Genomic DNA, 91,102 nt, shown 5'->3' on the forward strand with positions numbered 1-91,102 from the left:
TTCAATCCTGTGGGGAAACATTCGTAGGAGCGAGCGCAGCTCGCGATGCGCCGCGGGCGGCGCTCGATCGCACAGGCGCCAAAGCATCGAGCGCTTCGGGACGTCTATGGCCACACCTCCAATAGCCTTGAGCGGGGCGTTTCCGTCAAGACCATCGCGCAGTAAGGCGAGCCTGCAAGGTCTGGGGATTTGCAGCGCCTAGGCGATCGAGCGCCGCCTGTGCGGCGCATCGCGAGCTACGCTCGCTCCTACGGATTGTTTCTGGCCCATCAATCCTGTGGGGAAACATTCGTAGGAGCGAGCGCAGCTCGCGATGCGCCGCGGGCGGCGCTCGATCGCACAGGCGCCAAAGCATCGAGCGCTTCGAGGACGTCTATGGCCACACCTCCAATAGTCTTGAGCGCGGCGTTTCCGTCAAGACCATCGCGCAGTAAGGCGAGCTGCCAGGTCTGGCTAGTTGCAGCGCCTAGGCGATCGAGCGCCGCCTGTGCGGCGCATCGCGAGCTACGCTCGCTCCTACGGGTTGTTTCAATCCCGCGGGGAAACACTCGTAGGAGCGAGCGCAGCTCGCGATGCGCCGCAGGCGGCGCTCGATCGCACAGCCACCCATTGTCTCAAGACAAACACCTGCCGCCTGACTGGCATCAAGCCGAAGTAGACCCGCGATTGTAGGTTCACGCCCGCCCCGCTTTTGCTTTAGTCTTGCAGCGTGCACCTCGAAACTCGCGGATCAAGGGGAGGTTGGATTGATCGTAGGCGCGCTTCTCATCCTGACTTGGCTGGTGTTGCTCTTGCGCTACCCGGGCAAGGCGTTGCCGATATCCCTGGCGGCAGTGCTCGGGCTTGGGCTGGTGGCGCTGTTCGTCGCCTGGCAGGACACGCGCGAAGCCTCGCAGCTGGCGCGCCTTGACCTGCGCCTGCGTTATGCACCCGAGCAGTGCCCTGCCGATCGCGCGCTGCAGGTGCAAATGAAGAACGGCAATCAGGTTCCGCTGACCGAACTGCGTTGGCGCATTGCAGCCTATGCGCCCGGCGACAGCGTCAACCTCGCCGAGAATACCTACAACGCACCGCGCTATCGCGGCCCCGGCGACCTACAGCCGGGCAGTGAATGGAGCGACTGCCTGCCCCTGCCCCCGCTGCGCTCCGGGTATCGCCCGCAGACGCTGGAATTTCGTGCCGAACACCTGCAAGGTAGCTTCGCCAACTGATCTATCATCGGCTCTCTCTACGCTCACTAACAGGCTCATCCATGCCCACCGTCCTGATCACAGGTTGTTCCAGCGGCATCGGCCGCGCCCTGGCCGACGCCTTTCGTGATGCCGGCTATCAAGTTTGGGCCACCGCCCGCAAGGCAGAGGATGTCGAGCGCCTGGCCGGCGCTGGCTTCACTGCGCGGCAACTGGATGTCAACGACGGCGCAGCCCTGGCCCATCTTGCCGATGAGCTGCAAAGCCTCGACATCCTGATCAACAACGCCGGCTATGGCGCCATGGGGCCGCTGCTCGATGGCGGTGTCGAGGCCATGCGTCAGCAATTCGAAACCAACGTGTTCGCCGTGGTCGGGGTGACCCGCGCCCTGTTCGCACCGCTGCGCCGTGGGCGCGGGCTGGTGGTCAACATCGGCAGCGTCTCCGGCGTGCTGGTCACCCCATTCGCCGGCGCCTATTGCGCCTCCAAGGCGGCGGTACACGCCTTGAGCGATGCGCTGCGCCTGGAGCTCGCGCCCTTCGGCATCCGCGTGATGGAGGTGCAGCCCGGGGCCATTGCCTCGCAGTTCGCCAGCAATGCCCAGCGCCAGGCCGAGCAGGTGCTGGCGGCGGACTCGCCGTGGTGGCCCTTGCGTGAGCAGGTGCAGGCCCGTGCGCGTGCCTCGCAAAACCGACCCACGCCAGCTGCGGTATTTGCCCAGGGCGTACTGCAAGCCGTGGGCAAGACGCCGGTGCCGGCACTGGTGCGATTGGGTAACGGCAGCACCGCGCTGCCGCTGATGGCCCGGCTGCTGCCACGGCGTGTACTGAACTGGGCCTTACGCAAACGCTTCGGCTTGTTGCGACCGCTTTAAGCGCCGTGGCCCTGGCCGCTAGGGTTGTGCGGCGCTTCATCGAAGGCTTGCCAACCACCGCCCAGGGCCTTGTACAGGCCGACCAGCGCCTGGGACACCGCAGCCGAGCTGTCGATCCACTGCTCTTGGCTGGCGAGCAGCGCGCCCTGCACGGTCAGCACATTGAGAAAGTCCACCGCGCCTTCGACATACTGGCGCTGGGCAGTCTCCAGGGCGATGCGGTTCTGCCGCACCGCTTCGGCAAGGTGGTCACGGCGCAATTGGCTGGCGTTGTACAGGCGCAGCACGTCGTCGATCTCGTGCCAGGCGCCAAGCACCACCTTGCGGTAGTTGAGCGCTGCTTCCTGCTGCTGCGCCTCGCGCAGGGCCAAGGTGCCCTTGAGCCTTCCGCCTTCGAAGATCGGCAGCGACAGCTGCGGCCCAAACGCGAAGCGGCGCGAGTCCCAGGCGCCAAAGTCCGCCAGCTGCATGGCCTGGAAGCCGACACTCCCTGACAGTCTAATACTCGGGTAGAAATCGGCCTTGGCCACCCCGATGCTGGCGGTGGCCGCGTGCAGGCGGGCCTCGGCCTGACGGATGTCCGGGCGGCGCGCGGCCAGCTCTGACGGCAGGCCGATGGCGAAACGCTGCTGCGGCGCTGGCAACTCGCCGCCCTGTAACAGTTCGCTCTGCAAGCTGCGCGGCGGCTCGGCGGCCAGCAGGCTGAGCGCGTTGATCAGATCATCGCGCCTGGCCTCCAAGGTCGGCAGGCGAGCTTCGATCGAAGCCACCTGGGCACTGGCCTGCGCCACGTCGAGGCGGGTTGCGACCCCTTCTGCCTGGCGGTCTTGGGAAAGCGTCAAACTGTGTTCGGCAACCTTCAGGTTGTCTTGGGTGACGGCCAGGGTGTGCTGCACCGCGCGCAGCTGGATGTAGTCCCCGGCGGTTTCGGCCAACAATGCCAACAGCACGCCACGCCGGTCATTCTCGGCGACCTGCACCGAGGCATCGGCGGCCTCGACCTGGCGACGGACACGGCCCCACAGGTCGAGCTCCCAACCGGCAACCAGATCACCCTGCCAGAGGTTGAACGCCGATTTGCCGGCCTGTCCGGAAGGATCGTTCAAGCCTTCGGCGCTGTTGCGCGCCCGGCTGTAACCCAAATCGGCGTCAACCGCCGGGGCTTGCTCGGCCGCAACCGAGCTGCGCAGTGCGCGGCTTTGCAACAGGCGCGCGCTCGCCATCTGCAGGTCCAGGTTGTTCTCGGCCACCCGCTGGATCAAGGCGCTCAGCTGCCTGTCATGGAACGTCTCCCACCAGCGCAATTGCAGCGTTTGTGCCAGTGGCTGGCTGCTCGCAGCTTCGCCTTGCAGCGGCGCCCAGCGTTGCGGAGCCTGGCTGTCGGGGCGCTGGAAATCAGGGCCTAGCGTGCAGCCGGCCAGCAGCGCAGCCAGCAGCAAAGGGCTCAAGCGCAGGGCAGGCTTCATCGGGCAGTCACCTGTTTGTTCGACAGCGTAGGGGCTGCGGTATCGATGGTCGCCTCCACCGACATGCCGACACGCAAGCGCTCGAGCAGAGGTTGGCCGGCGTCGAAGACGATCTTCACCGGAATACGCTGCACCACCTTGGTGAAGTTGCCGGTGGCGTTGTCAGGCTTCACCGCGGCGAAGGTTACGCCGGTGGCCGGGGCGATACTCTCGACATGCCCGGTGAGGGTCTCGCCGGCAAAGGTATCGACACTGATGCGCACCGGCTGCCCCGGCTGCACGTGGGTCAGCTGGGTCTCCTGGAAGTTGCCGACCACGTAGGCCTGCTGCAGCGGTACGACCGAAAGCAGACGCGCGCCGGGATTGACATAGGCGCCGACGCGCAGGGCCCGCTCACCGACCATGCCATCGACCGGTGCGGTAATGCGGGTGTAGGAGACATCCAGCTGGGCCTTCTCCAGGCCCGCTTCGGCGCGCTTGAGCTGGCCGTCGGCACTGGCCACCTGGGCAGTGAGGATATCCACCTGCTTGCGCGCCGCTACCTGTGCCGCTTGGGCATTGGCCAGACGTGCACGCGCCTGGTCGACCGCGCTGCGCGCCTGCTGGGCGTTCTGCACGGTGCCTGCGCCCTGCGCCGCCAGGCGGCTGTAGCGATTGACCTCATGATCGGCGAACGCAGCTTCGGCCTGGGCGGCCTTGACCTGCGCTTCGGCCTGGGCGATCAACGCGGCCTGGCGCTCCAGAGTGGCACGGGCATCGGCGCTCTGCGCCTTGGCCACCAGCAATTGCGCCTGGGCGGCATCCAGCGCTGCCTGATAGTCGCGCGCGTCGATGGTCGCCAGCAACTGCCCGGCCTGCACCTGCTGGTTGTCTTCGACCAGCACCTCTTTGATGAAGCCCGCGACCTTCGGCGCCACTACCGTGAAGTCGGCGCTTACATAGGCATCGTTGGTACTTTGCTGCTGGTCACTGCCCAACAGCCAGGGCCCGACGAGGGCGGCCAGCACGGCCACGGCGAGGACCGAGCCGATGACCAGGGTTTTACGGTTTTGCGTCATGTTCAGTGTCTCGAATGCTTGCACAGGTCAGGCCACCGCGCGCGGTGGGTAGACCCGGGTAGGTACGAAGGGAATCAGGCAAATCAAGGCGGCGGCCACGCAGGCCATGACCAGGTACAGGTCCGCTGAGGTCAATACCAAGGCCTGCTCGTGCAGGCGCTTGGCCAGGCCTGCCGTGGTGTCGTCGATCAGCGTGGCGCTGCCCAGGCTGTCGACCAGGTGGTTGGAATGAAAATGCCGGCGCACGGTACCGAGCGCATCGAGCAGCCCTGAGGCAACCACCGCAGCCAGGCCTTTGACGGTGTTGAACCAGGCAGAAGCGAACGGGCCTTCCTGCGGCGTCATGCCGTTGGTCGAGAGCATCAGCAGCGGCAGCACCGCCATCGGCTGACCGAACACCTGCAACAGGTAGAACGGATAGAAATCGCCGCGTATCCACTGGCTGGTCAGCAGGCTGCTGCCCACGCACGACAGCGCGAGCATGCCCAGCCCGCAGGCCAGCACCCAGCGGCAGTCGACCGCGCGGATGTTGCACAGCGCAGCGGTCAGCGGCAAGGCGAGCAATTGCGGCATGGCCACCAACAGCATCAGCGGGCTGGTCTGCGCCGGCCGGTAGCCCTGAATCTGCGCCAGGTATGCCGAGGGGATGCTGCCCACCCCGGACAGCACGATCAGCACCCCGGCCAAGGTCACCAGGGCAAACGCGAGGTTGCGCCGCTGCAGCATGCGCAGCTGGAAGAACGGCAGCGGTTCGGACCACTCGTTGAACAGGAACAGCACCAGGAGCAAGACACCGCCACCAAGCAACCAGCAGATCAAAGGCGAGTCGAACCACCCCCAGCGATCGCCCAGCGACAACCCAAGCACGACGCAGCTGATGGCCGGCAGGCCCAGCACTACGCCGCGCCAATCGAACTGCCTGAAACGCTCCAGACGCAGCGGATCCTGGGGCAGGCCCCAGGCGACGCAGCACATGGCCAAGGCCGAGGGCAGGATGATTTGCCAGAAGGCCCACTGCCAGCCGACGTATTCGGTCCACAGACCTGCCAGCGGGGTGCCGAGGTTGGGGCCGAAGGTGGCCGTCAGGGCATAGCAGGCCAGGCCGTACACCTTGATGCCTGGCGGCAGAAAGCGCAGGGCTACGCTCATCAGCATCGGCGGCAAGGCTCCGGAGGCAAAGCCCTGCAGCACGCGCAGCGTCATCAAGCCATGCAGGTTGGGGGCGAACGGTTGCAGCAGGCCCAGCACGGCAAACAGGCCGATGGCACTGAGGGTGAAGCGACGCAGGGAAAAGGTGGTGGCCAACCACGGGGCGAAGGCCATGGCCGAAACCGACGCGGCGCTATAGGCCGCCAGCAGCCAGGCGCCTTCATCGGCCCCAATGCCCATGGCGCCGCGAATATCGTTCAGGGAGATCTTGGTGACCGACTCGTTGAGCCCCGCGCACAATACCGCGAGCAGCACACCGAACAGCCCCACGACCACCCGCAGACCGAACGCCGCTTGCGCAGGGGCAGCCGCGGCGGGGGCAGCGGCGCTCAGGGCAGATGGCGCGGACAGGGCACTCATTTACAGACATCTCCAGCAACATAATGGTGACTGGAGCCAGTTTAAGAAGGTCGAATGCTGACGAAAACTGACTTATCGGCAGCTTTCAATTGCGCCAGGCGCAATCGACTACCGCTGCGTGTTCCCTGACGAGGTACTGTCAACGTCTTCAGGGATCGACACTGCAGCAGCTCTTCAACGCCTGGCGCAACCAGCGGTGCGCGGGATCGTTGTGAAAACGCGGGTGCCAGGCTTGCAAAACGTTCACCCGCTCCAACGGCAGCGGAATGTCGAACGCGCGCAACGGCAGGCCAAGCTTGCCCACGCTGCTGAGGATATTTGCCGGCATTGGCAGGATCAGGTCCGAGTCCGGCAGCGAAAACAGCGCCGAATGGAAACTCGGGGTGATCAACGCGACCCGCCTTTGCGCCTTGAAGTGGGCCAGCTCGACATCGATCGGTCCATTGGCACGGCCGCGCCGGGACACGCTGATTTGCGGGAAGCTGGCGAAGCGTTCCGGGGTGATCGGCTGGTCGAAGATCGGGTGGTCGCGCCGCGCCAGGCCCACGTAGTAGGTCTGGAACAGGCTCTGCACCTTGATTTCCGGCCCCAGGTCGACGGTGGAGCTGATGATCAGGTCGGTGTGCCCTTCGCGCAGCACGCTGTCATCATCGCCACCTGGGCTTTCCGGGACGAAACGCAAGACCGTGCGCGGCGCCTGCTCGTGCATGCGCCGCAGCAGCTGAGCACCGTACAGGGCAATGAACAGATCGTTGGTGCGGATGTTGAACGCCCGTTCGAGCTTGGGCAGGTCTACCTGGTCGGCACTGCGAAACACCTCCCCGGCCTGCTGGACCAACGCCGCCACCTGCTCACGCAGGGCCAACGCCCGCGGGGTCGGCACCAGGCCGCGGCCAGCGCGCACCAGGATCGGATCACCCAGGGCGTCACGGATCCGCCCCAAGGTTCTGCTCATGGCGGCAGGGCTCAGGTTCATGCGCTGCGCCGCACCGACGACGCTGCCTTCGTCGAGCAGTGCATCAAGGGCGACGAGCAGGTTCATGTCCGGGAGTGGCATGGCCGTTTTCCATAACTGCTGTGGGAGAAACCGATGGTAACAGGTGGCCGATTGCACCAGACGTAATGTGCTCGTGCGTGCCAGGGCATTTATTTGCGGCGACCGCTGAGCCTTAAATGAGCTGTCGCTGCCAGCCCTGCAGCAAGCCGCCATCAAGGACCTGCCCATGCCTCGCCCCGTACTCATTGCCATCGACGCCTCGCCTGCCGCCAGCGCGCTGCTCGCCCTCGCCCGCCGCTATTGCCACCCAGACGAACACCAGCTGCACGTGTTGCTGGCCATCGATGCCACCTTCGCCGTTCACGACCGGCCCAAGACCTACACCGAGCAGGAGCTCGAAGAATACCCTGCCGCCTGCGACGAGCAGCAGTTGGCTGAGCGCGCCGTGTCCGACGCCGTGCACAGCCTGCGCGACGCAGGCTTTCATGCCGAGGGTCGCATGCTCGCCAGCTCACCGGTGGCGGCCATCGTGAGCACGGCGGGCGAGCTCGACTGCGAGCTGATCATCATTGGCCACCGCCACCTGTCGCGACTGGGCCGGCTGCTGGATCCGTCGATCAGCGCCAAGGTGATCGATCGGGTCCAGATACCGGTGCTGGTTGGCGCTGCTGGTTGAGCCGCGCAGCAGCACGGCGCCTTCAAGGCACCTGCGGCTTGACCACCACCGTACAGGTCGTGCCTGCCGCCAGCAAAAAGCCCTCGGGCACTTCGTCGATATGAATGCGCACCGGCACACGCTGGGCCAGCCGCACCCAGTTGAAGGTCGGGTTGACGTCGGCGATCAGCTCGCGGCTCTGCGGGTTGTCGCGGTCGTAGATGCCACGGGCGATGCTCTCAACGTGGCCGCGCAGGCGTTCGCCGCTCATCATCTGCAGTTCGGCCGGATCGCCGACCCTGACGTGGGGCAGCTTGGTCTCCTCGAAAAAGCCATAGACCCAGAACGAACGCTCATCGACCACCGCCATCACCGCCTCGCCGGTACGGGCATAATCGCCCTTGTGCACATTCAGGTTGGTGACGTACCCGTCCACCGTTGCGACGATATGGGTGCGCTTGAGGTTGAGCTCGGCCGCCGCCAGTGCCGCCTGGGCCTGTTGGTAGTCGGCCAGGGCGGCAGTGGCGATGTTGCTGGCGTCGTCGCGGTTTTCCTTGGAGATCACCAGGTTGTCCATGTCGGCGCGGCGCTTGGCGTTGACCTTGCGCATTTCCCAGGTGGCCTTGCGCGAAGCGACCAGGGCCTTGGCCTGATCGACCGCCATCTGGTAATGCTCCGGGTCGATCTGAATCAGCAGGTCGCCCTTCTTCACCCGCTGGTTGTCCTTGACCGGAACATGCACCACATAGCCGGGCACATCGGCAGCGACGTTGATGATGTCGGCGCGCACGCGACCGTCGCGGGTCCACGGCGTGGTCATGTAGTGCAGCCACAGCTGGCGACCGATCACCACGGCGGCGGCCAGCACCAGCAAGGTGGCGAGCAGGCTGAAGAACTTTTTCATCGAAGGTTTCTCACCAGTAGAGCGACAGCGCCAGGGCGCCGAACAGACAGACGAACAGGCTCAGGCGCAGCAGCGCCGGGTGCCAGAAAAAGCGGTAGCCATCATGACTGGCAATGAATCGGTCCAGGCCCCAGGCCAGGCCCAGGGCGAACAGGAACATCAGGGTCATGGCGGGCATGTACACGCCATGAAAGGCGATTTCGCGGGGCATGATTTCACTGAGCATCGGGCAGTTCTCGGGCCGTGGCCAAGGGCGATTGTGGGTCCAGCAGGGAAGACCGAATGAAGTGCAGGTAGCTTTGCGCGCGGCGCAGCACCGAGGTGTCGAAGTGGCGGGCGAACGGCTCGTCGGTGGCCTGCACGCGGGCGATGGCGTGGTCCACGGCGATCAGGGCACGTTCATGGTTGCTAGCACTGGGCTGCAGGAACAAGCGCGCCAGGGCGCGGCCCATCACGCGAATGGCCTGGCGCCAGGGCTGCGACTCGGCGTAGGCCGGGTGCACCGGCGCGTTGGCCTGTTCCTTGCGCAACTCGATGACCGCATGGCCGATCTCCAGCACCGTGAACATCCAGCCCATCAGTTGGTGTTGCACCTGTCGATTACCGGCGGCCAGGCCGTAGGCCTGGTGCAGCAGGTCACGGGTGCGGCTTTCGAAGGCCGAGCCGACGCCGCGCAAGCGCCCGCTGATGGCGAACAGCACCTGCTCGCGCAGCGCTTGCTCCAGCCGGCACCACAGCCAGCGACTGTTGGGCGGCAGGATGATCGCCCCGGCCGCCGCGCAGACGAACATGCCCACGACCATGCCGATGTAGTCGTTGATGAAGCTGTAGGGGTCATACAGGGTCAGGTTGTTCGGCACCGAACCGATGGCGAAGAACACCAGCAGGCCGACCCCGTACCCCGCGTAGGCCGGCCGCGAGGAGAGAAAAGCGCCGAGCACGAACACCGGCGCCAGCACCATGCACAACAGCGCGAAGCCGTCGATCCAGGGGAACACGAAGAAGGTTTCGAAAAAACCGATGAAGGCGCCGACCGCCGTGCCGCAGGCCATCTGGAACGCCATGCGCTTGGGGTTCGGCGAAGCGGCCGAGAGGCCCACGGTGACGGTGGCGATCAAGGTCATCATGGCACCGCTGGGCCAATCGTTGAGCAACCAGAAGCTGCCCAGCAGCAGCAATACCGTGGCGGCGCGAACGCCGGCCGCCGCCGACACCAGCCAGCTGGTCTGCGCGACATAAGGCTCGTCCCACTGCTCACGCTGGTGACGGTGCGCGGCCAGCGAGGCGTGGGTCTGGGCATAGTCGTGCATCTCGTCGATGAAGCGGTAGAGCAGCTCGAACGCGGTATGAAAATCCAGCAGGTCGGCGTCGCTGGGCGCCGTGGCCAGGTAGTGGGCGCGCAACCCGCGTACCTGGGCCTGCAAGCCGTCCTTGTAGGCCGCCAGTTCCAGGGTCAGGCGCAGTGCATCGGCGTCGGTCAGCGCCCGGCCCACATAGGGCTGCAACAGCTCGATCAAGGTCGCCAGACCCGGCTCGATGGCGTCGAGGATTGGCGCAGAGCTGCGCGTGCGCAGGCGCTCGAGCAGGCGATGCAAGGCGTTGAAGCGCGTGGTGATGGCCATGAATTCGCTGTTCATGCGCACCAGGCGGCCAGAGCGTCGACGCATGTGCGGGTCTTCGAACGCGGTGACGTTGCGCAGGCTCTCAAGCCCCACGGCCTCGGCGATGAAACGCACGTTGCTGTTCTCGAAGCGCTCGCGCTCGCTGTCACCGCGCAAGGCATCGACGACCACTCCGGCGAACACCCCGAAGCGTTGATACAGCGCGTTGCGCATGGCGGCGCTGGCCGACTGCGGCAGGATCGCAGCACTGACGAAGGTCGACACCAGGATGCCCAGGGCGATTTCCAGCACGCGCCACACCGCCGCCATGAACGCCTGGTCCGGATGCTGCAGCACCGGCAGCCCGATCATCGCAGCGGTGTAGCCGGCGAGCACGAAGCCGTAGGCGCGAAAGGTGCGGTAGCGCATGGCGCCGGCCGAGCACAGCCCGACCCACAGCGCCAGGCTCGGCAGAAACAGCTCGCTGTTCTGCGCAAAGAGGGCGATCAGCACCACCATCATCGCCGAGCCTGCCAGGGTGCCGAGCACCCGGTAGAAACTCTTGGCGAACACATGACCGCTTTGCGGCTGCATGACGATGAACACGGTGATCATCGCCGTGCGCGGCTGCGGCAGTTCCAGGCGCATGGCCAGCCACAGGGTGATGAACGCCGCTGCCAGAACCTTGAAGATATACACCCAGGTGACGCCGTCGGTACGCGCCCAGGCAAAGAAGCCGCGGCGCCATTCGAGGCGCTGCAACCAGCGCACGGCCAATGGGATTGCGCTCATTCGGCGCGGCCTGGGTGCGGATTGAACGTGGCCAGTGTCGCCGGTGTTTGCGGCGCCGCCTGACGCTCGAGCGGCGGGACGTCCGCGCCCGCCTGCAAGCCGCCGCCGAGGGCGGTGACCAACTCGGCATGGGCACTCAGGCGCGCCGCCTGGACCTGTTGTCGCACCTGGCGCTGGCGCAGCAACAGGGTTTGCGCGTTGAGCACGTTGAGGTAGTCGGTGAGGCCTCGCTGGAAAGCGACCGTGGCAATGTCATAGGTTTTTTGCGCAGCGGCTACCGACTCGTCGGCGAAATGCGCCTGTGCTTGCAGTGACTGGCGGCGGATCAGCTGATCGGAGATGCCCTGCAGCGCTGCGATCACCGTCTGGTTGTAATGGGCCACTGCCACGTCGTAACCGGCTGAGGCGACGCCCAGTTGTGCACGCAGGCGACCGCCATCGAAAATTGGCAGGCTGATGGCAGGGCCGACGCTGTAATTGAATTTGCGCCCGCTGAGAAACGCCAACGGGCCACCGCCGGTGGCCATGAAGCCCAGGCCGCCGACCAGGTCGACATTGGGAAAGAAGCCGGCGTGGGCGACATCGATACCGCGGGCCTGGGCCGCAACCTGCCAACGGCTGGCGACCACATCGGGGCGCTGACCGATCAGCTCTGCCGGCAGGTTCGACGGTAGCGCCAGCGGCGCTGCCAAGGTCAGGCTCGGCCGCTGCAGCTGGGCGCCCTCCCCTGGCCCCCTGCCAGCCAGGGCTGCCAGCTGATTGCGGGTCAGGGCAATGGCCTCATCGAGGCTGTCGAGCTGGCGGTGAGTTTCAGGCAGCGTAGCCTCGGCCTGGCTGACCTCGAAATGCGTGCCGATGCCTGCATCCAGACGGCGTCTGGCCAGGGCCAGGATCTGCTCCTGCTGATGCAACTGCTGTTCGACGATGTCGCGCTGGGCAAAATGCAGGCTCAGCTGGATGTAGGCGCGCACCACGTTGTTGTGCAATTCGAGCTGCGCCTGGCGTGCCTCGGCGACGCTCACGTGCGCTTGGTCCAGGGCCTGCTCGCTGGCATTGCGCTCACGCCCCCAGAGGTCCAGCGCATAGCTCAGGCCAATGCTGGCGTTGTTGTCCCAGGTATTGGCCCCCGACAACGCGCCAGGGCCGTAGAACTGATCCTCCGGCCAGTTGTGGCGCTTGAGGGTGGCCTCACCGTTGCCTTGCACATGCTCGGCGGACTCGACCACCCCGGCCATGGCCTTGGCCTGGCGCACCCGCGCAGCGGCCATGGCCAAGCTGGGGCTACCGGCCACCGCCAGCGCGATCCAGCGCTCGAGCTGGGGATCGTGGTAGGCGCGCCACCACTGTTGCTCGGGCCAATGGGCATCGCTGAGCGCCTGAGCGATCGCGGCGTCAGTGCCCAGGGTGTTGGCTTGCAGGGTTTCGCTGTGCGGGGCGATACCCCAGGTTCCGATACAGCCGCTCAAGGTCAAACTGAAGGCACAGGCACTGAACGCTCGAAGCGCTCTGATGATGCGACGCGGCACAGCGGCGATTTCCCGGGGCAAGAGGTGGAGGCCGAGCAATTCTAGGGGGCTGCTGCACTGGCGATAAGCGGGTATTCCTGCGAATCTTTGTTACCGAAACAGCGATAATCCGGCTTTGGTCGAACGCACTTTTGCGTTGCTTCGTGACACAATTTTGTCCTCTACCTTGAGAGTGACCCATGGACACCCTGCAAAACATGCGTGCTTTCAGTTGCGTCGCGCAACTGGGCAGTTTCACCGCTGCCGCGGTGCAGCTGGACACCACCACCGCGAACGTCTCGCGGGCGGTCTCCAACCTGGAAGCGCATCTGCAAACCCGCCTGCTCAACCGCACCACCCGCCGTATCGCCTTGACCGAGGCGGGCAAACGCTACCTGATGCGGTGCGAGCAGATTCTCACCTATGTCGAAGAAGCCGAAGCCGAGGCCAGCGATGCCCACGCGCGCCCGGCCGGGCAGTTGAAGGTGCACTCGATGACCGGGGTGGGCCAGCATTTCGTGGTGGACGCCATCGCCCGCTACCGTGAATCGCACCCGGACGTGACCTTCGACCTGACCATGGCCAACCGCGTGCCGGACCTGCTCGATGAGGGGTACGACGTGTCGATCGTGCTGGCCACCGAGCTGCCGGATTCGGGCTTCGTTTCGCAGCGCCTGGGCATCACCTACAGCATTGTCTGTGCCTCGCCCGACTATGTGGCGAGGCACGGTTTCGCGCACAAGCCGGTGGACTTGCTCAAGCATGCGTGTCTACGCATGGTGAGCCCGGTGATTCCGTTGGAAAAGTGGCTGTTCGACGGCCCGGAAGGCCAGGAGTTGGTGAACATCAGCAGTTCGCCGTTTCAGGTGAACTCGGCCGATGCCATGAAGACGGCGATCCGCAGCGGCATGGGCCTGGGCGTGCTGCCGATCTATTCGGTGATCGATGGCTTGCGCGACGGCAGCCTGGTCAGAGTACTGCCTGAGTACCGGCTGCAGGAGTTGAACCTGTACGCGATCTACCCTTCGCGCCAGTACCTGGATGCCAAGATCAAGACCTGGGTGGAGTACCTGCGCAACTCCCTGCCGGAAATCCTCGCCGCCCACGAAGCCGACCTGAAAACCCACGAACTCCTCGGGCACTGAACAGCGCATCGCGAGCTGTGCTCGCTCCTACGTGTGCTTCGGTTCGATATCGCGTAGGAGCGAGCGCAGCTCGCGATACTGGGCAGCGGTAGCGCCTATGAGATCGCGCGCCGCCGACGCGGCGTATCGCGAGCTGTGCTCGCTCCTACGTGTGCTTCGGCTCGATATCGCGTAGGAGCGAGCGCAGCTCGCGATACTGAGCAGCGGCAGCGCCTATGAGATCGCGCGCCGCCGACGCGGCGTATCGCGAGCTGTGCTCGCTCCTACGTGTGTTCGGCTCGATATCGCGTAGGAGCGAGCGCAGCTCGCGATGCGCCGCGCGGGCGGCGTTCGATCGCACCGGCAACGAAGCTCTCAAGGCAAGCAACTGGCCTCAACGCCCGCCGGCTTTTTCTTACCGCTAGAAACTTGTAGCTTGTAGCTTTGAAAAGGAGTTGGTTGATGAAGAAGACCGTTCTGGCGTTCAGCCGTATCAGCCCCGCCATGGCTGAGCGTTTGCAGCAAGATTTTCATGTGATCGTGCCCAACGCCAAGCAGGGCGACATTGGCGCGCAGTTCAACGAAGCGCTGCCTGAGGCGCATGGTCTGATTGGCGCCGGACGCAAGCTGGGCCGGGCGCAGCTGGAAGGGGCCGGCAAGCTTGAAGTGGTGTCCAGCGTATCCGTGGGCTACGACAACTACGACCTCGATTACTTCAACGAACGCGGCATCGCCCTGACCAACACCCCCGACGTACTGACCGAAAGCACCGCCGACCTTGGCTTCTCGTTGATCATGGGCTGCGCCCGGCGCACCGCCGAGCTCGACGCCTGGACCAAGGCCGGTAACTGGCAGGCAACCGTCGCGCCTTCGCACTTCGGCAGCGACGTGCATGGCAAGACCCTGGGCATCGTCGGCCTGGGCAACATCGGCGCCGCCGTGGCGCGCCGTGGGCGCTTCGGCTTCAACATGGCGATCCTGTACAGCGGCAACAGCCGCAAGGCCGCACTGGAACAGGAACTTGGCGCGCAGTACCGCAGCCTCGAGCAGTTGCTGGCCGAATCCGACTTCGTTTGCCTGGTGGTGCCGCTGTCCGATGCCACGCGCAAGCTGATCGGCGCCCGTGAACTGAAGCTGATGAAACCCAGTGCGTTTCTGATCAACATCTCCCGCGGCCCGGTGGTGGACGAGGCGGCGCTGATCGAGGCGCTGCAGGCTGGCACCCTTCGCGGCGCAGGGCTCGACGTGTACGAGAAAGAGCCGCTGAGCGCATCCGCGCTGTTCCAGCTGCCCAACGCCCTGACCTTGCCGCACATCGGATCGGCGACTGCTGAAACCCGCGAAGCCATGGCCGACCGGGCGATGACCAACTTGCGCGCAGCCCTGCTCGGCGAGCGGCCACAGGACCTGGTCAACCCGCAGGTGTGGAAAGGCTGAGCAGCGTCAGTCGCACGCGGTTGGCACGCTTCGCCTGTCAGCGAGCCTGCCGCCGCCTGCCGATGACCCTGCGCACCACATAGCGAGGTCGGTGCTTGGTTTCCTGGTAAATGCGCCCGATGTACTCGCCCAGGATGCCGATACCGATCAACTGCACCCCACCGAGAAACAGCACCGCAGTCATCAATGACGGATACCCAGGCACGTCGCTGCCGTACAGCACCTTGTCGACCAGCATGTAGACGGCGAAGGCGAAAGCGAACAACGACACACAGCCGCCGACATAGCTCCACAGGCGCAGCGGTACGGTGCTGAACGAGGTGATGCCGTCCAGCGCCAGGTTCCACAGACGCCAGAAACTGAACTTGCTGTGTCCGGCGGTACGATCGGGGCGGTCATATTCGACGATCGCCGTGCGAAAGCCGACCCACGACAACACCCCTTTCATGAACAGTTGCTGCTCGGGCAACTGGCGGATGGCGGCCACCACCTTACGGTCCAGCAGGCGGAAATCGCCGACGTTTTCCTCGATCCGGGTCGAGGCGATGCGGTTGTGCAAGCGGTAATAGAAGCGCGCGCTCCAACGCTTGAACGGCGTATCGGCAGCGCGGGTCCGGCGTTTGGCCAGGACCACGTCGGCGCCCTGCTGCCACAGCTCGATCATCTGCGCGATCAAGCCGATGGGGTCTTGCAAGTCGACGTCGATCGGCACCACGGCATCGCCATCGGCGTGTTCCAGGCCTGCGAACAATGCTGACTCCTTGCCGAAGTTGCGTGAGAAATCGACCACCGTGACCCATTCGTCCACCGCCGCCAATTCGGCGCAGATTTCTTCGCTGGCATCCGTGCTGCCGTCATTGACGAACAGGATCTCCACATTGATGCCGCGCAAGCTCGGCTCGTTGCGCACCGCGTCGTAGAAGGGCCGCAGGGTATCCTGCTCGTTGTAGATCGGCACGACCAAGGTGATGTTCATGGCGTCTCCAGGATGAAACCAAGCGGCGCGCTCACCATCGGTAAGCCTCCGGCGCCTTCGGCGCTTTCATGAGCACGTAGACCGTGCCACCGACCTTGTGGATGGCGTAATACATGTCGTCTACCAAAGGCGCAGGGCTTTGCGCCAAGACCTGTTCGCGATCCAGCGCAGGGTGCGAGCCGAAGTTGCTGACGCCGAAGCGAGGCATCATTTCCGGAAGCAGCAGAAAGTTGACGTTAAGCACATACCGCAGCGCAGGCATGGCCTCGAACGAGCCATGAGCCCCGGCGAGCCATTGGCCGCTGCTGCCGCTATCGAGCATGAACAGCCGTTGTGCATCGTACAGCGCGGGTTGACTCTGAATGCGCTGGGCCAGCGCCATGCCTACCGTCTGCTGCAGGGTCTTTTGCACCACCAGCACGCGACCATAGGCGTATGAAAACGACAGCATGAACAGCAGCGGCACGGCCAACAGCCAAGCCAGACGAGCTTGCAGACTCGTCAGCAGCCGATGGGCAAGCAGCATCAACGTCACCATCAACACGCCAAAGCCCTGCAGCGAGCGAGCACCGTCGTCGAAACTGGCGAACAGCAGCATCATGCCGTGAACCAGCAGCACGATGGGTGCGAGCGGCAGCAGCAAGAAGGCGGCGAGCAGCGCACGCTCAACCATCGAGCGGCGTTGCTTCGATACTTCGCGCACTGCCGCCATGAGGGCAATCAACGCCAGCAGCAGCAGGCCGATGAACAGCCATGCAGGACCGGGTGTAAGCAATGACAGCACATGATCGGCGATGATGCTCAATCGCTGGCGCATTGCCGGCAACCAAGCGCCATCCACTGGCAACAGCGCCGTGCGCGGCACATCGATCAACTGAAACGCCGTCAGGTAGTACAGCCCGCAGCCACCCAGCAGCTGACCAAGCCGGCCAAGCGCATGCCGGCAGACCTGGCGCAGGCTTGCCTGCCCAAGCACCTGGCGCATCACCTCGACACAGCACAGACCGGCGAACACATTGACACTCACCTGATAGAAGCTGGCCGCGACGGCTACCAGCAAAGCGCCGGCAAGGCATTTCCAGACAGGCTCGAGCGTGAGCGTGATGGCCCAGATGCACGCCGCCAATGCCAACGCCATGCCCGCACCGTCATATTGGTAGGACAGCCCCTGGAGGAAGAAGGGGTTGAACCAGAGGGGCAATACCACCAGCACGCTGGAGGCGGTCGGCACCGAATGGTAATGCCTGGCCAAGCTGGCCAAGGCCATTGCGCAGACGCCGGCACCCAGCAGCAGTGGCAATGGAAAGAGGTTGGGCGCTGCACCGGAAACACTCAGCAATTGGTACAGCCATGCGAGCAGAAAACGCCCGTGCCCAGTCCAGGATTCGCGGCCACCATCTCCCAGCCCGGCGCTCTGAGAGCGCCAGATGTCATCGATATAGGGATAGTCGGCGATGATCAGCGGCAAGACATGCAGCGCCACTGCCAACGCGCAGAGCCCTCTGACCTGCACGGGTGACAACGGCGTGCTCAATGACGGTACTGTCCCCATTTACCCATCCGATCAACAGAGGTTCAGGGCTCAGTCTAGACAGCCTGCCGCTGGCCGCTCCTGTCATTTTTCACAGTTGTCGTGGCTGCGGCGCGCATGCTAATGGCACTTCGGGCCGAGCCCGGGGCTTGCGAAACACCAGTACATTCCCTGCCATCACCGCCACCAGCCCAAGCAGCGCCGGGGCCGTCCATTGGTAGCCCTCGGCGTAGGCCGAGACGTTCAGCGCCACCAACGGAAACAGTACCGTGCAATAGGCAGCACGTTCCGGCCCCATGCGGCCGACCAACGTCAGGTACGCGGTGAAGCCGATCACCGACCCCGGAATGACCAGGTAGAGCAGCGAACCGATGTAGCGGCCGTTCCATTCCAGGGTGAACGGGATGCCGCTGAGCAGGCAGTACAGCGCCAACATCGCAGCGCCGTAGGCCATGCCCCAGGCGTTGGTGGTCATGGGCTTGAGCCCGGCTTTCTGCTGCATGCTCGACAGCATGTTGCCCGCCGAAAAGCACAGCGTACCCAGCAACGCCAGGCCCAGCCCGTACAGGGTTTCAGGGCTGGCGCTGTGGTGCGCGAGCTCCGGCCAGAACAGCAGCCCCAGGCCGATCAGACCCAATGCGCCGCCGCCCAGCACATTGCCGGCGATCTTCTGGCCAAAGAACACCCGCGCATTCAGGGCATTCCACAAGGTGGCCGTGGAGAACACCACGGCGATCAGGCCACTGGCGATCCACTGGCTGGCGGAGAGAAAGCACATGAAATTGATGCAGAACAGGCACGCGCCCTGCGCCAGGCAGATCAGATGCCCGCGCCTGCCCATCGGCTGCAGGCGACGGCTGAGCAGGAGGATGGCGAACAGGATCAGGCCCGCCAGCGCAAAGCGATAGACGATCGATACCGGGATGGCGACCACCCCCAGTTGCAATTTCAGGGCGATCCAGGTGGTGCCCCAGATCAACACGGTGAGCAGATACAAAGACAGGTTCATGGCGATTCCTTGAGCCTTTACTGAAGGGCCCCCCAAGCATGCGCGGCCAAGCCACAAGCCAGCGGGGGCTTTCAGTGTTCTGCCAACGCCACTGACGCGGCTTGCACAAACTTGCGCATTTGCCGGCAGACAGGCTGCCAGCGACGCGCAGGCGCAGTAGGATGAGCGGCAGAGGAAACGCCCATGACGCCATTTACCCAGTTGCAAGTGTTCAATGCCATGCACGCATCGCCCAACGCCCGCCTGGAGCTCAGCGCGCAACTGGGCGATGGCATGGCCGCCGCGCGGTGGAGCAACCGCGACGACGCCCGCGATTACCTGGCGCCAAGCCACCACACCTTGTCGTGCTACATCGCCGATGGCACCGGCACCTTTCGCCGTCAGCGCCCGGCCGATAAAGGCGCGCCGAACAAGCTATGCATCATGCCTGCCGGGCTTGAGTCGAACTGGATCGTCAATGGCGCGATTCGCCTGGCCCACCTGTACATCAGCGAAACCCAGTTCGCCCTGGGCTGCGTGCGTCTGCTCGACCGCGAGCCGCGCGAGCTGCAATTGCGCGAAGCGACGTTTCTCGATGACCCGCAGCAATCGGTGCGTTTCCGCCAGCTGGTGGGCCTGAACTGGGCCGAGCCCGCCGAGCGTCTGCTGGCCAGCAGCCTGGCCCACGAGATCGTCGATCATGCGCTGCTAAGCCAGGTCGGCCAGCGTCACGGCCTGCGCCTCAAGGGCGGACTGGCGCCCAGTGCGCGCCGGCAGCTGGCCGAGTACCTCGAGGCGCACCTGGATCAACCGATCACCCTGGGCGAACTGGCGCTGCGCTGCAATCTGTCGGAGTACCATTTCGCCCGCATGTTCCGCACCAGCTTCGGGGTGCCGCCGCACCAGTACCTGCTGGCGCGCCGGTTGCACCGGGCCTGCCAATTGCTGCGCCTGGGCGCCCTGCCGCTGGGCGAGGTAGCGCTGATGTGCGGCTTCGCCAGTGCCAGCCATTTCAGCAACCGTTTCCGCCAGGCGCTGGGGGCGACGCCTGGGCAGTATCGTGCGGCGGTCAGCGGCTAAGGCGGGGTCAGCCGCGCTTGCCTTATAGGTAGTTCGCCAACGTATTTCTTGCACTCAGAACTCGAACGTACTCGACAGGCTCACCTGCCGGGCATCGCCGAGGGCGACGAAGTACTGATTGACTGCCGAGCTGTAGTAGACCCGATCGAACAGGTTCTTCACATTGAGCTGCAAGCGCACCTTGTGCTCGTCGAGCTTGGTTTCGTACGTGGCAAAGGCATCGGCCACGGTGTAGCTGGGCAAGTCGAAGGTATTGGTCGCATTGCCCGGCCGCTCGCCGACGTACCGCGCGCCGGCACCAAGGCGCAGCCGGTCGCCACCGAAGACACTGCCGAAATCGTACACCGCCGACAACGAGGCGCCGTGGCGCGCCACATTCTGCAGACGATTGCCCTCCAGGGCCGGATCCTTGGTGACCTTGGCATCGGTGTAGGCGTAGGCACCGATCAGGCTCCAGCGCTCGCTGAGCTGGCCGGTCACGTCGAGTTCCAGGCCCCGTGAATTGACTTCGCCAGCATTGCTGTAAAGGGTCTCGCCGGTCGCACTGTCGAAATTGGCCACCAGCACGTTCTGCTTGGTGATATCGAACAGTGCCAACGTCCCGGTAAGGCTGCCGGGCATGTCCAGCTTGGCGCCCAGCTCCCACGACTTGCCTTCTTCGGGAGCCACCGTGCCATCGAGCACCAGGCCGCCGGTCAGCGGCGCGATGCTGGAGTTGGGCTTGAACGATTCGCTGTAGCTGCCGTAGAACGACAGTCGCTCGTCGACCTTGTAGACCACGCCGGCATGCGGCACCCAGGTCTGGCCACTGCTATCGGTATTGGCCTTGAACGGTCGACCGCGGCCGGCGTACTGGTCGAATTGCTGATAGCGCGCACCCGCCACCACGATCCAATGCTCGTCCAGGTGCAGGGCGTCCTGCACGAACAAGGCATCGGTGCGCAGCTTGTCGGTCTGATCGCTGTCACTGGCGCGCACCGTGCTGCCCTCCACTTCCCGGCCGTAGACCGGGTCCAGGTAACTGAAGGTGGAGCGCGCGTTCTGACGGATCAGGTCGCCGCGAAAGACCTTGCGGTCCTCGTGATCGAGGCCGAACAGCACATCATTCTGCAGCCCGGCCAGTTCGAGCGTGCCATTGACACTCAAGGTCGCGAACTGATCGCGGCTCATGGCGTTGTGGGTACCGTCGATGCTGCGGGTCAAGGTGCCCCTGGCCGCGTTGATCGCGGTGATGCGCACCTGGCTGGCGTCATAGGTTTCGCGGTTGAAGCTGTAACCGAAGTGCAGTTTCCAGTCATCGGCCAGTTGGTGGTCGACTTCCAGGCGATACAGGTCGGAACGCCCCTGCATGTCGTTGAACGGCTCGTCCAGGCGCCGACTCGCTGGGATGTTCAGCGGGTGGCCGTCGTTGCCGAATGCTGTGCCACGGTCGAACGGGTAAAGGAATTCGCGATGCTCATAAGCCAGCACCACCTGCGTGTCCTCGCCCAGCCAAGCCAACGATGGCGCCAGCAACGACTCGCGGCGCACGCCGTAATTGCGCCAGTAATCTTCATCCTGGTGGTCGGCAATCAGGCGGTAGGCGAAGTCGCTGTCGCCCAACGCGCCGGTGCTGTCCAACCCGCCGCCGCTGCCATTCTTGCCGCTGCCGTAGCTCGAGCCGCGCAGGGTCAGGGCGTTGTACGCCTGCAGTTGCGGGCGTTTGCTGACCACGTTGATCACCCCGCCTGGGTCCTGGATGCCATACAGCAGCGACGCCGGCCCCTTGAGCACCTCAACCCGCTCGGTGCTGGCGTTGAGGCTGCGGCCCTGCACCACGGGCATGCCGTCGCGCATGATCGAACCATCGCGGTTATCGCCGAAACCGCGCTTCATCACGGTATCGGAAGTGCCGCCGAAATTATTGCCCTGGGTAATGCCGCTGACATTGGCCAGGGCGTCGTCGAGGTTACGCGGTGCCTGGTCGCGAATGACCTGCGCGGGCACGATGTTCACCGCTTGCGCGATGTCCTGCACTGGGCCTTGGCCACGCATGATGGATGCGCTGGCCGGCGGCTGGTAGCTGTAATCGTCCAGCTGCGAGGTGACGGTGGTGGCCTGCAGGTTCAGCGCCCCCGCAGTCGCGGCAGGCTCCAGGGTCAAGGTCCGGGCATCGACGCGGCGCCAGCTCAGCCCGCTATTGCCGAGCAGTTGCTGCAGGGCTTGCTCGGCGCTGAACATGCCCTCGAGCGCCGGGGCCTGCACGCCTGGCAGCTCGAGGGTGTACAACACGCTTTGCCCGGTCGCGCGGCTGAATGCTCCCAGCGCTTGCGCCAAAGGCTGGCTCGGTTGCGCGAAGTGGTGCAATTGCAGGCGCTCGGCGGCCATCAGGCCAGGGGCGGCGGCAATGGCCGAGCCTGCCGAGAGACCAAGCATGAGGGGAACGCAACGCGAGATGAACTTCATGGACGCTGACCTGTGAGAGGGATATGACTGCGAATGAATCGCACTTCCACTCATTACACGGATGCCGCGAGCTGTTACCTCACGCGGCTGGCCGATTTATTTTCAGGTGCTGCGCTAGCGAACGATGGTCAAGCGCCCGAGCACGGTCTGGCGCGTGAAACCCAGCACCTTGCCCAGCGAATCCAGGGCCAGCAACGGTTCGGTCAGCGGAAAACTGCCGCTCACCTTGCGCTGGCCCAAGGCATCATCGAGCAGGACGATACGGCCCGGATAATAACGGCGCAGATCCTCGATCACCTGCGTCAACGGCGCCTGGTCATAGCTCAGCCAGCCCTGGCGCCAGGCCAGGCGGGTATCGCTGTCGACCCGCCGCCGCTCGCCGGCATGACCGCTTGCATAGACCAGCTGTTGATTGGCCGTCAGCTCGCGGGCGGCGTCATCGGGGCTGGCACTGACCGCGACGCGGCCGCTGCGCACGGTGACCTGCACGGCCTGGCGCTGTTCGCGGACCTCGAATTGGGTGCCCAGCACACGCACCTCCCCGCCTGCCGCCTGCACCACGAACGGCTGACCGGTGTGGCTGACCTCGAAATAGCCGGCGCCGCGCAGCAGGCGCACGCGCCGCTCGCCGTGCTGGAAGTCGACGGCGATGGCGCTGCCGGCATCGAGCGTCACCTGGGATCGGTCGGCCAAGGTCACTTGGCGGATCGCCCCGCCACTGGTGAAGTCCGCGTGTAGATCCTGCCACCAGTAGCCGGGCTGCCAGCCACCGATGACGCCCACCGCCAGCACCAGGCAAGCAGCGGCCAAGCCGACGCCCACTCGCCACCGACGCTGGCGCCGTGGCGGTTCGGCCATGGCGCGCAGGTAGCGCTGTAGATCGTCATGCTGCTCAGCGGCCAGGCGCGCTGCCGGCGCTTCGCTGAGCTGCCACAGCAATTGGGCCTCGGCGTAGGCTTCGCGGTGCAGCGGGTGTTCGAGCAGCCAGCGCTTGAACGCGGCGCTGTGGGCCAGCGCAGGGGTCTGCATGATCCGGCTCAGCCACTGCAAGGCGGCTGCGGACTGCGCGGCGCTCACCGAGTCGCACGGGCTCATCAACGGGGGCTCCCAGGCCGGCGGATGGAGGACGCGGGCTCGGCGACACTCGCCTTGCACGCTTCAAGGGCGCGCATCATATGCTTTTCCACAGCGCTCTGGGACACTTGCATGGCTTTGGCGATGTCAGCATAGGTGCAGCCATGAATGCGGTTGAGCAGGAAGATCTGTTGGGTCCGCTCAGGCAAGGCACGTAACGCCGCTTCGATGCGTTGCAGGTCGTGCTCGACCTCAAGGGCATGCTCAGGGGCCTGGGCCAGCGCCTCCTGATCCCAGCCCTGCGCCGTTTCGGCGAGCCGCTCGCGGCTGCCCTGGCTGCGCAGATGGTCGATGGCCAGATTGCCGGCGCAGCGCAGCAGGTAGGTGTCGAGCGCTTCGACCTTGACCTCGGGGCGGCGCCAGAAGCGCAGAAACAACTCCTGGACCAAGTCGGAGGCGGTCGCACGACAGCCCACGCGGCGGCTGACCAGCGCTTCCATGCGGGCGCGTTGGGCCATGAACACCTGGACGAAGCGCGCACGGGTGCCGTCGCTTTCCAGCTCGCTCACCGCGTCACCCGGCCAACACGGCTAACACCGCCAGCAGCGGGCCACAGACAAGGCTGACCGCGGCCAGGCCCAGCAGCAAGCGTGGCTGATAGGGCAAGCCGAACACCCACAGCGTCACCCCTGCCATCATCACCGCCAACCATTCCACCAGGCCATGGGCCCAGCCGCGTCCGTGCACGGCAAGCACCAGCGAGAGCAGCAGCAGCAGCCAGCCGCCGATGCGCAAAGCGCGCAGTTGGCCAGCGCCGGGCTTGCGCTCGAGCACTTGCTGAAAGTGTTTGTCCATTGCCAGGCAGAGCCCGGCAAAACCGGCGAAAGCGGTCAGCGCGACGCCCAGCATCATTGCACCTCGAGCAGGTCAGCAGCGTTCTCGCGCGGCTTGGCCGCGCGCTTGGCCAGGGGCTGCGGGGGGCGCAGCATCTTGCCCGCAGCCCAAGCCAGGAACAACCCAGCACCCAGTGCGGTGAGGTCGAAGCCGGCCATGACCCAATCGCCGGCCGCAAGCGAGGCATTCAAGCCCTGCCCGGTGGTCAAGCCGTTGAGCAGCGGCAGCAAAGTGAAGAGCAATGCGCCCAGGGTCAGCTGCTCAGCCCAGGCCCGACGCCCTGGGCGCAGCGCGGCGTGCAGCAGCGTGCCCAGCCAGGCCAGGAAAAACACGTTGACCTCCCAGTCGGCGCGGCCGGGCAGCGCCGTCGGCAGCAGGCGGTTGGCCCAGAAGAACCCGGCCACAGCGAGGAGCAGGCCGCTCATGCTGGCGATATTGAGCACCTCGACCAGGCGCAACTCACCCGGCTGACGGGCCTGCTTGGCATGCTTGAGCTGGCGCTTGCCCAGCCACATCACCAGGCCCGTGCCGATCACTGCGGTGCCGGCCAGGCCGAAGACGAAATACAGCCAACGCAGCCAAGGGCCGGCGAAATTGCCCATGTGCAGCCCGGCGAAACTGAACGAGGTGAGCATGGCAGCGGTTTCCGGCGCGCCTTGCTTGAGCAGCTCGCCGGTGGCGCCGTCGAATGTCCAGTTGGCACTGCGCTTGTAGGCGACATTGTCGGCTGATGCCTGGGTGAAGATGACGCGGGCATTGCGATCGCCGGCGTTGTGCACCTGAATGAAGCCCATGCGCGCCCCCGGCACCTGCTCCTGAACCTTGGCGTACAGGCTCGCCAGCGGCACCAGTGGCGCCGCGACATTGGCCACCTGGGGAGCCTCGTCGCGACCGAACAGGTCGTTGAAGTAGCCGTCGGTATTGCCGGCGTAACTGGCCAGGATGCCGGCCGGCATCACCAGGTACATGAACAGCACCAAGCTGCTGTAGCTGATCATCAGATGAAACGGCAGCACCAGGACACCAATGGCATTGTGGCCATCGAGCCATGAACGCTGGCCCTTGCCTGGGCGGAAGGTGAAGAACTCCTTGAAGATCTTCTTGTGGGTGATGATCCCGGTGATCAGCCCGAGCAGCATGATGAAGGCGCAGCCTGTGGACAACCAGCGGCCCCAGGGGTACGGCATCTGCAACTCGAAATGGAAGCGGTAGAAGAAATCGCCGCCGCGGCTCTCGCGAGCCTCGACCGGCTGGCCGCTCTGGGCGTCCAGGCTCTTGCGCACGAAGCCGCGCCGCCCGCCTGCTGCCGGGTCGCGCCAGCCGACGCCCAAGGCCGCCTCGCGCTCGCTCGGCAAGCGGATCATCCAGCTGGACGAATGCGCGGCGTGGCGTTGCAGGTACTGCTGCGCCAGGCCCAGGCTGGCCACCGGGTCGAGCGCATGGCGGCGCACTTCGGGTTTGGCCCAGTGACTGACCTCTTCCTTGAAATACGACAGCGTACCGGTGAGAAAGATGGCGAATAGCAACCAGCCGAACAGCAGGCCGGTCCAGGTGTGCAGCCACGCCATGCTCTGGCGGAAACCTTCCTTCATGGCTGATTCATCCAGTAGGTGATGCCGCCCAGGAGCGCCAGCGCCGCGCTGGGCAACAGCACGCCCAGCCAGGCCTGCACGGCATTGCGACAGGCGAAGCACCAGAGGAAGGCCAGCAGGTAGACCACGAAGGAGGCCATCAGCCCGGTCAAGGTGGCATCGACCTGCGCCAGCGGCAACAGCAACGCGAGGCACACGCTGGCCAGCGATGCCAGCAGGTAGCCGCCCAGCGCGGCGGCAAGACTGCGAGACACCACGGCCAGGCGATAGCTGAGGGGAAGGCTGCCGGCACTGCGCTTCATGACGGGAATCCGGAAAATGGGGCTGCAATAATAATGATTTGAATTCTCATAAGCAAAATCTTCCCGACGCTCGATCAGTTCCAACGGCGTTTCCCAGGATTTGCTACAGAACATTTATTTTTGCCAAGGACTTGAATTCGTTTCCCGGTTGCCTGACCTTACAGTCAAGAGGCGCAGAATTCCCAGGGCCTTCAGTGGCCTAGGCGCTCCTCCCTGCGAGCAAGCTGAATAAGGATTGGAACCATGCAAATCCAGGTCAACAGCAGCAACCATATCGAAGGCAACATCCGTCTTAACGAGTGGGTCCGCAGCACGCTTGAAGCCACCCTCGAACGTTTCGATGACGACCTCACCCGCATCGAAGTGCACCTGAAGGACGAAAACGGCGACAAGCCCGGCCCGCATGACAAGCGCTGCCAGTTGGAGGCTCGCCCCAAAGGCCATCAGCCGATTTCCGTGACCCATACCGCAGGTTCGCTCGATCAGGCCGTCGAAGGTGCCGCGAGCAAGCTGAGCAACGCCCTGGAACACCTGTATGGCAAGTTGCGCAGCAAGCGCGGGGTACTGGAGCTGAGCGATCCAGACGCCTGATCGCCTCCACCACGAAAACCGCCCGGCATTGCCGGGCGTTTTTGTTTATACGATCAATGGGCTGAACCTTCCTCCCATCATTCCGGTCAACTTTTGCAGTCCATCCTCTGCAAGGCACTGACCATGAACAATCCTTTCGAGCAGATCAGCGCTGCCTTCGCCGACGAGTACCGGGTCAACCTGAGTATCGAACGACTCGACGGCAGCATCATGCTGACCTTGTCCAATGACACTGGCATCGTCGCCAAGCGCCTGATCAGCAAGGCCCAGCGCAATGATCCCGTGCGTTTGCGGCGGGTCATCGACAGTATTCGCCTGGGGCTGGCGATCGAGCTGGGCGAAAATCCGATGCCCCTGCTCGCCGCCATGACGGGCGAGGCCCGGCGCTTCGCCACGGTCGGCGTGGCCAACTGATCTCAGCCCAAGGCGGCCAGCAGGCGCCCGATGAGGCGCTCGAAGTCGCTCAGGCGCAGGCTGCCAAGCCGATGAGCCGGGTCGAATGTACCCGGCTGCTGAAACAGGCCGAACAGGCCTTGGTCATAGGTCGGCTCCTCGCGCTGTTCCAGCCAGTAGGCGGCCTCCTCGACCAGGGTACGGGTGCGAACCACCTCAAGCTCGACCACATCGGCCACTTCATTGACGAACACCGCGTCGGGGTTCAGCCCCAAGGGCATCAGTTCTTCGGTCAGGTAAGCGCGGATCGCTTCGGTTGCATCGTTCATGTCAGTCTCCTGCAACGCGCGGTGTCATGACCCTGCGTCACGACCGCACCGGCGTAGCGCAGCATTCAACACGCCGCCGCCCTGGCCCTGTACATGACGGGATAGCCCCTTACTTGCCGTCTTCCACATCCTTGCCATTGGCATCCAGAGCCTTGGTGGACGGGTAGCGATAGGACGCGTAGCGCACCACCAGAATCGAGAATGCCAGCAACAGGATGCCTCCGCACACATACAGCAGGCCCTCATCGGGTGCCTTGTGGTGCGAGACGTCACCGATCAGCAAGCGAGTGAGCGCGGTGATCGCCACATACAGCAGAAAACGGATCGGCATGTGGTTGGTCTTGAAGTAGATCCCCACCATGGCCCCCAGCTCCAGGTAGATGAACAGCAGCAGAATGTCATCGACGCTGATGCCGCCCTTGCCCAGCATGTCCAGAAACGTCACCACTGCCGCGTAGGCTGTGATCGCACCGATGCCGAACAACGCCAGGTAGTGAAAGGCCTCCACGCACAGATTGCCCAGCGAGTCCGCCGAGCCATGCAGCCCTTTGCGCAGTCTTTCAGCCCATTTGATGTTCACGGTGTGCATTCCCCCTACGACGAAACGATGATGCGTCAGCTGTGTGACGCTTGTGCCATGCAGTTAAAGGGCCAGGCCCCAGCCTTGGAAGGCGACCGATTGCCGCAAGACACTCCCCGGCTGGGTCTGCCAGAACTTTTTGTTGCGCCGCGGGGGGAAATGCCATTACTGTATATAGATACAGTAACCCAATCAGCAAAAAGGCATAGAGGTGATGAATGGCCGTCGAAGTGGTGTACCGCAGCAGCCGCGACCCGGAGCGCTTGTTCATGGATAAGGCCGAAGCAGACCGTCACGACAAGATGCTCGAACTGGCCGAGCGCCTGGCCGAGGTGCTGCACAAGGCCGTGCCGTCGATGAGCGAGCAGCAAGTCGAGGAAGCCGGTATCTACATGGCGAAGAACCGCGATGTATTCGCCCGCGCGTTCAAGAGCCAGCCCGATGCGCTGGCCGAACTGCTCGAAAGCCAGGCCGCCGAGTAATCCCCGCGCGAACATCAGCCGTACAGCAAGCGCTCGGCCAACATCTGCGCCACCCGCGCAGGGGAGCGTTTTTCCGCCTGGGCATGCCCGAACACCTCGGTCAGCCGCGTCGGTATGCGCGCCAGGTGAGCGGTGACGGCGCTCAGGTCGCAGCCCTGGTGCTTGAGCGCCACGTAGATCATGCCACCGGCATTGATGACGTAATCAGGGGCGTAGAGGATGCCGCGTGACTCCAGTTGATCAGCCACCTGCAACGTGGTCAGCTGGTTGTTGGCAGCCCCGGCCACCGCCGCGCAGCGCAATTGCATCACCGACTGCCCATTGAGCACCGGTCCGATCGCGCAAGGTGCGAAGATATCGCATGGCGTGCTCAGCAGCGCCTCGTGAGGGACCGGATGGGCATCGAATTGCTCCACGGCCAGGCGCACGCGCCCAGGGTCCAGGTCGCTCACCAGCAAGTCTGCGCCGGCTGCATGCAGTTGCTCGGCCAGGGCATAGCCGACGTTGCCCAAGCCTTGAACCGCGACCCGTAGCCCCTCCAGGTTGCCGCTGCCCAGTCGTGCCTGGGACGTGGCGCGGATGCCAGCGAAGACGCCCATCGCCGCGTGCGCCGACGGGTCGCCACAGGCGGTGGTGCTGGTCACGTGTGCGGTGCATTGGGCGATGCAGTCCATGTCCAGGGTCGAGGTGCCGCTGTCCACGGCGGTGATGAAGCGCCCCTGCAAGGAATCGACGAAACGGCCGAAGGCCTCGAACAACGCGGCGCGATTTTCCACATGAGGGTTGCGCACCAGTACCGCCTTGCCACCGCCCAACGCCAAGCCTGCCAGCGCCGCCTTGTAGCTCATGCCCTGCGCCAGTCGGATGGCATCACACATGGCGCTTTCATCATCGGCATAAGGCAGGTAGCGGCAGCCGCCCAAGGCTGGGCCCAGCGCTTGGCTGTGGATCGCCACCACCGCCTTGAGGCCACTGGGTGGGTCGACGAACAGGTGCAACGACTGGGTTCGGGTGCTTTGCATCAGCGCGAACATCGACAGGCTCCCCTAGGTGCTGGCTCCATTATAGGCACGCGGCCAGAACCGGCAGCGCGGGCAGACCACTGGACGAATAGGCGCAGCGCGACTAATACTCAAGCGTGTGTGGAGGGCCCCCATGAACCCACGTCAAGCCTGCCTGGCCTGCCTCGAGCGCGAGCCGATCGCCCTGCTGGAAGCTGCGCTGTGGATAGCGGTCGAGCATGACCGCGAGGTTGATCCCGCAGCCTGCCTGGCGACGCTGCGCAACGTGCAAGGGCAAATCAGTGCCAGCTTGCCGCTGCTGCCGTTACCGGAGCTGGCGCAACCGCTGCTGCGTCAGCTCAGCGCGCTGGGCTTTCAGCAAGATGAGTTTCACCCGCTGCGCCCGCAAGCGGCGCTGCTCGACAAGGTGCTGCAACGCAGGCGCGGTCAGCCCCTGGCACTGGCGCTGATCACCCTGGAACTGGCCGGGCGCCTGTCCATTCCCCTGGAGGGCGTAGCCTTTCCCGGTCATTTCCTGCTGCGCGTGCCCGGTGCCGATCACTTGCTCGACCCTTGCGGCGGGCGCCGCCTGTATCCCAACGATTGTCGCGAGTTGCTGGCCCGCCAGTTCGGCCCGCAGGTGCCGCTGACTGCCGAACACCTGCGCCGCGCCAGCCCTGTGCAGATGCTGCAGCGCCTGTCACGCAACCTGCGACAACTGCACAGCAGCAACGATAACCCGCTGGCCGCACTGATCGACGCCGAGCGGGTCATGCAGCTGGGACCTGTACAGGTGAATGATTACCTGAGCCGCGCCGCGCTGTACCAGCAGCTGGGCTGCCCCCAGGCCGAACGGTTCGACCTGGAGCATGCCCTGCTACTGACCGATGACCCCGGGCAGCGCCTGAAACTGTCCGAACGCATCGGCAAGCTACCGGCCGTGATCCGCTCGATTCACTGAGTCGGCGCATCCGGCTGGGCAGCTGGATGGGCAGCGCGGAAGGCCGGGTGAAGCGCAGCCAGGGCGGCGACACGGTTGACCCGTGGATAGCGGCCAAGGTCGATGCCGAAGCGCTCGGCGGCGTACAGTTGCGGGATCAGGTAGACGTCCGCCAGGCCCGGCTCGTCGCCGAAACAATAGCCCCGTCCGCCGATCAAGCGCTCGACGGCTGCCAGGCCTTCGCCGATCCAGTGCGCGATCCAACGATTGATCTGCGCCTCGTCGTGGCCCAATAGGCGTAACTGGTTGAGCACGCTGACGTTGTGCAACGGGTGCACATCGCAACCAATGAGCGCCGCGACGCCACGCACTTTCGCCCGTTGCGCAGCCTCGACCGGTAGCAGCGGCGGTTGCGGCTGCACCTCCTCCAGGTACTCGATGATGGCCGGTGATTGCACCAGCAAGATCCCATCGTCAAGGCGCAAGGCCGGCACCCGACCCTGGGGGTTGAGCGCGGTATAACCCGCTGCTCGCTGCTCGCCCTCGAGCAGGTTGACCGGCACGGCCCGGACGTCCAGGCCCTTGAGCGCCAGGGCGATACGCACCCGGTAGGAGGAGGTGGAACGGTAATAGGTGTACAGCTCCATGACCCACTCCCTCAATTGGCGGCGATGACCGTGCCCCGGCATTCGCCAAAGCCGATGCTCGCCAGTCCTTCGCGGGTGCAACGCGCACGCAGGATGATTTCGTCGCCATCTTCGAGGAAGGTGCGGCGTTCGCCACTGGCCAGTTGCACCGGCTGTTTACCGCCTTCGGTGATTTCCAGCAGGCTGCCGTAGGCGTCGGGGGTCGGGCCCGAAAGCGTCCCGGAGCCAAACAGATCGCCCGGTTGCAATTGGCAGCCGTTGACGCTGTGATGGGCGATCAGCTGGGCCACCGTCCAGTACATGTTCAACGTGTTGCTCAGGCCCAGGCGATGAGCCGGCAGGCCCTGCTCGCGCATGCGCTCGGTCAGCAGCAGCACTTCGAGCTCGATATCGAATGCGCCGTTGGCCTGGTCATTTGCATCCAGCAGGTACGCCAGCGGCTGCGGATCACCCTGCGGGCGCGCTGGCTGGGCACAGCGAAACGGCTCCAGTGCCTCGGCGGTGACCACCCAGGGCGACAGGCTGGTGATGAAGCTCTTCGACAGAAACGGCCCCAGCGGCTGGTATTCCCATGCCTGGATATCACGCGCCGACCAATCGTTGAGCAGGCACAGGCCGGCAAGGTGGCGATCGGCTTCGGCGATCGGAATGGCCTGGCCGATCTCATTGCCCTCGCTGATCCAGATCCCCAGCTCAAGCTCGTAGTCCAGCCGTGCACAGGGGCCGAAGCGCGGCTCGGTCTGCCCGGCAGGTAGCGTCTGGCCTTTGGGCCGGCGCACAGCGGTGCCAGAGGGGCGCAAGGTCGAGGCGCGGCCGTGGTAGCCGATCGGTACGTACTTGTAGTTGGGCAGCAAGGGATTGTCGGGGCGGAACAGCTTGCCGACGTTGGTCGCGTGCTGAATGCCGACATAGAAATCGGTGTAGTCGCCGACCTTGGCTGGCAAATGCAACTGGCACTCGCTGGCCGGGTACAGTGCACCTTGCAGTTGGGCGCGATGCTCGCTGTGCTCGCCCAGCAGGTGCAGCAGACGCTCGCGTAGCGCCACTCGCGCTTCGCGGCCCAGGGCGAACAAGCCGTTGAGGGTGCCGTCGGCCGTGGCCTCGACCGCCGCTTTGGCCTGACCATCGAACAGACCTGCGGCCAGCACGGCGTGCAGATCGAGTATCGCATCGCCAATGGCGACGCCGCAGCGCTGCCCCTGACCCGGGCGACTGAAGATCCCCAGCGGCAGGTTCTGCAGGGGGAAGTCGCGGTGCCCGTTGGCGTGCTCGATCCAGCTGCGGGCGCGTGCGGTCTGGTTCATCGGTTATCTCCGGTTCGGGTTGAAGGTGCTCGGCAGGCTTGCCCAGCAGCGGTCGTAGTCAGCCTGCAACTGCGGGCTGTCGAGGGCCTGCAGGCTTGGCCGCAACACTTGGCTGGTCTCGAACATGAAGGCCATGGTGTTGTCGATCTTGTGCGGCGCCAACTCGGCGGCGATGGCTTTTTCGCAGGTGTCGGCGTCCGGCCCATGGGCGCTCATGACGCCATGCAGCGAGGCGCCGCCGGGCAGGAAACCGTCGGCCTTGGCATCGTACGCACCGCTGATCAGGCCCATGAACTCGTTCATCAGGTTGCGGTGGAACCACGGTGGACGGAAGGTGTTCTCCGCGACCATCCAGCGTGGCGGGAAGATGACGAAGTCCATGTTGGCCAGCCCATGCACGCTGCTTGGCGAGGTCAGTACGGTGAAGATCGACGGATCGGGGTGGTCGAAACTGACGGTGCCGATCGTGTTGAAGCGGCGCAAGTCGTACTTGTAAGGCACGTTGCTGCCATGCCAGGCCACTACGTCCAGCGGCGAGTGCTGCAGCTCGCAAGCCCAGTACTGGCCAAGGAATTTCTGTACCAGTTGCACCGGGCCCCGGGCTTCTTCGTAATGCGCCACCGGCGTCAGAAAATCGCGCGGATTGGCCAGGCCGTTACTGCCGATCGGCCCCAGATCGGGTAGGCGCAGCGGCGCGCCATGGTTTTCGGCGATGTAGCCACGGGCCTGGCCATCGGGCAGCTCGACGCGAAACTTCATGCCGCGGGGAATCACCACGATCTCCAATGGCTCGACTTCCAGCACGCCCAGTTCGGTGGCGATGCGCAGGCGGCCCTGCTCGGGCACCAGCAGCAATTCGCCGTCGGCGTTGTAGAACACCCGCTCCATGCTGCGGTTGGCGCAGTAAATATAGATGCTCACGCCGGTCGGCTTGTCGGCCGCTGCGTTGGCCACCATCGGCAACCAGCCATCGATGAAATCGGTTGCTTCAGACGGCATCGGCTGGGGGTTCCAGCGCAGTCGATTAGGCGTTGCGGCGCCCTGCGGGCCGGCCAATGGCTGGCGTTGCAGGCGCTCGAAGCGTGGGTGCAGTGCCGAGGGGCGGATGCGGTAGAGCCAGGTGCGGCGCAGCTCGCTGCGCGGCATGGTGAAGGCCGTACCGGACAACAATTCGGCGTACAGCCCATAGGGTGCTTTTTGCGGCGAGTTCTGCCCAACTGGCAGGGCGCCAGGCAGTGCCTCACTGGCGAACTCGTTGCCGAAACCGCTCAGGTACTGACGGTCCTGGGGCGTATCGCGCGTCATCGGAGCCTCCGCATTTTGTTTTTATCGTAATCTGATTACGAATAACGTAATTTGCTACCCGCCAGGCGTCAAGCTATAAAGGCGCGATACTGAACCGGAAGCCCTCGATCCATGGCCAAAGCCCACTCCCCCGCCGACACCGGCAAGCAGAAGGTTCGCTCGGCGGAAGTCGGCACCGACATCCTCAAGGCGCTTGCCGAGCTGTCTCCTTCGACCTCGCTGTCACGCCTGGCCGAGCATGTGCAGATGCCCGCAAGTAAAGTGCACCGTTATCTGCAGGCCTTGATCGCCAGTGGCTTCGCCGAACAGGATGGTGCCACCAATCACTACGGCCTCGGGCGTGAAGCACTGCGGGTGGGGCTGGCCGCGCTGGGCAGCATGGACGTGCTGAAAGTGGCGGCGCTGCCGCTGTCGCAACTGCGCGATGCGCTCAACGAAAGCTGCTTCATTGCGGTATGGGGTAACCAGGGGGCTACGGTGGTGAGCATCGAGCCGGCCGTCCGTGCGGTCACGGTGGTGACGCAGATCGGCTCGGTGTTGCCGCTGCTCAGTTCGTCCACTGGCCTGGTGTTCGCCGCCCATCTGCCCGCGCGCGAAACCGTGGAGCTGCGCGACCGCGAACTGGCAGCGCTGCAACAGCACGCCAGCGACTACGACGCGCTGTTCGCGGGGATTCGTCAGCGCGGTCTGCACCATGTGCATGGCTTGTTGATGCCGGGCGTGGATGCGCTGTCCGCGCCGGTGTTCAATGCCATGGGCCAGGTGGCGGCGGTGATGACCGTGGTCGGCCCGACGTCGATTTTCCATGCCGACGAGCAAGGCCCGGCAGCGCAGCGCCTGCTCGCCGCAGCGCGCGAAACCAGTTGGCGCATGGGCTACTCGGCAGCGCCATGAGCAAGCGGCGACTATTGCCCGAAACGTAAAGGTGAATGTCACAGGCAGCTATTTTTCCTGCCTGATCAGAGGCTTATTCTTGGCGCACTGGCCGGCATGCAGGGCTCTCCCCCCGCTTTTCATGCCGGCGAGGTTCACCGACGTTGATTTTGAAGCTCCTTGATCTAACGTCTCGATTGGCCGCTGCCTGGTTGCAGCGGCTTTTTTTATGCCTGCAGGTTGGCCATCATCTGTTGCAGGGCCTGCAGGTTGTCCTGCGGATGCACGGCGCCCTCGAAGTCGCCGATCTGTGACCAATGCTGCGCCACCTGCTCGGGAGTGAAGCCTTGCGCAGGATCGAAGCCAACCCCAAGGCTGCGCTCCCAGCGCACCTTGCCGACCCAACCGCCGCCCACTTCGAACAGCTGGCCACTGTCTTGGCATTGTTCGCTGCTCAGGTAAACCACCAGTGGGCTGATCAACTCGGGCCTGAGCTGCTCGAACACCTGCGGCGGGATCAGGCCTTCGGTCATGCGCGTCCCGCCAGTGGGTGCAATGGCATTGACCAGTACCCCGTGCTTGCGGCCCTCGATGGCTAGTGTGCGTGTCAGCCCATACAGCCCAAGCTTGGCCATGGCGTAGTTGGCCTGACCGAAATTGCCGTAGATGCCGGAAGTTGACGAGGTGAAGATCACCCGCCCCCACTGCTGCTCGCGCATATGCGGCCAGGCGGCCCGGGTGACTTTGAACGCACCCTCGACGTGGACTTTGTAGACCAGCTCCCAGTCGCTGTCGTCCATCTTGTGGAATGCCTTGTCGCGCAGAATACCGGCATTGTTGACGACCACATCGACCCTGCCGAAGCTGTCCAGCGCGTGTTCGACGATGCGTGCGCCGTCAGCGACCGAGTCGTGGTTGGCCACGGCCGAGCCACCCGCTGCACGGATCTGCGCCACCACCTGGTCGGCAGCCGAGGCGTTGGCGCCTTCGCCGTGGGTCGAACCGCCCAGGTCGTTGACCAGCACATGCGCACCGCGCGCCGCGAACAGCAGGGCATGGGCGCGGCCCAGGCCGCCGCCCGCTCCAGTGACGATCACTACGCGGTCTTGCAGGGAAACCGGCTCGCTCATGCTCAAGGCTCCAGATCAGGGTGAGCGTCGAGTGTCTGCCAGCCGGCAACGCTGGACAATCAAGCTCGCCCTGGCTGAATGCCAGGCGATAACGAGCGGCGATGGTCGCCTGCTCAAGACCAGGCGAACTTGCGCGGCAGCGATATCAGGGGCTGCTCGCGAAACGCCAGGTAATGACGCAGCACCTGCACCGGGGCCTCAGTGTGCGGATAGTGGCCGATGTTGGCCAACTCGACCACGTCGGCGCCGGGTACCAACTGGCGGTAGCGCTCAACCATACCGGCGCCGGAAACCGGGTCAGCCACGCCGTTGATCAGGCGCAGCGCCACCCCGTCACGCTGCAAGGCGCCAACCCAGCGCTCGCGATGCTGCCTGCGCTCGGGCACGAACCCCACCAGCTTGTGCATGATGCGCGTGCCACGGTTGGCGGTCATCAGGCTCCAGCAGTCATCCAGCGCGCTTTCGCTGGGGCGGGTGGCCGGGCCGTAGATGTGGCTGACCGTGCGCACCAGGTCGTCGCGCCCGAAGGTGCGCCCGACCAGCCAGCCAAGGCGACTGAGCAGCAGCTTCTGCACCAGCAGGACCTGGCAGCTTTCCGGGAACAGGCCGCTGTTGAGAAACGCGCAGCTGGCGATATCGGCACGCTGTTCATGATGCCGGGCCAGCAGCTCCTGGGCGACGCTACCACCGTAGTCGTGCGCCAGCAGGTGCACGGGCTGGTCGACCTGCAAGTGCGCCAACAGTGCCTGCTGCAGGTCGGCCTGTTCGATCAGGCTGTAAGGGTGATCGAGCGGCTTGGCGGAATCGCCGAAACCGAGCATGTCGCAGGCGATGACCCGAAAGCGTTGCGCCAGGGGGGCCCATAAGTAATGCCAATCCCAGCTGGCCGTGGGAAAGCCGTGCAGCAGCAGCAGTGGCTCCCCCTGCCCCGCCGTCCAGTAACGAATAGTCTGCCCCCGGAAGGCAAAACTCTGCCCACGGGTGCGCCAGACGCGCAGTGGAATCTCGGCCAAAGGCATCAGGATGGTCTCGGTGGGTTGCTGCTGGCGAAACAGAGCAAGGCTGCGGTCATTGCATGTCACCTCGGCACTTACTTGTGCTCTCTATGTCGAGGTGAGTGTAATCAGCAGCCCGGCAGGTGAAACTTGCGTTACCAGCCAGCTTGATGACCGAGCGAGTCAGTGGCACGAACGGTCACTGCTGTCAGGGCTCAGGCCTTGAGCGCTTGCACAAGCTCCGCCAACCACGGCTCGGCATCCGCTTCGGGGGTGACGGTTTCACTGGCATCGAGCTTGAGCATCGGCAGCACTTCACGCACGCCAAGCTCGGCGAACAATTCGCGCAGTTGCTCGCCGGCGCCGCAGTAGGTGTCGCCATAACTCGAATCGCCCAGGGCGATCACCGCGCCCGGCAAGTCGCGCAGCGCGCTTGGCAGGGTATCGCGCAGGCTGCTGTACAGTGGCATCAGGCTGTCCGGCAGTTCGCCCATACCGGTCGTCGAGGTGACTGCGAGCAACGCCTCAGGCGCAAAGCCTTCGATATCCTGGGCGGTGGCGCGTGCAGCATGCCAGGCTTGCAGGCCGGCCGCGGCGAGCAATGAAGCGGCGTGCCGGGCAACTTCATCGGCAGTGCCGTAGACGGAGCCAGAAATGATGGCGACTTTCATGAAAGAAGATTCCGAAACTAAGTGAATCCGTAGGATACTAGCATCGCGAGATAGCAAAAGGCCGCCAGTGCGCACTTTGCCAGCCTGTACCGTTCGTCGCCAATCAAGGCCAAGCCTTTGAACCAAGCCCTACGGCGCAGGTCTATCTTCGTTGAAGAAACGGTCATCATCGAGTTCGATCATGCAAGCAGATACGCTCCTGACTCAGGACGAGCTGGACTTCATCCAGGACATGCAGCATTCGCCACAGTTGAACCAGGCTGAGCCGACCGCGAGCCTGCTGGTCAATGGCGATCCGCATGTGCAGTCGCTGCTTGCGCGCCTGGTGGCCAATGAACGCGTGACCCTGCAGGCGCAAGTCAACAACCAGCAGATCAGCTTTCCGCTGCAACTGGTCGAAGATGAATTTCACGCCATGCACGTGCAGATCGGCTCGCCGGAAATCTACGAAGATGGCCCGATGCTGCGCCCCTGGCGCCTGTCGCTGGAGCAGCCTTGCCCATTGCTCGACGACCAGGGCCGTGCCAGTGGCCTGTGTGTGCGAGACATTTCCTTCAACGGCGCATTGATCGAAGTCCAGGGCCTGGACAAGGCGCCCTCGCGTTTCGACCTGCATTTCGCCGCCGATGGCATCGCCGCGATCGGGCTGCATGGCCGTTTACTGCGCCGCGTCGGCCCGCACCTGGCGGCTTATGACCTGAGCCGCAGCCCAGCGGCGGAAATCGAGCGGCTGCGTGAGTACATCCTGCAAGCCCACCGTCAGGTTCATCCTGAATTGCACGAGCAGCTACCTGGCTGAGCAGCGGCCGGTACACGCGACTCGCGGCCTGTCACTGCTCCAAGGGGGAAACACTTCGGGTATGCTGGGCGGCAATGAAGAACGTACAAGTTGACCGCCCGCACATGAACAGCCCAATCCTTGTCACCGGCGCCAGCCAGCGCGTCGGATTGGCCCTGGCCCTCGAGCTGGCCGAGGCCGGCCACACCGTGGTCAGCGCCAGCCGCAGCCTGTCAGCCCACCCAGCGCATCCGAATATCCAGCAGTTCCAGGCCGACTTGTGCATCAAGGCCGATCGGGATGCGCTCATCGAGTACCTGCAGCAGCGCTACGACGGCCTGCGGGCGATCATCCACAATGCCTCGCTGTGGCTCGACGATGGCCTCGACAACCTCGAGACCATGTTCCGCCTGCACGTCGAAGCGCCCTACCACCTCAACCTTGCGCTCGGTGAAATGCTCGGCAAGGTCGAAAAGGCCGACATCATCCATATTTGCGACGAAACCTCGTCACGCGGCAGCAAAGGCCACATCGGTTATGCCGCGACCAAGGCTGCGTTGCAGAACATGGTGCTGTCGTTCGCTGAAAAGTACGCACCCACCGTGCACGTCAACGGCATTCTGCCTGGCCTGCTGATTCTCAAGCAGGACGGCGACGAGGCTTACCGCCAGCAGACCCTGAAAAAGGCCCTGCTGGAATTCGAGCCTGGCGCAGGCCCGTTGATCGAAACCGTCAAGTACCTGCTGGCCAGCCAATACAGCACCGGCAGCCAGGTGGTCATCAACGGTGGCCGCCACCTTAAGAATCGCATGATCTGAGAGGACTCCATGACCGAACAGCAACAGCTCGAACTCGAAGCCGCCGCCTTCAGGCGCCTGGTCGACCACCTGCAGAAACGCACCGACGTGCAGAACATCGACCTGATGAACCTGTCCGGCTTCTGCCGCAATTGCCTGTCCAAGTGGTACAAGGCCGCGGCCGATGAGCGCCAGCTCGACCTCAGCCTGGACGATGCCCGCGAAGCGGTGTACGGCATGCCCTATGCGCAGTGGAAAGCCCAATACCAGAAAGAAGCCAGCGCCGAACAGCAAGCGGCGTTCGAACAAGGAAAACCCCGTGACTGATCTGAACACCCTGTACGCCAGCCTTTCCAGCGGCCAGCACCAGTTCGCCGACACCCTGGCGTTCATTGCCAGCCATTACCACTACCAGCCGCAAGCGTTCAGCAACGGCGGGGTGGAAAACGCGGCTGGGCAGAACGAAGGCTCATGCAAGACCTTGGGCCTGGCATTGCTTGAAGGGCTGAGCGACGAGCAAGCGCTGCTGGCCTTCGGCGAGCACTACCGCGACGTGCTGGCAACGCCTGGGGGCAGCGACCACGGCAATATCCGCGCACTGATCGAGCACGGCCTGGCAGGCGTCAAGTTTGCCGCGCAGCCGCTGTCGCGCAAGGGCTGAAGGACGTCCGGCCCGGTTGCCGGGCGGGCGTGCCAGCAGGGCTAAGACAGCCCTGCTGGCGCAGCTGACGGGCGCTTACAGCTCGACGCAGTCGAACTTCACGTCGGTGGCCACGTCTTCGTCATAGTTGACGTCGGCGCGCTCGAAGCCGAACAGGTTGAGGAACTGCTTCTTGTAACCGGCATAGTCGGTCAGCTCGAACAGGTTCTCGGTGGTGACCTGCGGCCACATGGCCTTGCAGGCGTCCTGCACGTCGTCGCGCAGTTCCCAGTCATCCAGGCGCAGGCGGGCTTTTTCGTCAACTTGCGCTGGAGCGCCATCGGCGCGGTACAGGCGATCGCGGAACATGCGGTCGAGCTGATCCTGGGTGCCTTCGTGCACACCCTTCTCCTGCATGATCTTGAACACCATCGACAGGTACAGCGGCATCACCGGGATCGCCGAGCTGGCCTGGGTGACGACCGATTTGAGCACCGCCACGTTGGCACCGCCGTTCACATCTGCGGCCAGTTTCTGGTCCAGGCGCAGGGCGGTTTCGTCCAGGTCCTGCTTGGCCTGGCCCAGTGCACCGTGCCAGTAGATCGGCCAGGTGATTTCGGTACCGATGTAGCTGAAGGCCACGGTGCGGGCGCCTTCGGCCAGCACGTCGGCGCCAGCCAGGGCGTCGATCCACAGCTGCCAGTCCTGGCCACCCATCACGGTGACGGTATCGGCGATTTCCTGCTCGGTGGCCGGCTCGATGCTGGCCTCGATGATGGTGTCCTTGTTGGTGTCGATGGCGGTCGACTTGTACGGTTGGCCGATCGGCTTGAGCGCCGAGCGGATCACTTCACCGGTCTGCGGCAGCTTGCGTACAGGCGAAGCCAGCGAGTAGATGACCAGATCGACCTTGCCGCCCATTTCGTGCTTGATCAGCTCGATGACCTTGGCACGGGCTTCATCGGAGAAGGCGTCACCATTGATCGACTTGCTGTACAGGCCCTCGGCCTTGGCGAACTTGTCGAAAGCGGCAGCGTTGTACCAGCCGGCGGTGCCAGGCTTGGTTTCAGTGCCGGGCTTTTCGAAGAACACGCCCAGGGTATCGGCCTTGAAGCCGAACGCCGCGGTGATGCGCGCAGCCAGGCCGTAGCCGCTGGAGGCGCCGATTACCAGGACCTTCTTCGGGCCATCCTCGCGCACGCCGAGCTTGCGGGTGGCTTCGATCTGGTCACGGACGTTGAGCTCGCAGCCCTTCGGATGAGTCGTGGTGCAGATGAAACCGCGAACCTTAGGATGAATGATGGCCAATGTCTGTACCTCGTCAGGTTTATGCGCGGAAACGCCCCTTGGGGCGATTCCATTTGATCAGAGGGTGAGACTACCCCCGCAGGTTATCCGACACATATTACGGTGTTCGCGGCCATTGTTCGTCCGCAGTACGGCCATTTATTTGCTTTTCACATCAATGGCAAAGAAAAACAAACTTAACAAATCAGCCAAAGCCGCCGATGCTGGGGTGATCCTGCCCATTGCCCGGAGAACAACAACATGAACGACGTCGTGATCGTCGCCGCCACCCGCACCGCCATCGGTAGCTTCCAAGGCGCGCTGGCCAACCTGCCAGCCGTCGACCTGGGTGCAGCGGTGATCAAGCAATTGCTGGAGCAGACCCGACTGGATCCGGCCCAGGTCGATGAAGTGATCCTCGGCCAGGTACTGACGGCAGGCGCTGGGCAGAACCCGGCACGCCAGGCGGCGATCAAGGCCGGCCTGCCCTATTCGGTGCCAGCCCTGACCTTGAACAAGGTCTGCGGCTCTGGCCTCAAGGCCCTGCACCTGGCGGCGCAAGCGATTCGATGCGGTGACGCCGAGGTGGTGATCGCCGGTGGCCAGGAGAACATGAGCCTGGCCCCGTACGTGATGCCCTCGGCCCGTACCGGTCAGCGCATGGGCCACGGGCAACTGGTCGACAGCATGATCAGCGACGGCCTGTGGGATGCCTTCAACGATTACCACATGGGCATCACGGCCGAGAACCTGGTAGAACGCTATGGCCTGAGCCGTGAGCAGCAGGACGCCTTCGCTGCCGAGTCGCAGCGCAAGGCCGTGGCAGCCATCGAGACCGGCCGCTTCGCCGATGAAATCACGCCAATCGTGATCCCGCAGAAAAAAGGCGAGCCGACCGTGTTCGCCCGCGACGAACAACCGCGCGCGGACACCACTGCCCAATCGCTGGCGAAGCTGCGCGCGGCCTTCAAAAAAGACGGCAGCGTCACCGCTGGCAATGCCTCCAGTCTCAACGACGGCGCCGCCGCCGTTCTGCTGATGAGCGCCAGCAAGGCGCAGGCATTGGGCTTGCCGGTAATGGCGAAGATTGCCAGTTATGCCAGCGCCGGGGTCGATCCGGCGTTCATGGGTATCGGGCCGGTGTCGGCGACCCAGCGTTGCCTGGAAAAGGCCGGCTGGCAACTGGCCGACCTCGACCTGATCGAGGCCAACGAGGCCTTTGCCGCCCAGGCGCTGGCGGTGGGCAAGGCACTGGAGTGGGATGCGAACAAGGTCAATGTCAATGGCGGGGCCATCGCCCTGGGGCATCCGATCGGCGCGTCCGGCTGCCGGGTGCTGGTGACGCTGCTGCATGAAATGATCAAGCGCGATGCCAGGAAGGGCCTGGCCACCTTGTGCATCGGCGGCGGCCAAGGCGTCGCGCTGGCGATCGAGCGCTGATCAGGCGCTGACCCGCACCGCGCGCTCAGCCGCCTGGTTGACGGCCTTGGCCAGCCGCGTGACTTCCTGGCACTTGTGCACAGCCTGCTCGACCGGGCTACGCAGCGAGGCGCAGGCGGTGGCTACCCACAGCCTGTCACCCAGCCGCTCGTGAGCATCGAACAACAGCTGCAGGTGCTGTTGCTGCTCACCCGGCGCGGCATCCTCGGCATCGACCACACCGAGTGACAGCACTTTGTAGGCCGGCAGCCGGTCGAGCACCGTCTGATACTGCTCGGCAGCCTGCACCAGGTCCACATGCAAGCCGTCGACGGGCAGGTTGACGGCCAAGCCGAGGTTCCCGTCGAGCGCGCCGCCATAGGTGGCAATGAGTTTTTTCAGCGGCGCGCGCTGCAGGATGTTATAGACGCGCTCGTAGGCATTCTTCCAGGCTTGGGGCAACTCGAGGGTCAGGATCGGCTCATCGATCTGCACCCATTCGACACCTTGCCCAGCCAGGCGATTGAGCATCTGGTCGTACAGCGGCAACAGGCGATCGAGCAGTTCCAGCCTGTCGAGCTGAGCGTCTTCTGCCTGGCCGAACCACAGGTAACTCAACGGCCCTGTCACCACGGGCTTGACTGCGTGGCCCAACGCAGTGGCGTCTTGCACCTCGGCGTGCAAGGCTTCCCAGCCGAGAATGGCCTGCGGGTCGGCATCAATCAGCGCGTGCGGCTGCTCAGGGGCGTACCAGGCGAAGTCGCCTACGGGCAGCAGTTCGATGCCGGCCTCTTTCTGCACCTGCCAGTGGCGTGCCCGCATTGCGCGATCGCAGCCGGTACGCGGAAAGCCCAGATTGTGTGCCAGCGCCATGTCATGTCTCTCGAACTACAAAAAAGAATGAGGCGATTGTCCGGTGCCGAAGGCGTTGAGACAAACTCATAAAATTTGAGATCAACTCAAGAATTTCTCATGATCGAGTGGACCGGCATGTCTTTTTCGGAGCAGCATTCTGCGCCTGCGGACATGGGTCAGGGACACGCCATGTCGCACAATGCCAATCTGAACCGCCTGGGTGCCTATTGCCGATGAGCCTGCTGAAAACTGCACTGCGCGAAAAGCGCTTCGTCTGCGTCATGGAATTCGTGCCGAAACCGTCGGCGCAGCGTTTTGCCGACATGCAGGCGATCCTGGCGCGCCAACAGCTATGCGGTTGGCCGCTGAGCGTGGCCATCGGCGATCGCGTGGGCAGCCCGCTGGACCTCTCACCCCTGGATGCACTGGCCTCGTTTACCCATCAACCTGACGCCCTGCCGCACTTCTCGGGCAAGGACCGTGAGCGCCATCACCTGCTGGCGCAGTTGCAGCGCATGCAGGCGGCAGGGCTTGAGCAACTGTTGCTGCTGACCGGTGATCGGCTGCCAGGTCACCAACCGGGACAGCGCCCGGTGCGCTACCTGGAGTCGGTCGCAGCCTTGCTGATCGCGCGCCAGGCATGCCCTGATTGGCTGTTGGGGGCGGCGCTGAACCCGTTCAAATACCAGGAGGAAGAAGGCGCAGCGCAGTATTTCAAGGGGCAGAAGAAGCTCGCTGCCGGCGCGGATTTTCTAACCTTGCAACTGGGTTTCGATGCCGACAAGCACCACGAAGCCATGCACTGGATGCGCCGCCAACCCGCACCTAAGCCGATGCTCGCCTGCCTGATGAGCCTGACTCACGGCCGCGCCGGCATGCTCGAGCACGTCGCCGGGGTGACCGTCACCGCGTCGGTGCGCGAGATGCTCGCGGCCGAAAGTCAGGTATCCAAGGCCTTTGCCCAGAGGCGCAGTGTCGATCGTCTGGCCTTGCAGATCATCGGCGTCAAGCTGATGGGTTACGCCGGGGTGCATCTGTCGGGGATCCACGCGCCGCAGCAGCTCGATGACCTGCAGGACCGGTTGGCCCACTGGCAAGCGCAGGTCGAGAACCTCGAGCAGTGGGCACCGGCGTGGGCCGCCAGCTGGCAGATGCCGGACCTGCCCCAGGTCACGTTCCATCCCCCACAGGGTAACTGGCGCCACGGCCAGGCTCGGGCGCAGGCGTCGTTTACCGAGAAAGCCCGCTACCACCTGCTGCACGGCGCCCATGACTTGCTGTTCGAGCGCGGCCAGTGGTTGAGCAAGGCGTTTGGTTGGGCGGTGCGTCAGCCGCTGTGGGCCACCGGCACGGGCGCACGCTTGCTGCATGGCGTGGAGCGCGCCGTCAAGCGCCCTTTGCTAGGCTGCGATACCTGCGGGCGCTGCCGGCTGCAGGACACGCTCTATACTTGCCCGGAAACCTGCCCCAAGGGCCTGGCCAATGGCCCGTGCGGCGGCACTACGCTGAACCGCTGCGAGTTCGGCGACCGCGAATGCATCCACAGCGTCAAGTACCGGACCGCCAAGGCCGTAGGGCAAACGGCGGTGCTCAGCGAGCGTTTGATCCCCTGCGTCGAGGCCCACTCGCGTCACCGCAGCTCCTGGCCGCAGTGGTTCGAGCCGGGCGCGCCAGCGCGGCTCAGCCCGCAGTCAGTGCCTCGAAGCCAGCCCGAATCGTAGCTTCTGGCAACTCATCGGCGATGAACACCAGCACGCTTTCGCGGGGTTCGTCACTCGCCCATTCGGCATCCCAGTCGAAGCCGTAGAGCTTCAGCACCCCTTGAAAAACCAGCCGGCGCTCTTCGCCAGCGATGTTCAGCACGCCCTTGTAGCGCAGCAGTTGCTTGCCGTGGGTCTCCAGCAGCTCGTTCATGAAGGTGCTCAGACGGTCGATGTCCAGCGCGCGCTCGGTGCGCAGCACCAGGGTGGAAATGCGGTCTGGAGTCGCCGCTTTGCGCACCGGGCGCAGGCTCGGCTTGAGGTTGGCGCCCAGGTCCGGATTGAGGTTGAAGCCGCGCACATCGAGCAGCTCGGCCAGATCGATCCGGCCCTGCTCGACCACACGGATCGCCGCCCGTCCATTGATGCGCGCCAGGCGCTCGCTCAGCGCCTGCACGGCTGCCGGATCGACCAGGTCGGTCTTGCTCAGCAGCAGGCGATCGGCGAAGCCGACCTGGGCCTGGGCGATGGCCTGGGCCAGGTGCACCTCGGCGTGCGCGGCATCGACCAGGGTGATGATGCCATCGAGGAGGTAACGTTCACGCAGTTCTTCGTCGACGAAGAAGGTTTGTGCAACCGGAGCCGGGTCGGCCAGGCCGGTGCACTCGATGACCAGGCGCTCGAAGGCGATCTCGCCGGCGTCGAGACGCTCGAGCAGCAGGTACAGGGCGCGGGTCAGGTCGCCATGGATGCTGCAGCACACGCAGCCATTGGCCAGGGTCATGACCTGCACCGGTTCGTCACCGAGCAGTTGGCTGTCGATACCGGCTTCGCTGAACTCGTTTTCGATCACGGCGATCTTCAGCCCGTGTTCGGCCTTGAGCATGTACTTGAGCAGCGTGGTCTTGCCGGCGCCGAGAAAGCCGGTCAGCACGGTTACGGGGATAGGCGTGTGCACGCAAGGATTCTCCTGAAGCTGAAAATGAGTGTGGGAGGCCGGTTGCCCGGCCTCCCACAGGTTCACGCACGTTGCTGGCTCAACAGCACTTGGGCCCGGACTTGCCACCGTAGCGTGCCTCTTGGCGTTCGCGGAAGAACTCCTCGTAGGTCATCACCGGCTTGTCCGGGTGCTTGTTGCTCATGTGCTCGACGTAGTTGTCGTAGTCAGGCATGCCCACCATCAGGCGGGCAGCCTGCCCAAGGTACTTACCCAGCCGACCCAAGTCGTTGAACATCACTGCAGCCCTCTCATGCGTCAGGCAAGGCCTGGAACGGGGTTTCCTTGTCGCTGCGCTCCTTGCGGCCAAGGGCGGCATAGCCGACTTTGATCGCGAAGAACAGCACACTGAACACCACCAGCAGGAACAGGATGGTCAGCCCGGCGTTGGTGTAGGCGTTGTAGATCACGTGCTGCATCTGACCAATGTCCTTGGCCGGCGCCAGTACCTGGCCTGCATCGAGGGCGGTGCTGTACTTGTTGGCCAGGGCCAGGAAGCCGACTGCCGGGTTCGGATCGAACAGTTTGATCAGGCCCGCTGCGGTGGTGCAGATCAGCAGCCACACCGCTGGCACCAGGGTCACCCAGATGTAGCGTTGGCGCTTCATCTTGATCAGCACCACGGTGCCGAGCATCAAGGCGATGCCCGCCAGCATCTGGTTGGAGATGCCGAACAGCGGCCACAGGGTATTGATGCCGCCCAGCGGATCGATCACGCCCTGGTACAGCAGGTAGCCCCACAAGGCCACGCAACCGGCGGTGCCGATCAGGTTGGCGGTCCACGACTCGGTACGCTTGAGCGCCGGCACGAAGCTGCCCAGCAGGTCCTGCAGCATGAAACGCCCGGCGCGGGTACCGGCGTCCACCGCGGTGAGGATGAACAGCGCCTCGAACAGGATCGCGAAGTGGTACCAGAAGGCCATGGTGTTCTCGCCCGGCAAGACCTGGTGGAGGATCTGCGCGATCCCCACCGCCAGGGTCGGCGCACCGCCGGCACGGGCCAGGATGGTGTGCTCGCCGATGTCGCGGGCCACCGCTTCAAGCTGCTCAGGGGTGATCATGAAGCCCCAGCTGCTGACGGTCTGCGCCACCGCGACGGCGTCGGTGCCGACCACTGCGGCCGGGCTGTTCATGGCGAAGTACACGCCCGGCTCGATCACCGAGGCGGCCACCATGGCCATGATGGCCACGAACGATTCCATGAGCATGCCGCCGTAGCCGATGTAGCGGGCGTTGGTTTCGTTGTCGAGCAGCTTCGGCGTGGTGCCCGAGGAGATCAGTGCATGGAAGCCAGACACCGCGCCGCAGGCGATGGTGATGAACAGGAACGGGAACAGGGTGCCCTTCCACACCGGCCCGGTGCCGTCGGTGAACTGGGTCAGTGCCGGCATTTTCAGCTCCGGCATGGTGACCAGGATGCCGATCGCCAGGGCGATGATGGTACCTATCTTGAGGAAGGTCGACAGGTAGTCGCGCGGAGCCAGCACCAGCCATACCGGCAGCACTGCGGCGACGAAGCCGTAGCCGACCAGCATCCAGGTGATCTGCACGCCGGTGAAGGTGAACGCCGGGCCCCAGACCGGGTCGGCGGCGATCTGGCCCCCCAGCCAGATGGACGCCAGCAGCAATACCACGCCGATCAGCGAAATCTCGCCGATGTGGCCTGGGCGGATGTAGCGCATGTAGATGCCCATGAACATCGCGATCGGGATGGTCGCCATCACCGTGAACATGCCCCACGGGCTTTCTGCCAGGGCCTTGACCACGATCAACGCCAGCACCGCGAGGATGATGATCATGATCAGGAAGCAGCCGAACAGGGCGATGGTCCCGGGGATGCGGCCCATTTCCTCGCGCACCATGTCACCCAGGGAGCGACCGTTGCGGCGGGTGGACAGGAACAGGACCATGAAGTCCTGCACGGCGCCGGCCAGCACCACGCCGGCGATCAGCCACAGCGTGCCGGGCAGATAGCCCATCTGCGCAGCGAGTACCGGACCGACCAGCGGGCCGGCGCCGGCGATGGCGGCGAAATGGTGACCGAAGAGGATGTGCTTGTTGGTCGGCACATAGTCCAGACCGTCGTTGTTGAGTACCGCAGGGGTGGCTCGACGTGGGTCCAGTTGCATCACCTTGGTGGCGATGAACAGGCTGTAGTAACGGTAGGCGACCAGGTAGATGGCCACTGCCGCGACCACGATCCACAAGGCATTGATCGCCTCGCCGCGCCGCAGGGCGACGACCCCCAGGGCGCAGGCGCCCATGACTGCCAGCGCCAGCCACGGAATGTGGCGCAGCAGGCTGTTATTGTTGTTCATGGCATGCTTCCAGCTAAGTGGTTGGAATAGACAGCCCTTTGAGTCTAGGGCCTGCCGGGGCGCTTTACCATATCCAATTACAATCGCTGCGGTGTCGCCAACACGCGCGCTAGAGCGGCATTGAACAACTAAAGGGGTATGCACCTGACATTTCTGCCAGTTGCAAGGATCTGCCCCTCATCCCATCGTCATGGCTCTTCAATGACTAAAGGGATTTTGCGATGAACCTCTACCTGCAAAGCGCACTTGCAAGCCTGGTGGCCGGATTCACCCTGCACGGCACCGCCGCACCCATCGAGCCCAGGCATGGTGCGATGGAAACGCCCATCGCTCGCCAGCTTGCCTGCTATCAGGCGCAAGACTTCTACTGGCCACCTGATGGTTCGGGGATCAAGAGCCAGGGCTGCAAAGCGGCCTATCAACACGTGTATACGAAGTTCGGCAATGACGCACAGCAGGCGGTCTATCAGTTCAATCAATGGCATGAAGTGTCGAAGAACGTCAAAGACTACAAGAACCTCGACGAAGTGAAGAAGGCCATTCCCGATGGGCAACTGTGCTCCGCCGGTAACAGCGTTGACGCGAGTGAGCGCGCGTCTGCCGCCAAAGAGGTTGGCTCGGCGCGCATTCTGGTGCTGGCCAATGACAAGAGCGGCCTGGATGTTCCCGCGAACTGGCAAGCTCAGACCCTTGCCAAGGGTGCCGACAACAAAGTGAAGATGCGTTACAAGATCCAGGCCGCACACAACCCAAGCTATTGGGAGATTTATGTCTCCAAGCCCGATTACGATCCGAAGGTGCGCGCCTTGAACTGGGATGACCTGGAACTGGTGGGCGAATTTGGCGATGTTTCACCCATCAACGGATACTACGAACTGGATGTAGATCTCAAAGACAGTGAGGGTCGTCGCGTGATCTATAGCCGCTGGCAGCGGCAAGACTCGGCCGGCGAAGGCTTCTACAACTGCAGCGATGTGAACATCGTTGCCAGCCGATAGGCGATACTGCGCGCAAAAAAATGGCCATGGCTGGTCTATAGTCAGTGCAACTGACGAGGGGCCTGCCATGACCAATTCTGCGGACGACCGCCGCCGTTTTCAGCGTATCGACTTCGATGCTCCCGCCGAACTGCGCCAAGGCGATCGCCGCTGGCCGGTGAAGCTGCTCGACCTCTCGCTCAAAGGCCTGTTGGTGGAACGTCCCTCGCCATGGGATGCCGACCTGACCCAGGATTTCGACGCCATCGTCCACCTGGACCGCGACGTGCGCGTGCAGATGCAGGTTGAACTGCGGCATGAAGAAGCGGCGCGCCTGGGCTTCGTCTGCCTCTATATCGACGTCGAGTCCATGAGCCACTTGCACCGTCTTGTGGAATTGAACGTGGCCGACAGCACCGAAATGATGCGTGAACTGCGCGAACTGATCGAATAATACAATCTCTTAGCTAGCTAACAAGCGGGCCACCCCTGTTTCCTGTCTACCCAGACAGCTTTATCACTGGGTAGTGCAGTGTTGTACACACCCCCTACCGCGCTTCTGTGAACACTTGGTACGCGATCTGCATTGCCTTCAAGCACCGCTTGCAAGGGCAAGTGTCTGCGGTTCGATCAAAATATTGTATACAATTCTGATGGCGTTCCTTGGCGCTAAGTGTCTACAGTATCGCCACAACAATAAACAGAGAGCCTGCTCCATGACTACGTCCACTAGCACGTCTCCGGCCAAGCGACCCGAGGATGAAAACCTTGGGCTTGGTGCCAATCTGGCCTATGGTCTGCAGCATGTCCTGACCATGTATGGCGGGATCGTCGCGGTACCGCTGATCCTGGGTCAGGCGGCGGGCCTCAACGGCGCCGAGATCGGCATGCTGATCGCAGCCTCGCTGTTCGCCGGAGGCCTGGCGACCTTGCTGCAAACCTTGGGCATCCCGTTCTTCGGTTGCCAGTTGCCGCTGGTGCAGGGCGTATCGTTCGCCGGCGTCGCGACCATGGGCGCGATCCTGAGCAGCGAGGGCGGCGGTGGCTTGCCGGGTGTACTGGGCGCTGTGATGGCGGCTTCGCTGATCGGTTTGCTGATCACCCCGGTGTTCTCGCGCATCACCAAGTTCTTCCCGCCGCTGGTGACCGGTATCGTCATCACCACCATCGGCCTGACCTTGATGCCGGTCGCTGCCCGTTGGGTGATGGGTGGCAACAGCGCTTCACCGGAATTCGGCAGCATGGCCAACATCGGCCTGGCCGCCCTGACCTTCGCCATCGTGTTGCTGCTGAGCAAGCTGGGCAGCGCCACCATCTCGCGCCTGTCGATCCTGTTGGCGATGGTGGTCGGTACCTTGATCGCCTGGGCATTGGGCATGACCGACTTCAGCAAGGTCAGCGAAGGGCCGATGTTTGCCTTCCCTACCCCTTTCCACTTCGGCATGCCGGAGTTTCATATTGCCGCGATCCTGTCGATGTGCATCGTGATCATGGTGACCCTGGTGGAAACCTCGGCCGACATCCTGGCCGTCGGTGAGATCATCGATACCAAGGTCGACTCCAAGCGCCTGGGCAATGGCCTGCGCGCCGACATGGCATCGAGCATCCTGGCGCCGATCTTCGGCTCGTTCACCCAGAGCGCCTTTGCCCAGAACGTCGGCCTGGTGGCGGTGACCGGGGTCAAGAGTCGCTACGTGGTCGCCACCGGCGGGGTCATCCTGGTGGTGCTCGGGCTGCTGCCGGTGATGGGCCGCGTCATCGCCGCCGTGCCCACGCCAGTGCTCGGCGGTGCCGGCATCGTGCTGTTCGGCACCGTGGCCGCCAGCGGCATCCGGACCCTGTCCAAGGTCAACTACAAGAACAACGTCAACCTGATCATCGTGGCGGCTTCCCTGGGCTTTGGCATGATTCCGATCGCCGCACCGAACTTCTATCATCACTTCCCGAACTGGTTCGAGACCATTTTCCACTCCGGCATCAGCTCGGCGGCGATCATGGCCATCCTGCTCAACCTGTTGTTCAACCACTTCAAGACCGGCAACTCGGAGAACCAGTCCGTGTTCGCCGCCGCCTACGAACGGACGATTCAGTACTCGGACATCTCATGCCTGCGCGATGGCGACTTCTTCAAAGATGGCAAGCTGTTCGATGCCGATGGCAACGAAGTGCCGGTGATGGAGCAGGACGAGCACGGTAACCAGGCGCTCAGGCGCACTGCGGTGGCCGAGCACTGAGGGGACAGGGGCAGAAAAGAAAGGGGCTGACGCGCATCGTCAGCCCTTTTTTTGTTCGTTGCGGCACTGGTGGGGTGGTGGATCGAGCGCCGCGCGTGGCGCATCGCGAGCTGTGCTCGCTCCTACGGGGGGGGCGCAGCGTGGCCGGGGGCACGGGACGAAGGCTTACTCGAACAACGCGTCCAGGGCCTGCTCCAAGCGGGTCACGGCGATCACCTGCAAGCCTGCCGGGGGTTCCTTGGGGGCGTTGCCCTTGGGTACGATGGCGCGCTTGAAGCCGTGCTTGGCCGCCTCCTTGAGCCGCTCCTGCCCGCTGGGTACTGGCCGCACCTCACCCGACAGGCCGATCTCGCCGAACACCAGCAAGCCATGAGCCAAGGGCCGATTGCGCAGGCTCGACATCACCGCCGCCAGCAGCGCCAGGTCCGAGGCGGTTTCCAGTACCTTGACGCCGCCCACCACGTTGAGGAACACGTCCTGATCGTGTGTGGGAATGCCGCCATGGCGGTGCAACACCGCCAGCAACATGGCCAGGCGGTTCTGGTCCAGGCCCAAGGTCACCCGTCGTGGGTTGGCCAGGTGGCTGTCATCGACCAGCGCCTGCACCTCCACCAGCATCGGCCGGGTGCCTTCCCAGGTGGCCATGACCACGCTGCCGGGCACTTCTTCCTGGGTGCGGTTGAGGAAGATCGCCGATGGGTTGGAGACTTCCTTCAGGCCACGGTCGGTCATGCCGAACACGCCCAACTCGTTGACCGCGCCGAAGCGGTTCTTCACCGCCCTGAGCAGACGCAGGCGGCCGTCGGACTCGCCTTCGAAATACAGCACGGTGTCGACCATGTGCTCCAGCACCCGAGGCCCTGCCAGCGAGCCTTCCTTGGTGACATGGCCGACCAGGAAGATCGCCGTCCCGCTTTGCTTGGCATAACGCACCAGCAACGCGGTGCTCTCGCGCACTTGAGCGACGCCACCCGGTGCCGATTGCAACTGCTCGGTGAAGATGGTCTGGATCGAATCGATCACCATCACGCGTGGTTTTTCGACCCGCGCGGTGGCGATGATGGTTTCGATGCAGGTTTCGGTCATCACCTTGAGCTGGTCCTGGGGCAGGCCCAGGCGCCGCGAGCGCATTGCCACCTGTTGCTGCGATTCCTCGCCGGTGACGTACAGCGCGGGCATGGCCACGGCGATGTTGCACAGGGTCTGCAGCAGGATGGTTGACTTGCCGATACCGGGGTCGCCGCCGATCAGCACCACCGAACCGTCGACCAGACCGCCGCCGAGCACGCGATCGAGCTCGGTGCTGCTGGTCGAGAAACGTGGGATCTCTTCGACGCTGACTTCGGCGAGGGTCTTGATCTGCGCTTGCTGCCCGGTCCAGCCGGCGCGGCCGCTGGGAGGCGCGGCACCGCCGCTTTCGATGGTGGTCTCGACCAGGGTGTTCCAGGCGCCGCAATCGGCGCACTGCCCGGCCCACTTGGGGAAGGTCGCGCCGCATTCGGTGCAGCCATACAGACGCTTGGCTTTGGCCATCGGCAAGATCTCCGGAAAAACCGCCATGATAGCTGAGACAGACGTGTCTCGAACCCGCCCAGATGCGACAAAACTATTCGATCTAACCGCAGTCACTACCCCTGACGCCAACGCATGAAGCTTTTCTGTGGCTTACACTGCGTTAACCTCACCATTTGTTACAAGGAATCAAACATGGGCATGATCAGTGAGTTCAAGGCCTTCGCGGTCAAAGGAAATGTCGTCGACATGGCGGTCGGTATCATCATCGGCGCGGCCTTCGGCAAGATCGTCTCCTCGTTCGTCGGGGATGTGGTCATGCCGCCACTGGGACTGCTGATTGGCGGTGTGGACTTCAGCGACCTGGCGATCACCTTGAAAGCGGCCCAGGGCGACGTACCGGCCGTGGTGCTGGCGTATGGCAAATTCATCCAGACGGTGATCGACTTCATCATCATCGCCTTCGCCATCTTCATGGGTGTGAAAGCCATCAACCGTCTCAAGCGCGAAGAGGCCAAGGCGCCAACCACCCCGCCGGTGCCAACCCCTCAGGAAACCCTGCTGACCGAAATCCGCGACCTCCTCAAAGCCCAGAACACCAAGCTCTGAGCTACAAGCTGCAAGCTGCAAGCTGAGCGGCGTTGAGGCTGCTCCCGCTTGTAGCTTGCCGTTTGCCGCTACCAGTAGTTCTCGACGGCGACTTGGCCGGGGCGTTTGCTCAAGCTCAGTTGCAGATCACGGGCTTTGAGGACTTTGCGGGTTTCGTCGATCATCTCGGGGTTGCCGCACAGCATGATGCGCGAATGCTCGGGCGAGAACGGCAGTCCCGCCGCATTTTCCAGCTCGCCGTTCTCGATCAACGTGGTGATCCGCGCATTCAGGGCGCCAGGGTGTTGCTCGCGGGTGACGACCGGGATGAACTGCAACTTGCCGGCGAATTCTGCCAGGTAATCGCGCTGTTGCAGACCGGCGATCTCATCGACGTAGGCCAGCTCCCTGGCCTCCCGGACCGAATACACCAGCTTGATGTTATCGAAGCGCTCCCACGCTTCGAAGTCCTGCAGAATCGACATGAACGGTGCGATACCGGTACCGGTGGCCAGCAGCCACAGGTCGCGCCCGCCAACGAAGCGGTCGAGGGTGAGGTAGCCGAATGCCTGACGGTCGATCATCAGCGTGTCGCCCTCACCCAACCGGCTCAGCTCGCTGGTGAATTCCCCGCCCGGCACCACGATGGAAAAGAAATCGAGGTACTCGTCGTGCGGCGCGCTGACCATCGAATAGGCCCGCCAGACCACACTGCCATCGGCCTTGGTCACACCCAGACGCGCGAACTGACCCGCCCGGAAACGAAACCCAGGATCGCGGCTGACCCGCAAGCTGAACAGGTTGGCGGTCAGCGGCTCAACGGCGAGCAAGGTCTGGCGGGTGAATTTTTCGGCACTGGCACTCATGTGGGGCTCCATCGATAGCAGGCGCCCAGTGTCGCCCAAAGCGCTTGGGATAAAAACCACTGGAGTGTAGGGAGACAGCCGAACGGTTGCTTTTTACACAGGAAAAACTGTAGCGCTATAGCAAAAAAGACCAACAAAAGTGTCAGCTTTTTCCTACACTCATCCGGCACGACACGGATTGACGATAACGACAGGGAGGATGGCAGATGACTCATTGGAACTTTGAGCATCTACATCAGCTGATCAGCGAAAGCTCACCGCAGAAGGTGTTCGACCTGGCGGTGCATCTGGTGCAGGACATGGACCTGGATTTTCTTGGGTTCAAGGTTCGCATCCAGCTGGCAGCGCAGTCCCCACGCCTGTATCTGTATAGCAACTATCCAGCTGAGTGGATCGAGCGCTATCAGCGCGACGACTTCTACCGGCAAGATGCCGCTGCCTTGCTCAGCCAGAACTCGACCATGCCCATCCTGTGGACCGACGAGCTCTATCACGACATGCCCGAGTTTCGTGAGCAAGCCTGCAACCACGGTCTGCGCCACGGCTGGACGCAGTCATTGCATGACCGCCAGCACAATGAAAGCCAGATCAGTGTGAGCAGGCCATTGAACCCGGTGAGCATCGGCGAGCTGTACGACAAGGCCGGCGCCGTGCAGTGGTTGTGCCATACCCTGCACGCGATCATCGGCGAGTACCACCTGGCCAAGCTCAGTACACCAATGAAGATGAGCGAGCGAGAAATCGAAGTGCTCAAATGGTCAGCGGCTGGCAAGACCGCGGCAGACGTCGCCTGCATCCTGTCGCTGTCGCAGAGCACGGTCAACTTCCATATCCGCAGCGTCATCACCAAGACCAATGCTGCGAACAAGGCCGGCGCCATCGCCATCGCCATGATGCGTGGCCTGATCGAGCAGTAGCCAGGCCTGCGACCTTCGCCAAAGCCCTGTAGAATCGCGTACCAAAGCTTGTGGCGGTTGGCCATTAGCAGATCCGTACCCGAGCCAGACGCCATGCCCCTGTTGACCACCCCCTTCGCCGAACTCGACCTGATCCGCCAGCCGGAACAGGCCAACGACCCATTGCAGGCTTTCGATGCCGCTGATCACTACCTGCTCGAGCACCTGCACGCCCAGGGCCTGGCGGCCGACACCCGGGTGCTGGTGCTCAATGACAGCTTCGGCGCCCTGGCGGCGAGCCTGGCCGGCCGTGTGCACGTGGTCAGCAGCGGTGACTCGCACCTGGCGCGCATGGCGCTGGAGAAAAACCTGGCGCGCAATGGCCAGGCGTTCGACAGCGTGCCCTTCGTGCCCGCTAGCGAACAATGGCAGGGGCCGTTCGACCGCGTGCTGGTGCGGGTGCCGAAAACCCTCGCGCTGCTCGAAGAGCAACTGATCCGTCTGCAAGGCCATCTGGCCCCGGGCGCCCAGGTCATTGCCGCCGCCATGATCAAGCACCTGCCACGGGCAGCGGGTGACCTGATGGACAAATACCTCGGCCCGGTGCAGGCGTCACTGGCGCAGAAAAAGGCCCGCCTGTTGACCGCCACGCTGGCCGAGCGCGCTGCCGCCCACTCCCCGTATCCGAGCCATTACCGCCTGGACTCGCCGGCGCTCGAGCTGGTCAACCATGCCAACGTATTCTGCCGCGAGGGCCTCGACATCGGCACCCGCGCTTTCTTGCCGCACTTGCCCACAGGGTTGGGTGATGCACGCGTCGCCGACCTTGGCTGCGGCAACGGCGTGTTGGCGATCGCTTGCGCGATGGCCAACCCCGAGGCCGACTTCACCCTGGTAGACGAGTCCTACATGGCGGTACAGTCAGCACAGGAAAACTGGCGAGCGGCCTTCGCCGAGCGCCCGGTCACGGTGCTACCGGGCGATGGCCTGGCAGGGCTCGAGAAACAATCGCTGGACGTGGTGCTGTGCAACCCGCCCTTCCACCAACAGCAGGTGGTGGGTGACTTTCTCGCCTGGCGCATGTTCCAGCAGGCGCGCGAGGCGCTGGTGGTGGGCGGTGCGCTGTACATCGTCGGCAACCGTCACCTGGGCTACCACAGCAAACTGGCGCGCCTGTTCCGGGGTGTCGAGCAGGTGGCGGCAACGCCCAAGTTCGTGATCCTCAAGGCGCGCAAATGACAGGGGCGGCAGTACGCCGCCCTCTGGCCAAGTTGCCGCCGTTCAATGCGTGGTCAAGCCCGCTGCGGCCATGAACAGGCGCATCACCCAGGCCGCAGCGCCCAGCGCCGCTACGCTCAGCACCCAGATCAGCACCAGCCAGCCCAGGCGCTGCCACAGCGGCTTCTTGTCGTCTACACCCTGCTTGCCCGTCATGCTCATGGCCTCCTAGTGATAGCCATCTTCATGGGTCACCTTGCCGCGGAACACGTAGTAGCTCCAGAAGGTGTACATGAGGATGAACGGCAGGATGATCAACGTGCCCACCAGCATGAAGCCTTGGCTCTGCGCCGGTGCCGCGGCCTCCCAGATCGAGATCGATGGCGGGATGATGTTCGGCCATAGGCTGATGCCAAGGCCGCTGTAGCCCAGGAAGATCAACACCAGCGTCAGCAGGAACGGCGTGTAGTGTGCGTTGCGCGCCACCGCCTTGAGCAAGCCATAGAAGGTCAGCAACACCAGCAGCGGCACGGGCATGAACCACAGCAGGTTGGGCATGGTGAACCAGCGATCGGCGATGTTCGGGTAGGCGATCGGCGTCCACAGGCTGACCAGGCCGATCACTACCAGCAGCACCAAAGCCAATGGTCGGGCGATGTCATGCATCTTTTTCTGCAGCGGCCCTTCGGTCTTCATGATCAGCCAGGTGCAACCCAGCAGGCTGTAGGCGACGATCAGGCCGAGGCCGCTGAACAGGCTGAACGGTGTCAGCCAGTCGAGCGTGCCACCGGCAAAATGCCGATCGACCACCTTGAAGCCTTCCAGGAAGGCGCCCAGCGCCACACCCTGGAAGAATGTCGCCACCAGCGATCCACCGATGAACGCCTTGTCCCACAGGTGACGTTTCTCGTCGGTGGCCTTGAAGCGAAACTCGAAGGCCACGCCGCGAAAGATCAAGCCGATCAGCATCAGGATCAGCGGCAGGTACAGTGCCTCCAGTACCACCGCATAGGCCATCGGGAACGCCCCGAACAGCCCGGCGCCGCCCAACACCAGCCAGGTTTCGTTGCCGTCCCAGACTGGCGCCACGGTGTTCATCATCACATCGCGGTCATGCTCGTGCTTGACGAAGGGAAAGAGCATGCCGATGCCCAGGTCGAAGCCGTCCATCACCACGTACATCATGATGCCGAAGATGATGATCACGGCCCAGATCAGCGGAAGGTCGATACCCATGGCTCAGTTCCCCTCGTGCAGGTTGGCGGAGGTGCCGTCGCTGTGCTCGTCGGCGGCCGACAACGGCCGCGCCGGCGTGCGTTTCTGACCCGGGCCACCCGGGCGCGGAGCATCGCCTTCACCGGTATGCGGGCCTTTGCGGACCAGCCGCATCATGTAGGCGAAACCGGTGCCGAACAGGGCGAAGTACACCACCACGAAAGCGATCAGGGTAAAGCCGAGTTGGCTGTAGCTGTGGTTGGAGACGCCATCGGCCGTGCGCATCAGGCCGTACACCACCCAGGGCTGACGCCCGACCTCGGTGGTGATCCAGCCGGCGAGGATCGCCAGCAGGCCCGACGGCCCCATCCACAGCACGAAATGCAGGAACGGCCGAGAGCTGTACAGCTTGCCGCCCTTGCGCAGCAGCAGGCTCCACAGCCCCGCCGCGATCATCAGCAGGCCCATGGCGACCATGATACGGAATGACCAGAAGATGATTGTCGAGTTGGGCCGGTCTTCAGCCGCGAATTCCTTCATGGCCGGGACCTGCTTGTCCAGGCTGTGGGTCAGGATGAGGCTACCGAGCACCGGGATCTCGATCTTGAAGCGCGTGGTTTCAGCCTTCATGTCGGGGATACCGAACAGAATCAACGGCGTCGGCTCGCCCGGCTCATTTTCCCAATGGCCTTCGATGGCGGCGATCTTGACTGGCTGATGCTTGAGCGTGTTCAAGCCGTGGAAATCGCCGATCACCGCCTGCACCGGGGCGACGATCAGCGCCATCCACATGGCCATCGAGAGCATCTTGCGCACGGCAGGATTGTCTCGGCCACGCAGCAGGTGCCAGGCCGCCGAGGCACCGACGAAGAACGCGGTGGCGACGAAGGCTGCAGTGGCCATGTGCGCCAGACGGAAGGGGAAAGAGGGGTTGAAGATGATCGCCAGCCAGTCCACCGGCACTACCCGGCCATCGATGATCGCGTGGCCCTGGGGCGTATGCATCCAGCTGTTGGAGGCCAGGATCCAGAAGGTCGACACCAAGGTGCCCAGCGCCACCATGCAGGTCGAGAAGAAGTGCAGCCCGCGCCCGACCCGGTTCCAGCCGAACAGCATGACGCCGAGGAAGCCTGCTTCGAGGAAGAATGCCGTGAGCACCTCGTAGGTCAGCAGGGGACCTGTGACCGACCCTGCGAATTCCGAAAACCGACTCCAGTTGGTGCCGAACTGGTAGGCCATGACCAAGCCCGAGACCACGCCCATGCCGAAGTTGACGGCAAAGATCTTCGACCAGAAATGGTAGAGATCGCGGTAAACACGGTTGTCGGTGCGCAACCACAGGCCTTCGAGCACCGCCAGGTAGCTCGCCAGTCCAATGGTGATGGCCGGGAAAAGAATGTGGAACGACACGGTAAAGGCGAACTGCATTCGGGCGAGCTCTAAGGCCTCTATTCCGAACATGGTGCTTCCTCTTCAGATAATTCGGCGTCCGGGCGCGTGGCTCCGTCGCCCACTGCCCCCACGATGTGTCGAGTGCGGCACGTTGGAATTGTTCTGTTGAATCGCAGGGATTTCGGCCAAGGGGCCCTTTCGTTGAATCTGCAACGATTGATCCAGATCAACGACTGCTCAAAGCATAGTCCTGAATAGCCTGCAGGGCCGTGTGGTTGTTTGCCGCGTGACCGGTTGCCCCACCCTCTTCCAAGCGCACCAGGAACGTGCCGATCAGGGCAAACAGTAACCGCTTGTTACAAACAGATGATACGCTGCCCGGCCCCCACCGCGCTGAGCCCGCAGGTCGCCGATGCCCGATTCCGCACCGCAGTTGCTGCGTCACCACCGCCCGTTCATGGCCTTCTGGCTGGCCCGGGTATTCACCGCCAGCGGCTTTCAGATGCTCACCGTGGCGATTGGCTGGCACCTTTACCAGCTCACTGGCAATGTCCTCGACCTGGGCCTGGTCGGGCTGGTCGAATTCGCCCCACGGGTGCTGTTCATGCTGCACACCGGGCACGTCGCCGATCGCTACGACCGGCGCAAGGTGGCGGCGTTGTGTCAAACGCTGCAGGGGCTGATCGCCTTGGCCTTGGCCTTGGGCAGTGCCACTGACAACGTCAGCCGCGAACTGATCTTCGCATTGGCCTTCCTGCTCGGCGCCACGCGTTCGTTCGAAATGCCGGCGACCCAGGCGCTGCTGCCCAACGTGGTGCCACCGGGGCTATTCCCGCGGGCGGTCGCGGCCTCGGCCTCGGCCACCCAATCGGCGACCATCGTCGCCCCGGCGGTTGGCGGTTTCCTCTATGCCTTCGGCAGCATCTGGGTGTACGGCCCGACCGTCGCCCTGTACGCCATCGCCTGCCTGCTGACCCTCAGCCTGCAAGCCCGCGGCCAGGTCGCCCAGCGCGGCCGCGCCAGTCTCGAGTCATTGCTGGCGGGCATTCGCTTCATCCGCAGCCGCCCGGACATCCTCGGCGCCATCTCACTGGACCTGTTCGCCGTGCTGCTCGGCGGCGCCACGGCGCTATTGCCGGTATTCGCCAAGGACATTCTGTTGACCGGTCCGATGGGCCTGGGGCTGCTGCGCTCGGCGCCAGCGGTGGGCGCACTGCTGATGTCGCTGTGGCTGGCGCGTTTCCCGTTCGAGCGCAAGGTCGGGCGCACCATGTTCACGGCGGTCGGCGTGTTCGGCGTGGCGACCATCGCCTTCGGCCTGTCGACGTCATTCTGGTTCTCGTTGGCGGTGCTGGTGGTGCTGGGTGCAGCCGACATGATCAGCATGGTGATTCGCAGCTCGTTCGTGCAATTGGAGACGCCGGACGCAATGCGCGGTCGGGTCAGCGCCGTCAATGGCTTGTTCATCGGCGCTTCGAACCAGCTTGGCGAGTTCGAGTCGGGGCTGACGGCGCACTGGTTCGGCACCGTACCGGCGGTGGTCATGGGCGGCGTCGGCACCTTGCTGGTGACCGGGGTGTGGATAAAACTGTTCCCGACCCTGGCCCGGCGCGACCGCTTGCACGAGGGCTGATGCGCTCCAGTGCGAGGCTTTCCCGAACGGCCATAGGCCCTTGCCGAGCATACTGGTATGATGCGCGGCTTTTTTGAGCCTCCTACAAAAGCACGGCAACCGCTGTGGTCTGTGCTTTGCTGATGGGGTCGATACATTCATGGCGCGAGGGCGTCTTGGGGAGCGGGCATGCTGGACAGGCTGTTTCAACTGAAAGCACACAACACCAACGTGCGCACCGAGATTCTGGCGGGCGTCACTACCTTCCTGGCCATGGCCTACATCCTTTTTGTCAACCCGAGCATCCTCGGCGAGACGGGCATGGACAAAGGGGCGTTGTTCGTCGCCACCTGCCTGGCTGCCGCCATTGGTTCGGCAACCATGGGCCTGATCGCCAACTACCCGATCGCCCTGGCTCCGGGCATGGGCTTGAACGCGTTCTTCACCTACACCGTGGTGCTGCACATGGGGCACACCTGGCAGGTGGCGCTGGGCGCGGTGTTCCTCTCGGCAGTGATGTTCTTCCTGCTGTCGATCCTGCGTATCCGCGAGTGGATCGTGAACAGCATCCCGCTGCCGCTGCGCTCGGCGATCGCCGCCGGTATCGGCCTGTTCCTGGCGCTCATTGCCCTGCACAACGCCGGTATCGTCGTCGATAACCCAGCGACCCTGGTGGGCCTGGGCGATCTCAAGCAGCCTGCGCCGATCCTCGCCACCCTGGGCTTCTTCCTGATCGTCGGGCTGGAAGCGTTGAAAGTACGTGGCGCTGTGCTGATCGGTATCCTGGTGGTCACCGTGGCCTCGATCCTGATGGGCGTGACGCCGTTTGGCGGGGTGATATCGCTGCCACCGTCGCTGGCCCCGACGTTCCTGCAGCTGGACATCAAGGGTGCCCTGGACGTAGGCCTGGTCAGCGTGATCTTCGCCTTCCTGTTCGTCGACCTGTTCGACAACTCCGGGACCTTGATCGGCGTGGCCAAGCGCGCCGGGCTGATGGGCAAGGACGGGCACATGCCGAAGATGGGCCGCGCCCTGATCGCCGACAGCACCGCGGCGATGGCCGGTTCGCTGCTGGGGACCTCGACCACCACCAGCTACATTGAATCCGCCGCTGGCGTCAGCGCCGGGGGCCGTACCGGCCTTACCGCCATCGTGGTCGCCGTGCTGTTCCTGCTGGCGTTGTTCTTCGCCCCCTTGGCTGGCAGTGTGCCAGCCTTCGCCACCGCCCCGGCGCTGCTGTTCGTGGCGGTACTGATGGCGTCTGGCTTGGCTGAAATCAATTGGGACGACGTGACCGAGGCCGCGCCGGTGGTGGTCACCGCCCTGGCCATGCCGCTGACCTACTCGATCGCCAACGGCATCGCCTTCGGTTTCATCGCCTGGACCGCCATCAAGCTGATTTCGGGGCGCCACCGCGACCTGAACGCGGCGCTGGTGATCCTTTCCATCCTGTTCGTCATCAAGCTGGGCTGGTTCAACGCATGAGTGCCGTCTTCGATCCTTGCACCTACGACACCCAGCTGGAGGGCAAAGTCGCCCGCCTGCGCGAGTTGCTGGCGCCCTTCGGCGCGCCGGAGCCGGCCGTTTTCGATTCGCCGCGCGAACACTTCCGCCTGCGCGCCGAATTCCGCCTGTGGCGCGAAGACGGCCAGCGTCACTACGCGATGTTCGCCCCCGGCGACAAGCACAAGGCGATCCTGATCGACGACTTCCCCATCGCCAGCCAGCGCATCAATGAGCTGATGCCGCGCCTGAAGGCTGCCTGGCAGGCCAGCGAGGCGCTGAGCAATCGCCTGTTCCAGGTGGAGTTCCTCACCACGCTGGCCGGCGACGCCATGGTCACGCTGTGCTATCACCGCCCGCTGGACGAGGCCTGGGAAGTTGAAGCCCGACAGCTGGCAGAGCATCTCGGGGTCAGCCTGATCGGCCGCTCGAAAGGCAAACGTCTGGTGATTGGCCGCGATTACGCGCTGGAAAAACTCGACGTGGCCGGGCGCGTGTTCAGCTACCGTCAGCCAGAAGGCGCGTTTACCCAGCCAAATGGCGCGGTCAACCAGAAGATGCTGAGCTGGGCGTGCGAGGCCATGGGCGAGCGTGCTGACGACCTGCTGGAGCTGTACTGCGGCAACGGCAACTTCACCCTGCCGCTGGCCACTCGAGCGCGTCAGGTGCTGGCTACCGAGATCAGCAAGACCTCGGTCAACGCTGCACTGAGCAACCTTGACGAGAACGGCGTGGATAACGTGCGCCTGGTGCGCCTGTCGGCCGAGGAACTGACCCAGGCGCTCAACGACGTGCGCCCGTTCCGCCGCCTGGAAGGGATCGACCTCAAAAGCTACGACTTCGGCACGGTGTTCGTCGACCCGCCGCGCGCGGGCATGGACCCGGATACCTGTGAACTGACCCGGCGTTTCGAGCGAATCCTGTACATCTCGTGCAACCCGGAAACTTTGGCGGCGAATATTGCCCAGTTGCACGACACGCACCGCATCGAGCGTTGCGCGTTGTTCGACCAGTTCCCGTATACCCACCATATGGAGAGTGGGGTGTTGCTGGTTCGGCGCTGACCGGTCAGACCGCTGGAGCCGCTCTGCGGCCCCAGCGGCGCTGCATCAGAAGTCGAAGAACACCGTCTCCCCTTCCCCCTGAATGCGGATATCGAAGCGATAGGCTGTCTTGCCATCGACCTCGCAGCGCGTCGCGACCAGGGTCTGGCGGCGCTGCGGTTGCTCGATCAGGTTGAGCACCGGGCAGTTGGCGTTGGCTTCGCCCTCATCGTCGAAATAAAGCCGGGTGTGCAAGTGGATGTTGATGCCACGGGCAAACAGGCTGATGTTGATGTGCGGCGCCATCGGCACGCCGGCCGCGTTGTTGACCACCCCAGGCTTGACCGTATGCACGGTCCATTCACCGGCGTCGAACGTGGTCGCCGTGCGACCGAAGCTGTTGAAAGGGTTTTCCAGGTCGTAGGCATCCTGGTACTCGCCGTTGGCGTCGGCCTGCCACAGCTCCAGGAATGAATCGCGCACCAGGTGGCCGTTGCCGTCATAGACATGGCCGATCAGCACGATGTGTTCGCCAGGGGCGTGCGGCTTGGCCATGCAGTTCCAGATTTCCTGGTCGCGGGTCGGGTTGCCGGCCGCTTGCAAGGCCAGGCCGATGTGCACATAGGGGCCGGCAGTCTGCGAAGGGGTTTCCGGCAGCAGTTCGATGGGCATGGCGGGTTCCTCAGCAGTTTTCGAAGTGAGTCTTGCGCTGGCCGCGCAGTACGATGTCGAAGCGATAGGCCAGGCAGTCCATGGGGTTGGCGTGGCTCATGTCGAGCTTGGCGATCAGCTGCTGCACCGCTTGCGGGTTGGCGATCGACTTGACGATCGGGCACAGCGGGATCAGCGGGTCACCTTCGAAATACAGCTGGGTGATCAGCTTGGTGGCGATCGACGGGCCACTGACGCCGAAGTGGATATGCGCCGGGCGCCAGTCGTTGGGGCCGTTGCGCCATGGGTACGGGCCGGGCTTGATGGTGCGGAAGCTGTAGTGACCGTCGCGGTCGGTCAGGCAACGCCCGACGCCACCGAAATTCGGGTCCAACGGTGCCAGATAGCGGTCGTTCTTGTGCCGATAGCGGCCGCCAGCGTTGGCTTGCCACATTTCCACCAGGGTATTGGCCACCGGTTTGCCGTACTGGTCGACAACGCGGCCGGCGACGATGATGCGCTCGCCGATGGGCAGGCCACCATTATTGAAGTTCAGCAGCAGGTCGTGGTCGTGCGCACCGAAGCGCAGATGGGAAAAGTCCGGGCCGGTGGTTTCGCTGATCGACTGCGGGATGCTGACCAGCGACTGGCGCGGCGAGCGGGCCACGGAGGTCTTGTAGTCGGGAGTCAAGGCCTTGGGGTGCCAGTTGCGATCACGGATCACGAAGCGGCTATTGTCCTGGGCGGGCATGCCGGTTTCCTCTCTTGGAATTGTCGAAACACCTGTGCAAGGCAGGCGGACGTGCAGTTTCCGGCAGGCCAAAGGGAATGAATACTGAAAAGCAGCCTCCAATACATAACCAAATGGTTATGCATTAGTAGTTTGGCTGAGCTGATCTAATCTATAACCCGATGTTTCACGGCGTGGAGAGCTTTCATGGAATGGCGAAAAGGTCGACGCAGCGACAATGTCGTCGATGCCCGCGGTACAGGTGGTGGCGGTGGCGGCATGCGTTTCGGCGGTGGCAAAGGACTCGGCCTGGGCGCGATCCTGCTGATCGTCGGCATCGGCTGGCTGACGGGCCAGGATCCGCTGCAGATTCTTGGCCAGCTCACCGGGCAGATGGGCCAGCAGCAGCAGGCAGCACCAGCGGGTGCAGGCGGCAAGGCGCCGCCGGCCAACGACGAACAGGCGCAGTTCGTCGCCTCGGTGCTGGGCGATACCGAAGACACCTGGAAGGCGCTGTTTTCCCAGGCCGGCAAACAGTACCGGGACCCCAAGCTGGTGCTGTTCAGCGGCCAGGTGAATTCAGCCTGCGGCTACGCCACTGCCGCAGTGGGACCGTTCTATTGCCCAGCCGACCAGCGGGTTTACCTGGACATGTCGTTCTTCCGGGAAATGGAAACGCGCTTCGCCGCAGCCGGCGACTTCGCCCAGGCCTACGTCATCGCCCATGAAATCGGCCACCATGTGCAGACCCTGCTGGGCGTCTCGGCCAAGGTCGATGCCGCGCGCCGCAGCGGCCAGCGCATGGAGGGCGACAACGGTCTGCTGGTGCGCCAGGAGTTGCAAGCCGACTGCCTGGCCGGGGTCTGGGCCTATCAGGCGCAACAGCGGCTCAACTGGCTGGAGCCAGGCGACGTCGAAGAAGCGCTCAACGCTGCCAATGCCATCGGTGACGATCGCCTGCAGCAGCAAGGTCAGGGCCGCGTGGTGCCCGACTCGTTCACCCACGGCACCTCGGCGCAGCGGGTTCGCTGGTTCAAGGCCGGGTTCGCCAATGGCGAAGTCGACAGCTGCGATACCTTCAGCGCGCGTAACCTTTGACCGATCCCGGGCCGGTCGCCGGCCCGGGTTACAAATCAGCTGAAAAAGCGATTCAGCTTTCCGTGCCGGGTGCCGATAACACCTGCACGATTCAGCGGGCCCCAGAACAATAACGCCCTGCGATCGACGATCAAGTGAGCGAATGAATTTTCTGGAGTGCGTGCATGAACAGCTGGTTTGCCAATATCAGCGTCAACCTCAAACTCGGTCTGGGCTTCGGCCTGGTGCTGTTTCTAACCGGCCTGTTGGCCCTCACCGGCTGGACCAGCCTGGGCAGTCTCATCGACCGCAGCAACTGGATGGGCGATATCGGCCAGCTCAATAAAGACCTGACCGAACTGCGCGTGGCGCGCCTGCAATACATGATCGCCAACGGTGATGATGCCGCCGCCGCCAACACCCTGGCCAAGCTGGACACCTTCAGCAAGCAGCAGCAGTACCTGGTAACCACCTTCACCAGCCCCGCCAACGTTGCGTTGCTCAAGGAACTGGGCCAGACCATCAGCGAGTACAAGGTCTCGCTGGACAAGATGCGCACCGGTTACAAGCACTCGCAGACGGCCCGCGATGCCATGAACGTGCACGCGGCCACTGCCGATCAGGCCCTGGAAACCCTCAGCCGTGACGTCATGTCGCGACCCGAGTCCGACAGCGTGCGCCTGGCTCAGTACCAATTGACCAGCCAGGCGCGCCAACGTCTGTTGCAAGTGCGCGTCGATGTGCGCGGCTACATTGCCGACAACAGCGCCAGCAATGAACAGGCCGCCTTGCGTCAGCTCGAAGGCTCGCTGGCCGACATCGACAAGCTCAAGGGCCAGTTGCCCGCCGAAGCCGCACGCGTGCAGCAGTTCGAGCAAGCCGTGCTCGGCTACCGCGATGCCGTGCGCCAGTTCCGCGATGCCGTCGCCGAGATTGCCGTGGCGCGCGCCGAGATGACGGTCGAAGGCGCCGACATCGTCAAGCGCAGCGATGCCCTGTACAAGATCCAGATCGAACGCCGCGACGCCGAAAGCAGCGAAGCGCGCAGCCTGCAGATGATTGCCACGTTGCTGGCGCTGCTGGCCGGGGTCATCGCCGCCGTGGTCATCACCCGCCAGATCACCCTGCCCCTGCGCGACACCCTGCAATCGGTGGAACGCATCGCCGGTGGCGACCTGACTCACGAGCTGCGCGTTACCCGCCGTGACGAGATCGGCGTGTTGCAACAAGGCATCGCGCGCATGGGCACGACCCTGCGCGAACTGATCGCCGGCATCCGCGATGGCGTCACCCAGATCGCCAGCGCCGCCGAAGAACTGTCGGCGGTCACCGAGCAGACCAGCGCCGGCGCCAACAGCCAGAAGGTCGAGACCGACCAGGTGGCCACCGCCATGCATGAAATGGCTGCCACCGTTCAAGAGGTGGCGCGTAACGCCGAGCAGGCTTCGCATGCCGCTACCGGTGCCGATGATGAAGCACGGGCCGGTGATCGGGTGGTCGCCGAGGCGATCAGCCAGATCGAGCGCCTGGCCGGTGAAGTGCATCGCTCCACCGAAGCCATGAACCTGTTGCAGCAGGAAAGCCAGAAGATCGGCAGCGTCATGGATGTGATCAAGTCGGTGGCCGAGCAGACCAACCTGCTGGCACTCAACGCCGCCATTGAAGCGGCCCGCGCCGGCGAGGCCGGGCGCGGCTTCGCGGTAGTCGCCGACGAAGTGCGCGGCCTGGCCCAACGCACGCAGAAATCCACCGAAGAGATCGAAGAGCTGGTGGCCAGTCTGCAGCATGGCACCCAGCAGGTAGCCAATGCCATGCAAGGCAGCCGCACGCTGACCGACAGCAGTGTCGAGCTGGCGCGCAAGGCCGGCAGTTCGCTCGAGAACATCACCAGCACGGTGTCGAGCATCCAGTCGATGAACCAGCAGATTGCAGCGGCGGCCGAGCAGCAGAGCGCAGTGGCTGAGGAGATCAGCCGCAGCATTCTGAATGTTCGCGACGTGTCGGAGCAAACCGCTGCGGCGAGCGACGAAACCGCCGCCTCCAGCGTCGAGCTGGCGCGCCTGGGTGGTCAGCTGCAGATGCTGGTCAGCCAGTTCCGCGTCTGATCTGAGCACCTGTGGCGAGCCTGGCGATACGATCGCTCAGGCTTGCCACAGGGGCGCCTTTGCCCCCCGCTTATTTGACGATCATCCCTACCCCACGCCCGCGCGGATCGGACGCGGTTTCGACCTTGGCGCCGTCGATGCGAATCGCCTGAATGTCGCCCATCTCCCAGCCTTGATCCTCCAGCACATAGCCCATTTTCTTCAGCTCATCGGCCGCAGGCCCGGTCAACGGCGCGTAGCTGTCGTAATAAATGGTGTCCTTGGGCAGCAGCTGGTGGTGCACACGCTGCGCCGCCACAGCTTTCTCCAGCGGCATGTCGTAGTCATAAAGGTTGTTCATCACCTGGAAGATCGAGGTGAAGATCCGCGAACCGCCTGGAGTGCCGATCACCAGCTCGACCTTGCCATCGCGGGTCATCAGGCTAGGGCTCATCGACGACAGCATGCGCTTGCCCGGCTCGATGGCGTTGGCGTCGCCGCCGACCACGCCAAAGGCATTGGCTGCACCGGGCTTGGCGCTGAAATCATCCATTTCGTCGTTGAGCAGGAAGCCTGCGCCCTTGACCACCACGCCACTGCCGTAGTCGAGGTTGAGGGTGTAGGTGTTGCTGACCGCATTGCCTTGCTTGTCGACGATCGAGAAGTGGGTGGTCTGATGCGGCTCCAGGCCGGGCTTGACCTGGTCGGTCGCGGAAATCGCCTTGGGGTCGACCTGGGCGGCGCGCTTGGCCAGGTAATCCTTGGCCACCAGTTGATCGACCGGCACTTTGGTGAAGGCCGGGTCACCCAGGTAGTCGGCGCGGTCGGCGAACACGCGCTTCTCGATCTCGGCCAGCAGGTGGATGTACTGCGCTGAGTTGTGCGCCACCCCTTTGAAATCGGCCGCGCGGTCCTCCTTGATGCCCAGCAGCTGGGCCAGGGCCACGCCGCCGGAGCTCGGCGGTGGCGCGGTGTAGACGACATTACCGCGCCAGCTCAGGGCCATCGGCTCGCGCCACACGGCCTTGTAGTCCTTGAGGTCTTGCTTGCTGATCAGGCCATTATCGGCCTGCATTTGCGCCACCAGCAGATCTGCAGTCTTGCCCTGATAGAACTCGCTGACCCCTTTGTCGGCGATGCGCTCGAGGGTTTGCGCCATTTCAGGCTGCTTGAACAGCTCGCCGACTTTCATGCTGCCGAAGTAGTCGTTGAAATTGGTCGCGGTCTTGAACAGGCCCTGGGCGTCGTTGCGGTATTGATACTGTTTTTCCGCAACCTTGAAGCCGTTTTTGGCGTAGCCGATGGCAGGGGTCAGCAGTTCGCTCCACGGCAGCTTGCCAAACTTCTGGTGCGCTTCCCACATACCCATCACCGTGCCGGGCACCCCGGCTGCGCGCACGCCCACCAGGCTGAGGTTTTCGATCACCTCGCCTTTGTCATCCAGGTACATGTTGCGCGTCGCCGCTTTAGGCGCCACTTCACGATAGTCGAGGAAGTACGCCTTGCCGTCGACGAACAAGGTCATGAAGCCGCCACCCCCGATGTTGCCGGCTTCCGGATAGGTCACTGCCAGGGTGAAGGCAGTGGCCACGGCAGCATCCACCGCGTTGCCGCCTTTTTTGAGGATATCGGCAGCTACCTGTGCACCATATTGATCGGGTGCAGCCACCGCGCCGCCTTCGAGCGTAGCGGCAAAGGTCGACGAACAGCTCAGGAGCGCGGCTGTCAGAGCCAGGTACTGAAACGGGACAATACGCATGACACGTCCTTGGTGTTGTTTTTGTTGAGCAGTCAGTAAGGCCGAAGCCACGGCACTGCGCAATCGACCCAAGGGACTTTCGCCGCCTGTAGACACAAACTGTCGCGTTCAGGCAACTCAGCAGGCGTACATGGCCAGCTTGCGCTGGATGAAATCGAGAAAGCATTGAATGCGCAGGGCCAGCTGGGTGTTGCGGTAGTACACCGCATGGATCGGCTGTCGATAGCCGTTGTTGGCCTCGCTGAGCAAGACCTTAAGGCGGCCTTGGCGGATGTCTTCGTGGGTCATGAAGTGCGACAGGCTGACGATGCCCTCCCCGGCCAGCGCCAACTGACGCAGCGTTTCGCCGCTGGAGGCGACCAGTGCCGGGCGGATGCGCCAATGATCGCCCTCGGCGTGGCGCAGCGGCCAGCGGTTGAGCGATTCGGGCTGACTGAAGCCGAGCAAGGTGTGCCCATGCAGATCCTCGACCCTTCGCGGCGTGCCGTGGCGTTGCAGGTATGCGGGACTGGCCAAGACCTGGACCGGGCTGCAACCCAGCGAACGGGCATGCAGGCTGGAGTCGGCCAGCTCACCGATGCGAATGGCCACGTCGGTGCTCTGTTCGAGCAGGTCGATGATCAGGTCGTCGGTGTTGAGCTCCAGCTCGATGCCTGGGTACTGCCGGCGAAAGTCGCCGATCCACGGCACGATGGCATGCAGCATGAATGGCGCGGCGGCATTGATGCGCAGGCGCCCGGATGGGCTCTGGCGGCTCATCGATAGACGCTCCTCCATCTCGTCCATCTGCTCCAGCACCTTGCGCGCGCTGTCGAGAAACACCCGCCCCTCTTCGGTCAGGTCCATGCGCCGCGTGGTGCGATTGACCAGCGTGGTGCCCAGCTTGGCCTCCAGGCGTGACAGCGTGCGACTGACGGCAGACGGGGTCTGGCCAAGCTGCTCGGCGGCGGCGGAGATCGAGCCGCTGTCGATGACGGCGACGAACACCTGAAGTTCTTCTGAGCGGATTTTCACAGCAGGTCCTGGGGCGAATTGATGCTGGATTAGATAGCCGCTTGGCGGCAGCAAGTCCAGCCCGCCCGCGGCGATAGGTTACTGGACCTTGCCAAACACCTGGTGCAGATGCGCTCGATAGGCCGCCAAAGCTGCCGGCACATCCGGGCGCTTCATCACATCCACGGCCAGGAAGGTCGGCAGGCCGGTCATGCCAAGGAATTGGTTGGCCTTGTGGAATGGGAAATACACGGCATCCACGCCCTTGCCCTCGAAGAAATCCGCGGGGTCATCGAAAGCCTGCTGCGGCGCGTTCCAGGTCAGCGAGAGCATGTACTGCTTGCCCTGGATCAGGCCGCCGCTGCCGTATTTCTGGGTATGGTCCGAACGGGTGCGCCCATCGCTGGCGTACAGGCTGCCGTGACCTTCGGTGAACACTTCGTCGAGGTACTTCTTCACCGTCCACGGGGCACCCATCCACCAGCCGGGCATCTGATAGATGATCACATCGGCCCAGAGGAATTTCTCCACCTCGGCCTTGATGTCGTAGCCGCCGTCAATGAAGGTCTGTTGTACATCAAAGCCTGCATGGTCCAGATAGGCCAGTGCGGCATCGTGCAGGGTCTGGTTGAGTCGGCCATCGGAATGGGCGAATTGCTTGCCACCGTTGAGCAGAAGGATCTTTTTCATGCTGGCCTCCCCGGCCTGGTCAATCATCGAGGTCGGCAGGTTAGTGTTTCCGGGCACGCGGAAACAGCGCAGGCAGGGCAAATGACATTTGCCTGCAGATCAAGAATAATTCACCCATTGTTGCCTTAGAATTGGCTCACCTTCTGTTCACCGTGGAGATCCAGCATGAGCGAGCAACACGCCTTCATCCTTAAAGCCAAGACCCGTCCGGACATGGCTGACGCCTTCGAGACCCTGTTCCGCGCCTATGTCGAACCGAGCCGACAAGAACCCGGCTGCATCGAATACCACATGCTGCGCGACCAGCAGGACCCGACGCTGTTCGTGTTCTTCGAAGTCTGGGCCAGCAAAGCGGCACTGGACGAACATTCGGCCCTGCCGCACATGGCGGAATTCTTTGCCAAGCGCATGGAATACCTGGAGCGCGACTTCGACATCCAGCCCATCGTGATGCTCAGTGCCTCGTCTGCCAATCGGTGACGGCACAATGGCCAAGCGATAACGCTCGCAAGGCAGCAGAGGCCCAAAAACCTGAACCTAGCGAGTTCACCGCGCGATGTGGGAGGCTGCTCAGCGCACGGTAGGAAACATCGCTTAGCGCTTACAGACACTTAAGTGTCGAGCCCAGGCAACTGCAGCGGCGGGGATGGTCATAAGGTGGCGAGTCATTCAGCCAGTCACCAGGAGTTGTGCCATGTCCGATTTCATCACCGTCCTGCGCGAAACCTGCCCGACGCCGGTCGTGAACGCCACCAAGTGGAAGCGCATCGGCGGCGATCCGCACACCGTCAACCTCAATGCTTATCTGTCGGCCGATGGCAGCAAGATCATGGGCACGTGGATCTGCACGCCTGGCAAATTCGAGGTCAACTATGACAAGTGGGAGTTCTGCCACTTCCTCGACGGGTACTGCATCGTGACGCCGGAAGGTGAAGAACCCAAGCACTTGAAGGCCGGCGATGTGTTCGTGATCGAACCTGGGATGAAGGGTACCTGGGAAGTGGTCGAAACCGTGCGCAAGTATTTCGTCTTCGCCTGACGCTGTGGGCCGCTCGCTCCCTATCGCTGGAGCGAGCGTGCCAGGGGCCTTGCCTCAATCTTTCTTGCGATAGCCTTCGATGATCGCCGAGAAGTCCTTGCCGCCCTCGCCGCGCAGGCTCATGGCCTGGTACAGCTGCTGGGCCACCGCGCCGAGGATCACCGGCTGGTGCGCCTGTCGTGCGGCTTCGGTGGCCAGCCCCAGATCCTTGAGCATCAGTTCAGCGCCGAATCCACCGGTATAGCCGCGTGAGGCCGGGGCGGTCTCGATGATGCCCGGCCAGGGATTGTAGGTATCGGAGCTCCAGCAACGCCCGGTGGAACTGTTGATGATGCCGGCCAGCACCTGGGTATCGATGCCCAGGGCGTTGCCCAGGGCCATGGCTTCCGATACCCCGATCATCGAGATGCCGAGCAGCAGGTTGTTGCAGATCTTGGCGATCTGCCCAGTGCCTACGTCGCCGCAATGCACGATGTTACGGCCCATCTGCTTGAGCACCGGTTCAAGGGTGGCGAACAGCTCGGCGCTGGCGCCGACCATGAACGTCAACGTACCTGCCGCAGCCCCGCCAGTGCCGCCAGACACCGGCGCATCGCCCAAGTCCACACCCTTGGCAGCGGCGGCCTTGAACACCTCGCGGGCGGTTTGCGGGTCAATGGTGCTGCAGTCCACCGTCGGCGTACCGGGGCGAATACCGGCCAGCACGCCGTCTTCTTCATTGAGGTAGACCGCGCGCACATGCGCCGCTGCCGGCAGCATGGTGATGACCAGTTCGCTGTTCGCTGCAGCGTCCTTGGGCGAAGCGCTGACCTGCCCACCGAGCTCGGCAAGCTCCGCCAACACGCTCTGGTTGAGGTCGAACAGATGCAACTGGTGCCCAGCCTTGAGCAAATTACGGGCCATGGGCGCGCCCATGTTGCCCAAGCCGATGAATGCAATTCGCATGGCGTGCTCCTTAGCGCAGGCTGATGGTGGTGTTGACCCCGTCGTTGACGCTGTCGTCATCGAACCAGCGGGCGGTGACGGTCTTGGTCTGGGTGTAGAACTGCACCACCTGTTTGCCGTAAGGGCCGAGGTCGCCCAGCTTGGAGCCGCGCGAACCGGTGAAGCTGAAGAACGGCACCGGCACTGGAATCGGGATGTTGATGCCCACCTGGCCGATGTCGATTTCGCTCTGGAACTTGCGCGCCGCCGCCCCGCTCTGGGTAAACAGCCCGGTGCCGTTGCCGAACGGGTTGGCGTTGACCAGGGCGATGGCTTCATCAAGGGTGTCGACCTCAACGGTGACCAGCACCGGGCCGAAAATTTCCTGGGTGTACACCTGCATGTCGGTCTTGACCCCAGAGAACAGGGTTGGGCCGATGAAATTACCCTGCTCGTAGCCTGGGACCTGCACATCACGGCCATCGAGTTCGAGAGTGGCGCCTTGCGCGACGCCGCTTTCGATCAAGCTCAACACGCGCTCCTTGGCGCGCTTGGAAACGACCGGCCCGACATCCGTGCCCGGCTCGCAACCGGCATTGACCTTGAGCTTGCTGGCGGCGGCCTTGATATCCGGCAGCCACTCCCGGGCCTTGCCCACCAGTACTGCCACCGAGGTCGCCATGCAGCGTTGGCCGGCTGCGCCGAACGCGGCACCGACCAGCGCATTGATGGTTTGCGTGCGATTGGCGTCGGGCAGCACCACGGCGTGGTTCTTGGCGCCCATCATCGATTGCACACGCTTGCCGTGCTGACTGGCCAGGTTATAGACGTGGGTGCCGACCTCGGTCGAACCGACGAAGGAAATCGCCTTGATATCGCTGTGGGTACACAAGGCATCGACCACCTGCTTGCCGCCGTGCACCACGTTGAGCACACCGGCCGGCACCCCGGCTTCCAGCGCCAGCTCTACCAATAGCAGGGTCGACAGCGGATCCTGCTCGGAGGGTTTCAGGACAAAGGTGTTGCCACAGCCGATGGCCATCGGGAACATCCACAGCGGGATCATCGCCGGGAAGTTGAACGGCGTGATGCCGGCGCATACGCCGATCGGCTGCCGCAGGGTGTAGGTGTCCACGCCGGAGGCCACGTTCTCGGCGAACTCACCCATCTGCAAGGTGCCGATGGAAGCGGCGTGCTCCACCACTTCCAGGCCTCGGAAAATATCGCCCTCGGCGTCGGCGATGGTCTTGCCCTGCTCGGCGCTGAGGACTTGGGCGATGCGCTTGCTGTGCTCGCGAATCAACGCCTGCAGCTTGAGCATGATGCGCATGCGCGCGCCGATCGGGGTGTCGCGCCAGGTCTTGAAGGCGCGCTGGGCGGCAGCCACGGCAGCGTCCACTTCTTCGGCAGTGGCAAACGGTACCCGCGCCAGCACCGCCTGGGTTGCAGGGTTGACGATGTCGCGCCATTCGGTGGTCTGCGACTCGACCCACTGACCGTCGATCAGCAGCTTGGCCTGCTCGACCTTGGTCTGGTCCGGGGACTGGGGTGCGTTCATCTGCGTGCTCCTTGGAATTATTGTCAGGGCGAGAGCGTCAGCGCCGAGCCCTTTGCACAGTGGCGCCGGGGGGCTTTTATCGAGTATAGATGTGCAAACATCCTACAAGAACGCACAAAAAAACCGGATCAACATGCAAAAAGACCTGACTTCCCTCAGTGCCTTGAACTGGGACGACCTGAAGTTCTTTCTTGAAGTGGCACGCACGCGCAAGGCCAGCAGCGCGGCCAAGCGCCTGGCGGTGGACTACACCACGGTGTCGCGCCGCATCACTTCGCTGGAAAGCGCGCTGGGCACCTTGCTGTTCGAGAAATCGCGCACCAGCGGCTTCGTCCTGACGGCCGAAGGGCAGCGCTTGCTGGGCTATGCCGAGTCCATCGAAAGCACCCTGCACATGGCCTGCGAGCAGGTTTCAGGCTCGGGCGTGGCGTTGTCGGGGCACGTGCGGATGGGCTGCACCGAGGGCTTCGGCAGTTTCTTCGTTACCCCGCAACTGAGTCATTTCGTTGAAACCTACCCGGCGATCTCGGTCGACATCCTGCCGTTGCCGCACTTCATCAGCCTGTCCAAGCGCGAAGCGGACATCGTCATCGCCCTGGAGCGACCCGAGCATGGGCCGTATGTGTGCTGCAAGCTGTGCGACTACCGCCTGCGGCTGTATGCGACGCAGGATTACCTCGACCGCCACGCGCCGATCGAGCAGGTCAGCGACCTGAACGGGCATCCGTTCATCAGCTACGTCGACGACCTGGCCTTCAGTTCCGAGCTGCTGTACCTGGCCAACCTGATGCCCAATGCCAATGCCCGCCTGCGCAGCACCAGCGTCATCGCCCAGTACACGGCAGCGCTGCAGGGCCGCGGCCTGGCGATATTGCCGTGTTTCCTGGCGGCGCAGGATGCGCGCCTGGTGACCGTGCTGCCCGAGCAGATCGACGTGACCCGGCAATTCTGGATGTACTGCCGCGAAGACTTGCGCAAGCTCAAGCGCATCACCCTATTGTGGGATTACATCCGCGGGGTGACGGAAGCGAATGCGCCGCTGTTGATGGGTGAGACGCGGGAGATGCGGTTTGTTCAGGAATGACTATCGGCAAGGAGTGAGGGTACCTCAACCTACCTACCGCATGGGTGCGATGGCAACGACTTGTGACAGAGGTTGTGACTGAGCATATAACGACAGCACCGGCACGCTTACTAGTGATCCTACATAGGGTCATTTTTTAGTAATGTCGTATTGACAGCATACTTTCTTAATGAATATGCTTCGACCCGCAGGTGTATCCACCTGTTCTGCTCTTTAAAGTCACATTTTCAAGGAAATCGATGCCTTAACTGGCGACCCTCACAAGGGTCATGACCGGCGCGGCGGTACCCTCTGCTCGCAGGGGAGCGCGTGGTTCGCTATCTAAATGGCGGGCTGCGACCGTTGTCTGGCGTAAATGTTAAGAGTCCACTTGAGCCAATAGTAATATTCCTTGACTGCTTACTCCGCTTGGTCTGGCCACAGATGCGAATTTCTCGCTTCTGCATGCTGAGAGGAAAAAGCCATGTTTTATATGAAACCTGATGTACCTGTGACTGTTACAAAAGAGAGCGTTCCCGAAGTGCCTAGAGATAGTCCTTTGTGGAAAAGAGTTGGCTCAAGTGCAGCTTTCAGAATGACCGTTAAGGCTTTCTGGTTCTGGGTTAGGCACGAGTTGTTCTCCTATCTGATGGAGCTCGATTTGTTCTAACTGACTCTTAATTTTTGCTTTTCTACCACCGCTTGATTAGGTTTGCGACGTGGCAAAGGACAAGCCCTATTACCCTCACGGCCCCATTGGCTCCTTGGCTATCCTCGCCAAGACTTTAGGCGTGCCACCAAAATTACTTTCTGATCTAGCAAAGAAAGCTTCTAGCTCATACACGCCGTTCGTAATCGAAACAAAAGGCGGTAAACAGCGAGACGTTTACGAGCCCAAGTATGAACTCAAACGCCTTCAGAAAAGAATAAACTCAAGACTGTTCGAAAAAATCGAATACCCTAACTATTTGCACGGCGGGATAAAAGATGAAATCCAGCCGCGAGACTATATAGAAAACAGCAAAATACATGCAGGCTCGAAATTCCTTATAAGCCTGGACATTCGGAATTTTTACGACAACATTCATATAGACAGCGTACATTCCATATTTAAACATCTTTTAAAATTCCCAGAAGATGTTAGCACACTCCTTACCAACCTAGTTACCCGTGAAGGCCGAGTTCCTCAGGGTGCTTGCACCTCTAGCTACATAGCCAATCTGATATTTCATAATTCTGAATATAGCTATGTAAAGAAATTAAGAGACAACGGGCTTCAGTATTCTCGCCTGCTAGATGATGTAACCATCTCTGCTGATCGCTTGATACCACAAGAAGAAGTTACCAAAACCATAAAATATGTCGCCGGACTATTCAGCGAGCATGGGCTTCGCCTTCGTCAAAGCAAGACCAAGGTAGAGCGTGCAGATGACTTGAAGTCAGCTTACAACGTGACTGGCGTTTGGGTCGGACACGGCCTACCGAAAATTCGTCGCGCTGAGCGAGACATGATCAGGCACTCGGTTTACATATGTGAACGAGAGTATGCTAAGAATTGTTTTTCAGATGACTATCACGCCCTATGGAATAAGGTGTCCGGGCAGGTTGCAAAACTTACTCGGCTAAATCATGCTCAAGCCCCAAAGCTACGACATAGGATGCGAAATATTCTACCCCTGTATGATAGCAAGGCAACTTCAAGCATTTGGCGAGAAACCGATAAAATGCTTAAAAGACCGAAGAAATCTCATGCAAAGATCGGTGTAATTAATGCTTATCGCCGCTTGATTTACCAGCTTGGGATTTTGGCAAGAACCGATAAAGTTCTATCCAGAACTTTACGCCGGCAGTTGCAATCCAGGTTTTCCGGGGTACCTTCCAAAACTTTGATGTGGGAGTAAGACATGAGTGACGCTGTAATTGAGCAAGGTACAGTTAGTAGCTACGACACATTTAAAGGCTTCGGCTTTATAAGAAGAGATAAGGGGCGAGATGTCTTTTTCTTTTATGACGACGTGGCAGAACCCGAGGGATTAATAATCGGTGATGCAGTTCGCTTTGAAGTGAAAAGCGTTCCAAAAGGACCTAGAGCTTACAAAGTTTCCAAGCTAACCGAAGATTAATGCTCTGCTATCAATCAGCAAGACGCGCTTAGAGAGAGCAGGAGGATTTTACCCGCTGCTCTACTCATCTACCGCGAACCCACTTTCCCCAACAAATCAGTAGTGGGGTTTCGCTTCGTATCCGCCAGATTTCTTAGGGGAAGTCCATAGAGACAGCAAACATGCTCAGTACGGCCAGATCATAGAACGGATCGATAAGCTTTATGATTTCAAAATCCCCATAGACATAAACAAAAAAGCCTTGCTACAAGCTCACAAGAAGCTCATAGCAAGGCAATTGAGTGCGTGTCCACCCTACCCTACAGAGTGAGCATGTAATACTCTGAATAAGGCTAGCTTTTATGCAGTCTTTTTCCATCCATTGCATCACGACCAAGACGGTCAAGCTTGGTGACGATCAACATATCACCTTTTTCCATACGCGCCAGAAGCATTTGGAAGCCAAGGCGTTCGGTTGCTTGAGTGGACCCGCTGATTGTCTCAGCTATCACGCGGTGTTGCTCCACTTAGAAGCCGGCACCTTTCACCTCAAACACTTGGTTGTCAGTGGCTTGATCAGTGGTGGAGACACGGGCGTAACGAAGATGCGTGACATTGTTGACTCCCTGCTGTACTCATAAATTATGGCGTCATCTCATAAGTGGTATTACAAATCTGAAAGCACATTTTATGACACCAATATACGGCTATTCCGTCTGGTGTCGGAGAACGAGCCCGTTCAAATGCTCAGAAATGACCTTGTGACAAAGAGTCGTCTCCTTCAAGGTCGTCGGTTTCTGGTCCCCAGCCCGATCAGCCCTGTAAAGCTTGGAGAGCACATCGAAGGGCATAGCGGTTGCCGCTCGCTCTGTTGCCGTACTCATCACCTCACCATGCGGTGCGAATACCGGCATCGAGTCAATAGCCACGTTCCGGTACAAGTCTCCCAGTGACGGAGTGGATGACCGTCGTCAGCAGACACCAGTGTACTGCTCACCAATTGCACAGATGCTCCCGCAACTCGTTACATGAAGCGTCAGGACGATCCAAGTGGAACGACCGAAGCGATAGCGTGAGACTTCCAGATGCTTGCATTGCCCATCTACGATCGGTTGTCTTCAGAGAGACAGACACCGACCTGTTTACGCTGCCGGTTACGCGAAGGCGTAGTTAGTAGATTCCGTGTCGTCGGTAGTGTTATGGACTCGCCAACCGGCACATTGGCCTCAAGACAAGCGTGCGGTTTGTGATAGCACTTGTGACAGGGTGCTCCTCTTGGACGGTGTTCATGGTGGTTAAGCCCTTGTAATCACTGGGTTAACCCTTTCCCTCTTTGTCGTTCTGGATGTACTGCCGCGAAGACTTGCGCAAGCTCAAGCGCATCACCCTATTGTGGGATTACATCCGCCAGGTCACCGAGGCCAATACACCGCTGTTGATGGGCGATGCGGGTGAGCTGCGTTTTGCTTGAGCGCAGGCGGCGCAACGGCGCAGACGTGATGCCCCTTTAGTAGGAGGCCACCACGATCGACACCCGGCGATTCTCAGTGCGGCCGGCGCTGGTACGGTTATCCGCCACCGGCTGCGTGCTGCCCAGGCCGCGCGTGCGGATGTTCTGCGCTGGCATGCCGACGGCGATCAGCGCATTGGCCACGCTCTGGGCACGGCGTTCGGACAGCAATTGGTTGTACGAGGCCTTGCCCGAGGCATCGGCATGGCCATCGACGCGCACGCCGGCGATGCCAACCTCCAGCAGCGCCCGGCCGATACGCTCGACGATGGCCCGGCTGGCGCTGTTGAGGCTGTCCAGGTCACTGCCGAACAGCACCTTGCCGGACAGGTCGAATGCCCAGCCCTCTTCGGTCGGGGCGAAGCCCTCACGCTTGAGCACGGCGATCTGCTCGGCGGTCAAGCCCTTGGGAGGCGTGCTCTGGCAACCTGCCAGGGCCACTACCGCCATGCACATCAATAGCAAAGAAAAACGCAAACGCTGGATCACGGTTCAGCTCCTGTCGGTGAAATCAGCGGCGCAGCGTTCCGTCTGCGCCGCCTGCCATTGGCCGCGCCGTTCGCGCTTGGCCTGGTACATCGCCGCATCGGCGGCATTGAGAAGACTGGCGGGGTCAGCGCCATCGTCCGGGTAATAAGCGATACCGACACTCAGCGAGGTGCTCAGGCTCTGGCCGTTGTCGAGCAGCATCGGCAACTGCATGCTGGCAATGATCTTGTCGGCGATGCGTTCGGCGTCCTGGCGCGCATGCAGTGGGGTCAGCAGCACGGCGAACTCGTCGCCACCCAGGCGCGCCACCAGGTCGTGCTCGCGCAGTTGCGCACGCACCCGGTCAGCAACGTTGACGAGCACCTGATCGCCCACGGCGTGGCCGAGGCTGTCATTGATCTGCTTGAAGTGATCACTGTCGAGGAACAGCACTGCCAGGTGGTCTTGCTGGCGCGCGGCATTGCGCAAGCTGCGGCTGAGGCGGCCTTCGAAGAACGCGCGGTTGGGCAGGCCGGTGAGGCTGTCGTGACTGGCCTGATGGGCAAGCGTGGCGTTTTCGCTTTGCAGGTGGCTGTGCCAGACCTCGAGTTCGTCGAGCAGCGCATTGAAGTCATTGCCCAGTTCGTTGAGCTCGGCAATCGGCGCTTCCGGCACGCGCCGGTCGAAGCTGCGCTCGCGGCGCGCGGCATGGGCGACGCTGGCCAGGCTGCGCAGCGGCCGCACGATATCGCCCAGCAGGCGCCGCGACAGGTACAAGGCGACGAAGGCGCTAAGCGCCGTGCACAGCAAGATCCCGCCCAAGCCGCTAAGCAGGAACAGCAGCAAGCTGCGCCCCTGGCCGACCAGCTCGATGTGCCCGACCTTCTGTTGCTGGTGCAGGATCGGCAAATGGATCGGCTCATCGAGCAAGGTGCTGGCCACCTGCGTTTCGAGGTGGCCGAGCACGCCCTCATCGCTGCGTTGCCAATGCGCCAGCTGTTCGCCGTCGTTGTTGAAGACCTTGGCTTCGGCGACCTCTTCGCTGCGTGCAATCAACGCCAGCGCCTCGTTGGCGGCGGCGCTGTCGTCGAACACCACCGCGGCCTCGACGGTGTAATTGATCGAGCGGGCGATCAGATGCAGGTTGTGATTGGCGTAGACGCGCAGCACCAGCACGCCGAGCAAGGTCAACGAAATACCTGCCAGGCCCACGGCCAACAGGGCCACGCTCAGGTGCCCACGGCCAAGCACCGAGCGCAGGGTCGGGCGCACGCCGGGCTTCTTCGCAGGCTTCATGGCTGGCTCCCGCGCCGGCGCGAAAGCTGCAGCACGCTGGGGTGGATACGCACCCCCGAGCGCGCCACCGAATCGAGGTTGACCTCGAAGGCGACCTGTTCGTCACCGATGCGCAGGCAGAACAGACTACCGACCGTGCACGGATCGTCTGCTTCGCTGATGCTCAGCACTGGTCGCCCGCTGATGGACTGGAACAGGCGCTGGCGCTGGGCGCCGTCGAGCTTGCCGATGTACAGGGCATCGCAGGCCTGAGCGACCTGGGCGTCGTCGGCGAGCAAGCGGCGCACCTGCAGGGGCTGACCGGAATTCTGCACATTGCCTTTGATCAGGTCATCGGCATATTCGGTCGGCCCGACCAGGCACAGGCGCAAAGGCACCGGTTCGCTGGGCCAACGGGCATAGCTGAGAATACCCAGCACCACCTGGGTCACCGCCTTGGCGCGCTGCTGCACCTGGGCCGCGCTGGCCGCCGTCTGGGCCTGCGCCAGGGTGGCGGATAACGACAAGATAGCCAGCAACAGCAGCAAGAACGCACCGCCTGTCAACCGCTCCTTGGCCACTGTCATGTGAGAATTCTCTCAAATCCTGTCTGAATTCGGCGCAAAGATAGCACAACGCTGGCTAGCTGGAGGAGCGCGCCCTGTCGCACACGCTGCGCATCAGGGTCACAGCTGTTCGAGCATGAGTCCGGAAATGCGCCGCACCTTCCGCCGCACTGCCTCTTCGAAGACCCCCTGACGTGGCTCGATCAGGCTGAAACAGTGCTTGGCGCGGGTGATCCCGGTATAGACCAGCTCCTTGGTCAGCACCGGGTTCAGCGCATCGGGCAGCACCAGCGCCGTGTGGCTGAATTCCGAGCCTTGGGACTTGTGCACGGTCATGGCGAAGACGGTCTCGACCTCGTTGAGGCGGCTGGGCAGGATGAAACGCACGCCACCGTTGCCATCGTTGCGCGGGAAGGCCACCCGCAACAATGCCTCGCCATGCTCGTCGGGCAGGCGCAGGGCAATGCCGATGTCGCCGTTCATCAAGCCCAGGCCGTAGTCGTTGCGCGTGACCAACACGGGCCGGCCCTCGTACCAGGGCTGCTGATTATCGATCAGCCCGGCACTGTGCAACACCCTCGCAACCCGCTCGTTCAGCCCTTCAACACCCCAGGGGCCACGGCGCACTGCGCACAACAGCTGGAAATCTTCGAAGCTGAGCAGCACCTTGGCGGCCCACTGCTCCCAGCGCAGGTCGTCGAACGCCGTCCCAGGCGGCGGCCGGTGACGGCCAATGGCGCGCAGGTAACTGCGATAGCCTTGCGGCCCGTCATCGCCGCGATTCAGACCGTCGAGGATCAAGCGGTCGAATGCACGATCCTGCTCGCCACGCAGGGCCAGGGCGAAGACGTCAGGCGGCGGCATGCTGAGCAGATCGCGAGCCGCCTGGTGTTGCTGGCGGTTGACCAGGCGGGCCAGTTGGCCGATGCCACTGCCCTCGCCGAAGCGCCTTGAAAAGCGCAGCATCACGACCTGCTGCGACAGCGGGTTGTGTTGCTCATCGCCGGGCGTGAGCCCGCTATCAGCCAGTGACTGCCCACCGATCTGCTCCAGCCAGGCCTGGGTCGCCGGTGAATAGCAGCCCTCCTCGGCATCGCGGCACAGATCACCGAGTACCGCGCCGGCCTCGACCGAGGCCAATTGGTCTTTATCCCCCAGCAGCACCAGACGGGCCATGGCTGGCAGCGCCGCAAGCAGATTGGCCATCATCTCCAGATCGATCATCGACGCTTCGTCGACCACCAGCACGTCCAGTGGCAATGGGTTGCCGGCGTGATGACGAAAATGCCGCGAGCCCGGGCGGCTGCCGAGCAACCGGTGCACCGTGCTGACATCGGTCGGGATCTGCTCGCGCACCGTGGCGCTGACTTGCAAGCGTTCGACTTGCTGCCCAATCGACTCGGTCAGGCGCGCAGCCGCCTTGCCGGTGGGGGCTGCCAGGCGAATGCGCAGTGGCCTGCCCTCCTCGACCGCAGGCGCCTGCAGCAGGGCCAGCAAGCGCACCACGGTGGTGGTCTTGCCGGTGCCGGGGCCGCCGGTGATGATGCTGAAACCTGCACGCGTGGCCAAGGCACAGGCCAGTTTCTGCCAATCCACCTGGCCGGCAAGGGCACCTTGGTCGAACAATTGAGCCAGACGCTGGGCAAGGTCCGTCGGCGCTGCATCGCTGTGGCTCAGGCGTTGGCGCAGGTTGTGGTCGACCTGTCGCTCGTAGCGCCAGTAGCGCCGCAGGTACAAGCGCTGACCGCTCAGCACCAGCGGGCGCGCTTGTTCAGCCAGCTGGTCGCCCTGCGCCACCAGCGGGCTGGCGGCGATGCGCTGCAACCAGGTGGGCAACTCGAGCTCGGCCAGCAGTTGTGACGGCAACAGCAATGGACCGCCCAGGGCATCGCCTTCGGGCGGCAGCGACAGGGCGAAATCCGGCTCCGCCAGGGTCTGGCCCAGATCGAGGCAGACATGGCCGTGGCCCAGTTGATGGCTGGCCAGCGCCGCGGCCAGCAACAGCAACGGATCACTGCCGGGGGCGCGCTCCTCCAGAAAAGTCACGAAGGCGCGGTCCAGCGCGCGCAGCCAGCCCCGTTCGACCCAACGATCGAGCAACTGCAGCAGGTCGGCGCTGTTGCGCTGAGGTGCCAGGGCGAGCAGATGCTCGGCGTGCAATGGGCTGGGCAAAAGATCGTCAAGGCGGCGGCTCATGGCGCGACTCCGGCAAACAGGTCCTGCTGTTCAGGCTGATGCAGCCCGCGAAACAGTGCATCGAGGCTTTCGATCAGCTCGCGCGGCGGCTTGGCGAAATATAGGCCGTGGCCACTGCTGCTGGCACCGCGCAGGAAGATGAACAGCGCGCCGCCGACATCGCGGTCGTAGTCATAGTCGGCGAGCCGCGCCCGCAGCTGGCGGTGCAAGGCCAGCAGGTAGAGGACGTACTGCAAATCGTAGCGGTGCTCGAGGATCGCCCCCTGCATGGCCAAGGCGTCGTACGCCATGAGGTCCGGGCCAAGCCAGTTGGACTTGTAATCCACCACGTAGTAGCGCCCGTCCAGCTCATAGGCGAGGTCGATGAAACCCTTGAACATGCCATTGAGCAAGGTCGGCTGGGCTACCGGGCGCGCCGCGCCGCCATGGGTATGGCGGGCGACCAGGTAATCGAGTTGCGCAGCATCGACGTTGTGGCTGGCGAACCAGAACTCCATCTCGATCTGATAGTGCTCAAGCTTGGCCAAGGTCAGAGTGCTGTCGCCAACTGGCAGGGCTTGGTTGAGCAGGTGCTCGAGCCATTGGCTGAGCGCCGGGATCCAGCCGGTCCAGTCGCGACGATTGCAGCGCTGGCCGACGGTGCGCTCGATCAGCGCGGGATTGCCTGCAACCTCGCCGAACCCCTCGCGCCCTGCCCATTCCAGCAAGCCATGCAGAAACGTGCCGGGGTTCGGGCCGCGCGGGAAGCGATGGATATCACCCCCCTCTGCCGGCACCTCGCGCAGCAGTTGCGTATCGACCCGTTCATCGTCGAACAGCTGCTGGGCTTGTGAACTGTCGGCGCCCAAGGTTTGCTCGCCGACGCGCAGGGCGCTGTAGGAGGCGATCCACCAATGCTCGGCGGCGGCACGCCGTGGCTTGCGTGCCGGCAACAGCTCACGCTCGGTCTGGGCGGCGCGGTAGCGCTCGTCGCTCGCCGGCGGCAATGGCAGGCAGGCGATGTCTTCGCAGCCGGCGCGCAAGTCGTCCAGCCAACCTTGCAGGGCGGGTGAGTCCGTCAGCGCTGCGCCGCCGCCCAGCAGATAACCGATCGCCGAGCGGTGTAGCTGAGACTGCTTCTGGCTGCCCCGCTTGAGATCGGCCAGGCCAAGCCAGCAGGCGTACTGCGCGCGCGTCAGGGCGACGTACAACAGGCGCAGGTCTTCGGCCAGGCGCTCGTCGTCGGCCAGGGCGATCTGCTCGGCAGTGGGGGTGAGGGTCAGTTGCGCATGGCCCTGGTTGTCGTGCCAGGCCAGCGGCAGGCGGCTGCCGTCCACCGGCTTGCTGGTGCAGATGAAGGGCAGGTAGACCAGCGGGTATTCCAGGCCCTTGGATTTGTGGATCGTGACCACTTTGACCAGCTGCTCATCGCTTTCCAGGCGCAGGATCTGCTCCTCACCCGCTTGCCCGGAACTGGACAGCTGCTCGGCCAGGTGACGGATCAAGGCCTGTTCGCCGTCCAGCTCACCCGCCGCTTGTTGCAACAGTTCGGCCAGGTGCAGCAGGTTGGTCAACACCCGTTCGCCGTCGCTGCGGCCGATGAGCGTGCGCGGCAGCTGGAAGTCGTGCAGCAGGTGCCGCAGCATCGGCAGCACGCCCTGACGCTGCCAGATGTCGCGGTAGCGGCGAAAGCGCATGACCCAGCCTTCCCAGACCCGCTCGTCCTGGTTGAGCTGGTCGAGTTCGGTCAGCGACAGCGCCAGGGTAAGGCTGGCCAGCGCAGCTTTGAGCAGGCGTTCGGAATCGGGCTCGGCGCAGGCCTTGAGCCAGGCCAGCAAGTCATAGGCTTCCTGGGCGGCGAACACGGAGTCTTTGTCGGAAAGGTACACGCTGCGCACATCGCGCGCCGCCAGCTCGCTGCGCACCAGCTGCGCTTCATGGCCATCGCGCACCAGGATGGCGATGTCCGACGGCAGGCACGGGCACAGCTCGCCCTCGCCGCCCTTGAAACCGGTAACTCCGCGCTGACCGCCGCTGAGCATCTGCACGATATGGCTCGCGCAACTGGCGGCCAGCTGCTGGCGGTACAGGCCGCTGGAGACCGGCTCGTCACTGGGCAATTGCCAGCATTGCAGCGCCGCACAGGGTTCATTGTCGATCAGCAGCTGAGCGTCACGGCCTTTGGCGTGCACTTCGACGAACGGCAGCGGGTTGTCGTCGGCTTCCCGAAACAGGAAAGCGCCCCTGCCTTGCGCGCGGGTTTCCGCTTGCAGGAACACGCGGTTGACCGCCGCGACCATGGCTTGGCTCGAGCGGTAGTTGGTGTCGAGGCTGTGCAAGCGGCCGGTGGTCGCGCGTCGGGCAGCCAGGTAGGTGTGAATATCGGCGCCGCGAAAGGCATAGATCGCCTGTTTGGGGTCGCCGATCATGAACAGGCCGGTTTCGGCGCGGTTTGCGTCGATGTGGTAGATGCGTTCGAAGATGCCGTATTGCACCGGGTCGGTGTCCTGGAATTCATCGATCAGGGCCACTGGAAACTGTTCGCGGATCAACGCCGCCAGGCGCTCACCGGCGTCCGAACTCAACGCCTGTTGCAGGCGCACCAGCATGTCGTCGAAACCCATTTCCGCGCGACGGCGCTTCTCTACCTCGAAGCGCGCTGCCACCCAGGCGGCTGCATGCTCGAGCACCGGCGCATGCGGGCTCGCCAAGCCCTGCAACTGGCCTTGCAGGTCGGCCATGGCATGCAGGGCCGGGTGCTCGGGTGGATCGCCGACCTTCCAGGCCTCAGTCATGCCGGCGCGGGTGAGGCGGATGAAACCTGTACCGAGGTCAAGTTCGGTGGCCTGCTCGTCCAGCGCCCAGTGGCGCAGCTTGTCGAACCAGGGGTCGAAGAAGCGCGCCTGCAACTTGCGCCCGTCGGCTTGCTTGGCCGCCACCGCGTCACGGCAGATCTGCTGCAGTTCATCGGCCCACTGCGCCCAGGGCGCCTTGAGCGTGCTCAACTGCTCGAGGCGTTGTTGCAGCGCCGCGTCGATCAGCGCTTGCAGCGGGGTTTCGTCGAGCTGCGCGCGCACCCGGCCGAACAGCGGGCGGATCTGCGCCAGCAAGGCGTCGGGGCTGACCCAATGACTACGCACCCAGTCCAGTGCCTGGCCGTGCATGCCATAGCAGAAGCGGCGCCAGTAATCGCGCATGACCTGGCCGAGCAAATCGCTGTGGTCGGTTTCCAGGCTTTGGGTGAACAGGCTGCCGGTGTCGAATGCGTGTTCGCGCAGCATGCGCTGGCACCAGCCGTGGATGGTCGACACCGCCGCTTCGTCCATCCATTGCACGGCCACTTCCAGGCGGTTGGCACAGCGTGGCCAGTGCTCTTGGGCATAGTCGTCACGCAGTTGCTGCAGCAACGGGTCGGCAGCCTCCAGCTCACCGCGGAAGAAGCGCGCGGCCTCGGCCAGCCGCGTACGGATGCGCTCACGCAGCTCTTTGGTGGCGGCATCGGTGAAGGTCACCACCAGGATCTGCGGCGGCAGCAATTCGCGCCCGAAGCCCTGTGCAGCGCCGTGACCGAGAATCAGGCGCAGGTACAGCGCGGAGATGGTAAAGGTCTTGCCCGTGCCGGCGCTCGCTTCGATCAGCTGGCTGCCGTGCAGGGGAAAATTCAAAGCCAGGGGGCGGGCCTGGGTCATGCTCGACTCTCCGGATTGCCCAGGGCCTGCCACGCGGCGCTGAACAGGGGGCGGTACAGGGTTTCACACCAGCCTTCGAAGGTTTCGTCGGCCGTCAGGGCGGTAAAGTCGCGGAACTGTCGGGCCAGCGCAAGGCTTTCGCTGCGCTCGCCGAAACTGTGGCGCCCATCGCCCTCGTAAGCCCGTGCAGCGGCGGCCAGCGCTTTGTCCGGGTCTGGCTGGGCGAGCCAGGCGAAAGCGGTCTTGGCTGCGACCGGCAGCGGTGCGTTCATTGCCGCCTGACGCGCGACCAGCAGTTGCCCAAGCTGTTCGCTGGCCTCGGCTTGAGGCAAAGGGTCGAGCAGCAAGGTCAGGTCGCTTGCCAGCAACGCCGTGTGCAGCGGGTAACCTGCCGCGCAGGCTGCCAGGTGCATCACCCAGCTGGGAATGAGTCGGTGCCACTTGAGGCCGTTGCGTCCGGCGCTGATGGTGTTGGGGATGGTGGTGATGCTCAACAGGCTCTGATCGGCGGCCTGATGCACGCGGCCGAGCCAGCCCTCGAGCCGATGGTCAGCGTGCTCGAAGTGAATCGGCAGGGCGCCATCGACCACCGTTGGCCAGCGCTGCAGCAACTGGGTGTGGCGCTGCAGCAGATCAGGCAGCGGCTGGATCAGTTCGGCTTGCAGCCGCTCGCCGAAACCTGCCAGGGGCAATACGCCGCAAGCCTGTAGCCGACGGGCCTGCGCCTGCAACGCCTGTTCGGCGTTATCCGGGTCGCTCAATGCAGCGCTCAGCAGCAGTTCACTGGCGCCGTAGCGCTGCAGGGCATCGAGCACAAAGGGCTCTTCGTCGGGTGTTGGCGCAGACAGGGCCTCGAAGAAGACTTTCAGTCGTTGGCTGAAGAAGTGCTTGACCGGGTGGCGCAAGAAGTCTTGCAACAGGATCAGCGTCAGCGCTTCCTGGCTTTCATAAGGCGGCAGGCTGAGCGGCTGCCGGGGCATCTCGGTGTGGGGCTGATGCAACAGGTGCCATTCGTGGGCATAACTGAACAGCGGGCTGCCTTTCTCGAAATAACGGGCACTGAACGGTTGCAGGGGATGCTCCTGGGTCAATGCGTGCAACAGGCGCTGGCCATCGGCATCGCCTTTGAGTCGCCAACCTGCTGCCAGGTGGTCACGCAGCTGGCCGATCAATACCGATGCGGGGCGTTCGCTGTTGTCGCGGATGCTGCGGCCGACCCAGCTGATATAGAGTTGGTCGCGGGCAGACAACAGCGCCTCGAGCAGCAGGTAGCGGTCATCTTCGCGCCGCGAGCGGTCGCCAGGGCGGTAGTCGCTGGCCATCAAGTCGAAATCCAGCGGTGGTTGCGCACGTGGATAGTCACCATCGTTCATGCCAAGCAGACAGACGACCCGAAACGGGATCGCGCGCATTGGCATCAGGGTGCAGAAGTTTACCGATCCAGCGAGAAAACGCTGGGACAGCTTGCCCTCGTCCAGCCCCGACAGCCAGGCCTCGCGGATCACCGTCAGCGGCAGCTGGTCTTGCAGGCCGACGGTTTCGCATACCTCCAGCCAGCGGTCACGCAGCTCTTGCAGTTGCAGCAGCAGGAACTCGTCGTGTTCCTCCTCAGCCAGGAAGAACACCTGCAGCAAGGCATTCAGGCGCTCGCCCCACTCGTTGGCCGTGGCCGGCTCCGACAACGTCTGGTTAGCGACCTCCAGGGCGTCGAGCAATGCTACCAACGGGCCGATCAATGCCGCGTCCAGTCCGCCAATCTCGTCGTAAGGCTCGATGCCATCGCAGCCTTCACCCATGCCCACCGCATACCCGAGCAGCATGCGTCGCAGGCCGAAACGCCAACTGTTCTGCTCCAGGCCCTCCGGTAGCCCGAGGCTGGCACGCTGGTCGGCATTCAGGCCCCAGCGGATTCCGGCGCCCTCGATCCAACGGTGCAGCGTGGGCAGGTCGCTTTCGCGAATGGCGAAGCGTGCACGTAGCGCGGGGACATCGAGCAGGTCGAGCACTTCGCTGACGGCGAAGCGACTCTCCGGCAGTTTCAGCAGGTGCTCGAGCGCAATCAGCAGCGGGTCGCGCCCGCGCTGCCCCTGGTCAGTCAGGGTAAAGGGGATGTAGCGCGGATCGTTGCGCCCTAGCTGCCCGAACACGGCGCGAATGTGTGGGGCGTAGGTATCGATGGCGGGCAGCATGACGATGACATCGCGCGGGCGCAGGGTTGGGTCGGCGCTGAAGCGGGCCAGAAGCTGGTCATGCAGGATCTCGACTTCACGCTGCGGGCTGTGGGCTACGTGAAAACGCACGGAGCGGTCTTTGCCGAAATCGACCGCTGGCCAGCGCTCGCGGGTTTCGGCAAGCGGGCGCAGTTCGAGAATATCGTCCTGCAGCTGATTGAGCAGCGTGGTGGGCTCGCTGTCGCTGAACAGGTCGATGCGCCCGTCGCTGAATACGCCCTGGTAGCTGCCGGGGTCGTCGTAGCTATCGAGCAAGTTGATGTAGTCGCGGCCCTGCTTGCCCCAGGCAGCCAGCAGCGGATGAGCGTGCTGGTGCAGCGACTCGTCGTCCAACTGCAGCGGCATGCCTTGCTTGCGCTGCTGGCGCTTGTATTGGTGGCGGAGCAGGTCCTTGTCGGCGACGATGTCTGCCCAGTGGTGGCGACAGGGGTTGTGCACGCACAGCAGCACCTGGCTGAATCGGGCCAGGCCGGCCAGCGCTTCCAGGGCCTGGGCCGGCAGCGAGGAGATGCCGAAGACGATGACGCGCGAGGGCAGCCCGCGAGGAGCGGCATCCAGGCTGTGAATGCGCTCCATGAAGCGCTGGTGCACCCCGGCCCGGCTCTGCGCCATTCCCTGCGCGCCAACGTCCTCGAGCAAAGCCTGCCACAACTCGGCCTGCCAGCGATTGCCGGGCGCCAAAGGCTTGCGCTCACCGCGTGCGCTATTGATGAAATGGGCACCGGTAGCCCAGTCCTTGAGCCAGTCAGCGCGATAGACCTGATACTGGTCGAACAGATCAGCCAGGCGCTCGGCCAGTTGGTAGCGCTTGCGCAGGTCACCGTCATCCAGCAGAAAACGGCGCAGGGGCTCGAAATGCGGGCGCTCGACCAGGGCCGGCAACAGGCGCATCAGACGCCAGGTCAAGGGCGCCTTGTCGAGCAGCGACACCTCCGGGATTTCATCGCGTCCGAGTACTTTTCGGTACAGCTGCCACATGAAACTACCGGGGAGTTGCACTTCGATGGCGGCGGCGATCCCGCACCCACCTGAGTCGTCATCTTGCGGATCCTCGGCGAGCGCCAGTTTCAGCCACTGGGCGATACCGTTGCTCTGTACCAGGGCGATTTCGTTTTCCAACGGTGCCAGCGGATAGCGTCGCATCCAACTCACGACCAGGCTGCGCAGGTCGTCCAGGCGATTGCCGTGGACGATCATGAAACCAGGTTGCAGTGAGGAGGCGGCAGGCATGGAGAATTTCCTGGAGGATGATGGGGAACCATATCACGGCTGATCGCCAAGACAGGTTCGCAGAACCAGAAAAGACAAAACCCCTACCTGCTTGCGCAGATAGGGGTTTTGCGAAATGAATCTTGACGATGACCTACTCTCACAT

At 63.3% G+C, this 91,102-nt stretch carries 82 protein-coding genes and 2 pseudogenes; 34 read left to right on the top strand and 50 right to left on the bottom strand.

What is annotated here, in order from left to right; all coding sequences use genetic code 11:
* Positions 1 to 746: 746 nt before the first annotated feature.
* Together FS665_RS12595 and FS665_RS12600 are read left to right on the top strand one after the other, a co-directional pair.
* A complete protein-coding gene (locus FS665_RS12595) occupies positions 747 to 1,211 on the top strand; it encodes a multidrug transporter (protein ID WP_145188503.1) in 465 nt (154 codons plus the stop codon).
* 41 nt (positions 1,212 to 1,252) lie between these two features.
* A complete protein-coding gene (locus FS665_RS12600; RefSeq protein ID WP_145188506.1) occupies positions 1,253 to 2,065 on the top strand; it encodes an SDR family oxidoreductase in 813 nt (270 codons plus the stop codon).
* Here the strand turns inward: FS665_RS12600 and FS665_RS12605 are convergent.
* From FS665_RS12605 to FS665_RS12620, 4 genes are all read right to left on the bottom strand, one after another.
* Positions 2,062 to 3,531 (bottom strand): efflux transporter outer membrane subunit, encoded by a 1,470-nt coding sequence (locus FS665_RS12605; RefSeq protein ID WP_145188507.1) that lies wholly within the window; start codon positions 3,529 to 3,531, stop codon positions 2,062 to 2,064. The two genes, FS665_RS12600 and FS665_RS12605, sit on opposite strands and share 4 nt — an antisense overlap.
* The gene (locus tag FS665_RS12610; protein WP_145188508.1) at positions 3,528 to 4,589 is read right to left on the bottom strand and encodes an HlyD family secretion protein; all 1,062 of its coding nucleotides are present in this window, start codon (positions 4,587 to 4,589) and stop codon (positions 3,528 to 3,530) included. The genes FS665_RS12605 and FS665_RS12610 overlap by 4 nt, the downstream gene beginning before the upstream one ends.
* Before the next feature lie 27 nt (positions 4,590 to 4,616).
* The gene (locus FS665_RS12615; protein WP_145188509.1) at positions 4,617 to 6,158 is read right to left on the bottom strand and encodes an MFS transporter; all 1,542 of its coding nucleotides are present in this window, start codon (positions 6,156 to 6,158) and stop codon (positions 4,617 to 4,619) included.
* A gap of 148 nt (positions 6,159 to 6,306) precedes the next feature.
* Complete coding sequence (locus tag FS665_RS12620; RefSeq protein ID WP_145188510.1) at positions 6,307 to 7,215, bottom strand: LysR family transcriptional regulator; 909 nt, start codon at positions 7,213 to 7,215, stop codon at positions 6,307 to 6,309.
* Between the two features lie 166 nt (positions 7,216 to 7,381).
* Between FS665_RS12620 and FS665_RS12625 the strand changes: the two genes are divergently transcribed.
* The gene (locus tag FS665_RS12625) at positions 7,382 to 7,831 is read left to right on the top strand and encodes a universal stress protein (RefSeq protein ID WP_145188511.1); all 450 of its coding nucleotides are present in this window, start codon (positions 7,382 to 7,384) and stop codon (positions 7,829 to 7,831) included.
* 22 nt (positions 7,832 to 7,853) lie between these two features.
* Here the strand turns inward: FS665_RS12625 and FS665_RS12630 are convergent, their stop codons facing one another.
* The 4 genes from FS665_RS12630 to FS665_RS12645 are packed head-to-tail and all read right to left on the bottom strand — an operon-like array spanning position 7,854 to position 12,633.
* Positions 7,854 to 8,714: an HlyD family secretion protein gene (locus tag FS665_RS12630; RefSeq protein WP_145188512.1), complete on the bottom strand. Its 861-nt coding sequence runs from the start codon at positions 8,712 to 8,714 to the stop codon at positions 7,854 to 7,856.
* Positions 8,715 to 8,724: 10 nt separating this feature from the next.
* Positions 8,725 to 8,925, bottom strand: a complete 201-nt coding sequence (locus tag FS665_RS12635; protein ID WP_145188732.1) for a DUF1656 domain-containing protein — start codon at positions 8,923 to 8,925, stop codon at positions 8,725 to 8,727.
* Between the two features lie 4 nt (positions 8,926 to 8,929).
* Complete coding sequence (locus FS665_RS12640) at positions 8,930 to 11,107, bottom strand: FUSC family protein (protein WP_145188513.1); 2,178 nt, start codon at positions 11,105 to 11,107, stop codon at positions 8,930 to 8,932.
* Positions 11,104 to 12,633, bottom strand: coding sequence for an efflux transporter outer membrane subunit (locus tag FS665_RS12645; protein ID WP_145188515.1), 1,530 nt, complete (start codon positions 12,631 to 12,633; stop codon positions 11,104 to 11,106). The genes FS665_RS12640 and FS665_RS12645 overlap by 4 nt, the downstream gene beginning before the upstream one ends.
* A gap of 179 nt (positions 12,634 to 12,812) precedes the next feature.
* Between FS665_RS12645 and FS665_RS12650 the strand changes: the two genes are divergently transcribed.
* The gene (locus tag FS665_RS12650) at positions 12,813 to 13,757 is read left to right on the top strand and encodes a LysR family transcriptional regulator (protein WP_145188517.1); all 945 of its coding nucleotides are present in this window, start codon (positions 12,813 to 12,815) and stop codon (positions 13,755 to 13,757) included.
* A gap of 441 nt (positions 13,758 to 14,198) precedes the next feature.
* Positions 14,199 to 15,173, top strand: coding sequence for a D-glycerate dehydrogenase (locus FS665_RS12655; protein ID WP_145188519.1), 975 nt, complete (start codon positions 14,199 to 14,201; stop codon positions 15,171 to 15,173).
* Between the two features lie 37 nt (positions 15,174 to 15,210).
* Here FS665_RS12655 and FS665_RS12660 read toward each other — a convergent pair whose 3' ends face one another.
* The 3 genes from FS665_RS12660 to FS665_RS12670 form a co-directional block, all read right to left on the bottom strand.
* On the bottom strand, positions 15,211 to 16,149 hold the full coding sequence (locus FS665_RS12660) for a glycosyltransferase family 2 protein (protein ID WP_145188521.1): 939 nt from the start codon (positions 16,147 to 16,149) through the stop codon (positions 15,211 to 15,213).
* Between the two features lie 31 nt (positions 16,150 to 16,180).
* Positions 16,181 to 17,701, bottom strand: a complete 1,521-nt coding sequence (locus tag FS665_RS12665) for a glucosyltransferase domain-containing protein (protein ID WP_145188523.1) — start codon at positions 17,699 to 17,701, stop codon at positions 16,181 to 16,183.
* Between the two features lie 70 nt (positions 17,702 to 17,771).
* Positions 17,772 to 18,689, bottom strand: a complete 918-nt coding sequence (locus tag FS665_RS12670) for a DMT family transporter (protein ID WP_145188525.1) — start codon at positions 18,687 to 18,689, stop codon at positions 17,772 to 17,774.
* A gap of 183 nt (positions 18,690 to 18,872) precedes the next feature.
* On the opposite strand from FS665_RS12670, the gene FS665_RS12675 reads away from it, so the two are divergent.
* Positions 18,873 to 19,748 (top strand): AraC family transcriptional regulator, encoded by an 876-nt coding sequence (locus FS665_RS12675; RefSeq protein ID WP_145188527.1) that lies wholly within the window; start codon positions 18,873 to 18,875, stop codon positions 19,746 to 19,748.
* A 54-nt stretch (positions 19,749 to 19,802) separates the two neighbouring features.
* Here FS665_RS12675 and FS665_RS12680 read toward each other — a convergent pair whose 3' ends face one another.
* From FS665_RS12680 to FS665_RS12705, 6 genes are all read right to left on the bottom strand, one after another.
* Entirely contained in the window at positions 19,803 to 22,193 is a 2,391-nt protein-coding gene (locus FS665_RS12680; RefSeq protein ID WP_145188529.1) for a TonB-dependent siderophore receptor, read from the bottom strand.
* Between the two features lie 114 nt (positions 22,194 to 22,307).
* Positions 22,308 to 23,288 (bottom strand): FecR family protein, encoded by a 981-nt coding sequence (locus tag FS665_RS12685; protein ID WP_145188531.1) that lies wholly within the window; start codon positions 23,286 to 23,288, stop codon positions 22,308 to 22,310.
* Complete coding sequence (locus FS665_RS12690) at positions 23,288 to 23,785, bottom strand: RNA polymerase sigma factor (RefSeq protein ID WP_145188735.1); 498 nt, start codon at positions 23,783 to 23,785, stop codon at positions 23,288 to 23,290. The genes FS665_RS12685 and FS665_RS12690 overlap by 1 nt, the downstream gene beginning before the upstream one ends.
* A 55-nt stretch (positions 23,786 to 23,840) precedes the next feature.
* The gene (locus tag FS665_RS12695) at positions 23,841 to 24,176 is read right to left on the bottom strand and encodes a DUF3325 domain-containing protein (protein ID WP_145188738.1); all 336 of its coding nucleotides are present in this window, start codon (positions 24,174 to 24,176) and stop codon (positions 23,841 to 23,843) included.
* Positions 24,176 to 25,753 (bottom strand): PepSY domain-containing protein, encoded by a 1,578-nt coding sequence (locus FS665_RS12700; RefSeq protein WP_145188533.1) that lies wholly within the window; start codon positions 25,751 to 25,753, stop codon positions 24,176 to 24,178. The genes FS665_RS12695 and FS665_RS12700 overlap by 1 nt, the downstream gene beginning before the upstream one ends.
* Entirely contained in the window at positions 25,750 to 26,055 is a 306-nt protein-coding gene (locus tag FS665_RS12705; protein ID WP_145188536.1) for a DUF3649 domain-containing protein, read from the bottom strand. Before FS665_RS12705 ends, FS665_RS12700 begins: the two co-directional genes overlap by 4 nt.
* Before the next feature lie 243 nt (positions 26,056 to 26,298).
* Between FS665_RS12705 and FS665_RS12710 the strand changes: the two genes are divergently transcribed.
* Both FS665_RS12710 and FS665_RS12715 read left to right on the top strand, forming a co-directional pair.
* Entirely contained in the window at positions 26,299 to 26,646 is a 348-nt protein-coding gene (locus tag FS665_RS12710; protein ID WP_145188539.1) for an HPF/RaiA family ribosome-associated protein, read from the top strand.
* Between the two features lie 123 nt (positions 26,647 to 26,769).
* The gene (locus FS665_RS12715) at positions 26,770 to 27,060 is read left to right on the top strand and encodes a DUF3509 domain-containing protein (RefSeq protein WP_145188542.1); all 291 of its coding nucleotides are present in this window, start codon (positions 26,770 to 26,772) and stop codon (positions 27,058 to 27,060) included.
* A 2-nt stretch (positions 27,061 to 27,062) separates the two neighbouring features.
* On the opposite strand, the gene FS665_RS12720 is transcribed toward FS665_RS12715, so the two are convergent.
* Both FS665_RS12720 and FS665_RS12725 read right to left on the bottom strand, forming a co-directional pair.
* Positions 27,063 to 27,368: a hypothetical protein gene (locus tag FS665_RS12720; protein WP_145188545.1), complete on the bottom strand. Its 306-nt coding sequence runs from the start codon at positions 27,366 to 27,368 to the stop codon at positions 27,063 to 27,065.
* Positions 27,369 to 27,477: 109 nt separating this feature from the next.
* Complete coding sequence (locus tag FS665_RS12725) at positions 27,478 to 27,948, bottom strand: phosphate-starvation-inducible protein PsiE (RefSeq protein ID WP_145188548.1); 471 nt, start codon at positions 27,946 to 27,948, stop codon at positions 27,478 to 27,480.
* 218 nt (positions 27,949 to 28,166) lie between these two features.
* Here FS665_RS12725 and FS665_RS12730 point away from each other — a divergent pair, with 218 nt between their 5' ends.
* On the top strand, positions 28,167 to 28,430 hold the full coding sequence (locus tag FS665_RS12730; RefSeq protein ID WP_145188551.1) for a YebG family protein: 264 nt from the start codon (positions 28,167 to 28,169) through the stop codon (positions 28,428 to 28,430).
* A 14-nt stretch (positions 28,431 to 28,444) separates the two neighbouring features.
* On the opposite strand, the gene FS665_RS12735 is transcribed toward FS665_RS12730, so the two are convergent.
* Entirely contained in the window at positions 28,445 to 29,464 is a 1,020-nt protein-coding gene (locus FS665_RS12735) for a Glu/Leu/Phe/Val dehydrogenase dimerization domain-containing protein (protein WP_145188553.1), read from the bottom strand.
* A gap of 121 nt (positions 29,465 to 29,585) precedes the next feature.
* On the opposite strand from FS665_RS12735, the gene FS665_RS12740 reads away from it, so the two are divergent.
* Entirely contained in the window at positions 29,586 to 30,392 is an 807-nt protein-coding gene (locus tag FS665_RS12740) for a SirB1 family protein (RefSeq protein ID WP_145188556.1), read from the top strand.
* Here FS665_RS12740 and maiA read toward each other — a convergent pair.
* From maiA to hmgA, 3 genes are read right to left on the bottom strand one after another with little or no spacing between them, the layout of a single operon-like run.
* Complete coding sequence (gene maiA, locus FS665_RS12745) at positions 30,386 to 31,018, bottom strand: maleylacetoacetate isomerase (protein WP_145188559.1); 633 nt, start codon at positions 31,016 to 31,018, stop codon at positions 30,386 to 30,388. The genes FS665_RS12740 and maiA overlap by 7 nt on opposite strands.
* Positions 31,019 to 31,029: 11 nt before the next feature.
* Positions 31,030 to 32,322 (bottom strand): fumarylacetoacetase, encoded by a 1,293-nt coding sequence (gene fahA / locus FS665_RS12750; protein ID WP_145188562.1) that lies wholly within the window; start codon positions 32,320 to 32,322, stop codon positions 31,030 to 31,032.
* A gap of 3 nt (positions 32,323 to 32,325) precedes the next feature.
* Complete coding sequence (gene hmgA / locus FS665_RS12755; protein ID WP_145188565.1) at positions 32,326 to 33,627, bottom strand: homogentisate 1,2-dioxygenase; 1,302 nt, start codon at positions 33,625 to 33,627, stop codon at positions 32,326 to 32,328.
* Between the two features lie 111 nt (positions 33,628 to 33,738).
* Here hmgA and FS665_RS12760 point away from each other — a divergent pair, with 111 nt between their 5' ends.
* Positions 33,739 to 34,521 (top strand): IclR family transcriptional regulator, encoded by a 783-nt coding sequence (locus tag FS665_RS12760; RefSeq protein WP_145188568.1) that lies wholly within the window; start codon positions 33,739 to 33,741, stop codon positions 34,519 to 34,521.
* Between the two features lie 206 nt (positions 34,522 to 34,727).
* On the opposite strand, the gene FS665_RS12765 is transcribed toward FS665_RS12760, so the two are convergent.
* The 3 genes from FS665_RS12765 to FS665_RS12775 all read right to left on the bottom strand — a co-directional run bounded on the left by FS665_RS12765 (position 34,728) and on the right by FS665_RS12775 (position 37,296).
* On the bottom strand, positions 34,728 to 35,630 hold the full coding sequence (locus FS665_RS12765) for an SDR family oxidoreductase (RefSeq protein WP_145188571.1): 903 nt from the start codon (positions 35,628 to 35,630) through the stop codon (positions 34,728 to 34,730).
* A gap of 113 nt (positions 35,631 to 35,743) precedes the next feature.
* On the bottom strand, positions 35,744 to 36,649 hold the full coding sequence (locus FS665_RS12770) for an alpha/beta fold hydrolase (protein WP_145188741.1): 906 nt from the start codon (positions 36,647 to 36,649) through the stop codon (positions 35,744 to 35,746).
* A 191-nt stretch (positions 36,650 to 36,840) separates the two neighbouring features.
* Positions 36,841 to 37,296, bottom strand: a complete 456-nt coding sequence (locus FS665_RS12775; protein WP_145188574.1) for a flavodoxin — start codon at positions 37,294 to 37,296, stop codon at positions 36,841 to 36,843.
* Positions 37,297 to 37,477: 181 nt separating this feature from the next.
* Here FS665_RS12775 and FS665_RS12780 point away from each other — a divergent pair, with 181 nt between their 5' ends.
* The 4 genes from FS665_RS12780 (at position 37,478) to FS665_RS12795 (ending at position 39,532) form a co-directional block, all read left to right on the top strand.
* On the top strand, positions 37,478 to 38,095 hold the full coding sequence (locus FS665_RS12780; protein WP_145188577.1) for a hypothetical protein: 618 nt from the start codon (positions 37,478 to 37,480) through the stop codon (positions 38,093 to 38,095).
* Between the two features lie 104 nt (positions 38,096 to 38,199).
* The gene (gene folM / locus FS665_RS12785; RefSeq protein ID WP_145188580.1) at positions 38,200 to 38,892 is read left to right on the top strand and encodes a dihydromonapterin reductase; all 693 of its coding nucleotides are present in this window, start codon (positions 38,200 to 38,202) and stop codon (positions 38,890 to 38,892) included.
* 9 nt (positions 38,893 to 38,901) lie between these two features.
* Positions 38,902 to 39,198 carry a DUF1244 domain-containing protein gene (locus FS665_RS12790; RefSeq protein ID WP_145188583.1) on the top strand — a complete coding sequence of 99 codons (297 nt, stop codon included), beginning with the start codon at positions 38,902 to 38,904 and terminating at the stop codon, positions 39,196 to 39,198.
* On the top strand, positions 39,191 to 39,532 hold the full coding sequence (locus FS665_RS12795) for a HopJ type III effector protein (protein WP_178108336.1): 342 nt from the start codon (positions 39,191 to 39,193) through the stop codon (positions 39,530 to 39,532). Before FS665_RS12790 ends, FS665_RS12795 begins: the two co-directional genes overlap by 8 nt.
* 75 nt (positions 39,533 to 39,607) lie before the next feature.
* On the opposite strand, the gene fabV is transcribed toward FS665_RS12795, so the two are convergent.
* A complete protein-coding gene (fabV, locus tag FS665_RS12800) occupies positions 39,608 to 40,819 on the bottom strand; it encodes an enoyl-ACP reductase FabV (RefSeq protein ID WP_145188589.1) in 1,212 nt (403 codons plus the stop codon).
* 240 nt (positions 40,820 to 41,059) lie between these two features.
* Between fabV and FS665_RS12805 the strand changes: the two genes are divergently transcribed.
* Entirely contained in the window at positions 41,060 to 42,238 is a 1,179-nt protein-coding gene (locus tag FS665_RS12805) for an acetyl-CoA C-acetyltransferase (protein WP_145188592.1), read from the top strand.
* Here FS665_RS12805 and FS665_RS12810 read toward each other — a convergent pair whose 3' ends face one another.
* Positions 42,239 to 43,090: a 5-methyltetrahydropteroyltriglutamate--homocysteine methyltransferase gene (locus FS665_RS12810; RefSeq protein ID WP_145188595.1), complete on the bottom strand. Its 852-nt coding sequence runs from the start codon at positions 43,088 to 43,090 to the stop codon at positions 42,239 to 42,241.
* 215 nt (positions 43,091 to 43,305) lie between these two features.
* On the opposite strand from FS665_RS12810, the gene FS665_RS12815 reads away from it, so the two are divergent.
* A complete protein-coding gene (locus FS665_RS12815) occupies positions 43,306 to 44,793 on the top strand; it encodes a methylenetetrahydrofolate reductase C-terminal domain-containing protein (protein WP_145188598.1) in 1,488 nt (495 codons plus the stop codon).
* On the opposite strand, the gene yjiA is transcribed toward FS665_RS12815, so the two are convergent.
* From yjiA to FS665_RS12830, 3 genes are all read right to left on the bottom strand, one after another.
* Positions 44,753 to 45,730: a GTPase gene (gene yjiA, locus FS665_RS12820; RefSeq protein WP_145188601.1), complete on the bottom strand. Its 978-nt coding sequence runs from the start codon at positions 45,728 to 45,730 to the stop codon at positions 44,753 to 44,755. The two genes, FS665_RS12815 and yjiA, sit on opposite strands and share 41 nt — an antisense overlap.
* A gap of 79 nt (positions 45,731 to 45,809) precedes the next feature.
* Positions 45,810 to 46,007 carry a YbdD/YjiX family protein gene (locus FS665_RS12825; protein WP_145188604.1) on the bottom strand — a complete coding sequence of 66 codons (198 nt, stop codon included), beginning with the start codon at positions 46,005 to 46,007 and terminating at the stop codon, positions 45,810 to 45,812.
* A 13-nt stretch (positions 46,008 to 46,020) separates the two neighbouring features.
* On the bottom strand, positions 46,021 to 48,087 hold the full coding sequence (locus FS665_RS12830; protein WP_145188607.1) for a carbon starvation CstA family protein: 2,067 nt from the start codon (positions 48,085 to 48,087) through the stop codon (positions 46,021 to 46,023).
* Positions 48,088 to 48,308: 221 nt separating this feature from the next.
* On the opposite strand from FS665_RS12830, the gene FS665_RS12835 reads away from it, so the two are divergent.
* The 3 genes from FS665_RS12835 to FS665_RS12845 all read left to right on the top strand — a co-directional run bounded on the left by FS665_RS12835 (position 48,309) and on the right by FS665_RS12845 (position 51,298).
* Positions 48,309 to 49,085: a lytic polysaccharide monooxygenase gene (locus FS665_RS12835; RefSeq protein ID WP_145188610.1), complete on the top strand. Its 777-nt coding sequence runs from the start codon at positions 48,309 to 48,311 to the stop codon at positions 49,083 to 49,085.
* A gap of 67 nt (positions 49,086 to 49,152) precedes the next feature.
* Positions 49,153 to 49,518, top strand: coding sequence for a PilZ domain-containing protein (locus FS665_RS12840; RefSeq protein ID WP_145188614.1), 366 nt, complete (start codon positions 49,153 to 49,155; stop codon positions 49,516 to 49,518).
* A 262-nt stretch (positions 49,519 to 49,780) separates the two neighbouring features.
* Entirely contained in the window at positions 49,781 to 51,298 is a 1,518-nt protein-coding gene (locus FS665_RS12845; RefSeq protein ID WP_145188617.1) for a nucleobase:cation symporter-2 family protein, read from the top strand.
* A gap of 165 nt (positions 51,299 to 51,463) precedes the next feature.
* Here FS665_RS12845 and radA read toward each other — a convergent pair whose 3' ends face one another.
* On the bottom strand, positions 51,464 to 52,831 hold the full coding sequence (gene radA, locus FS665_RS12850; RefSeq protein ID WP_145188620.1) for a DNA repair protein RadA: 1,368 nt from the start codon (positions 52,829 to 52,831) through the stop codon (positions 51,464 to 51,466).
* A 174-nt stretch (positions 52,832 to 53,005) separates the two neighbouring features.
* Here radA and mscL point away from each other — a divergent pair, with 174 nt between their 5' ends.
* Positions 53,006 to 53,419 (top strand): large-conductance mechanosensitive channel protein MscL, encoded by a 414-nt coding sequence (gene mscL, locus FS665_RS12855; RefSeq protein WP_145188623.1) that lies wholly within the window; start codon positions 53,006 to 53,008, stop codon positions 53,417 to 53,419.
* Positions 53,420 to 53,487: 68 nt separating this feature from the next.
* Here the strand turns inward: mscL and FS665_RS12860 are convergent, their stop codons facing one another.
* On the bottom strand, positions 53,488 to 54,264 hold the full coding sequence (locus FS665_RS12860) for a ferredoxin--NADP reductase (RefSeq protein WP_145188626.1): 777 nt from the start codon (positions 54,262 to 54,264) through the stop codon (positions 53,488 to 53,490).
* A 206-nt stretch (positions 54,265 to 54,470) separates the two neighbouring features.
* Here FS665_RS12860 and FS665_RS12865 point away from each other — a divergent pair, with 206 nt between their 5' ends.
* Together FS665_RS12865 and FS665_RS12870 are read left to right on the top strand one after the other, a co-directional pair.
* Positions 54,471 to 55,181: an autoinducer binding domain-containing protein gene (locus tag FS665_RS12865; protein ID WP_145188628.1), complete on the top strand. Its 711-nt coding sequence runs from the start codon at positions 54,471 to 54,473 to the stop codon at positions 55,179 to 55,181.
* A 93-nt stretch (positions 55,182 to 55,274) separates the two neighbouring features.
* Positions 55,275 to 56,399, top strand: coding sequence for a methyltransferase (locus tag FS665_RS12870; protein WP_145188631.1), 1,125 nt, complete (start codon positions 55,275 to 55,277; stop codon positions 56,397 to 56,399).
* Positions 56,400 to 56,441: 42 nt separating this feature from the next.
* On the opposite strand, the gene FS665_RS12875 is transcribed toward FS665_RS12870, so the two are convergent.
* From FS665_RS12875 to FS665_RS12885, 3 genes are read right to left on the bottom strand one after another with little or no spacing between them, the layout of a single operon-like run.
* Entirely contained in the window at positions 56,442 to 56,594 is a 153-nt protein-coding gene (locus tag FS665_RS12875; protein WP_145188634.1) for a DUF2474 domain-containing protein, read from the bottom strand.
* 12 nt (positions 56,595 to 56,606) lie between these two features.
* Complete coding sequence (gene cydB, locus FS665_RS12880; protein WP_145188638.1) at positions 56,607 to 57,614, bottom strand: cytochrome d ubiquinol oxidase subunit II; 1,008 nt, start codon at positions 57,612 to 57,614, stop codon at positions 56,607 to 56,609.
* Positions 57,615 to 57,617: 3 nt separating this feature from the next.
* On the bottom strand, positions 57,618 to 59,054 hold the full coding sequence (locus FS665_RS12885) for a cytochrome ubiquinol oxidase subunit I (protein WP_145188641.1): 1,437 nt from the start codon (positions 59,052 to 59,054) through the stop codon (positions 57,618 to 57,620).
* A gap of 343 nt (positions 59,055 to 59,397) precedes the next feature.
* On the opposite strand from FS665_RS12885, the gene FS665_RS12890 reads away from it, so the two are divergent.
* The 3 genes from FS665_RS12890 to trmA all read left to right on the top strand — a co-directional run bounded on the left by FS665_RS12890 (position 59,398) and on the right by trmA (position 63,164).
* On the top strand, positions 59,398 to 60,618 hold the full coding sequence (locus tag FS665_RS12890; RefSeq protein WP_145188643.1) for an MFS transporter: 1,221 nt from the start codon (positions 59,398 to 59,400) through the stop codon (positions 60,616 to 60,618).
* Positions 60,619 to 60,786: 168 nt separating this feature from the next.
* Positions 60,787 to 62,082, top strand: coding sequence for an NCS2 family permease (locus tag FS665_RS12895; RefSeq protein WP_145188646.1), 1,296 nt, complete (start codon positions 60,787 to 60,789; stop codon positions 62,080 to 62,082).
* Entirely contained in the window at positions 62,079 to 63,164 is a 1,086-nt protein-coding gene (gene trmA, locus FS665_RS12900; protein ID WP_145188649.1) for a tRNA (uridine(54)-C5)-methyltransferase TrmA, read from the top strand. Before FS665_RS12895 ends, trmA begins: the two co-directional genes overlap by 4 nt.
* A gap of 45 nt (positions 63,165 to 63,209) precedes the next feature.
* On the opposite strand, the gene pcaG is transcribed toward trmA, so the two are convergent.
* Positions 63,210 to 63,815, bottom strand: a complete 606-nt coding sequence (gene pcaG, locus FS665_RS12905) for a protocatechuate 3,4-dioxygenase subunit alpha (RefSeq protein ID WP_145188652.1) — start codon at positions 63,813 to 63,815, stop codon at positions 63,210 to 63,212.
* Positions 63,816 to 63,825: 10 nt separating this feature from the next.
* Positions 63,826 to 64,545 carry a protocatechuate 3,4-dioxygenase subunit beta gene (pcaH, locus tag FS665_RS12910; protein ID WP_145188655.1) on the bottom strand — a complete coding sequence of 240 codons (720 nt, stop codon included), beginning with the start codon at positions 64,543 to 64,545 and terminating at the stop codon, positions 63,826 to 63,828.
* 186 nt (positions 64,546 to 64,731) lie between these two features.
* Between pcaH and FS665_RS12915 the strand changes: the two genes are divergently transcribed.
* Both FS665_RS12915 and FS665_RS12920 read left to right on the top strand, forming a co-directional pair.
* The gene (locus FS665_RS12915; RefSeq protein ID WP_145188657.1) at positions 64,732 to 65,622 is read left to right on the top strand and encodes a neutral zinc metallopeptidase; all 891 of its coding nucleotides are present in this window, start codon (positions 64,732 to 64,734) and stop codon (positions 65,620 to 65,622) included.
* 164 nt (positions 65,623 to 65,786) lie between these two features.
* Positions 65,787 to 67,706 carry a methyl-accepting chemotaxis protein gene (locus tag FS665_RS12920; RefSeq protein WP_145188660.1) on the top strand — a complete coding sequence of 640 codons (1,920 nt, stop codon included), beginning with the start codon at positions 65,787 to 65,789 and terminating at the stop codon, positions 67,704 to 67,706.
* Positions 67,707 to 67,776: 70 nt separating this feature from the next.
* On the opposite strand, the gene ggt is transcribed toward FS665_RS12920, so the two are convergent.
* The 3 genes from ggt to FS665_RS12935 all read right to left on the bottom strand — a co-directional run bounded on the left by ggt (position 67,777) and on the right by FS665_RS12935 (position 71,127).
* Positions 67,777 to 69,444 carry a gamma-glutamyltransferase gene (gene ggt, locus FS665_RS12925; RefSeq protein WP_145188662.1) on the bottom strand — a complete coding sequence of 556 codons (1,668 nt, stop codon included), beginning with the start codon at positions 69,442 to 69,444 and terminating at the stop codon, positions 67,777 to 67,779.
* A 117-nt stretch (positions 69,445 to 69,561) separates the two neighbouring features.
* Positions 69,562 to 70,458 carry a LysR family transcriptional regulator gene (locus FS665_RS12930; RefSeq protein WP_145188665.1) on the bottom strand — a complete coding sequence of 299 codons (897 nt, stop codon included), beginning with the start codon at positions 70,456 to 70,458 and terminating at the stop codon, positions 69,562 to 69,564.
* A 78-nt stretch (positions 70,459 to 70,536) separates the two neighbouring features.
* Positions 70,537 to 71,127, bottom strand: a complete 591-nt coding sequence (locus FS665_RS12935; RefSeq protein ID WP_145188668.1) for an NAD(P)H-dependent oxidoreductase — start codon at positions 71,125 to 71,127, stop codon at positions 70,537 to 70,539.
* 165 nt (positions 71,128 to 71,292) lie between these two features.
* Here FS665_RS12935 and FS665_RS12940 point away from each other — a divergent pair, with 165 nt between their 5' ends.
* Together FS665_RS12940 and FS665_RS12945 are read left to right on the top strand one after the other, a co-directional pair.
* Positions 71,293 to 71,607: a putative quinol monooxygenase gene (locus FS665_RS12940; RefSeq protein ID WP_145188671.1), complete on the top strand. Its 315-nt coding sequence runs from the start codon at positions 71,293 to 71,295 to the stop codon at positions 71,605 to 71,607.
* A 214-nt stretch (positions 71,608 to 71,821) separates the two neighbouring features.
* The gene (locus tag FS665_RS12945; protein ID WP_145188674.1) at positions 71,822 to 72,166 is read left to right on the top strand and encodes a cupin domain-containing protein; all 345 of its coding nucleotides are present in this window, start codon (positions 71,822 to 71,824) and stop codon (positions 72,164 to 72,166) included.
* A gap of 54 nt (positions 72,167 to 72,220) precedes the next feature.
* Here FS665_RS12945 and mmsB read toward each other — a convergent pair whose 3' ends face one another.
* Together mmsB and FS665_RS12955 are read right to left on the bottom strand one after the other, a co-directional pair.
* Positions 72,221 to 73,111 (bottom strand): 3-hydroxyisobutyrate dehydrogenase, encoded by an 891-nt coding sequence (gene mmsB / locus FS665_RS12950; protein WP_145188677.1) that lies wholly within the window; start codon positions 73,109 to 73,111, stop codon positions 72,221 to 72,223.
* Positions 73,112 to 73,121: 10 nt separating this feature from the next.
* A complete protein-coding gene (locus tag FS665_RS12955) occupies positions 73,122 to 74,648 on the bottom strand; it encodes a CoA-acylating methylmalonate-semialdehyde dehydrogenase (RefSeq protein WP_145188680.1) in 1,527 nt (508 codons plus the stop codon).
* A gap of 133 nt (positions 74,649 to 74,781) precedes the next feature.
* Here FS665_RS12955 and FS665_RS12960 point away from each other — a divergent pair, with 133 nt between their 5' ends.
* The 3 genes from FS665_RS12960 to FS665_RS12970 all read left to right on the top strand — a co-directional run bounded on the left by FS665_RS12960 (position 74,782) and on the right by FS665_RS12970 (position 77,834).
* Positions 74,782 to 75,732 (top strand): LysR family transcriptional regulator, encoded by a 951-nt coding sequence (locus FS665_RS12960; protein ID WP_145188683.1) that lies wholly within the window; start codon positions 74,782 to 74,784, stop codon positions 75,730 to 75,732.
* A gap of 698 nt (positions 75,733 to 76,430) precedes the next feature.
* The gene (locus tag FS665_RS12965; RefSeq protein ID WP_145188686.1) at positions 76,431 to 77,612 is read left to right on the top strand and encodes a reverse transcriptase family protein; all 1,182 of its coding nucleotides are present in this window, start codon (positions 76,431 to 76,433) and stop codon (positions 77,610 to 77,612) included.
* A gap of 3 nt (positions 77,613 to 77,615) precedes the next feature.
* Entirely contained in the window at positions 77,616 to 77,834 is a 219-nt protein-coding gene (locus tag FS665_RS12970) for a retron Se72 family effector protein (protein WP_178108337.1), read from the top strand.
* Between the two features lie 356 nt (positions 77,835 to 78,190).
* Here the strand turns inward: FS665_RS12970 and FS665_RS12975 are convergent.
* Positions 78,191 to 78,429: pseudogene (locus FS665_RS12975) on the bottom strand (recombinase family protein); the annotation flags it as partial.
* A 723-nt stretch (positions 78,430 to 79,152) separates the two neighbouring features.
* Here FS665_RS12975 and FS665_RS12980 point away from each other — a divergent pair.
* Positions 79,153 to 79,284, top strand: a pseudogene (locus FS665_RS12980) (LysR family transcriptional regulator); the annotation flags it as partial.
* A 36-nt stretch (positions 79,285 to 79,320) separates the two neighbouring features.
* On the opposite strand, the gene FS665_RS12985 reads toward FS665_RS12980, so the two are convergent.
* From FS665_RS12985 to recC, 6 genes are all read right to left on the bottom strand, one after another.
* Positions 79,321 to 79,812, bottom strand: coding sequence for an OmpA family protein (locus tag FS665_RS12985; RefSeq protein ID WP_145188688.1), 492 nt, complete (start codon positions 79,810 to 79,812; stop codon positions 79,321 to 79,323).
* Positions 79,813 to 79,815: 3 nt separating this feature from the next.
* Positions 79,816 to 81,087 carry a diguanylate cyclase domain-containing protein gene (locus FS665_RS12990; protein WP_145188691.1) on the bottom strand — a complete coding sequence of 424 codons (1,272 nt, stop codon included), beginning with the start codon at positions 81,085 to 81,087 and terminating at the stop codon, positions 79,816 to 79,818.
* Positions 81,084 to 81,653: a YfiR family protein gene (locus FS665_RS12995; RefSeq protein WP_145188694.1), complete on the bottom strand. Its 570-nt coding sequence runs from the start codon at positions 81,651 to 81,653 to the stop codon at positions 81,084 to 81,086. Before FS665_RS12995 ends, FS665_RS12990 begins: the two co-directional genes overlap by 4 nt.
* Before the next feature lie 99 nt (positions 81,654 to 81,752).
* Positions 81,753 to 83,828, bottom strand: coding sequence for an exodeoxyribonuclease V subunit alpha (gene recD / locus FS665_RS13000; protein ID WP_145188697.1), 2,076 nt, complete (start codon positions 83,826 to 83,828; stop codon positions 81,753 to 81,755).
* Positions 83,825 to 87,496 (bottom strand): exodeoxyribonuclease V subunit beta, encoded by a 3,672-nt coding sequence (gene recB / locus FS665_RS13005; RefSeq protein ID WP_145188700.1) that lies wholly within the window; start codon positions 87,494 to 87,496, stop codon positions 83,825 to 83,827. The genes recD and recB overlap by 4 nt, the downstream gene beginning before the upstream one ends.
* Positions 87,493 to 90,957: an exodeoxyribonuclease V subunit gamma gene (recC, locus tag FS665_RS13010; RefSeq protein WP_145188703.1), complete on the bottom strand. Its 3,465-nt coding sequence runs from the start codon at positions 90,955 to 90,957 to the stop codon at positions 87,493 to 87,495. The genes recB and recC overlap by 4 nt, the downstream gene beginning before the upstream one ends.
* Positions 90,958 to 91,102 lie beyond the last annotated feature (145 nt).

This window comes from Pseudomonas sp. URMO17WK12:I11 (assembly GCF_007677725.1).
In the GTDB taxonomy this organism is placed as follows: domain Bacteria; phylum Pseudomonadota; class Gammaproteobacteria; order Pseudomonadales; family Pseudomonadaceae; genus Aquipseudomonas.

Coding starts and splice junctions, on each gene's coding strand:
- FS665_RS12650 (WP_145188517.1), top strand. CDS start 12,813: ATGGACACCCTGCAAAACATGCGTGCTTTCAGTTGCGTCGCGCAACTG.
- FS665_RS12875 (WP_145188634.1), bottom strand. CDS start 56,594: ATGACGGGCAAGCAGGGTGTAGACGACAAGAAGCCGCTGTGGCAGCGC.
- trmA (WP_145188649.1), top strand. CDS start 62,079: ATGAGTGCCGTCTTCGATCCTTGCACCTACGACACCCAGCTGGAGGGC.
- pcaG (WP_145188652.1), bottom strand. CDS start 63,815: ATGCCCATCGAACTGCTGCCGGAAACCCCTTCGCAGACTGCCGGCCCC.
- FS665_RS12825 (WP_145188604.1), bottom strand. CDS start 46,007: ATGTTCAACGACTTGGGTCGGCTGGGTAAGTACCTTGGGCAGGCTGCC.
- radA (WP_145188620.1), bottom strand. CDS start 52,831: ATGGCCAAAGCCAAGCGTCTGTATGGCTGCACCGAATGCGGCGCGACC.
- ggt (WP_145188662.1), bottom strand. CDS start 69,444: ATGCGTATTGTCCCGTTTCAGTACCTGGCTCTGACAGCCGCGCTCCTG.
- FS665_RS12860 (WP_145188626.1), bottom strand. CDS start 54,264: ATGAGTGCCAGTGCCGAAAAATTCACCCGCCAGACCTTGCTCGCCGTT.
- FS665_RS12680 (WP_145188529.1), bottom strand. CDS start 22,193: ATGAAGTTCATCTCGCGTTGCGTTCCCCTCATGCTTGGTCTCTCGGCA.
- FS665_RS12700 (WP_145188533.1), bottom strand. CDS start 25,753: ATGAAGGAAGGTTTCCGCCAGAGCATGGCGTGGCTGCACACCTGGACC.
- FS665_RS12885 (WP_145188641.1), bottom strand. CDS start 59,054: ATGTTCGGAATAGAGGCCTTAGAGCTCGCCCGAATGCAGTTCGCCTTT.
- FS665_RS12835 (WP_145188610.1), top strand. CDS start 48,309: ATGAACCTCTACCTGCAAAGCGCACTTGCAAGCCTGGTGGCCGGATTC.
- mmsB (WP_145188677.1), bottom strand. CDS start 73,111: ATGCGAATTGCATTCATCGGCTTGGGCAACATGGGCGCGCCCATGGCC.
- FS665_RS12990 (WP_145188691.1), bottom strand. CDS start 81,087: ATGAAGCCTGCGAAGAAGCCCGGCGTGCGCCCGACCCTGCGCTCGGTG.
- fahA (WP_145188562.1), bottom strand. CDS start 32,322: ATGAACCAGACCGCACGCGCCCGCAGCTGGATCGAGCACGCCAACGGG.
- FS665_RS12960 (WP_145188683.1), top strand. CDS start 74,782: ATGCAAAAAGACCTGACTTCCCTCAGTGCCTTGAACTGGGACGACCTG.
- FS665_RS12790 (WP_145188583.1), top strand. CDS start 38,902: ATGACCGAACAGCAACAGCTCGAACTCGAAGCCGCCGCCTTCAGGCGC.
- FS665_RS12740 (WP_145188556.1), top strand. CDS start 29,586: ATGAACCCACGTCAAGCCTGCCTGGCCTGCCTCGAGCGCGAGCCGATC.
- FS665_RS12720 (WP_145188545.1), bottom strand. CDS start 27,368: ATGAACGATGCAACCGAAGCGATCCGCGCTTACCTGACCGAAGAACTG.
- FS665_RS12625 (WP_145188511.1), top strand. CDS start 7,382: ATGCCTCGCCCCGTACTCATTGCCATCGACGCCTCGCCTGCCGCCAGC.
- FS665_RS12780 (WP_145188577.1), top strand. CDS start 37,478: ATGCAAGCAGATACGCTCCTGACTCAGGACGAGCTGGACTTCATCCAG.
- FS665_RS12940 (WP_145188671.1), top strand. CDS start 71,293: ATGAGCGAGCAACACGCCTTCATCCTTAAAGCCAAGACCCGTCCGGAC.
- FS665_RS12920 (WP_145188660.1), top strand. CDS start 65,787: ATGAACAGCTGGTTTGCCAATATCAGCGTCAACCTCAAACTCGGTCTG.
- FS665_RS12830 (WP_145188607.1), bottom strand. CDS start 48,087: ATGAACAACAATAACAGCCTGCTGCGCCACATTCCGTGGCTGGCGCTG.
- FS665_RS12870 (WP_145188631.1), top strand. CDS start 55,275: ATGCCCCTGTTGACCACCCCCTTCGCCGAACTCGACCTGATCCGCCAG.
- FS665_RS12605 (WP_145188507.1), bottom strand. CDS start 3,531: ATGAAGCCTGCCCTGCGCTTGAGCCCTTTGCTGCTGGCTGCGCTGCTG.
- FS665_RS12995 (WP_145188694.1), bottom strand. CDS start 81,653: ATGACAGTGGCCAAGGAGCGGTTGACAGGCGGTGCGTTCTTGCTGCTG.
- FS665_RS12610 (WP_145188508.1), bottom strand. CDS start 4,589: ATGACGCAAAACCGTAAAACCCTGGTCATCGGCTCGGTCCTCGCCGTG.
- FS665_RS12655 (WP_145188519.1), top strand. CDS start 14,199: ATGAAGAAGACCGTTCTGGCGTTCAGCCGTATCAGCCCCGCCATGGCT.
- FS665_RS12660 (WP_145188521.1), bottom strand. CDS start 16,149: ATGAACATCACCTTGGTCGTGCCGATCTACAACGAGCAGGATACCCTG.
- FS665_RS12635 (WP_145188732.1), bottom strand. CDS start 8,925: ATGCCCCGCGAAATCGCCTTTCATGGCGTGTACATGCCCGCCATGACC.
- FS665_RS12620 (WP_145188510.1), bottom strand. CDS start 7,215: ATGCCACTCCCGGACATGAACCTGCTCGTCGCCCTTGATGCACTGCTC.
- FS665_RS12675 (WP_145188527.1), top strand. CDS start 18,873: ATGACGCCATTTACCCAGTTGCAAGTGTTCAATGCCATGCACGCATCG.
- cydB (WP_145188638.1), bottom strand. CDS start 57,614: ATGGGTATCGACCTTCCGCTGATCTGGGCCGTGATCATCATCTTCGGC.
- FS665_RS12815 (WP_145188598.1), top strand. CDS start 43,306: ATGAGCCTGCTGAAAACTGCACTGCGCGAAAAGCGCTTCGTCTGCGTC.
- FS665_RS12685 (WP_145188531.1), bottom strand. CDS start 23,288: ATGAGCCCGTGCGACTCGGTGAGCGCCGCGCAGTCCGCAGCCGCCTTG.
- FS665_RS12890 (WP_145188643.1), top strand. CDS start 59,398: ATGCCCGATTCCGCACCGCAGTTGCTGCGTCACCACCGCCCGTTCATG.
- FS665_RS12845 (WP_145188617.1), top strand. CDS start 49,781: ATGACTACGTCCACTAGCACGTCTCCGGCCAAGCGACCCGAGGATGAA.
- FS665_RS12775 (WP_145188574.1), bottom strand. CDS start 37,296: ATGAAAGTCGCCATCATTTCTGGCTCCGTCTACGGCACTGCCGATGAA.
- hmgA (WP_145188565.1), bottom strand. CDS start 33,627: ATGACGCGCGATACGCCCCAGGACCGTCAGTACCTGAGCGGTTTCGGC.
- FS665_RS12730 (WP_145188551.1), top strand. CDS start 28,167: ATGGCCGTCGAAGTGGTGTACCGCAGCAGCCGCGACCCGGAGCGCTTG.
- FS665_RS12640 (WP_145188513.1), bottom strand. CDS start 11,107: ATGAGCGCAATCCCATTGGCCGTGCGCTGGTTGCAGCGCCTCGAATGG.
- FS665_RS12810 (WP_145188595.1), bottom strand. CDS start 43,090: ATGGCGCTGGCACACAATCTGGGCTTTCCGCGTACCGGCTGCGATCGC.
- mscL (WP_145188623.1), top strand. CDS start 53,006: ATGGGCATGATCAGTGAGTTCAAGGCCTTCGCGGTCAAAGGAAATGTC.
- recD (WP_145188697.1), bottom strand. CDS start 83,828: ATGAGCCGCCGCCTTGACGATCTTTTGCCCAGCCCATTGCACGCCGAG.
- FS665_RS12970 (WP_178108337.1), top strand. CDS start 77,616: ATGAGTGACGCTGTAATTGAGCAAGGTACAGTTAGTAGCTACGACACA.
- recC (WP_145188703.1), bottom strand. CDS start 90,957: ATGCCTGCCGCCTCCTCACTGCAACCTGGTTTCATGATCGTCCACGGC.
- FS665_RS12955 (WP_145188680.1), bottom strand. CDS start 74,648: ATGAACGCACCCCAGTCCCCGGACCAGACCAAGGTCGAGCAGGCCAAG.
- FS665_RS12630 (WP_145188512.1), bottom strand. CDS start 8,714: ATGAAAAAGTTCTTCAGCCTGCTCGCCACCTTGCTGGTGCTGGCCGCC.
- FS665_RS12695 (WP_145188738.1), bottom strand. CDS start 24,176: ATGCTGGGCGTCGCGCTGACCGCTTTCGCCGGTTTTGCCGGGCTCTGC.
- FS665_RS12665 (WP_145188523.1), bottom strand. CDS start 17,701: ATGGGGACAGTACCGTCATTGAGCACGCCGTTGTCACCCGTGCAGGTC.
- FS665_RS12770 (WP_145188741.1), bottom strand. CDS start 36,649: ATGCCTTTGGCCGAGATTCCACTGCGCGTCTGGCGCACCCGTGGGCAG.
- FS665_RS12915 (WP_145188657.1), top strand. CDS start 64,732: ATGGAATGGCGAAAAGGTCGACGCAGCGACAATGTCGTCGATGCCCGC.
- FS665_RS12615 (WP_145188509.1), bottom strand. CDS start 6,158: ATGAGTGCCCTGTCCGCGCCATCTGCCCTGAGCGCCGCTGCCCCCGCC.
- FS665_RS12705 (WP_145188536.1), bottom strand. CDS start 26,055: ATGAAGCGCAGTGCCGGCAGCCTTCCCCTCAGCTATCGCCTGGCCGTG.
- folM (WP_145188580.1), top strand. CDS start 38,200: ATGAACAGCCCAATCCTTGTCACCGGCGCCAGCCAGCGCGTCGGATTG.
- FS665_RS12805 (WP_145188592.1), top strand. CDS start 41,060: ATGAACGACGTCGTGATCGTCGCCGCCACCCGCACCGCCATCGGTAGC.
- FS665_RS12735 (WP_145188553.1), bottom strand. CDS start 29,464: ATGTTCGCGCTGATGCAAAGCACCCGAACCCAGTCGTTGCACCTGTTC.
- FS665_RS12715 (WP_145188542.1), top strand. CDS start 26,770: ATGAACAATCCTTTCGAGCAGATCAGCGCTGCCTTCGCCGACGAGTAC.
- FS665_RS12600 (WP_145188506.1), top strand. CDS start 1,253: ATGCCCACCGTCCTGATCACAGGTTGTTCCAGCGGCATCGGCCGCGCC.
- FS665_RS12760 (WP_145188568.1), top strand. CDS start 33,739: ATGGCCAAAGCCCACTCCCCCGCCGACACCGGCAAGCAGAAGGTTCGC.
- FS665_RS12945 (WP_145188674.1), top strand. CDS start 71,822: ATGTCCGATTTCATCACCGTCCTGCGCGAAACCTGCCCGACGCCGGTC.
- FS665_RS12670 (WP_145188525.1), bottom strand. CDS start 18,689: ATGAACCTGTCTTTGTATCTGCTCACCGTGTTGATCTGGGGCACCACC.
- FS665_RS12765 (WP_145188571.1), bottom strand. CDS start 35,630: ATGAGCGAGCCGGTTTCCCTGCAAGACCGCGTAGTGATCGTCACTGGA.
- pcaH (WP_145188655.1), bottom strand. CDS start 64,545: ATGCCCGCCCAGGACAATAGCCGCTTCGTGATCCGTGATCGCAACTGG.
- maiA (WP_145188559.1), bottom strand. CDS start 31,018: ATGGAGCTGTACACCTATTACCGTTCCACCTCCTCCTACCGGGTGCGT.
- FS665_RS12840 (WP_145188614.1), top strand. CDS start 49,153: ATGACCAATTCTGCGGACGACCGCCGCCGTTTTCAGCGTATCGACTTC.
- recB (WP_145188700.1), bottom strand. CDS start 87,496: ATGACCCAGGCCCGCCCCCTGGCTTTGAATTTTCCCCTGCACGGCAGC.
- FS665_RS12690 (WP_145188735.1), bottom strand. CDS start 23,785: ATGGCCCAACGCGCCCGCATGGAAGCGCTGGTCAGCCGCCGCGTGGGC.
- FS665_RS12710 (WP_145188539.1), top strand. CDS start 26,299: ATGCAAATCCAGGTCAACAGCAGCAACCATATCGAAGGCAACATCCGT.
- FS665_RS12865 (WP_145188628.1), top strand. CDS start 54,471: ATGACTCATTGGAACTTTGAGCATCTACATCAGCTGATCAGCGAAAGC.
- FS665_RS12935 (WP_145188668.1), bottom strand. CDS start 71,127: ATGAAAAAGATCCTTCTGCTCAACGGTGGCAAGCAATTCGCCCATTCC.
- FS665_RS12895 (WP_145188646.1), top strand. CDS start 60,787: ATGCTGGACAGGCTGTTTCAACTGAAAGCACACAACACCAACGTGCGC.